This window comes from Bernardetia sp. MNP-M8 (assembly GCF_037126285.1).
GTDB lineage: Bacteria > Bacteroidota > Bacteroidia > Cytophagales > Bernardetiaceae > Bernardetia.
Map to the genome: position 1 here is coordinate 922,741 of NZ_CP147012.1, position 115,343 is coordinate 1,038,083.

Annotated in this window: 93 protein-coding genes (2 of these 93 only partly in view); 50 read left to right on the forward strand and 43 right to left on the reverse strand. The window is 31.1% G+C overall.

Going from position 1 to position 115,343, the window contains the following annotated elements; genetic code table 11:
* Positions 1-755, reverse strand: the 5' portion of a protein-coding gene (locus V9L04_RS03885; RefSeq protein WP_338792759.1) for an aspartate carbamoyltransferase catalytic subunit. It extends 187 nt beyond the left edge of the window; only the first 755 of its 942 coding nucleotides appear in the window; it begins with the start codon at positions 753-755; the stop codon falls past the left edge of the window.
* Between the two features lie 412 nt (positions 756-1,167).
* Here V9L04_RS03885 and V9L04_RS03890 point away from each other — a divergent pair, with 412 nt between their 5' ends.
* On the forward strand, positions 1,168-2,058 hold the full coding sequence (locus V9L04_RS03890) for a hypothetical protein (RefSeq protein ID WP_338792760.1): 891 nt from the start codon (positions 1,168-1,170) through the stop codon (positions 2,056-2,058).
* A 79-nt stretch (positions 2,059-2,137) separates the two neighbouring features.
* Here the strand turns inward: V9L04_RS03890 and V9L04_RS03895 are convergent, their stop codons facing one another.
* Positions 2,138-4,708, reverse strand: a complete 2,571-nt coding sequence (locus tag V9L04_RS03895; protein WP_338792761.1) for a DUF5686 family protein — start codon at positions 4,706-4,708, stop codon at positions 2,138-2,140.
* 570 nt (positions 4,709-5,278) lie between these two features.
* Between V9L04_RS03895 and V9L04_RS03900 the strand changes: the two genes are divergently transcribed.
* Positions 5,279-6,103 (forward strand): hypothetical protein, encoded by an 825-nt coding sequence (locus tag V9L04_RS03900; protein WP_338792762.1) that lies wholly within the window; start codon positions 5,279-5,281, stop codon positions 6,101-6,103.
* Between the two features lie 217 nt (positions 6,104-6,320).
* On the opposite strand, the gene V9L04_RS03905 is transcribed toward V9L04_RS03900, so the two are convergent.
* Entirely contained in the window at positions 6,321-8,030 is a 1,710-nt protein-coding gene (locus V9L04_RS03905) for a hypothetical protein (protein ID WP_338792763.1), read from the reverse strand.
* A 264-nt stretch (positions 8,031-8,294) separates the two neighbouring features.
* Between V9L04_RS03905 and V9L04_RS03910 the strand changes: the two genes are divergently transcribed.
* The 3 genes from V9L04_RS03910 (at position 8,295) to V9L04_RS03920 (ending at position 11,587) form a co-directional block, all read left to right on the forward strand.
* The gene (locus V9L04_RS03910) at positions 8,295-9,449 is read left to right on the forward strand and encodes a hypothetical protein (protein WP_338792764.1); all 1,155 of its coding nucleotides are present in this window, start codon (positions 8,295-8,297) and stop codon (positions 9,447-9,449) included.
* A gap of 110 nt (positions 9,450-9,559) precedes the next feature.
* Positions 9,560-10,108, forward strand: a complete 549-nt coding sequence (locus tag V9L04_RS03915) for a sigma-70 family RNA polymerase sigma factor (RefSeq protein WP_338792765.1) — start codon at positions 9,560-9,562, stop codon at positions 10,106-10,108.
* A gap of 15 nt (positions 10,109-10,123) precedes the next feature.
* Positions 10,124-11,587, forward strand: coding sequence for a hypothetical protein (locus tag V9L04_RS03920; protein WP_338792766.1), 1,464 nt, complete (start codon positions 10,124-10,126; stop codon positions 11,585-11,587).
* Between the two features lie 172 nt (positions 11,588-11,759).
* On the opposite strand, the gene V9L04_RS03925 is transcribed toward V9L04_RS03920, so the two are convergent.
* Entirely contained in the window at positions 11,760-12,173 is a 414-nt protein-coding gene (locus V9L04_RS03925) for a DUF4783 domain-containing protein (protein ID WP_338792767.1), read from the reverse strand.
* Between the two features lie 423 nt (positions 12,174-12,596).
* On the opposite strand from V9L04_RS03925, the gene V9L04_RS03930 reads away from it, so the two are divergent.
* Positions 12,597-13,787 carry an efflux RND transporter periplasmic adaptor subunit gene (locus V9L04_RS03930; RefSeq protein WP_338792768.1) on the forward strand — a complete coding sequence of 397 codons (1,191 nt, stop codon included), beginning with the start codon at positions 12,597-12,599 and terminating at the stop codon, positions 13,785-13,787.
* Positions 13,788-13,945: 158 nt separating this feature from the next.
* The gene (locus V9L04_RS03935) at positions 13,946-14,839 is read left to right on the forward strand and encodes an NAD kinase (RefSeq protein ID WP_338792769.1); all 894 of its coding nucleotides are present in this window, start codon (positions 13,946-13,948) and stop codon (positions 14,837-14,839) included.
* An 84-nt stretch (positions 14,840-14,923) separates the two neighbouring features.
* Here the strand turns inward: V9L04_RS03935 and V9L04_RS03940 are convergent, their stop codons facing one another.
* Positions 14,924-17,896 carry a type ISP restriction/modification enzyme gene (locus V9L04_RS03940; protein ID WP_338792770.1) on the reverse strand — a complete coding sequence of 991 codons (2,973 nt, stop codon included), beginning with the start codon at positions 17,894-17,896 and terminating at the stop codon, positions 14,924-14,926.
* A gap of 245 nt (positions 17,897-18,141) precedes the next feature.
* Between V9L04_RS03940 and V9L04_RS03945 the strand changes: the two genes are divergently transcribed.
* From V9L04_RS03945 to V9L04_RS03980, 8 genes are all read left to right on the forward strand, one after another.
* A complete protein-coding gene (locus V9L04_RS03945) occupies positions 18,142-18,837 on the forward strand; it encodes an ATP-dependent Clp protease proteolytic subunit (RefSeq protein ID WP_338792771.1) in 696 nt (231 codons plus the stop codon).
* Between the two features lie 185 nt (positions 18,838-19,022).
* Positions 19,023-20,363, forward strand: a complete 1,341-nt coding sequence (egtB, locus tag V9L04_RS03950) for an ergothioneine biosynthesis protein EgtB (protein ID WP_338792772.1) — start codon at positions 19,023-19,025, stop codon at positions 20,361-20,363.
* A gap of 552 nt (positions 20,364-20,915) precedes the next feature.
* Positions 20,916-22,517 (forward strand): ribonuclease Y, encoded by a 1,602-nt coding sequence (gene rny / locus V9L04_RS03955; RefSeq protein WP_338792773.1) that lies wholly within the window; start codon positions 20,916-20,918, stop codon positions 22,515-22,517.
* An 83-nt stretch (positions 22,518-22,600) separates the two neighbouring features.
* On the forward strand, positions 22,601-24,247 hold the full coding sequence (locus V9L04_RS03960; RefSeq protein WP_338792774.1) for an HpaII family restriction endonuclease: 1,647 nt from the start codon (positions 22,601-22,603) through the stop codon (positions 24,245-24,247).
* Between the two features lie 68 nt (positions 24,248-24,315).
* Positions 24,316-24,963 (forward strand): ribulose-phosphate 3-epimerase, encoded by a 648-nt coding sequence (gene rpe, locus V9L04_RS03965; protein ID WP_338792775.1) that lies wholly within the window; start codon positions 24,316-24,318, stop codon positions 24,961-24,963.
* Positions 24,964-25,296: 333 nt separating this feature from the next.
* Positions 25,297-25,701, forward strand: coding sequence for a J domain-containing protein (locus tag V9L04_RS03970; protein ID WP_338792776.1), 405 nt, complete (start codon positions 25,297-25,299; stop codon positions 25,699-25,701).
* 292 nt (positions 25,702-25,993) lie between these two features.
* Positions 25,994-26,914 (forward strand): PspA/IM30 family protein, encoded by a 921-nt coding sequence (locus V9L04_RS03975; protein WP_338792777.1) that lies wholly within the window; start codon positions 25,994-25,996, stop codon positions 26,912-26,914.
* 138 nt (positions 26,915-27,052) lie between these two features.
* The gene (locus V9L04_RS03980; RefSeq protein ID WP_338792778.1) at positions 27,053-27,565 is read left to right on the forward strand and encodes a histidine phosphatase family protein; all 513 of its coding nucleotides are present in this window, start codon (positions 27,053-27,055) and stop codon (positions 27,563-27,565) included.
* Here V9L04_RS03980 and recR read toward each other — a convergent pair whose 3' ends face one another.
* Together recR and V9L04_RS03990 are read right to left on the reverse strand one after the other, a co-directional pair.
* Positions 27,566-28,165 (reverse strand): recombination mediator RecR, encoded by a 600-nt coding sequence (recR, locus tag V9L04_RS03985; protein WP_338792779.1) that lies wholly within the window; start codon positions 28,163-28,165, stop codon positions 27,566-27,568.
* A gap of 204 nt (positions 28,166-28,369) precedes the next feature.
* Positions 28,370-28,696, reverse strand: a complete 327-nt coding sequence (locus V9L04_RS03990) for an ATP-dependent Clp protease adaptor ClpS (protein ID WP_338792780.1) — start codon at positions 28,694-28,696, stop codon at positions 28,370-28,372.
* Positions 28,697-28,840: 144 nt separating this feature from the next.
* On the opposite strand from V9L04_RS03990, the gene V9L04_RS03995 reads away from it, so the two are divergent.
* The gene (locus V9L04_RS03995) at positions 28,841-29,896 is read left to right on the forward strand and encodes a glycosyltransferase (protein WP_338792781.1); all 1,056 of its coding nucleotides are present in this window, start codon (positions 28,841-28,843) and stop codon (positions 29,894-29,896) included.
* A gap of 109 nt (positions 29,897-30,005) precedes the next feature.
* The gene (locus tag V9L04_RS04000) at positions 30,006-30,320 is read left to right on the forward strand and encodes a rhodanese-like domain-containing protein (RefSeq protein ID WP_338792782.1); all 315 of its coding nucleotides are present in this window, start codon (positions 30,006-30,008) and stop codon (positions 30,318-30,320) included.
* Positions 30,321-30,404: 84 nt separating this feature from the next.
* Here V9L04_RS04000 and V9L04_RS04005 read toward each other — a convergent pair whose 3' ends face one another.
* Positions 30,405-31,592, reverse strand: a complete 1,188-nt coding sequence (locus tag V9L04_RS04005; RefSeq protein WP_338792783.1) for a CapA family protein — start codon at positions 31,590-31,592, stop codon at positions 30,405-30,407.
* A gap of 272 nt (positions 31,593-31,864) precedes the next feature.
* On the opposite strand from V9L04_RS04005, the gene V9L04_RS04010 reads away from it, so the two are divergent.
* Complete coding sequence (locus V9L04_RS04010; protein ID WP_338792784.1) at positions 31,865-32,041, forward strand: hypothetical protein; 177 nt, start codon at positions 31,865-31,867, stop codon at positions 32,039-32,041.
* 86 nt (positions 32,042-32,127) lie between these two features.
* Here V9L04_RS04010 and V9L04_RS04015 read toward each other — a convergent pair whose 3' ends face one another.
* Positions 32,128-34,218, reverse strand: coding sequence for an AAA family ATPase (locus tag V9L04_RS04015; RefSeq protein ID WP_338792785.1), 2,091 nt, complete (start codon positions 34,216-34,218; stop codon positions 32,128-32,130).
* A gap of 67 nt (positions 34,219-34,285) precedes the next feature.
* On the reverse strand, positions 34,286-34,621 hold the full coding sequence (gene gldC / locus V9L04_RS04020; RefSeq protein ID WP_338792786.1) for a gliding motility protein GldC: 336 nt from the start codon (positions 34,619-34,621) through the stop codon (positions 34,286-34,288).
* Positions 34,622-34,812: 191 nt separating this feature from the next.
* On the opposite strand from gldC, the gene V9L04_RS04025 reads away from it, so the two are divergent.
* Positions 34,813-35,697: a helix-turn-helix transcriptional regulator gene (locus V9L04_RS04025; protein ID WP_338792787.1), complete on the forward strand. Its 885-nt coding sequence runs from the start codon at positions 34,813-34,815 to the stop codon at positions 35,695-35,697.
* 112 nt (positions 35,698-35,809) lie between these two features.
* Positions 35,810-36,574 carry an SDR family oxidoreductase gene (locus tag V9L04_RS04030; protein ID WP_338792788.1) on the forward strand — a complete coding sequence of 255 codons (765 nt, stop codon included), beginning with the start codon at positions 35,810-35,812 and terminating at the stop codon, positions 36,572-36,574.
* Between the two features lie 60 nt (positions 36,575-36,634).
* Here V9L04_RS04030 and V9L04_RS04035 read toward each other — a convergent pair whose 3' ends face one another.
* The 6 genes from V9L04_RS04035 to V9L04_RS04060 form a co-directional block, all read right to left on the reverse strand.
* On the reverse strand, positions 36,635-37,237 hold the full coding sequence (locus V9L04_RS04035; RefSeq protein WP_338792789.1) for a zinc-ribbon domain containing protein: 603 nt from the start codon (positions 37,235-37,237) through the stop codon (positions 36,635-36,637).
* Positions 37,238-37,358: 121 nt separating this feature from the next.
* A complete protein-coding gene (locus V9L04_RS04040) occupies positions 37,359-37,766 on the reverse strand; it encodes a PIN domain-containing protein (RefSeq protein WP_338792790.1) in 408 nt (135 codons plus the stop codon).
* A gap of 12 nt (positions 37,767-37,778) precedes the next feature.
* Positions 37,779-37,997, reverse strand: coding sequence for a hypothetical protein (locus tag V9L04_RS04045; RefSeq protein WP_338792791.1), 219 nt, complete (start codon positions 37,995-37,997; stop codon positions 37,779-37,781).
* 79 nt (positions 37,998-38,076) lie between these two features.
* Positions 38,077-40,770 carry a type ISP restriction/modification enzyme gene (locus tag V9L04_RS04050; protein ID WP_338792792.1) on the reverse strand — a complete coding sequence of 898 codons (2,694 nt, stop codon included), beginning with the start codon at positions 40,768-40,770 and terminating at the stop codon, positions 38,077-38,079.
* A 77-nt stretch (positions 40,771-40,847) separates the two neighbouring features.
* On the reverse strand, positions 40,848-41,525 hold the full coding sequence (locus V9L04_RS04055; RefSeq protein WP_338792793.1) for a hypothetical protein: 678 nt from the start codon (positions 41,523-41,525) through the stop codon (positions 40,848-40,850).
* A gap of 73 nt (positions 41,526-41,598) precedes the next feature.
* Complete coding sequence (locus V9L04_RS04060; protein ID WP_338792794.1) at positions 41,599-44,109, reverse strand: heavy metal translocating P-type ATPase metal-binding domain-containing protein; 2,511 nt, start codon at positions 44,107-44,109, stop codon at positions 41,599-41,601.
* A 350-nt stretch (positions 44,110-44,459) separates the two neighbouring features.
* Between V9L04_RS04060 and V9L04_RS04065 the strand changes: the two genes are divergently transcribed.
* Both V9L04_RS04065 and V9L04_RS04070 read left to right on the forward strand, forming a co-directional pair.
* Positions 44,460-45,803: a dihydroorotase gene (locus V9L04_RS04065; RefSeq protein WP_338792795.1), complete on the forward strand. Its 1,344-nt coding sequence runs from the start codon at positions 44,460-44,462 to the stop codon at positions 45,801-45,803.
* 138 nt (positions 45,804-45,941) lie between these two features.
* Positions 45,942-47,960, forward strand: coding sequence for a TonB-dependent receptor plug domain-containing protein (locus V9L04_RS04070; protein ID WP_338792796.1), 2,019 nt, complete (start codon positions 45,942-45,944; stop codon positions 47,958-47,960).
* 361 nt (positions 47,961-48,321) lie between these two features.
* Here V9L04_RS04070 and V9L04_RS04075 read toward each other — a convergent pair whose 3' ends face one another.
* Entirely contained in the window at positions 48,322-51,300 is a 2,979-nt protein-coding gene (locus tag V9L04_RS04075) for an AsmA-like C-terminal region-containing protein (RefSeq protein WP_338792797.1), read from the reverse strand.
* Positions 51,301-51,433: 133 nt separating this feature from the next.
* Here V9L04_RS04075 and V9L04_RS04080 point away from each other — a divergent pair, with 133 nt between their 5' ends.
* Both V9L04_RS04080 and V9L04_RS04085 read left to right on the forward strand, forming a co-directional pair.
* Positions 51,434-51,850, forward strand: coding sequence for a hypothetical protein (locus tag V9L04_RS04080; protein ID WP_338792798.1), 417 nt, complete (start codon positions 51,434-51,436; stop codon positions 51,848-51,850).
* A gap of 146 nt (positions 51,851-51,996) precedes the next feature.
* Positions 51,997-52,425, forward strand: a complete 429-nt coding sequence (locus V9L04_RS04085) for a hypothetical protein (protein ID WP_338792799.1) — start codon at positions 51,997-51,999, stop codon at positions 52,423-52,425.
* A gap of 94 nt (positions 52,426-52,519) precedes the next feature.
* On the opposite strand, the gene rlmN is transcribed toward V9L04_RS04085, so the two are convergent.
* Positions 52,520-53,599: a 23S rRNA (adenine(2503)-C(2))-methyltransferase RlmN gene (gene rlmN / locus V9L04_RS04090; RefSeq protein WP_338792800.1), complete on the reverse strand. Its 1,080-nt coding sequence runs from the start codon at positions 53,597-53,599 to the stop codon at positions 52,520-52,522.
* A 917-nt stretch (positions 53,600-54,516) separates the two neighbouring features.
* The gene (locus V9L04_RS04095) at positions 54,517-55,053 is read right to left on the reverse strand and encodes an O-acetyl-ADP-ribose deacetylase (protein ID WP_338792801.1); all 537 of its coding nucleotides are present in this window, start codon (positions 55,051-55,053) and stop codon (positions 54,517-54,519) included.
* Between the two features lie 581 nt (positions 55,054-55,634).
* Here V9L04_RS04095 and V9L04_RS04100 point away from each other — a divergent pair.
* From V9L04_RS04100 to V9L04_RS04115, 4 genes are all read left to right on the forward strand, one after another.
* Complete coding sequence (locus V9L04_RS04100; RefSeq protein WP_338792803.1) at positions 55,635-56,138, forward strand: hypothetical protein; 504 nt, start codon at positions 55,635-55,637, stop codon at positions 56,136-56,138.
* Between the two features lie 105 nt (positions 56,139-56,243).
* Positions 56,244-57,152 (forward strand): hypothetical protein, encoded by a 909-nt coding sequence (locus V9L04_RS04105; RefSeq protein WP_338792804.1) that lies wholly within the window; start codon positions 56,244-56,246, stop codon positions 57,150-57,152.
* Positions 57,153-57,305: 153 nt separating this feature from the next.
* Positions 57,306-57,725 carry a hypothetical protein gene (locus tag V9L04_RS04110; protein WP_338792805.1) on the forward strand — a complete coding sequence of 140 codons (420 nt, stop codon included), beginning with the start codon at positions 57,306-57,308 and terminating at the stop codon, positions 57,723-57,725.
* 134 nt (positions 57,726-57,859) lie between these two features.
* Positions 57,860-58,699, forward strand: coding sequence for an MBL fold metallo-hydrolase (locus tag V9L04_RS04115; RefSeq protein WP_338792806.1), 840 nt, complete (start codon positions 57,860-57,862; stop codon positions 58,697-58,699).
* Between the two features lie 472 nt (positions 58,700-59,171).
* Here the strand turns inward: V9L04_RS04115 and V9L04_RS04120 are convergent, their stop codons facing one another.
* Positions 59,172-60,362, reverse strand: coding sequence for a homogentisate 1,2-dioxygenase (locus V9L04_RS04120; RefSeq protein WP_338792807.1), 1,191 nt, complete (start codon positions 60,360-60,362; stop codon positions 59,172-59,174).
* A gap of 337 nt (positions 60,363-60,699) precedes the next feature.
* On the opposite strand from V9L04_RS04120, the gene V9L04_RS04125 reads away from it, so the two are divergent.
* Complete coding sequence (locus V9L04_RS04125) at positions 60,700-61,833, forward strand: lysylphosphatidylglycerol synthase transmembrane domain-containing protein (protein ID WP_338792808.1); 1,134 nt, start codon at positions 60,700-60,702, stop codon at positions 61,831-61,833.
* Positions 61,834-62,112: 279 nt separating this feature from the next.
* On the opposite strand, the gene V9L04_RS04130 is transcribed toward V9L04_RS04125, so the two are convergent.
* A complete protein-coding gene (locus tag V9L04_RS04130; RefSeq protein WP_338792809.1) occupies positions 62,113-64,095 on the reverse strand; it encodes a SpoIIE family protein phosphatase in 1,983 nt (660 codons plus the stop codon).
* A 201-nt stretch (positions 64,096-64,296) separates the two neighbouring features.
* Positions 64,297-65,079 carry a tetratricopeptide repeat protein gene (locus V9L04_RS04135; RefSeq protein WP_338792810.1) on the reverse strand — a complete coding sequence of 261 codons (783 nt, stop codon included), beginning with the start codon at positions 65,077-65,079 and terminating at the stop codon, positions 64,297-64,299.
* Between the two features lie 71 nt (positions 65,080-65,150).
* Here V9L04_RS04135 and V9L04_RS04140 point away from each other — a divergent pair, with 71 nt between their 5' ends.
* The 4 genes from V9L04_RS04140 (at position 65,151) to V9L04_RS04155 (ending at position 68,566) form a co-directional block, all read left to right on the forward strand.
* Positions 65,151-65,648, forward strand: a complete 498-nt coding sequence (locus tag V9L04_RS04140) for a hypothetical protein (protein WP_338792811.1) — start codon at positions 65,151-65,153, stop codon at positions 65,646-65,648.
* Between the two features lie 125 nt (positions 65,649-65,773).
* Positions 65,774-66,835, forward strand: a complete 1,062-nt coding sequence (gene yihA / locus V9L04_RS04145) for a ribosome biogenesis GTP-binding protein YihA/YsxC (RefSeq protein WP_338792812.1) — start codon at positions 65,774-65,776, stop codon at positions 66,833-66,835.
* 215 nt (positions 66,836-67,050) lie between these two features.
* Complete coding sequence (locus tag V9L04_RS04150; protein WP_338792813.1) at positions 67,051-67,743, forward strand: DUF5606 domain-containing protein; 693 nt, start codon at positions 67,051-67,053, stop codon at positions 67,741-67,743.
* Between the two features lie 103 nt (positions 67,744-67,846).
* Entirely contained in the window at positions 67,847-68,566 is a 720-nt protein-coding gene (locus V9L04_RS04155; protein ID WP_338792814.1) for a metallophosphoesterase, read from the forward strand.
* 212 nt (positions 68,567-68,778) lie between these two features.
* Here V9L04_RS04155 and V9L04_RS04160 read toward each other — a convergent pair whose 3' ends face one another.
* Together V9L04_RS04160 and V9L04_RS04165 are read right to left on the reverse strand one after the other, a co-directional pair.
* Positions 68,779-69,174 carry a DUF6678 family protein gene (locus tag V9L04_RS04160; RefSeq protein ID WP_338792815.1) on the reverse strand — a complete coding sequence of 132 codons (396 nt, stop codon included), beginning with the start codon at positions 69,172-69,174 and terminating at the stop codon, positions 68,779-68,781.
* Positions 69,175-69,579: 405 nt separating this feature from the next.
* Entirely contained in the window at positions 69,580-69,918 is a 339-nt protein-coding gene (locus tag V9L04_RS04165; protein ID WP_338792816.1) for a hypothetical protein, read from the reverse strand.
* 224 nt (positions 69,919-70,142) lie between these two features.
* On the opposite strand from V9L04_RS04165, the gene V9L04_RS04170 reads away from it, so the two are divergent.
* Both V9L04_RS04170 and V9L04_RS04175 read left to right on the forward strand, forming a co-directional pair.
* Positions 70,143-73,550: a UvrD-helicase domain-containing protein gene (locus tag V9L04_RS04170; protein WP_338792817.1), complete on the forward strand. Its 3,408-nt coding sequence runs from the start codon at positions 70,143-70,145 to the stop codon at positions 73,548-73,550.
* 183 nt (positions 73,551-73,733) lie between these two features.
* Positions 73,734-74,672: a hypothetical protein gene (locus tag V9L04_RS04175; protein WP_338792818.1), complete on the forward strand. Its 939-nt coding sequence runs from the start codon at positions 73,734-73,736 to the stop codon at positions 74,670-74,672.
* 113 nt (positions 74,673-74,785) lie between these two features.
* On the opposite strand, the gene mgtE is transcribed toward V9L04_RS04175, so the two are convergent.
* Together mgtE and V9L04_RS04185 are read right to left on the reverse strand one after the other, a co-directional pair.
* A complete protein-coding gene (mgtE, locus tag V9L04_RS04180; RefSeq protein ID WP_338792819.1) occupies positions 74,786-76,138 on the reverse strand; it encodes a magnesium transporter in 1,353 nt (450 codons plus the stop codon).
* Between the two features lie 132 nt (positions 76,139-76,270).
* On the reverse strand, positions 76,271-78,115 hold the full coding sequence (locus tag V9L04_RS04185) for a chloride channel protein (RefSeq protein WP_338792820.1): 1,845 nt from the start codon (positions 78,113-78,115) through the stop codon (positions 76,271-76,273).
* Positions 78,116-78,277: 162 nt separating this feature from the next.
* Between V9L04_RS04185 and V9L04_RS04190 the strand changes: the two genes are divergently transcribed.
* From V9L04_RS04190 to truA, 6 genes are all read left to right on the forward strand, one after another.
* On the forward strand, positions 78,278-78,532 hold the full coding sequence (locus tag V9L04_RS04190; protein WP_338792821.1) for a hypothetical protein: 255 nt from the start codon (positions 78,278-78,280) through the stop codon (positions 78,530-78,532).
* A 17-nt stretch (positions 78,533-78,549) separates the two neighbouring features.
* Positions 78,550-78,954, forward strand: a complete 405-nt coding sequence (locus V9L04_RS04195; RefSeq protein WP_338792822.1) for a hypothetical protein — start codon at positions 78,550-78,552, stop codon at positions 78,952-78,954.
* Positions 78,955-79,128: 174 nt separating this feature from the next.
* Complete coding sequence (locus V9L04_RS04200) at positions 79,129-80,361, forward strand: cysteine desulfurase (RefSeq protein ID WP_338792823.1); 1,233 nt, start codon at positions 79,129-79,131, stop codon at positions 80,359-80,361.
* Between the two features lie 86 nt (positions 80,362-80,447).
* Positions 80,448-81,299 carry an MBL fold metallo-hydrolase gene (locus V9L04_RS04205; RefSeq protein WP_338792824.1) on the forward strand — a complete coding sequence of 284 codons (852 nt, stop codon included), beginning with the start codon at positions 80,448-80,450 and terminating at the stop codon, positions 81,297-81,299.
* On the forward strand, positions 81,286-82,008 hold the full coding sequence (locus V9L04_RS04210; protein WP_338792825.1) for a 2-phosphosulfolactate phosphatase: 723 nt from the start codon (positions 81,286-81,288) through the stop codon (positions 82,006-82,008). Before V9L04_RS04205 ends, V9L04_RS04210 begins: the two co-directional genes overlap by 14 nt.
* Before the next feature lie 78 nt (positions 82,009-82,086).
* Positions 82,087-82,863, forward strand: a complete 777-nt coding sequence (gene truA / locus V9L04_RS04215; RefSeq protein ID WP_338792826.1) for a tRNA pseudouridine(38-40) synthase TruA — start codon at positions 82,087-82,089, stop codon at positions 82,861-82,863.
* A gap of 2 nt (positions 82,864-82,865) precedes the next feature.
* Here truA and V9L04_RS04220 read toward each other — a convergent pair whose 3' ends face one another.
* The 11 genes from V9L04_RS04220 to V9L04_RS04270 form a co-directional block, all read right to left on the reverse strand.
* Positions 82,866-83,312: a hypothetical protein gene (locus V9L04_RS04220; protein ID WP_338792827.1), complete on the reverse strand. Its 447-nt coding sequence runs from the start codon at positions 83,310-83,312 to the stop codon at positions 82,866-82,868.
* Positions 83,313-83,340: 28 nt separating this feature from the next.
* Complete coding sequence (locus V9L04_RS04225; protein WP_338792828.1) at positions 83,341-84,996, reverse strand: VWA domain-containing protein; 1,656 nt, start codon at positions 84,994-84,996, stop codon at positions 83,341-83,343.
* 181 nt (positions 84,997-85,177) lie between these two features.
* Positions 85,178-85,783 carry a gliding motility lipoprotein GldD gene (locus V9L04_RS04230; protein WP_338792829.1) on the reverse strand — a complete coding sequence of 202 codons (606 nt, stop codon included), beginning with the start codon at positions 85,781-85,783 and terminating at the stop codon, positions 85,178-85,180.
* Positions 85,784-86,064: 281 nt separating this feature from the next.
* Complete coding sequence (locus V9L04_RS04235; protein WP_338792830.1) at positions 86,065-86,835, reverse strand: NRDE family protein; 771 nt, start codon at positions 86,833-86,835, stop codon at positions 86,065-86,067.
* A 126-nt stretch (positions 86,836-86,961) separates the two neighbouring features.
* On the reverse strand, positions 86,962-87,849 hold the full coding sequence (sucD, locus tag V9L04_RS04240; RefSeq protein WP_338792831.1) for a succinate--CoA ligase subunit alpha: 888 nt from the start codon (positions 87,847-87,849) through the stop codon (positions 86,962-86,964).
* 361 nt (positions 87,850-88,210) lie between these two features.
* Positions 88,211-88,966 carry an SDR family oxidoreductase gene (locus V9L04_RS04245; RefSeq protein ID WP_338792832.1) on the reverse strand — a complete coding sequence of 252 codons (756 nt, stop codon included), beginning with the start codon at positions 88,964-88,966 and terminating at the stop codon, positions 88,211-88,213.
* 90 nt (positions 88,967-89,056) lie between these two features.
* Entirely contained in the window at positions 89,057-89,941 is an 885-nt protein-coding gene (locus tag V9L04_RS04250) for a helix-turn-helix domain-containing protein (protein ID WP_338792833.1), read from the reverse strand.
* A 120-nt stretch (positions 89,942-90,061) separates the two neighbouring features.
* Positions 90,062-90,619, reverse strand: coding sequence for a peptide deformylase (gene def, locus V9L04_RS04255; protein WP_338792834.1), 558 nt, complete (start codon positions 90,617-90,619; stop codon positions 90,062-90,064).
* Between the two features lie 461 nt (positions 90,620-91,080).
* A complete protein-coding gene (locus V9L04_RS04260; protein WP_338792835.1) occupies positions 91,081-92,160 on the reverse strand; it encodes an outer membrane beta-barrel protein in 1,080 nt (359 codons plus the stop codon).
* The gene (locus V9L04_RS04265) at positions 92,141-93,127 is read right to left on the reverse strand and encodes a hypothetical protein (RefSeq protein WP_338792836.1); all 987 of its coding nucleotides are present in this window, start codon (positions 93,125-93,127) and stop codon (positions 92,141-92,143) included. The genes V9L04_RS04260 and V9L04_RS04265 overlap by 20 nt, the downstream gene beginning before the upstream one ends.
* A gap of 95 nt (positions 93,128-93,222) precedes the next feature.
* On the reverse strand, positions 93,223-93,831 hold the full coding sequence (locus V9L04_RS04270) for an RNA polymerase sigma factor (RefSeq protein WP_338792837.1): 609 nt from the start codon (positions 93,829-93,831) through the stop codon (positions 93,223-93,225).
* A gap of 293 nt (positions 93,832-94,124) precedes the next feature.
* On the opposite strand from V9L04_RS04270, the gene V9L04_RS04275 reads away from it, so the two are divergent.
* Positions 94,125-97,931, forward strand: a complete 3,807-nt coding sequence (locus V9L04_RS04275; protein ID WP_338792838.1) for a SpoIIE family protein phosphatase — start codon at positions 94,125-94,127, stop codon at positions 97,929-97,931.
* Between the two features lie 172 nt (positions 97,932-98,103).
* Here V9L04_RS04275 and cobC read toward each other — a convergent pair whose 3' ends face one another.
* Complete coding sequence (gene cobC, locus V9L04_RS04280) at positions 98,104-98,733, reverse strand: alpha-ribazole phosphatase family protein (protein WP_338792839.1); 630 nt, start codon at positions 98,731-98,733, stop codon at positions 98,104-98,106.
* 28 nt (positions 98,734-98,761) lie between these two features.
* Positions 98,762-99,241 (reverse strand): hypothetical protein, encoded by a 480-nt coding sequence (locus V9L04_RS04285; RefSeq protein ID WP_338792840.1) that lies wholly within the window; start codon positions 99,239-99,241, stop codon positions 98,762-98,764.
* Between the two features lie 198 nt (positions 99,242-99,439).
* On the opposite strand from V9L04_RS04285, the gene V9L04_RS04290 reads away from it, so the two are divergent.
* From V9L04_RS04290 to V9L04_RS04300, 3 genes are all read left to right on the forward strand, one after another.
* Positions 99,440-100,339, forward strand: coding sequence for a mechanosensitive ion channel domain-containing protein (locus tag V9L04_RS04290; protein WP_338792841.1), 900 nt, complete (start codon positions 99,440-99,442; stop codon positions 100,337-100,339).
* Between the two features lie 95 nt (positions 100,340-100,434).
* Complete coding sequence (locus V9L04_RS04295; RefSeq protein WP_338792842.1) at positions 100,435-101,376, forward strand: phosphatase; 942 nt, start codon at positions 100,435-100,437, stop codon at positions 101,374-101,376.
* Positions 101,377-101,565: 189 nt separating this feature from the next.
* Positions 101,566-102,477: a DUF4476 domain-containing protein gene (locus V9L04_RS04300; RefSeq protein ID WP_338792843.1), complete on the forward strand. Its 912-nt coding sequence runs from the start codon at positions 101,566-101,568 to the stop codon at positions 102,475-102,477.
* Between the two features lie 48 nt (positions 102,478-102,525).
* On the opposite strand, the gene V9L04_RS04305 is transcribed toward V9L04_RS04300, so the two are convergent.
* The gene (locus V9L04_RS04305; protein WP_338792844.1) at positions 102,526-105,276 is read right to left on the reverse strand and encodes a DUF5686 family protein; all 2,751 of its coding nucleotides are present in this window, start codon (positions 105,274-105,276) and stop codon (positions 102,526-102,528) included.
* 257 nt (positions 105,277-105,533) lie between these two features.
* Complete coding sequence (locus V9L04_RS04310; protein ID WP_338792845.1) at positions 105,534-106,535, reverse strand: hypothetical protein; 1,002 nt, start codon at positions 106,533-106,535, stop codon at positions 105,534-105,536.
* A gap of 281 nt (positions 106,536-106,816) precedes the next feature.
* Here V9L04_RS04310 and V9L04_RS04315 point away from each other — a divergent pair, with 281 nt between their 5' ends.
* A complete protein-coding gene (locus tag V9L04_RS04315) occupies positions 106,817-107,233 on the forward strand; it encodes a Rid family hydrolase (RefSeq protein WP_338792847.1) in 417 nt (138 codons plus the stop codon).
* Positions 107,234-107,317: 84 nt separating this feature from the next.
* Positions 107,318-107,734, forward strand: coding sequence for an STAS/SEC14 domain-containing protein (locus V9L04_RS04320; RefSeq protein WP_338792848.1), 417 nt, complete (start codon positions 107,318-107,320; stop codon positions 107,732-107,734).
* 94 nt (positions 107,735-107,828) lie between these two features.
* Here the strand turns inward: V9L04_RS04320 and V9L04_RS04325 are convergent, their stop codons facing one another.
* The gene (locus V9L04_RS04325) at positions 107,829-109,616 is read right to left on the reverse strand and encodes an ABC transporter ATP-binding protein (protein ID WP_338792849.1); all 1,788 of its coding nucleotides are present in this window, start codon (positions 109,614-109,616) and stop codon (positions 107,829-107,831) included.
* A gap of 392 nt (positions 109,617-110,008) precedes the next feature.
* On the opposite strand from V9L04_RS04325, the gene V9L04_RS04330 reads away from it, so the two are divergent.
* The 3 genes from V9L04_RS04330 to V9L04_RS04340 all read left to right on the forward strand — a co-directional run bounded on the left by V9L04_RS04330 (position 110,009) and on the right by V9L04_RS04340 (position 114,323).
* Positions 110,009-112,591 (forward strand): tetratricopeptide repeat protein, encoded by a 2,583-nt coding sequence (locus tag V9L04_RS04330; RefSeq protein WP_338792850.1) that lies wholly within the window; start codon positions 110,009-110,011, stop codon positions 112,589-112,591.
* Positions 112,592-112,652: 61 nt separating this feature from the next.
* Entirely contained in the window at positions 112,653-113,378 is a 726-nt protein-coding gene (locus V9L04_RS04335) for a DUF2071 domain-containing protein (RefSeq protein ID WP_338792851.1), read from the forward strand.
* Positions 113,379-113,705: 327 nt separating this feature from the next.
* A complete protein-coding gene (locus tag V9L04_RS04340) occupies positions 113,706-114,323 on the forward strand; it encodes a hypothetical protein (protein ID WP_338792852.1) in 618 nt (205 codons plus the stop codon).
* 127 nt (positions 114,324-114,450) lie between these two features.
* On the opposite strand, the gene V9L04_RS04345 is transcribed toward V9L04_RS04340, so the two are convergent.
* A protein-coding gene (locus tag V9L04_RS04345) for a pitrilysin family protein (protein ID WP_338792853.1) crosses the window boundary here: on the reverse strand, positions 114,451-115,343 show its 3' portion. Its footprint extends 382 nt past the window's final position; only the last 893 of its 1,275 coding nucleotides appear in the window; its start codon lies off the right edge, out of view; it ends in the stop codon at positions 114,451-114,453.

A 115,343-nucleotide genomic window follows, 5' to 3' on the forward strand; every position in this document is an offset into this window, starting at 1 on the left:
TCTAATAACTCCTTATTTATGCCATAATAAAGCGAATATTCACGCAGAGAAGGAATATTTTTTACATCCTGTCTTTCTAGCTGAATACGCAAAACATTTGCAACATCACACCATTCTAAGGTTTCTCTGAGGTTATAACTCACTTTTACACCTAATTGATTTATAAATTTTGGAATAAGTGTAGGCATCCCACAAAGCATCACTTCTGCACCTAGTTTTTGAAGTGCAAAAATATTAGAAAGAGCTACTCTTGAATGCGAAATATCTCCGATAATGGCCACTTTTTTTCCTGCTACTTCTCCTAATTTTTCTCTAATCGAAAAGGTATCTAAGAGTGCTTGTGTTGGATGCTCATGTGTTCCATCTCCTGCATTTACGATAGCAGCCTTAATATGTTTGGATAAAAAGTGAGGCGCACCTGCACTAGAATGACGCATCACAATCATATCTACTTTCATTGCCAAAATATTATTGACTGTATCAAGAAGCGTTTCTCCTTTAGAAACAGAACTATTACTAGCTGAAAAATTAACAACATCAGCAGAAAGACGTTTTTGAGCTAGTTCGAAAGAAATACGAGTACGAGTAGAATTTTCAAAAAAAACATTAGCAATCGTAATATCACGTAAGGAAGGTACTTTTTTGATAGGACGATTAATGACTTCCTTAAACTGCTCTGCCATTTCAAAAATATGCAAAATATCAGCTTGGGTAAGGTCTTTTATTCCTAATAAATGATTGACACTCAGACTCATAAAAACAATTATAAATGATAAATTATGAATGATTAGATTCTTTATAAATTTTGTTACAACCTTCTATTTTAATTTGGTCTGTAGTGAATTTCTGACTAAATTTAAATAATCTCTCTTACCAACATCCCTCATTTGTGAAACTAAAATCATATAAAATCAAGGGCTAATTATTAATTATAATTAACCCTACAAAAGTATCACAAATTTATAAGCCTTAAAAATGAATCTATTAAAAAAATTAGATTCATCAAGTCAATTTTAGTGGATTTTTTCAATAGAAAAGTAAAAATTCAAAAAATAAAATGATTATTTTTTATTAAATTTAGAATTCTTTGTATAGTAATAATTTTATTACTAATTTATCAGAACAATCTTAACTATAAACTTTCTGTCAAAATCTGCCCCTAAATTAATGCAAACGCAAAAACCTATTCTATTTACAGGAGCTTTTTGTTCACAACAAGAATGGATAGACACTATTTTGTCTACTTTTCCTTCTATGCGTTATCTTCCTTATTTTTTTTCTCCTAAAAGTGAAACAAGAAGTGTTTTTTCTTTTGAAAGTGAATATCCCTATATAGACCCTTCAAAAGATAATTCTTATGCGTCTTTTATGACTGAATTTATAAGTCCTAAAAAAATAGAGCAAGAAAGTCCAAAAGGAGCATTTAGTAGTAGTTTTAAACAGCTTTATCATCGTTTTGTAGATAAATATCAAATCAGTAAAGAAACTAAAAAAGAAATTCGTCCACTTATTTATGATAAACATGGTTTTTTTTTAGCAGAATGGTTATACAAACATTATCAGACTGATGTAGTCATTTTGATTCAGCATCCATTAAGTTTTGTGTATAACTGGATAGAAAACAAGAAAAATACAGATATTGACACATTATTTTCCTCAAAAATTGCCTCCTATGCTCCAAATACTTTAGAACGTATTATTTTAGAAAAGCAAGAAAATAGATTTGAATCTCTTCAAGAATGGGAAAAAGCAGTAAGAGTGTGGCTTGTTTTTGCAGAAACTATATTATATTATCAACTCAATTATCCAGATTGGTTGTTTTTTAGATATGAAGATTTTAGAGAAACTCCAGAACGAACAGTTACAGATATTTGTGATATGTTGGATTTAGATTATACGACAGAGTTTCTGAATAAATTTGAAGCTACAAAACAAATTCGTAGTCAAGATGCAGAGCAAATAAATGCAGATTATATCAAGGCATTAATCAATGAAACACAAGAATATTTGACTCATTTTTATCCTAGAAATATCATAGGCAAAAGTATGTTTAGATAGCTAGAATTAAAAAACATAGTTGATTAGATTTCAGGCTAATAAAAAAGCAGCTTAATTATTATCAAGCTGCTTTTTTATTTTATAATCTAAATTGGGCAGAAACACGAATCCCCCATTTACTGACATCATCTTTATCTAAATAAGTAAGACGATGAACGGCTTGTACTCTAACAAACCTAAAAATATTGCTAACTCCATAACTTACCTCTGCGTAAGGTGTTGCTCCCAAACTTCCAAACTTAGGAACAGGAACTCCATCTGAATCTGTATCAGGTATCAAATCAATGTTTTTCTGACTTACATTTCCAACTAACATATTTCCTTCTACAAAAGTTCTCCATTTGAGTCTTCTCATCAATGGAATTCTATTCAATAAAAATCCATTAAAATCGTGGATAACATTGATTGAAGCATATTTATCACTTACAAACTCAAAGTAGTTCATCAAATTGAATGAAAGTTGATTATAAAAAGGTGTTTCATTGCCCAAATGTGACTCTAAAAGTGGATAAGGAAGTGTAGAAGGCGTAAAACCAGCACTAATAAAATAGTCTGTACGTCCAAAAATACCCAAACGAAATGAGTGTTCTAAACGAGTAGAAAACTTATGGTATTCTAAATCTCCTCCTAAAAAGTCTCCTAAACCTCTAATATAACGAAATTTAAAAACAGGATAATTGCTATTAATCACAACTCTAGCCATTTCACCATTGATATAACGCTCTTTAAAACCAATTCTAACTTCAGCCATTACTTCAGAAACTGTAAAATCACGATGACGAATTTCTAAGTTTTCTGGGTCAAAAAACTCAAAGTTAAATAAAGGATCATAATTTTGATTGCGATATGTAACTTTTGAGGTAATACCTTTTACAATATCTGTCTGAATATCAATACTACTCTGTCTGTGGTAAAAAGGACGGTTTCTATCTAAATTTCCCACACGACTGAAAGCCATAAAAAGATAGTTATCACTAGAACGAAAGTCTTCATTAAATAAAGCAACTTGTTGAAGGTCATATTGATGAGCTACACTAATTACTGTCCAAGGATTTCGATTAGCAATATATCTTATTTTACCTCTATACTTCCATTTTTCGTCTCCAAAACCGTATGCTATTCCAGTAGAAAACTGAAATTTATTGCTAAAATCTACATTTGTTCGTACATTAATCATGGCACGGCTTCCTTCAATATTATTATTTGAATAAAGTGTAAGTAGTGTTCCTACATCTACTTTTCCAATATCTTTATAGCCATTGATAAGTAAATCAGCAATTTCAATATAACTTTTTACCATTGGCAAATTACTAATCGTATCAATCATTGCATAAACGGTCTGTTCGCTCGCTGTGAGTGAATCATGCCTATTTTTCTGCCAAAATTCATCTGTCGAATTGGTAGCTTCTTGATCTACCACAATAGCATCTTTATAAAACTTGAGATCTCTAGGTTTATTGATTACAATATTTTCTGCTGAACTATATGACTTTAAAAGCATTCCAGCCCATTGATCATTTATCTGACCTACATCAACTAAAATACGTGTTTTGACAGGAAGCCAAGCTGTTTCTTTGTCTTCTTCAATTCGCTTTAAATCTTGTTGAATTTTTATTTTTTCAATAAAGTTGAGGTTTGCTGCCTTTGGAACAGTTACATCAATGCGCTTTAAAGCAAAAGTAGAGTCATCTGTTATCCACATTGTACCTGTAAAGGCTAAATCTTCTTTTCGTTTAGGTTGAAAATCAATACGATAACACCAAATATCATCAATTTCGGTGCGTTCTTGTAATTCATAATCATAAAACAATCTCCAACTTTCAGAAATGGGAGAAACAAAATCTTTTCCTGCAATCTGAATCCAACTTTCATAAAAATTATAATCTTGAAAAGAAGAACCTACAAGTTGTGAGACAATGCTTCCGTCATCTACACCAACGCCTTTAATACGTGTTTTTTCTATTTCTTCTTTTCTTTTAATAGGACTATCTCTATAATAATATTTAGAAATAGTTTCTGAAATAAATAGTGGCAAAATTGGTTTTCCATCTTCTCCTGCCAAATTTTCAACACTATCAACTACTCCAATAATTTGTTTAACCAGTTTTTTTTCTTTGAATTTATCAGAAATATTATCTACATCAAGTTCTACTTTCGAATAAGCATCATATTCATAAGCAGAAAGACGACGTTTGTCATTTTCAGATTTATGGTCTAATAAACCTCTTAAATATTCCCAAGCAGGATTTTCTCGTTTCCCAGAAGTAACCACAATTGCTTTTAGAGTTTCTTCAGAAGAAGCAAGCTGATAATCAATATTTTGAGTAGCTCCTTTTTTAACTGCTTTTTTTCTAGTTTGATAACTTACATACGAAACCACAAGCGAATCAGTAGCTTTATCGGTTTCTATTTTATAAAATCCATCAAAATCTGTGGTTGTTCCTATGGTTGTTCCATCAAAATAAACATTTGCAAAAGGAACTCCATCACCTGTTTCGGCATCAGTAACTTTTCCTGTAACAACCGTTTTTTGAGAAAAAGCAGAAAAACCAATTAATAATAAACTAAAAAGCAAGAAAGTTCTAAGTAAGAAAACCTTGGGGAATAAATTTCTTTTTTCAGAAAAAACAAAGTAAAAAACAGTATTCATAAGATAGTAGAGAGAAAAGGTAAAATAAGATTGCAAAAATACAATTTCTTTTTTTAATTAAGATAAAGTAATTTTATATTGAATTTAGATTTTAGAGTGCAATGTTTGAGTGTGATAAGAGTTATAGAACGATAAAGTGATTTTAGAAGTTTTTGATAATGTCATTTATTTTTTCTAGTAACTTAGTTTGCATTAAATTTGTCTTAACGAATCTATTACAAATTTAGATATAGATAACAACACTAAATTTGTATTTACATTGTTAAATGTATAAAACTAATTTTGTATTAGGTAAAAAAATCTGATAAATAATAGTTATATTCATATAAACTGATAGTTTATATTTTGGCTGTTGAATTAGGAAAAATTATGAACTACCAAAGCAGTGAAGCCAATTACGATTGTAATTCAAATGACTATCTTAATTAACTCCTATTACTACAAAGTCAAAATACTATTATTTTTAGAATATCTGTTCAAAATTAGACGTATTTTTTTTAATAAACACCTATCCAATTTCTAAAAGACCTAGTAAGGTTATTTTAGATACTACTTACTATTTCAACCAAAATGAAAACTTTTATTCTCAAAACAACTTTTTTATTCTTCTTTACATTTCTTGTCGTCATTAATTTTGCTTTTGCTCAAAATGATTCTACTAATTTAGAAATTGTAATTACAGAAGATAATTATGAACAAGATTCAATAATAGATGTAAAAGATTTGAATGAAGCAATTGTAATTGCAGACTCTACCATTTCGCCAACAGACTCTACTCGTAAGCTCATTCGTCCTACTAAAAGTTTAGCACAGCTTGAATCTGAATACGCACCTTATGCTGTAACTGCTGCAAATGTTAGTAATTTTGAACCTGATGAATTAGAACAACGTTTTTTAGCCATCAAAGATATTCGTGCTCATTTACGCCTGAATATCCGTTGGAGGTCAGCGTATGGTGCAACTGAAGAAGACTTAAAAGGAGAAAATGACCTCATGAATAAAATGCGTATAGCTATGGCTTTTGCAGAAATCAATGCGAAAGAAGAACGAAAACGCCGTTCTGATTCAGCTATAAAAAATTTATTGAATACTGACCCAGAAGATATGTATGATAAAGAAACCTTGAAATTCAATAATCCAGATTTAATAAATACACTAAAAGAAAATATTTTTTATAGCTCTAGAATGCCCGATTTTAACTCTGTTGCACTTGGAACAGTTCTTCCAAACTGCCAAAAATTTGGTTTTCCTCCTAATACACGAGCAACAGGTTACCGTTTAGGAATTGGCGACCATACAGACAAATACAACTTACTTATTTTGAGACTACACACAGGAGAAATAAAAGCTTTTTTATGGGATGATGTATATGCTAAAATTGTTGATGTGATGTAAATTAGTAAAAATATACAGGACATTCATGAAAAACATGAATTTGTCTTTGTATGTTCATTTCCTCAGAAACGAACTTTTATACTTTCTCAGAAGTGTGATTCATAAAAATATCACGCTTCTGAGAAAGCCTTTTATTCAGTTCTAGAGGAACTGAATAGACAAAGATGTGTACTTATAAAAACAGAATTCGTAATTCGTAATTCGTAATTCTAAAAAGCTATTTCTTACGAAAAACAAATCCTACAAAACTTCTATCATTTGCCCAAAATTCTTGTATTTTATCAAACTTTTGAGGGTTTTCTAAGAAAAATTTATAATTAAGCATTGCTTTATTTTGCTCTGGACGATATGAATAATGAGAATCCCAAAAGATAAGACCATTTTTTGGAAGCTCTGCAACCGTCGTAGAGTCTATTGATTTTGGCGTAATCTCAAAACTTTCAGGTATTTCATCTAAGTAATAATAGAAAAGCTGATGATTTACCAAAATAGGTGTTTGTCCATATTGTTTAGTAAAATTCTCATACCATTTTGCCATACTTTTTACATTCGAATCTTCTTCAGAAAGTGGTTTTGGTTTGAGGGTAATGAGTGCCATAAAAATTGCAAAAACAGCAAAAGCAATTCTTACTTGAGAAAATGAAAGTCCAATAATAAGAATGATAATTGTTCCCACAACGGCGATTAAAGGTGCAAAATAGCGTTCGACTTGGAACTCTCTTCCTGCTTGTGCCATTCGTGCAGCGTAATCAGCATCCAAAAGCATAATCTGATTATCAGGATAAGTCATATAAATTCCCACCAACAGAGCCATCGGAATAAGCGAATAAATCACTTTCCATGCCTCTTTCGTATTTTTGTATTCTTCGACAGCCAAGGCAGCCAAAACACTAAAAAGAGGTGCAACAATAATCAAATAACGCAAGTTTCCAGCCGTTGCAGGTCCAATAGGAACAGATTGAATATTAAAAACACAATACATCAAAAAGTAAAGTGTTGGTAAAATGGCTACTGTAATATGTGGTATTTTCTTTTGAAATGCTTTTAAAGTAAAATAAGCTACAATCAATGTAATAATAATTCCTCCATACACAGTTGCAGACATCAAGAAATAATGTTCAAAACCTTGTCTTGGATATTGATCACCTATTTCACTACTTGTTTTCAAAACTTGATTTAATAAATAAAGAAAATCGCCTGTAATAGCAAAACCCCAAAAATTATGAACAAGTGGAAAAACTCCTGTCAGAAGTGCAGGAAGCCATTGCTTTTTATAAAGCAAGAAGAAAAAATAAAGAGCTAAAAAGGGATAAAATTCTTGTCGGATAAAGACTATATAGGAAGCAGCCAAAGCAGCAAACGCATATTTTTTATCTTCATTGAGATAAACAGCCAAAATCAAAATAAAGGCAGCTAGAAGTTCAGAGTAGTTACGAAAAGAAAGACCAATCCAAAACGGTTGAGTAAGCAAGAAAATAAGAGCCAAAGCAGGAATCTTGATATTGATTTTTTGAGCTAATTTGAAAGCAAAGAATCCAGAAAAAGCAGCCAAAAGACAATTAAAAAAAGTAACAAAATGAACACCCAAAAGGGAAGGCAAGGCATAAACGAGTTTAAACCCAGGTTTTTCCCAGTTGCTAAGAATTCGGTTTGGATTAAACCAAAAACGCTTCATAGAAACATAATGAACAGCTTCATCTTGCTGATAAAATCCTTCTGAAACAAACGAAAAAGCAAAATACAGACATGCTGCAACAAGCGTTAGAATAAGAGCTAGTTTTGTAGAAATGGGAGAAAAAAGAACATTACTATCATCTATTGTAGCTTCTGATTGTCTGTTTTGAGTTGTTTTTTTTGAATTTAGATTTGAAACAGGTTGAGTTTCTTTATTAGAAATTATTTTTGCCTTAGATTTTTTCTTTGCCATTTTCTGCTAATTATTTTGTGATATACTTCTTACAAAGGTCTGTATTCTGTTTCAAAATTACTATAAAAAATAACTTTAATTTTATTTTACATAAAAAAACACATCTTTAAAAATCAACACAAATCACTGAATTACAGCAACCTAAACTTACAAAAATATCATAAATTAAAGATTAATTAAAAAAATACTGAATCACTAAGCAGCATAATTATAGAAGGTTCACTCTTTATAGATAGAACATCAAACCTTTTAATTTTTAAAATTATGCAAACATTCAGAAAAATTCATTCAAAGCTCTCTTTAGTAGCTTTATTATTTTTAAGTATAACACTTATCAGTTCTTGTGATACTTCTAAAGATGACATCTTACCAGAAGATAAACCTCAAAAAATTGATAAAGAGAAAAAAATCTATACAGGTTCAGACTTATCTTCTTATACAGTAGATTTGCCTCGTGTTCTTGGTATATCTCAAGTAAGTGATTTAAAACTCACAACTCCTCCTAGTTTTGGTAGTGTCTCAATCATAAAAGAAGGCATTGTGTTATACAAAGCTAATGAGAGAAACAACCCTAGAAGTGACCAATTTGGCTACCAAATCAATGGACAAGACGGAATTCTCAAAATTGAATATAATCCAGACTCTACTGGCTGTGAAACTAAATCAGATTATTATGTAATAACAGAAAATACATCTATCGATGCTTATTTTTTAAATAATGACTTTGAGTGCATGTATGATAGCTTGGGAGGAGATAGCAGTACTATACAAATCACATCTATTGAAGTAGATAACCAAGATTTACGCAATCCAAATCAAACAGTAGATTTTGTATTTTACTCTAGCAATAGATACTTAACCTATACACCTCCTACCAACTTTACAGGCTTTCAAGAGTGTTTATATACTGTTTATACAGATGATAATCGTGTATTCACAAGTACAATTACTTTTGAGGTAGTAGCAGATATAGATTCTACTGGAGGAGGAGATACAACTTGTATATTTCTTGCTGACGACATTTATAGTTTAGAAGATTTACCAAATTTTATAGCTCAAGATGCCGTTAATGCAATATACGTTAATGACTCTATAAATACTGATAGTACTACAATACAACCTCTTTACAACACCTATTGGGTAGAAGACAGTCTTAATAATGAGTTTATAGAAGGGGAGTTATATGTTTATGTTCCTTATATAGAAAATGATTATTTATGTAATCCTTCTGAATGGGATTTGACAGTAGATTGGAATGGGATTGTAGGAGGAGTACAAATTTTTGAAGGTAATTATAACCCTGTATTTTTTGTACCTACACCTCCTTTACAACAAACTTCTGAATTAAAGTTTTTCTATACATTTAGAAATCGAATAACTGGACAAGAACAGACAGCCGAAATCATTATTAGGCAGTAAATAAAATATTATCTCAATCAAAACAGCATTACTTTGTAGTGCTGTTATTGTCGTTTGTAATGGTTTGATGTTCTAGCTTACCATTATATAGCAAATACTATTTAATATCTATGTCAGAGAAAGAAATATTTTCAGGTTGTTTGAAAGGTTCTCGCCCTGCTCAAGAAGCTCTATATAGGCTTTATGCAGGAAAGGTCATGACAACTTGTATGTGTTATGCTAAAAGCAGAGAAGAAGCAGAAGACATGTTACAAGAAGTTTTTTTAATCATTTTCAAGAAAATCAATCAAGTCAAAAAATTTGAAGCTCTTGGAGGTTGGATAAGGCAAGTAGCTGTACATAAAGCTATTGATATTTATCATAAACAAAAAAAGCATTTTGGACACCTCTCTAATGAAGCACTTATATATGAGTCTGACACACAAGATACTGTGCTTGATATGCTTTCTGCTGAAGAACTTATCAGCTTGATTAGAGAATTACCTCAAGGCTATCAAATAGTGTTCAATTTGTATATCATAGAAGGATACAAACATGAAGATATTGCCAAATTATTAGGCATATCAGAAAGCACTTCACGTTCACAGCTTACAAAAGCCAAACAAACATTACGAAAAATGTTGGCAACCAACTATAAAATCACTCAATATATACGCTAAAAACATTTTTGTTTTATGGACAACAATATACACAACTCTCAAAATGATTCTGAATGGAAAAATAGCTTTTCCAAACTCAATGAATGGGAATCTCTACCTCCTCTTGATGGCTGGGACAAAATTTCGGAGCAGCTAGATAAACCGTCAAGACCAAAATTTCTCTACTGGTTTTTAGCTTTAGGTTTGATTGTAGTTTCAAGTATTGGCATTGGATTTTATTTTATTTCATCTGAAAATAATATATCTTCTTCTGACTTTGCTTTCAATACTCCCAACCAAACAGTAGAAAAAGAAACAAACAAAATTTCTGACATAGAAAAATCAGATACTAATTTCCCCACAGAAAACTCAATCATTCAGTCTGATATAAATAAAAATATAAAATCTAATTTATCAGAAAATCAGATTAATAATTCTATATCTGATACAAAAAAGTCATTATCAAATGAAACTGCTTCATCTAAAGTTATTACAAAGTCTTCTCGCTTTTCTCAAAAAGCAACTACAAAAGAAAAAGTCAATAATAATATTGCTTTGACAACTGACTTAAATGATGATGATGAAAATAACGAGGTAGTAAACATAACGCAAGAAAATTCGCAAGAAACACAAGCAGAAATAACTGCTGTTACTCAAGAGGATAAAAAAATGATATTTGTATTAGAAGAAAAGTCTCTTGGAGAAATCAAAATAAATGCAGACCCATTTTTTGAAATGCAAATAGACTCTATCAAAATTGTCTCAAATGATAATAAAAAAGATAGTTTGAACAAAGAATCAAATATGGTTTCAAAATGGAAAATTGCGTCTTATACAGGTTTCGGACTGACGTACAAACATTTTACAGCAAATCCAAATGACAAACATTACGTAAGAATGCTTAATGAAAAACAAACTATCAGTGAGCGTCAGAGTCTTACATTTGGTTTTATGGCAGAAAGAAAATTATCTCAAAAATGGAATTTACATAATGATATAGGTATTTTGAAATGGAAAAATACAGTTAAACATCAATTTGGAGGAAATTATTATTCTCCACCAACTAACTATATAGCCACCAAAATTTCTACAAATCATGTATCTATACAGCCTATTTATGGAAATAGAGATAGCCTACAAACACAAACTATAAATTATGAAAGCACTTATTTTAAAGTAGATTTAGGAATCTCTTATTCTTTGTTCCAATCTAAAAAATGGAAACATCAAATAGGAGTAAAAACAGGGCTTTTGTTACTTACAAATGAAACTACCAATTATGAGATTTATGAAAATACAGCTCAATTTCCAAGTGCAAAACAGATAATTCCATTCTTTGCAGGTTTCCATCAAAGTCATTATCAACTAACTAATCATTGGGGGATTTTTGGCGAAAGCTCATTGAAATATTTGCCTAACTCAGTTGGAGATAAAAATACAATTTGGCAAATGCGTTTTTATCAAATAAATCTGCATCTAGGAGTTTCTTATAAATTCTGATAGTCGTGACAACGGCTATAACCTGCCCTTGTTGGTCTCCCACAACAACAGAGTGCAAAAATTGTCAGAGAAACTTTAAAAACTCACCATAAAAAAAGCCTTTTTCGTTTGAAAAAGGCTTTTTTAGTCTAAAATCTAAATGAGAGGGGGCTTTCTAACAAGATTTATTTTTTTATTCTCTGCTAAAGTCTAATGTATCAATTCTATAACCATTAGCTGTTGATTTAACCAAAATATAAACTCTAAATGTATTTCCATTTGTTGCTGTATATTTTCCTATTACATATTTTAGTCCTTCTTTTGAAGCTCCTTTATGAATATATTCAAATTGTTTGGCTGGATTTTTTGTAAAGAAATCTTTCAATACAAACTCAGCTTGAGACTGACTGTATGTAGCTTTTTGGTCACCAAGTCCTATTTCGATAGCCTCATGGCAAAGTTTTACTAATTCTTTAGTTGAGCCTGCACCAATAGCCGTTTTGGCTGTATTTATGACTTCATCTTCTGTTTGTGCAAAAGTTGGAGAAGCTGAAAAAACTCCCCAAACCAATCCAAAAGTTATCCAAAGAAAAAATAATGATTTCATAATTGTAAATGTTTTGTAGAGTTTTTTGATAGAATAGTTTGTATAATTATTTTAAGTTCTTTTTTTGTGTAAGAGTTACAAAGATACTATTTATAAATTCTAATGTAATAATTGTTTTTTTGAGTAGAAAGAGAGAAGTAACCTAACTATTCTACTCTTAATACAAAGATTTGCCAAAATAGTGCCAACAAAAAGAATATCTTATATTCTTACTATTTATTCCTACTTCCATAAAAAGTATTTCTGCTTTACCATATATTTATTTTTTAGTTAAAAAACAACATTTCATTTTTAACGCCTTTTATTAGTTTATTGTTCTTGTATAAGTCTAAGTTTTGTGTAAATTAGCCACTTCAAAATCCTATTATTTTTTTTAGATATTCAGAAAGTCTATATTATTTTTCCAATTTACTTATTGCCATTATGAAAAAAATCTCTATTGCTTTGTTTGCTCTTGTATTGATAGCTATGGGTGTTTTTGTTGTTTATTATTTTATCAATCAAGAAGAAGATGTACAAGAAGATGTAGAATTAGTTTCTCCAAAGATGGATTCGATTATCAAAAAAACAGTGGCTACAGGCGCAATTGTACCACTTAAAGAAGTAGCTGTAAAACCTGCCGTTTCTGGAATTATAGACAAATTATTTTTTGAAGCAGGGCAAGAAGTAAAAGTAGGTGATGTAATTGCTAAAATAAAAGTAATTCCAAACATGACTAATCTTACCAATGTTCAGAATAATTTGGAACAAGCTCGGCTTACTTTGGATATGCGTGAGCGTGAAATGAAAAGACAAAAGCAGCTTTTTGATGATGGTGTAATTGCAGAACGTGAATACATGAGTGCAAAAGATGATTATGATTTGGCAAAAAATCAAGTAAGCGCAGCTTCTGAAAGTTTGATTATTGTCAGAGAAGGAACTTCTAGCCGTTCTTCTAGCACTACAACACTCGTAAAAGCAACTACAAGTGGAATTATTTTAGATGTTCCTGTAAAAGAAGGCGCAAATGTAATTGAAAGTAATACTTTTAACGAAGGAACAACAATTGCAACAATTGCAGATTTGACTGATATGATTTTTGAAGGAAAAGTAGATGAAGCTGAAGTAGGAAAGCTCAAAAAAGGAATGGATTTGGTCTTGACAATTGGGGCGATAGACAATGAGAAATTTGATGCAAAACTAGATTTTATTGCACCAAAAGGTATAGAAGAAGAGGGCGCAATCAAGTTTCCTATAAAAGCAGATGTTCAGCTCAAAGAAAATCAATTTGTACGTGCAGGATATAGTGCAAATGCTGATATTGTTTTAGAAAGAAAAGATAATGTTTTGGTTATTGAAGAAGCATGGTTACAGTCGGCTGAAAAAAATAAAGAAAAAGAAGAAAGCAAAAATAAAGCGAATGGCAAAAAGTCTGATAAAAAAGAGGTAAAACAAGATTCTACTAAAACAGAAAGCAAATCTTCAAAGCCAAAATCAGATGCACTTTATGTAGAAATTCAGACAGGTGACAATGTTTTTGAGAAACGTTATCTAACTTTAGGACTTTCTGACGGAATAAATATTGAGGTTTTGAAAGGACTTAAACTAGAAGATAAGATTAAAAAGCCAAATTAATTTTAAGAAAAATAGATTTTTTACCTACTTCTATTTTTGTAGTTAATGATTAACCATTTTTTTATAGTAATTTGGTGCTTTAATGGTTTTTTGAGAGTGTTATCACAAATACTCAACAATTCTTTTTTATTTTGTACTTTTTATTTTGACTTTTTATTTTGAAGAGAGTAGCCATACACAGTAAAGACATTGCAGAGAGTAAACTTTTTTTTGTAAAACAAATTTTTACAGAATTAGAAAACTATGGAGTAGAGATTGTCATTTCAAAAGATTTTGATAGGCTACTTCATTCTATTAATTTCCGTCCCAATATTGTCGGTACTTTTTCAGCTCCTCATCACCTTTCTGGTGTAGATTTAATGCTAAGTGTGGGTGGTGACGGTACTTTTTTGGAAGCTGCCACTATCGTACAACATCAAAATGTTCCCATTTTAGGAATAAATACAGGACGTTTGGGATTTTTGGCAACGACTTCAAAAGAGCAAATTCATAGTGCATTAGAAAGCCTAATAGCAGGACATTATACACTAGATGAACGCATTTTATTAGAATTAGAAGCTGACCGAGATTTATTTAAAGGTGTAAATATTGCTCTTAATGAATTTGCAATTATGAAGCGAGATTCTTCCTCTATGATTGTAGTTCATACATATATTGATGGCGAATATCTGAACTCTTATTGGGCAGATGGTTTGATTGTCGCTACACCTACTGGTTCGACAGGATATTCTTTGAGTGTTGGAGGCCCTGTGGTTGTTCCTCAATCCAATAATTTTGTAATTGCTCCTGTTAGTCCTCATAATTTGAATGTACGTCCTCTGATTGTTCCAACAGAAAGTGTAATTGCTTTTGAAATAGAAGGACGCAGCAAAAACTTTTTGGTTTCTTTAGATTCTCGTTCAAGAAAAGTAGATAATACAATCCAAATGGCTGTCCGAAAATGCAATTATACATGCAAGATGATTCGTTTGGATGGTGATAGTTTCCTCAAAACACTTCGTGAAAAACTCAACTGGGGAATGGATATTCGAAATTATTTGAATCGATATTAAGAGAAATGATGAATTATAAATGTAAATCCCTCCCTGCCGTTGTCGGTGTCTCACCGACTACCTACAAACAACCAACTGCAATATTTAAAATTTACTTGCAAACTCAATTACGTTTTTCAAAATCTGTTTTCCTTCATTCAAATCTACTTTATTTTTTCTCAAATATTTTAAAGCAAGTTCTAAAAATGATTTTTGATTTATTTGAAAACTCTTGATTTTATCAAAATCTAAGTCTGTTTCAGACTGTAAAAAAGTAGTTTTGTCGTACCAAATGGTATTTTCTTTCACAAACCAAGTTTTAGAAAATTGCTTAGTTTTACTTATTTTTTCTTCAAAAACCTCTACAATCTCAAACTCAATTTTGTTACTAGTTGGAGTTAGGTATTTTTGTAAAAGAAACTCTCCTTGATTGGCAAAATGATGAAAATCTTTATAAATCGGAATCCGTGGAGCTTCATTTTTTAGCTCTTCTTTGTATTTAGATTTGAAAATATCACGCTGCCAAACGGCAAAAATGTAACCCAAAATGAGTTTGCTAGTGATATTTTCTTCTGTAGGAACTACAAAATTATTGGCTTCTTCTGCTTCTAGTTTTTCCCAATAATCTTCTATAAAATCAATGGCTTTTTCTGATTCTTGAAAATAATTTCTTAGTGTTTCGAAACTTTCTTTATTTCGTGCTGCTCTATTTTCTAATCTTTCAAAAGTTCGTTTTGTGTTTGTAAAAACTCGTTTGATTTGCTCAAATTGTATGTACGTATTTGTTTCTGGATGATGCAAATTTTCCTTCAACTCTTTTGTCATTTTGCTTTCATCTTTATCTATTATACTAGACAAAGCCCGTAATTCAAAGGCTAATTCCTGATTGACTTGCAAAAATTCAAATTCGGATAAGTCAAATAAAGTTTGAATAGCTTCTTCTACTTTTTCAATTCGTTTTTCAAAAGCTGCTGCATAGCCTCTTCTAAATTTATGAAGCGTATTTTTTGAAAAATTGATTTTTTTCTTGATTCCATTTTCAGTTTTTTCATAAATATAAAAAGGAAAAATATATGCATTTGTTAAAATATCATTCAAAAAACTAGGTGGAATTGGCTTATCAGTTGCCCAAACTTCACCTCCATTTGAAGTATTTGTCCAAAAAATAAGGATATTTTCACCTTGCTTTCGGTTTGGAAAAATTTTATCCAAATTATAAAAGTTTTCAAAGACACTTTTTTCATAATACCAAAAACCTTCCTCAAAAACAGAAATTTGAGTTTCAACTAAATTCTTCTCATCAAATTCTAATAGTTTACTCTCTGTTTTATGATTTATTTTTCCTTCAACTTTTTTCTCAATCTTTTCTTCAATCACTTTTATAGTATCTTTTTCAAAAAGTGTATTTGCAGCTAATTTAGAAACTAAAATGGTTTTCTTTTTTTCTAATTTACTCTTTTCCTGTTCTTCTGACTTTATAATTTGCTGATTGTAATTTTGAATAAACTCTTTAACTTTGAATTTCAGATTATTTTCTTTTTTAGGTTTAACCTCAGAATTTAATTGAATAAAATCTTCGATTTTCTGTGTTGGGATAGCTCTAAAATGTATCTTGAAAATAGAGTTTTTATTTTCTTTTGGAGGAGTGGCAGGAATAAGTTTTTGATATTCTGACAAAATTGGTTTTGGTTTCCAGCTACCAAGCAGAAAATTAGTCGTAAAATGAATTTTGTCTTTACTTAGTTCTGAATAGAAAACTCCTTTTTCTAGCTCTGTTTTCTTATAAAAAAATAGTCCTAAAGTAGTTTCATTTTTAGTTCTAGTTTCATAAATTTCAATTCTTTCAAACCACTCTTGTAACAAACGACGAAGAGAAGAAAGTGACTTTTTCGCTATAAAATCATTCTGATTTTCATTCAAACAAACAAATAAAATTCCCTTTTCTGAAAGCGATTTAAAGGCATTTTGAATGGAAGCAAAAAGCTGTTTTTCTTTTTTGGTTAGAGACTGGAAAAGTAAAATTTCTTTTATAGAATGAAAATTTTGAGTATCAGTATTTAAGATAATTAACTCATAATCAATTATTTCTATTCTATTTATAAGTTCTGAATTTTTCGAAAGACCAAAAATGCCCACTTGTGAAATTGGTTTCTTTGCTTCAAATCCAAATTGTGAAGTTTCATTTTGAGTAGAAAAAGCCAAAAGCAAAGCGAAAAAACTTTCAAAAGCTCCAAAGAGTGTTTTCTTTTTAAACTCTTCACTATTAAACTCTAATGACTTTAAAATTTCATTATCATTGAGCAAAATCCTTTTAGGCTTAATTTGATTTATTTTTTGTTGAATAATTGGAATAAAATCTAGTTTTGCCTTCTGACTTTCAAGATTATGATTCAAAAATTCATTTAGTATTCCATTAAAAATTCCATACAACAAAACTTCGCTTTCCTTTATCTTATTTTTTTGAGAAAAATCATTTACAAAACGCTCTATTTCAAGATAAGAAGCAGGAATTTCTAGTTTATGAGAATTGTTATAAAATCTAGTTAGAAAATTATTTATTGATTTTAAAATTTCCTGTCTTTGAAAAAATGATTTTTTAAAGTTACTTTTTGCATAAATGATTTTCCAAAACTCAAAAATTGTAATCCATTCAGAAAGTAAATAAATTGAATGTCCACCTTCTTCCAAGAGCTGAATAATAGGCTTTAAATCTTCTTTTTGTTTTGTAGAAAAACCTTTTCGAAACTGATTTTCAATTTCTTTTTTTTGTTCTATAAAATCTTTTTTAACTTGTTCTAAAAGTGGATTTATTTTTTGATAAAACTCTATTGACAAATTATGAATATCTTCTAAAAATTGTGTTTCTTCTTTATTAAGCTGCTTATAATCAGTTATCAAAATTGATTTCTGTTGAATAGACGTAATTTTGAAACTCTCTTTTTCTAAATTTTCATTTACTTCAATTTTTGCCCAAATTACATGCTGATTGTCCCAAATTTGAAAGTGTGTAGCCGAAAACTGCACTAAATTTAGCGAAGGAAAATGAGTTTTAAAGAAAGGAAATAGAGGAAAATTCATTTTAAAATTTTAACAAAAGAAAAACAAAAACACTGCTTTTTGTAATAAACTTATCGCTTGTAAAAGTGTTTAATATCCAAATAAAATTGTAGATTTAGTAAAAAAAATCAAACAAAATTAACTTTTTTTTCTTATAACTGTCTATTTGTCAGTTAGTGAAACAACGGCTTTATTTTAGTAAAAATAAGCATAAACAACAAGACAAATCAAGAAATTATTTACTTAATATACAAAACCATTTTTATATGTTTGATTACAAGAAATTTCATAATACAGACTTTTATCAGCACGCTCACAAAGCACAGGGTATTCCTACAACTACTTTAGAGGGTTATGCCAAACAAAGTATCACAAACTTTACTCCTTATATCATCGAAGAGCGTCAGTTAAATGTTGCTCAAATGGACGTTTTCTCTCGTTTGATGATGGACAGAATTATCTTTTTGGGAGTACCTATTGATGACCAAGTTGCAAATATTGTAACAGCTCAACTTTTGTTTTTAGAGTCTGCTGACCACGAAAAAGACGTTTTGATGTACTTAAATAGCCCTGGTGGTTCTGTTTATGCAGGTTTGGGTATTTATGACACAATGCAATATATTCGTCCTGATGTAGCTACGCTTTGTACTGGTTTGGCTGCTTCTATGGGAGCTGTGTTATTGACGGCTGGACAAAAAGGAAAGCGTACAGCTCTTCCTCATGCTCGTGTAATGATTCACCAACCATTGGGAGGAATTCAGGGACAAGCATCTGATATTGAGATTACAGCAAAACAAATTTTGATTGTTAAGAAAGAACTAACTCAAATTTTGGCTGATGCAAGTGGAAAAGATTATGAAACAGTTGAAAGAGATGCTGACCGTGATTATTGGATGATTGCACCAGAAGCAAAAGAATACGGCTTAATTGACGAAGTTTTGGAGCGTAAGAAAGACAAATAGTGATTAGTTATTAACTTTTAATGATTAGTTAGGAAAGGCATTATATTCTATTTTCTTTAGAATGTAATGCCTTTTTGCTTTATAGAAATTTTTCATCTTGTTTTTTTAAACAAAACTCTCCCAAAGTTGGTAGTATTTTAAAAAAGCAAAATACCTGAAAAATATTTAGAAACATACTTTCAATTATGCAAACTACAAAAGAAAATCCTGCAATTCCTTCTGCCGTTGTTGGTGTCTCTACCAATGATATTTTCATGTTTTATAAAAACCTACATTCAAAATTCAATAAAACTCGTCAAAGAACGCTTTCACTTTGTCAAGATTTAGAGCCAGAAGATTTTGTAGTTCAGCCAATGGCAGATGTAAGTCCTACAAAATGGCATTTGGCACATACAACGTGGTTTTTCGAAACTTTTTTGCTTGTTCCTTATCTCAAAGATTATAAGGTCTTTCACCAAGACTATAACTATTTGTTCAATAGCTATTATGAAACAGTTGGCAAAAGAGTATTGAGAACCGATAGAGGAAACCTTACTCGTCCAACAACAAAGCAAATTTATGAATATAGAAAGTATATAGATGCTTCAATTTCACTATTTTTTGAAGAACTCATTAAAAATAATCAGAAAGATAATGAGAAAAATAATTTTGATGATAAAACCGAGTTAGAAATAAAGAAACGTCTTTTCATTGGTCTTAATCACGAAGAACAGCATCAAGAATTATTGGTTACTGATATAAAATATGTTTTGGGAAATAACCCACTTTTTCCTGCTGTAAAGATGCCAATTGAAGATTTTACGATTTTTGAAGCAAAAGAAGAAAATAGCAATAAAGATTTTATCAAAATAAAAGAGGGAATTTATCAAATTGGTTTCCAATCAAAAAATGAAACTGATAATAATTTAGAAAATGAATTTTATTTTGATAATGAAAAAGGTGTTCATCGTGTCTTTGTAGAACAATTTGAAATTTCTAGAAATCTAGTAACCAATAGAGAATATTTAGAATTTATAGATGCAGGAGGGTATCAAAACTTCAATTTCTGGCTTGCAGAAGGTTGGGACTTTGTCAATCAGAACAAATTAAACTCGCCTTTATATTGGTTTAAAGAAGATACAGATAATAATAATGAGTGGTTGTATTATGATTTTAATCAGTCAGAAAATGGATTGCAACAACTAGATTTAGATGCGCCTTTATGTCATATCAGTTTTTATGAAGCTGAAGCCTACGCACAGTTTAGAAATATGCGACTTCCAACAGAACATGAGTGGGAAATTGCAAATGAGTTTTTTGAGTGGGGCAAACGTTGGGAATGGACACGTTCTGCCTACCAACCCTATCCAAATTTTGAAAAGGATGAAGGAGCATTAGGCGAATACAATGGAAAATTTATGATAAATCAGCTTGTTTTGCGTGGAAGTTCAGAAGCAACTGCTCCAAATCATTCAAGGTATTCGTATCGTAATTTTTTCCATGCTGACAAACGTTGGCAATACACAGGAATACGTTTGGTAAAGTAATTATTTTAAAAAATTATCAAAAAACCCAAAAAACTACTTTCATAATCGTTTTATCTAAGCTAAATTTGTAGATTGTATAATCAAATTGTTTGGGCATTTTAAATAAAAATTTAGAATATCTTCAATTTAAATTTACTTTTCTCTAAAAAAAGAGAAATAATCTTGACCATTACGACTCAACAAAATCATTTTTTACGATTAATTTTAACAAATTATTTCAAAAAAATAAAAATGATTTTCTATATATAGCAAAATAAAGCGATTCTGAATTTTAATATAATTAATTGATTTACAGAAATTTATACATAAAATTAATTTAAAGTTTTTACTATACATAAAAATAAAAACTAATTTTGAGCATTTTAGTCTCTCAAAACCCGTAGGGTTTCGAACCATTTTGCGTATGTGACTTTATCTATAAACTTTTTATAGACTTTTGTTTTTGTATTAGTAGTATTGATTATTTATTCTTTTTTAGAGAAATGAATATGTTTTTTTATTTACTTAAAAAATCATTTTAATCATTCATTCAATCTAAAGAAAATATATATAATGTATCTTGAAATCACAATTACGGCTATTGTAGCTTTGGTTGTAGGAATTTTGATAGGGCGTTTTTTGCTCATTAAAGTTTTGACAAGCCTAAAAGAAAAAGCAGAAAACGAAGCCAAATCAATCTTGCAAACTGCAAAAGCAGATGCTGCAAATCTTTTAAAAGAAAAAGAATTATCTGCAAAAGATCACTTTTTGAAACTTCAAGCAGAACATCAAAGAGAGTCTAACAAACGACAAAAAAATGTAGCTTCTCAAGAAGCCAAACTCAAAAAACAAGAGCAGCGTTTCCAACAAATCGAATTAAAATTAAAAGAAAAAGAAGTTTCTCTAAATAAGGAACAAGAACTTTTAGGCAAAGAAATCAATAAGCACCAACAGCGAAAAGATGATTTGTATAAAAAAATGGAAGCCGTCGAAACCAAGTTTGAAGAAGCCAATCGTTTAGAAAAGGAACAAATTGTTTTATTAGAAAAAGTCTCAGGACTTTCAGCCGAAGAAGCCAAAAGTCAACTCATTGAGTCTTTAGAAAAAGAAGCGCATACATTAGCTACTGCCAAAATTCGTCAAATAATGAGCGATGCAGAACTTACAGCCACTAAAGATGCCAAAAGAATTGTTCTTTCTACTATCCAAAGAACAGCGACTGAACATGCTATCGAAAATTGTGTGTCTATTTTCCATTTAGAAAGTGATGACATAAAAGGGAAAATTATTGGTAGAGAAGGAAGAAATATCAGAGCTTTAGAAGCTGCAACAGGAGTAGAAATTATTGTCGATGATACGCCAGAAGCAATCACTATTTCAGGTTTTGACCCAGTTCGTAGAGAAATAGCTCGCCTTTCTTTGCATCGTTTGGTGGCAGATGGAAGAGTTCACCCTGCAAGAATTGAAGAGGTTGTTGCCAAAACGACAGAACAATTAGAAGAACAAATCATCGAATTAGGAGAAAGAGCTGTTATCGAATTAGGAATTCACGGACTTCATTTAGAACTAATAAAATTGGTTGGAAAGATGCGTTTTCGTTCTTCGTATGGACAGAATTTATTACAACACTCAAAAGAAGTTACTCGCCTTTGTGCCACTATGGCAACTGAAATGGGTTTAAATGTAAAACTTGCCAAACGTGCAGGACTTTTACATGATATTGGAAAAGTTTGTACTGAAGACCCAGACAAACCACACGCTATTTTAGGAATGGAACTCGCTCAGCGTTATGGAGAACACCCAGAAGTTTGTAATGCAATTGGAGCGCACCACGATGAAATAGAAATGACTTCAATGCTTTCACCTGTTATTCAAGCCTGTGATGCTATTTCGGGTTCAAGACCAGGAGCAAGACGTGAAACAATGGAATCATATATTAAGCGTTTGCAAGATTTAGAAAGCCTAGCTACTTCGTATGATGGCGTAAATAAGTGTTATGCTATTCAAGCAGGACGAGAATTGCGTGTCATTGTTGATGCTGAAAATGTAATGGACGATAAAGCTGATGAAATTGCATTCAAAATTTCACAACAGATTCAAACTGAAATGCAGTACCCAGGGCAGGTAAAAGTTACAGTTATTCGTGAAAAACGAGCTGTACATTATGCTAAATAAATTTAGAAATTAGATTTTAGAAGTCAGAAGTGGTAGATTACAGTAGCGCAAAGGCTTGCCTTTGACTATTTAATCAATGAAATATGAAATTCAAATTTATAGATTTATTTGCTGGAATTGGTGGTTTTCATTTGGCAATGCACAGACTTGGAGGAGAATGTGTTTTTGCTTCTGAAATAGATGAGTATGCACGTCTTACTTACCAAGAAAATTATCAAAAAACATCTCCAAAACTATTTGAAAATAACCTTTTTAATAAAGATATTCGAACAGTTAGTCCAAAAGATTTACCTGATTTTGATGTTCTTTGTGCAGGTTTTCCGTGTCAGCCTTTTAGTCAGGCAGGTTACAAACGAGGCTTTGCAGATAATCACAGTTCAGAAAGAGGAAATTTATTTTTTAATATTGCTGAAATATTGGAAGCCAAGAAACCGAAAGCATTTTTTTTAGAAAATGTTCGTGGATTGGTTACACACGACAAAGGCAAAACCTTCAAAATTATTCGAAATATTCTTGAAAATGAATTAGGATATTCTTTTTACTATAAAGTGGTTCATGCTTCGGATTATGGCTTGCCACAACTAAGACCAAGAGTTTTTATAGTTGGCTTTAGAGATGAGGGTTTTATGAATAGTTTTAATTTTCCTGCGCCTATTCCTCTAAAATTTACGATGAGCGATGTTTGGCAAGGCGAATGTAGCCGAGAAATTGGCTTTACAATTCGTGTTGGAGGGCGTGGTTCTGATATTACAGACCGTAGAAATTGGGATAATTATTTGGTTGATGGCGAATTGAGAAGATTATCGTATATCGAAGCTAAGAAAATGCAAGGTTTTCCAAATGATTTTGAGTTTCCTGTCAGCAAAACACAAGCTATAAAACAGTTGGGAAATAGTGTTGCTGTTGATGCTGTCGAAGCTGTTGCTAAAAACCTTTTACATCATTTAGAAACACTTGAAAATAATCAAATTTTAGGAAATTGTAAAAATATTAAAGGAGGAAATAGCAATCAAAAAGCTGATATTTTATTAGATATTGAAAATGAAATTATCCAAAAAGAAAATGAAGGTTTTGGAATTAAATCCTATTTAGGAAGCAAACCCACTCTTTTAAATGCTTCTGGAAACACAAATTTTATTTTCAAGATAAACGGCATAGAAGAAGGTAATAAAACGATTATTGATGAGGTAAATAAAATAAATACAAGGACAAAATTAAAAGACAGAATAAATAAAATTGAGGAGTTAGGAGGTTTTTTTGAATATGTAGGAGCAGAAAAAGAGACAATGGACTTTAATCTCAAAATGATTGATAGCCAAATGCCTCAACTTATAGGAAAAATTTTGCTTTGCTTTTATAAAGAAAGAGTTTCTTCAATGGAAAAAATCACTAAGAAAATAACAGCTAAAAGTCAAGACAGAGAAAACACAAAAGACGAAGAAATTTTATTAAAAAATAAAATTAAAAACCTATTAGTAAGTATTCTTTTAGGTTTCTTTGCAGGTACAAAATGGAATGGTTCGTATGAGTCTAATGGAACAATTGTAATGAAAAATGATGGCAATTGTGTAGGATTTCATGTTGTAGAAATGGGAAATCTCAAAAACTATTTATTTGAAAATATCAAATTAGATACACCTTCCACAACTAGACACCGTTTTGGACAACTTTATTCCGAAAAAAATGGAGAGTTATTCTTTAAATTAAATTTACAACTTCGTTTTAGTTAGAAAACTAGAATAATAAAGTTATTTTTGTATTATTTCTAAATTCTGAAATCTAAAATCTAACTTTATTTATGCTTCTCGCTCCTTCTATTCTCGCTTCTGATTTTGCTAACCTTCAAAACGAGGTTGAAATGCTCAATAAAAGTCAAGCTGACTGGATTCATATCGATATCATGGACGGTGTTTTTGTGCCAAATATCTCGTTTGGTATTCCTGTTTGTGAAGCGATTGCAAAACACGCAAAAAAACATTTAGATGTTCATTTGATGATTGTCAATCCTGAAAAATATGTAGATAATTTTGCTCGTGCAGGAGCAAATACAATTTCTGTTCATATTGAAGCCTGTCAACATTTACATAGAAACCTTCAACAAATTCGTAATTTAGGATGTAAAGCAGGAATTGCAGTAAATCCTCATACTTCTATTTCTCAATTAGAAAATGTGATTGAAGAAACAGATTTAGTTTGTTTGATGTCTGTAAATCCAGGTTTTGGTGGGCAAAAATTTATCGAACAGACTTATAAAAAAGTAAGTCAGTTAAAAGAATTAATCTTAAAAACAGGCTCAAAAGCTCTTATCGAAATCGATGGAGGTGTAAATGCACAAAATGCAAAAAAACTTGTCGATGCAGGTGCAGACGTATTGGTGGCAGGTAATTTTGTATTTTCTTCTCCTGACCCAATGGAAACAATCAGTAGAATAAAATCATTAGTTTAGATTTGTAAGGAACTGTAAGTCAGCGAAGCTAAATGGCTTGCATACTGTACCCTACTATTTTTTTTAATAATAAGGTACAGTATGGCTTGCCTTTTCCTAGTAAGTAGTTTTATTTCAAAAAATTCTAACAAATACAATAATTTTGATTATTTTTAATTGAAAATGAAATTTCTATGCGCTTCTCTCAACTAACCTTCAAATAAGATTCTGAAAACGTTTGTAGCATTTCTTTCGTTATTATTGAAATTATATCAATTTATTGCTTATTTATATTAAACTACTTCTGCCGTTGTTGGTGTGTCTACCAACAACATCATTTTAAAATAAAAAACTATGCTCTTCGACAGATTAAAAAATATTATTCGCTCTACTACCAATGATTTCTTAGAGAAAAATGGACTTTCAGATGATGATTATATGAAAGCTATTGAAGATGAATATGAAAAAGAATTTGGTTCTTTAGGAAATAATGACTCTACTTCTTATTCTAGTGAATTTGATACAGAATATGAGTTTACTGCTCCTAAAGCCAATCCAAAAGAAAGAATTTATTATCATACTTTGGGTCTTTCAGAAGGAGCTTCTTATGAACAAGTCAAGACAGCTTATAAAAAACTAATGAAAGCATATCATCCAGACCGTCATCAAGCAGATCCAAAAAAACAACGTTGGGCAGTTGAGCAATCTCAAAAAGTAAATGAAGCCTATTCTTATTTTAAAAAGAAATATGAGAAATAAAATGATTATTTAAACTAGAAAATAAATTGATAAGTTAAAGCCCTTCAAAAATTTATTCTGTAAAGATTGTAAGGATTAAAAATTAATCAAAAACTATTGCTACTTTTATAACGTTTGCAAAAGGATAAGACCTTTTTTATGGATTAGAATGAAGTAGGATATCAAAATTAAATAAGTTACTATTAGTTAAAATCATGATTGACCTACACCATCTTTCAATTCATAATTTTTAATTTGTAATTCTTCCAAGGTCATTTTCCCTATTCTAAATTATTATTATTTGTTATTTTATATGTGGATATTTTTTAAACGTCTTTTTAATGTTGGAAAAGCTAAAGCACACGCCAAACTTGATAAAGTAGAAGATCCTGTTGCGCTCACAGAACAATCTATAAAGGATTTGAAACAAGACCTTGCTGAAAGCATGAAAAGTCTTGCTGAAATGAAAGCATTAGCTATTCGTACAAAAAGAGATGTCCAGCAAGCACACCGAGCAGCAGACCAATACGAACAGAGAGCGATGCAATTTATAGGCAAAGCAGAACAAGGTGATATTACTATGGATGAAGCTGATCGTTATGCTCTGAAAGCACTTGGGCAAAAAGACCAAATTTTGAGAGTTTCTTCTGCAAACGAGCAAAACTTACGTGCTTATGAAAACATGATTCGTAAGCTAGAGATTGATATTCAAAAAATCCGTACCCAGATAAATACGTGGGAAGGCGAACTTAAAACCCTTAAAGTTCGCTCACGCCTTTCTGAAACGAGCCGTCGTCTTAACGAACGCATGTCTTCACTTAGCAAAAACAGTATGAGTGATATGTTAGACGATATGAAAATGAAAGTAGAAGAGCAGGAAGCATTAGCTCAATCCTATGAAGATATTGCCATTAATGATAGCGATGTAGATAAAGAAGTAGATAAAGTATTGGGTAAAAATGCAGCAGCATTGCCTGAATTACCTACTCCACAAGACGCTCTAGCACAATTAAAAGCTAAAATGAAAGCATCACCTAAAACGACAGAGGAATTGATAGAAGAGGCTAATACAACTACTGTCACAAAAAAAATAGGCTCTTATTCAGAAAATGAGCAAGAAAATAATGCTACAAGCACAGAAGAAAAGAAAAATATTACTTTCAATAAAGTTGAAAAAAGTATTCCTCCAAAACGTCCACGTTTGCGTATTAGAAAAGAAGGTTTTGATGACTAAAATAGAATCAATGTCTTAAAATATTTGACTAACTAAACAATTATTTGTATCTTGGATTTTTACAATACTATCTTTTTATTGTGAAATTAGTTCAAGTAAAATTATTATCAAATATTATCCTAGCCTACTTATTTTATTATGAAAAAACTATTTTTACTCCGTCATGCACAAACGGAAGGCTATAGTCTTTCCAATCCAGATTTAAAACGAAAACTGACCGAACATGGTATTCAAGATGCTATGCGTTTGGGACAACTTTTACGTGAAGAAAATTTTGAAATCGATAAGATTGTTAGTAGTGTTGCTGTTAGAGCGCAAACTACTGCTCGTCTTATTGCCAACGGAATGCACTATGCTCCTTCTCAAATACAAATAGAAGAAGATTTATATCAATGTTCAGAAGTAGATTTGCTACGTTTTATCAATCAAATTGATGATAACTATATCAATAATTTGTTTTTGGTCAATCATAATCCAGCAGTTTCTGCCCTAATTTATTTACTTTCAGAAAAAGATTATGGATTTCTAAGCCCTTGTAGTTTAGTTATTTTTTCTTTTGATGTAGAAAATTGGACAGAAATAACACGAGGAAGTGGCAAAATAGAAGAAATTCGTGTTCCAGAAAATGGCTTTGAAGTGGTTACTCTCTAATTAATCAAACATAATTCGTTTGGCAATACTTCTTCCCAAGGTAATTTCATCTGTATATTCAAGTTCACTTCCGATAGGAACACCACGAGCAATTCCACTGACTTTCACCCCTTGTTTTCTTAGCTTTTTAGTGAGATAAAAAGCTGTTGTATCCCCTTCCATTGTAGCATTAAGAGCTAAAATAACCTCTTTTACACCATTTTGTGTGCGTTCTAATAAAGAATCAATATTCAAATCTGACGGACTAATCCCCTCAATAGGCGAAATAACTCCCCCCAAAACGTGGTACAATCCATTATATTGAGCCGTATTTTCAATAGCCAGCAAATCAGGAACTTCTTCTATTACACAAATTAATGTTTCATCTCGCTTCGGACTTTTACAAATACTACAAATATCTGTATCTGAAATAGTATGACACTTTTTGCAATACACTGTTTTTTCACGAAGAGCAATTAATGATTTAGTGAGTTCTTCTACATCTTGCATTTCTTGTCTAAGCAAGTGCAGAGCCAAACGCAAAGCTGATTTTTTACCAATACCTGGCAAACGAGAAATTTCGTTTACAGCATCTTCTACTAATTTGGAGGGATAATTCATAGTTCAGTTATCAGTTTTTCAGTTACCAGTAAACAGTCATCATTTAAAAACAATAGAATATTTTGACTGCAAAAAACGTAATCTCTATAGCTTTAGTTATGTTTTAAAAGACTTTTTTTGATACTCTCATAGCAAAAACAGCTTACAAAAATACATAAAATAGAGCAGTTTTAAAAGCTGTTTTGGTGGGTGTATATAGATGAATTATAAAATCTCTACCCAAATATTTTTATCACAGACAGCTTTTCGAAGTGGTTTGAGTTCATTGAATGTTCCTGTTGTAATAGTTGAGTGTCCTTTTGTATTTGCCTCTGTGACTACATCAAAAGCATCTCCAGAAGAGAGTTTACAAACTTGAATAAGTGTTTTGATAATATAGTCTAGCTCATTTTTTTCATCTTTGAAGAGAACTAACTCACGTTCTAAAGAGGCATCTAGTTGTTCTTCCGACTCAGTAAGTGTTTCAATTAATGTTTCTGTTAGTTGTTTCCTTTGAGGAATAGATTTTTGATTGGCGTATATGGTTTTCATAATAACGATTTATTTTAATTCTGTATGTGAATAGAAATTCTATTCATAAATAATGTTTGAGATAGAATAAAGTTTAAGCTATTTTTGTAAAAAGCAAAGAAAGTAATAGTATTTTAGTTCGTAACTTTTAATTCGCAATTGAATATGATAAGCGTCGTAATGCCTGTTTTTAATGGAGAAAAATTTCTCAAAATGGCTATTGAAAGCATTTTAAATCAAACTTATACTGATTTTGAATTAGTCATTATAAATGATGGCTCAACCGATAAAAGTGCAGAAATCGTAAAATCGTATCCAGATACTCGTATTCATTTTTTAGAGAATGATGGAAATAAAGGTATTTTTTATACTCGTAATCGTCTTTTTGATGAAGCAAAAGGAAAGTATATTGCCATTTTGGATTGTGATGATTATGCAGAACCAACACGATTAGCAAAACAAGTTGATTTTTTAGATAAAAATAATGAATTTGGTTTGGTAGGTTCTTGGATTACACTTATTGACGAGGAAAATACAATCAAAGGAGCTTGGCAACTAGAACATCGCCCAGAAAGAATTCCTGCAAAACTGCTCTTTTTTAATCAATTTGCACAGTCTTCTATCATGATGAGAAAAGAATTTGCAGATTTAAAATATAGAGAAAACTATCCACCAACAGAAGATTACGACCTTTGGATACGTATTTCACAAAAAACTAGGGTTACAAATTTGGCTGAATCTCTAGTAAAATACAGAATTCACGAAAATAATATTAGTCAAACCCAAAAAGAAACAGCAAGTAGAAATATATTGAAAATCTATAAAAATCAATTAGAAGAATTAGGAATTTATGCCAATCAAGATGAATTAATCATTCATAAAAAAATAGGAAATATGGATTTTGAGCAAAATAATACTTCTTTTTTCGAAAAAGTACAGCATTGGTTAGAACTACTTCATTCTAAAAATCAAGAAATAGAAATTTATAATAAACTCGTTTTTAATGACCTTTTAGGAGAATATTGGGCAGAGCTTTTATCTAAAAATATTGACCTTCCTATTTCTAAGAAAGAATTTCATAATTCTGTTTTGTCTTCTTACCTAAATTCTACAAAAAAAAGTAGTCTTTCAAAAGCCTTTAGATTGCGTTCTTTCCCTTTTAACTCAACAGTAAAGCCTATTTTGAACCGTTGGCAATCTTGGAAAAACAGAAAAAAATAAATTTAATTGTTTTTAGCTTCTGTAACTTCTGTTACCAAATTAGTGAAGAGAATGCTCTAATTTTGTTATATGCAATTTAGTTTTACACACTCTACAATTATATACAATTATGTTAGACGCAATTAAAAATTTATTTGGTTCATCAACTCCAACAGATTATAAAGCACTTTTAAAAGAAGGTGCGATTATTATTGATGTTCGTTCGAAAGGTGAATATACAGGAGGACACATTCAAAATTCTAAAAATATTCCTTTAGATACTTTAGCAAATCAACTTGGACAGTTTAAAGACAAAAATCAAATTATTATTACCTGTTGTGCATCTGGAATGCGTAGTGGAAGTGCAAAAAGTTTATTACAATCAAAAGGTTATACCAATGTTTATAATGGTGGTGGCTGGTCTAGTTTGAACGGAAAGATTTAAAGAAAGAAGGTATATGTAAAAGACAATTATAATTAAAAAGTAAAAACGGTATTTGATTTTTGAATTCAAATACCGTTTTTTTAATTATTTCTTTTTTATTAAAATTTCTCCCTCATCAGTTATTTCAATGATTCCTTCTGGAATATCTGTTTTATTGAGATTTTGAATAATTGGAATTACTCTTTTCTGTTTGTCAAGTGTAACTCCTCCACGCCCAAGCTGAATAATAGGTGTAATCTGTCCAGAAATAAATTTACCTTTATTATCAACTTTCAAATTCACAATTGGTGCAAGTCCACTTTCTCCACGCAAGCTAAAACGGTCATACGTACAAAAGTTTCCTAAACTATAAGCTATAAATCTATCTTTATACACTTCCATAGCACGAGTAACGTGAGGCCCATGTCCGAAAATAATATCTGCTCCTGCATCAATCATGGCATGTGAGAAAGCATACACATTTCCTCTATTCTCGCCATAAAAAGTTTCTGCTTTGCGTGTAATATGCTGTTTACTTCTACCTTCTGCTCCCCCATGAAAAGAAACAATAACGACATCACAAGAATCATTTAATTTTTTTACAATTGCTTCGGCTGCTTTTATATCTCTAATATCCATTGTTCCAGAATTAGGAGCAAATGCTGCAAAACCATATTTTATTCCTTCTTTTTCAAACATTGTATAAGGAGACGAAGTAAGACCTGCATATTCTACATCAATACTTTCTAAGAATTTTTTACCATTTTCTCGTCCTTCATTTCCAAAATCGCCTACATGATTGTTTGCAATACTGACTACATCAAATCCACCTTGTTTCAATACATCTTCAACTAATTTTTCAGGCATACGAAAAGCATAACAAACAGCAGGATTTGAACAGTGTTTTACTTGTCCTCCTTTATCTAAAACAACACCTTCCAAATTTCCGAAAGTAATATCTGCACTTTTTAGGATTGAGTCTACTTCTGAAATCAAATTTTCACCTTCGTTGGGTGGTAAATGGGCAGCAGAAGGAAAATTTGTTCCAAACATCATATCTCCCACTCCAATAATTTGAAGAGTTTGTTTTTTTGAATTATCAGCTACAGAGGAAAGCAGGCTATCTTTCAGTTTTAGCTTTAAGGAATCAGTCAAGTCATTAATAAGAGCTAAAGAATCATTTGTGCTATTTAAATTTTGAGTTGCTTTATAATCTGTTTGGCTACAACCAAAATGAGAAATATTAATAGCAGGAAGGAAAAAAATGAGAAAGAGAATTTTTTGAATTTTCATAAAAACTAGGGGAATGATTTTTTATAGTGAGTATAAATAATAATATTTTAAATATAAAATTAGTCAGAAATAATTGATTAATAAAAATCAAAAAACGTTAATTATACATTAATAAAAATTTAATTTGGTTATAGCTTGTAAAAACAAATAAAATTTCGTATATTGACTGTGTCAGTAATTTAACTGACAAGAAGTAAGAATTTATGTCTGTCTTTATAAAAGATATAACTACTTACTCATTTGTGCTTCAATTTTTCTAAAACACTAATTAAATGATTTTTATTGCCACAGAAGACCAAAAAGGGAAAATAACTGCATTTTTTTCAAAAAACAAGAAACAACTTAAAGAAAAAGGATTCAAATGGATTCGCAAATTTGACGACGAACACCGTGCTATTTTATGGGTAAATGAAAGCTATTTACTCAATCAAAAAGAATTTCTTTATTAAATTAAATATAATTATATATAAATGTTAAGCGAATTAAAATGAAGAGAACAAAAAGTAATTATTCATTCGTAATTCAACATTAATAATTATTCAAAATAGTCTTTCGCTATTATTTCTAAATACTCGTGATACGGACTTAGTTTGGGGAGCGCATTTTTTACTTTTAGATACAATTGCTCTGCATAGAGCTTGTCATTTTTCCCAATAGCTTGTGATAATTCAGTCAGATAATCATCCATAATAGGCGAAATTTCGGTTACACTTCCTAAAAGACGAGCCAAAATTTCGCTGATTGTCCAAGCCCAAGGCATTCCTTCCATCAAAAGAGGATGAGCAATAATTCGCTCATCTTCCCATTCTAAAGAAATAACATTATTAGCAGACATTGATTGAATCATAAATGGACTTTGTGTGCCTACCAAAAACTGTGTATTAGGAAAAACCTCTGAAAGACGAGGAATAAGTGTGCGCTGCAAATTAGGACTTAAATGCACATCAATTTCATCAATCAAAACAATTGCTTGTATACTTTCTGGATGTTGTAAATCAAAAGGATGTTGGATGGCTCGTACACATAAATCCAAAATCCAACTAAAGACAGTTTGAAAACCGTCTGACATAGCCGAAATAAGAGCTTCTCCAGCAGAAGTTTGAAAAATAAAATCTCCATCTTTATTCAATCCTAAAAGTCCTTGCTCTAACTTTTCATCTTGGTCACTCTCTGCAATATTTTGAGGAGGAGAAAGCAAACGATTAACTATTTTTCGAATGGCTTCAATGTTATTTTCTATGTAAAAATAGGTACTATGGTCGTCTTCACTTTTTAAAAAGCCATTTTCACCAAATAGGGAAGCAATAGGCGCAAAAGTACGGTGTTGAAAATCATAATTTTTCATTCCTCTCTTTCCTGTACTGTATCCTAGAATCAATAAGTTTTCACGTATTATTTCAAAATAACGGCGATGACTTCCTGTATTCATCACTCCATTTTTATCAATCTTAAACTTAATATTTACTTCTTCTCCAAAACCTTGTAGACGCAATACTAAATGTCCTGCGTCTTTATTGCCATGAACGACATTTTCCCAGCCATAATTAATTGGAGGTTTAGGAATATTGGAAAGACCTAATGCAATAAGTTGCAAAATTGTAGATTTTCCTGTTCCATTTGTTCCTACAATAAGTGTAATATTCTCTTTTGTATGAATATGAGGCAAATCAATAGATAGTTTGTCAAAACAGCGTATATTTTTGATAAACATAGACTCCAAAATAAGCGTATTGTCTTCACTTGCTCGCTGCTCTTCTGGAAAATCAATATTCAAGAAAGGTGTAATTGTTTCTATAAAATGAACTTGAACTTGCTCCAAAACACGCATCACTTCAAAATCTTCACACTCTTCAATAAAAAAATATTCAAAATTGAAAAGCATATTTTTACCCAACATAGCATGTGGCGTTCGTTGTGCAGCCATTGCATTTAATTCTGTCAAAACAGGCTCAAAATGCTCTCGTAATAGTGAAAGTGGTGCTGGATAACGAACTGTTTTTTCTAAAAGGTCAGTAGCAGCTTGATAGAGTTTTTGAGTAATTTCACGTATAATTCGATGACGAGCTACTGCTGATGAACCCATATTTATTTTATAGGCTGTAATAGTAGAAGCTGCACGCAAATTTCTTTTTATAGGCTGTAAATTTCCTTCTCTATCAATGGCAATATATTTTTCAGGAACATCTAATTCGGGATTGATAATAAGAGGATCTTCTGCCAAATGAATATCTGAACTGGCACGCCAAAGAGTTCTATCTTCTGGTGGAGTTTTTACTCGTTTGTGCTTATTCATTATTGGAAACTGACTATCTTCATAGAGTTTACATTCTTCACAAACGGGTAAAAGGTTTGTCCATTCATAAATTAACCAATAATACAGTTCTGGTGGACGATAATGAGTCAAAAAAGCAGTTGATTCTTCAATAGAAATTCCTACTTCACAAAAGGCACATTTGTTATAATGAATTTCAAGAAGCTTGCCCAAAACATCTTCATGCATCAGAATATCCAGACGAGGATACCCCACAAACTTTCCTATCTCCAAAACTGTCTGAATAACTTTTTCAGTTGCTGGAGATTGTAAAATAGCAGGAACATCATTTGGATTTTTTCGTACTGAAATCATAAAATTAATTTAGTTGTTGGTGTCGGCTGTGCTACAACACCAACAACGGCATTGGAGTTTATTACGTTTACGTATTTTGTTGGCTTTCTTTCAAGTAAAGAGCTAATTTTTCACAAAGTTGATGAATTTCTTGTGCCATATACTCGTCATTGGTAGCTCGCAGAAGCGTATCTGCCATTCCACCCAAAATATTAATACTAAAACCTTTCATTTCTTCGACAGGCATGTCTTTTGTCCACAGGTCTAGGCGAAGACAATTTTTTTCATGACCATCCCAAATAGCTAAAGCAATCGCTTTTGCTTCTTCAAGTTGTTGTCCAGAATCACTTGCTTTCCAAAATATCTTTTCTGGAAGGTCTTTATCATCTAATTCTATACTAAAACGGATTTCAGATTGTTTCATTTTGTTGTTTTATATGATGTTGCTCATGAATACACAAGCAATGGCGAATAATGAAGACAAATTTACGAAAAAATAAACTCTATTATAATCAACCTGATTACTAATTTAATTTTCATATAATTTCTCAAAACTACAAAAATTAGCCAATTTATTATATTTCATTTTTGTAACTTTGATTTATGGAAAAAACAATGAATATTGACGATTTTTATAAGTGTACTTCATATCCGATTCCACCTTCTTTGCGTTATGAAGTCGGACATTTTAATGTATTCAAAATAGATGAATTTTCAGGGGAAAATTCAAAACCTATTCCCTATAATAGAAGAAATTATTACAAAGTCAGTGTAATTATAGGAAAAAATAGAGTACATTATGCTGATAAGACCTTTGAAGCTGAACATAATACTTTACTTTTTGCTAGTCCTCACATTCCTTATGACTGGAATCCTCTAACAGAAAATTTGAGTGGTTTTTTTTGTGTTTTTACAGAAGAGTTTTTTCATAATTATGGAAATATAAAAGATTATCCTGTTTTTAATCCAAGTGGAAATTCTGTTTTTTCTATTTCTGATGAAGATGTTAAAGCTTTTTCATTGATTTATGATAAAATGTTTAAAGAAATAAATTCAGATTACGAATACAAATATGATGTATTGAGAAGTTTAGTTTTAGAAATTGTTCATAAGGCTATCAGAATGTATCCTGCTCAAAAAACAGAAGTACATACAAATGCAGCTATGCGAATTTCGAATTTATTTTTAGAACTTTTAGAACGACAATTTCCTATTGAAGATACATTTCAGAAAATTAATTTCAAAACACCTTCGGATTTTGCTAATCAATTAGCTATTCACGTCAATTATTTGAATAAAACATTGAAAGAAACTACACAGATGACTACTTCTGAGCTAATTGCAAAACGTGTTTTACAAGAAGCCAAAATAATATTAAAACATACAAAATGGAATATTTCAGAAATTGCTTTTTCATTAGGTTTTGAAGAAACAACTCATTTTAATAATTTTTTCAAAAAACATCTTCATCAAACTCCTACTCAATTTAGAAATAGTTAATAGAGATTTGATTTTCGTAACTTTTGGTTTGATTTGTAATAACCACTAGCTTTTTTTTCCTGCTACTTTTGTAAGGTAATTTATTCAAAACCATTTATAAAAAATCAAACACATGGAAAATCAAACAAAAATCGCAGTAGTAACAGGTGGAAGTCGTGGATTAGGAAAAGATATGGCAATAAATATTGCTAAAAAAGGAATTGATGTTATTCTGACCTACAATAACAACAAAGAAGAAGCTCAAAAAGTAGTAAAACAAATTGAAGAAATCGGACAAAAAGCTGTTGCACTTCAATTAAATGTAGCAGAAATTAAAAGTTTTGATTCTTTTACAGAGAATGTAAAAACAGCTCTAAAAAATCACTTTAATTCTTCAAAAATAGATTTTTTAATCAATAATGCAGGCATAGGAATTCATACTGCTTTCACTCAAACTACTGAAGAACAATTTGATATTTTATCAACTATTCATCTCAAAGGAGTCGTTTTTCTTACTCAAAAAATGTTGCTAATTATGAATGATGGAGGAGGAGTTGTTAATATCTCTTCAGGATTGACACGTATTGCTTTAGCAGGATATTCTATTTATGCTACTATGAAAGGAGCTATCGAAACTCTTACTAAATATCAAGCAAAAGAATTGGGGGAAAGAAAAATTAGAGTAAATGTAGTTGCCCCTGGAGCAATAGAAACAGATTTTGGTAATGGAACTGTACGAGATAATGCTGATGTAAATGCTTTTATTGCTGCTAATACAGCTCTAGGACGTGTAGGTTTACCTGATGATATTGGAAGTGTGGTTGCTTTTTTGTGTACACAGGATGCAAAATGGGTAAATGCACAACGTATTGAAGTTTCGGGTGGACAAATGATTTAGTTTCCTTGTTGATAAAGATACAAAAGTCTTCATTCTACTAGAATGAAGACTTTTGTATCTTTAAATTTGAATTTCGGTTTTTACCCAAGGATTCAATGAGCTATTCTTTTTTTTTAAAATTGCTTGATAATATTTTACTCGTTCTTCCTTTTCCCAATTTGTATAAATTTCAATAATTTTATTTAATTCATCTGAACTAATATCAGTTTCATCTTTTTTTAGAATATCAGACAGCATAGTATTTTCAAGTTTTAATTGTCTGATTTTTTTTCTACAAATTATACAATGAACAGGTACTGAATCAATCCAAAACTTTAAACTTTCAAACCAATATTTCTTTTCCTTTTTAGCAAAAATAAAATCTGAATTGCAATTTCTACATTTAAGTTGGGAGTCATAATAGGCATAATTCGGATTCCAAGAGTAATTTTGCAAACTAGGGTTTGCTTTAATTGCTTTTTTATCTTCTAAACAAATATCACAAGCCCAATCAAAATTACTATCTATAAAACTATTATATGTATCAATTTTTAAATCCTTATAGTGATTGTATTGAATTTTATCTACTTTTTCCATTTCAGAAATTGCCATCTTCATTTCTGTTTTGTGTACTTCAGCTTTACAAGAAGGGCATTTGGCGTATTTCCTTTTACCTTTTTTCATTGGGTTAATATTTTATTTCAAATTACCTAAAAAACTACTACTCTATTTCCCTTAACCCCCCACAGTTTCCACACTCACTTTACAAACTTTCCTCAAAAGCTCAATGAGACTCTTTTTTTGATTATTCAAGCCAATTAACAATTTGAAGATTAGAAATATTCTCATAATCCTTTAGATTGTTTGTACAAATAGTAAGATTATTTTCTAAGGCAATACCAGCTATATACAAATCATTTACTCCTGAATGAAGACCTGTTTGTCTTAAAGTTGCATAGATTTTTGCTGATAAATGTGTAGAATGTTCTGTAAGTTCTAGTATTTTATGTTTGGTTATAAAACCTTGAAATATTTCTAATTTCCCAAAAGCATTTTTTGCTCTAAGTCCACTTTCTACTTCAAAAATAGTAGGACGAGCAATATTTATATATCCTACTGTATTAAGATAATTATTAAAATTCTTCGTAAGAACTGGATAATTTTTGAATAAATAATAGGACAAAATATCTGTATCTACTAAAACTTGTATCATAAATTTATTTCTTTAAAATAACTCATCTAGTTTATTACTAAGTTCTTGCTTTGATTTTTCTCTTTCTTGGTAAATGTCATCTATAAATTGCTCTACATCAAAGTTCTCGTTTTCTACTAAATTTTCTTGCGTTTGACAAGAAACAAACTCTACAAACTCCATTCTTTTGAGAAGTTCTAAAAGAAACTCCATTTTGCTATTATCCGTAATTTGAAGTGTTAATTGTGTCATAATTTTATTATTTAAACGAAATATAGTATTATTTTTAATAAAACGTAATAATGTAATTTTTAGTTTTCTATATAAATGGCTATTCCTCCATCTCCCTCAAAACCTCCACAGTTTCCACACTTACTCTACAAACTTTCCTCAAAAGCTCAATGAGTTGTTCTTTTTGATTATCAAAGGAATACGTAGTAAAAACATCTTCTTCAACAGCTTTTTTTACAGTTTTATCTCTTAATTTTCGTTCGCTGTGATGTTCCAAAACCCATTCTAAAGCACTTCTAACACCCAAACGATAGTGCCATGCTTCTTCTGGAATGTTTTTCAGATAGGTAGTTTCATCAATCCAAACTAAGCTGCGAACTCTATCAGCTTTCAAAATAGCCTTTTTCTTAGATTTATTCTCTGTTTGTTCTGCCTCATTATCTTCTTTTTCTTCTCGCTCTAAAGGATAAATTGTAACATCTTCATAATTGAGATGCAGATTTAATAGTTTTTCGCCCCACGTTGCCCACTTCCAAAAATCTTCATACATCGGAATTCGTGGCAGTTCGGTATGAAGTATTTTTTGATACTTTTTACGATATTCTGGTGAGTGCAAAACGGCATAGATATAAGCAAAAATAGTGTCTTTGGTTAGTGTTCTTGCCTCTTCTTGATTGTCTTTCATAGACTGCAAACTCTTTTTCAACTCCTTAAAATTCTTTGCTTTAAATTTTACAGGTTTGGAAGAATAATGGTGACGAAACTGCTCTAATGCCCAATCAGTAATATTTTCTTTAAACTCTTTTGTTTCTTCATCAAAAAAGTATTTTGCAAATGTATGTGTTGCTCTTGCACCATAGCCATTATCAGGAATAAAATTGGTTGCATGAACTACTAAAGGAACTTGCTTATGAACTGTTACACAAATAGTCGGATTTGGTGTTTGTTCTTTTTGAAGTGGAAAAAAACGAAATTGTTGATACGGACGATGCGTAATTACCTCATCTACATAAACAAACTGCTTTACAAAAGGACGATAAGAAGCCTCACGAATCTTAAATGAATCATAATTGGTGCTTTCATTTCTTTTTAGACGTTGCATTAGTTCGGCATTCCATTTTATCTTAGTTTTATCTGTCGGATTGGTTGTGCTTTTCACACCTAAGAAATTTTGCAAGAGTTCGCTTTGGTCAGAATTATGCCACTTTTGACGCTCTTCTTCATAATTCTGACTAAAATAATTTGCTTTTTTTTCTAAATTAGTTTTATCAAAATCATACATCCACTCATCTCTAGCTGTCAGAAGTGCAGGAGATGCCCATTTGAAAAGAGCCGTTTCTTCATCTGCAAACTGTGCTGTTTGGGTAACTTTATGAGAAAGAGGCATAAAACCCAAAAAGTCATCTTCGGGAAGTGCAATCCAATAATTTACAGCCTGACTTACTTTTTTGAACGATAAATTTTGAAATTGTGTACGAGAAAGAGCTTCTCCAAAGTTTTTTAAAGATTTGTAAGGCTTAGTAGATTTCCAATAAAACACAGGACATTGAGAACGCAAATGTGCCAAACGAAAACCATTTGAATAATTATTTTTATTCTTACGAACCAAAAAAAGCAAAGCCGATTCATTTTCTTTTGCACTAAAGTCTTTCGTACTGTCTTTTGATAACTCTGTTTTTTCTTCTACAATATTGCTAGGGTTTTCTTTTTCTACATTTTTGTATTCCAAATCCATCACATAAATACTATCAAATTCTGCCTGCACTCGCCTTCTAAAACCCTCATAGGTAGGCGCATGCAAGACAACTGATGGAAGCCAAACAGCAATAACACCTTTGTCAGTAAGTCTGTCAGTTGCCCAACGCACAAAACGCAAAGGCACAGGAGAAAAGGCATTTTTTTCATAAATAGGTGTATAAGCTGCCATGACACGGTTATCAATGGCTGCAAAATTTACTTCGTCATTATTTTTATTTTTTTCAGAACAAATTAACTGATTTTGTTGACTAGTTTTGAAAGAGTTTCCGACAATAATATGATAACTAGAATCAATTGAACGGTAAAAATCTTGAGCTTCACTTTCTTGAGAACAAAAAAGTAAAGTTTGTTTTGGAACATCTACAAAATAAGCTGCGTTTGCCCAAAAAATAGGAGGTGTATTATAATTACTTCCATTTTTACCTCCATTATTTAGACTTGTTTTCCATAAATAATACGACCAAATAGAAAGCGTACACGTATAAGATTGACCCACAGAAGGCTGAATATCTTGAAAAAAAGTGCCTTGATAGAGTGAAGGAGCTTCAAGATTGGCGATAGATTGCTGAATAAAATTTGAAAATTCTAAAGGAGCAACACCAACCTCAAATTTGCGTTGCCAATAGACAATAATTTGTTCTTTTTCGACTTTAGAAAAATTAGCTGAAACTTCTTTTAATGACAAACAATATTTTTTCCATTGCTCTAAAAAACCATTCTTAAAGAAAACAGAAAAAGCATCTAATTTTTGAAAAACAACATCTGATTTTATAAAAAAATTAGGGTCTGAACTAGTAGAATCTTCCGTAAAAAATAAATTTTCTAATAAAGGAAATACAATTTGATGTGACAGAATAGCCGTTTTGAGTAAATTCTCATCAGGAAGACTATGAAACTCAGAAGCAAAAGCACCTAAAGTACGATAAGCAACCTGCTGACGAATTTTATTTTTATCAAATTCGTTTTGCAAAGATTCTGTTAAGTTATCAACTGCAAAAAACTTAGGGAGTTCAGTATTTTTATTCTCCGTATTCATCAAAAAACGCTTCCTTTAATTCTATCTTATTTTTGTAGTAAAGTTTAAAGACAAAACTACAAAACATTTAGCTATTTTTAGTGAATTTTGTGGTTAGTTTGTCGAAGAGCGTAGAGTTTTATTTTTATCAACCTAATTTTCTGAATACAAAAAGTAAAAACCAATCCTAAAAGTAGAACAGGATAAATGATACAGAAAATAAAGAAGTTAATTTCGTAATACGATAAATCTAAAATATTAGCAAGATTGATAATAAAATCGGTGCAATAGAAATAAAGTTTGGCTATAAAATTAGTCAAAAATTTATTTGTAGAATTATTTATCAAGACAAAAAATAATATATTTTGCTGTCTTAAAGATTGAACTGTCTTGATTTGACTTTGTAAATACAGCGATTTTATTAGTAAAAAATACATCAAAAGAGGAATCAGAATCACTAGAATTATAATATTTGCAACTTTATATTTCCCTGTGGATTGTAGAAAACGAATTACTCCAAAATAAATTGGGTCAGTAAACATAAAGTAATTTTGAAGAATTTTGACATGATTTTCTTTGCAATAATTTTCTATGTTATGACACGCCCACGAACATTTTTTTGTGGATTTTATGGCTGAATTAATAGCTACAATTCCTTTTTCTTGAAAAGGTTTTTCTGTGATATTTGGTCTGACAGCTTCATTTATTGCTATCAATAGCAAAAAAGGGAAAAGTAATAAGGCTAGATTTCTGAGAATTGTAAAAAAGGATTTCATGTAAATTTGTTAATAAAACTAAACCCTAAGGGTCTTCAAGACCCTTAGGGTTTAAAATAAAGTTCCATAAAAATCACAATTTCCTACTCAAAAACCAAGTCAAAAATACGCCCATTCCAACAACGGTAATCGAAGACAAAGGCATCAAAATAGCAGCCACGATAGGCGAAAGTGTTCCACTTACTGCAAAACTAAGTCCGACCAAATTATAACAAAGTGAAATCAAAAGACCAAAACGAACTACCCAAATTGTCTGACGAGCATAAAGCATAAATTGGGCAAGTTTTGGTAAGGATTCGGCTCTCAAAATGGCATCACAGGCAGGCGAAAACTGTTCTTGATTTTCACTAATGGCAATTCCAAAATCAGACTGTTTTAATGCACCTGCATCATTGAGTCCGTCGCCAATCATAAAAATAGATTGAGATTCTTGTTGATTTTTGGCTTTTAAACTCTTCAAAAATTCTAATTTATCTATTGGTTTTTGATTGAAATGGATGTTTTTTTCTCCAAAAATATCAATGAAACGCATTTTTTCACGTTCTGTATCTCCAGAAAGCAACGAAAGATTGAAATTCTGTTTTTTGAAGTCTTGCAAGAGACTCAAACTATTTTCTCGCAATGGATTTAAAAGTTCAAAGTGTCCTTTTACCTCATCATTTTTACTTACAAAGACCATTGATTTTTCATTGTAATCATTTACATGATTTTTTATTCCTACAAAATCAGCATTTCCAATTTTCCAGTTATCTATATTTTTTCCATTCTGAATTTTGGCTTGTGTTCCTGCTCCTATTTTTTCTTCAAAATCATAAATAATTCCTTCTCCAAACTCTGAAATGGCTGCATAAATTGCCTTACTAATTGGGTGCAAAGAATAAGAAGCCAAAGCAGCTAAAGCCTGTTTGTCTTCGATAGTTAATTCTTCATTTTTCTGAATACTTTTCCAAATTGCACTAGGAGTTGAGGTCGTAAGAGTTCCTGTTTTATCAAAAATAAGATGCGCTTTTTGAGAAGCCAACATTTCAATAGAATCTGTATTTTTCAAGAAAAACAACTTTTTCGCCAAAATCTGTCTAGCATTTCCAAAAGCAAAAGGCGCATTGAGAGCCAAAGCACACGGACAAGCCACAATCAAAACTGAAGTAAAAACATTAATAGCAATCTGCCAACCTTCGGCATACAACCAATACGAAGCACTTCCAAAAGCAACCAACAAAACAAAAATCGTAAAGTTTCTGCCCCAACGCTGCGTTAAATTTTTTAGAAGTTTTGAGTTGTCTTTATCAAATGTATCACTGTTCCAAAGCTGCATCAAATAACTTTGAGAAACTGTTTTGAGTAATTTTATACGCAACGGTTCGCCCCATTGCCTTCCTCCTGCATACAAACGCTGCCCTTTTTTGCATTTTACAGGTTCAGATTCACCACTTACAAAACTATAATCAATTTGAGCTTTTCCTTCCAAAAGCTCGCCATCAGCAGGAATAAGTTGTCCATTTTTTACAATTACAATATCATTAATTTTTAAATCAGACAATGAAATTGATTTTGTAGTTTTATTATTCGTATCATTTTCTAGATCATTATTAACTTCCAAAAGAGCAGCCAAAGGAAAATAAGATTGATAATCTCTTTCAAAAGAAATGCTATCAAAAGTACGACGTTGAAACCATTGTCCAACCAAAAGAAGGAAAATCAAGGCAGCCAAAGAATCCAAATATCCTGCACCTGTTTGACTTATAATTTCGAAAATACTTCTACCAAAAAGAGCTGTTATTCCTAGCGCAATCGGAATATCAAAATTAAGAGTTTTGTGTTTGAGGGCATAAAAAGCATCTTTGAAGTAATTAGCACCACTAAAAAGCAAAACTGGAAGTGATAATAAAATATTAAGATACCCAAAAAAACGAGGAAAATCATCTTCTACAATCGGTAAACCCAAATATTCGGGAAAACTAAGCAACATCAAGTTACCAAAACAAAAACCTGCAACTCCCAAACGAAGCAGAAAATTAGGAGGCAAATTATCCGTTTTTTTCTTGTTTTTTGACTCTAGTTTTAGGTCTGGCGAATAACCTAATTTTGTCAGATTTTCTACCAAAATACGAAGCGAAATGGTCTTACTATAAAAACTAACGCTTGCCTCTCTACGCAAATAATTGACCTTTGAATCTTGCACACCTTCAAATAAATTAGGTAGTTTTTCCAAAAGCCAAACACAAGAAGCGCAATGAATTTGAGGTAGTTTGAAGGTAATACGTGTAAAATTTCCGTCTGTAAAATCGACAAGTTGGCGCATCAATTCCTCATTATCCAAATAAGTAAACTGTTCTGGATTTTCTATAATTGAACTAGGCGCAATTCCTGTTTTTTCAAGATTGTAATAATTATCTAATCCATTTTTTGTCAGAATATCATATACCGTTTGGCAGCCTGTACAGCAAAAATCATGTTCATCAAACTCAATCGGATTTGAAGGACAATCATCGCCACAATGATAACAAGGCATTTTTTCAGACTTTTTTATTTTTTTATTTGCCTGTGTATTTTCTTGTATCGGATTTTCTAGTAAAGTTGCCATAATTGGTAGAGATATATTTTGATTTTACTCTACAAAATTACTCTTAAAAAAGGGCTTAAAAAATGAAGTTTATCAGCTTTTTGGGTGGTTTTTAGTTGGTTTTGAGAGTATTTCCAAACCAAATAGTAACTATACCGTTTTGTAAGAATATTTTATATTACCTAATTTTAGGTTACAAATAATCTAATATACCCTACTATTTCTATTTTTGTACCTCAACGACGGCTTCATTTGAGCCTCGTTGACGGTTTAAAAGTAGAGCTAACTAACCGTCGTTGAGGTTCAAATGAAGCTGTCAACGAGGGTTAAAAAAATAGTTGAGTAACCTATAATTAACTCAAAATAAACACATGAAAAAATCCATTTTAATCCTAAACGCCAAGCTCATCAACGAAGGAAAAATCGAAGAAAAAGATATTTTTATAGAAAATGGAAGATTTAGCCGTATCGAAAATGATTTATCTAATCTAAAAGCTGATACAGTTATTGATGCAAAAGGACAATATGCAATGGCAGGCGTTATTGACGACCAAGTGCATTTCAGAGAACCGGGGCTTACACAAAAAGCACAAATTTATACAGAATCAAAAGCAGCTGTTGCAGGGGGAACAACTACTTTTATGGAGATGCCCAATACAAAACCTCAAGCCTTGACACAAAAATTATTAGCTGATAAATATGAAATTGGTGCAAAAGATTCTATTGCCAATTATTCGTTTTTTATGGGCGTTTCGAATGAAAATTTGGAAGAAGTTTTGAAGACAGATAAAAATAATGTGTGTGGTCTGAAAATATTTATGGGTTCTTCTACTGGTGATATGCTCGTCGATGATAGACAGGTTTTGGAAACTATTTTTAGTCAAACAGATATGCTTATTGCTACGCATTGCGAAGACGAAGCAACTGTAAAAGAAAATGAAAGATTAGCAAAAGCAGAATATGGTGATGATGTTCCGATGCGTTTGCACCCAGAAATTAGAAGTGTAGAAGCCTGTTATAAGTCGTCTAGTTTGGCAGTAGAATTAGCCAAAAAATACAATACTCGTTTGCATATTTTGCATATCTCAACAGCAAAAGAATTAGATTTATTTACTAATAAAATTCCTTTAGCAGAAAAACGAATTACAGCAGAAGTTTGTGTTCATCATCTTTGGTTTGATGCTGTAGATTATGAAAAATTAGGTTCTCAAGTAAAATGTAATCCTGCTGTAAAAGAAGCTCAAAATAAAGATGCACTTTGGAAAGGACTTTTAGATGACCGTTTGGATATTATTGCAACCGACCACGCACCCCACACATGGGAAGAAAAACAGGGAAATTATTGGACTGCTCCATCTGGAGTGCCTTTGGTTCAACATTCTCTTTTGATGCTCTTGGAAGCCTACAAACAACACAAAATTTCTTTAGAAAAAATAGCTGAAAAAATGGCTCATGCGCCTGCAATTTGTTTTCAGATAAAAGAGAGAGGTTTTGTAAGAGAAGGTTATTTTGCTGACTTGGTTCTTTTTGATTTGGAAAAAGCAACTGTTGTAACAAAAGAAAACTTAGAATATAAATGTAAGTGGTCGCCTTTTGAAGGAAATACGTTTGATTCTCAGATTACACATACAATTGTTTCGGGACATTTGGCATATCAAAATGGAGAATTTGATGAGAGTGAGAAAGGAATGAGAATTAGTTTTGATAGAAACTAGAAAGTCATCAGTTAATTTCAGTTATATTGACTTTTAATCTAAAACCAAAAAGGAATTTGATTTATTAAGTTCCTTTTTTGTTGTATAAAACAAAAAAATCTTTAAATTGAACGACTATCAAATTTACAGAAGTTGCTCATGAACACTAAATTCACAAATAAATTATTTCTTGCATTTTTATTTTGTTTAACTCAAAACTCCCTTTTTGCTCAACAAATATCAGACTCTCTAAATTATGAACGTTATAAATTTGCCTTAGAAGAATTAGAACAGGATTCGACAGATAATTTGATTACACTTGCCACTCAAACTACACTTCGCTTACGGGATGCGCCTAGTGTTGTAAGTGTGATTACTCGTGCTGATATTGAGGCAATGAATGCAAGAGATTTATCGGATATTTTGCGTCATATTCAAGGTTTTGATTTTGGTGTTGATGTAAATGGTGTTGTAGGAATAGGCTTACGTGGAAATTGGGCACATGAAGGCAAAATTTTATTAATGATTGATGGATTAGAAATGAATGAACTTATGTATGGAACTACACAATTAGGTAATCATTTCCCACCTTCTCTAATTGAACGTATTGAAGTTATTCGTGGTGCTGGTTCGGCTATTTATGGAGGTTTTGCAGAATATGGAGTTATCAATATTGTTACAAGAGGAAGTGAAAACTTGAATGGTTTGCAGATTAGTAATACATTAGGAAAAGTAAAAAATAATAATGATAGAAATAGCCCACTTCGTCAAAATCTCACAGCTTCTTTAGGGCGTTCTTCTATTAATTGGAAAGCATGGGGAAGTATTTTTAAAGGAAGTACACTAAGAAGTAATCAGTTTTTTATAGATGGTTTAGGTAATAAAGTTGATATGAGTGAAAACTCTCTCATCGAAACTTTTACTGCTCAAGTAGGAATTAAGTATAAACAATTAGAAATAAGAGGCATTTGGGATGATTACAGAAATAATACAAAAATAGGATTTGCTTATGAAGCTCCCAATAGATTTCAACGTATATTTCAAACAGGAATTATAGATGCAAAGTATATAATAAAAGTAAATGAAAAACTGACTATTACTCCTCGTATTTCCTACACCTTTTCTCGTCCTTGGGCTTTTCTGAGTAGAGATACTGTTTATTCAGGTGTATTTTCAAGAGAGTATACTCAGCGTTTTCGTTCTAATCTAATAGGAAATTATCGTCCTAGCTCAAATCTAATTTTCACTTTAGGAAGTGAGTTTTGGTATGATGCAGCGTATGATGACGTTATTTTTTTTAATGAAAAAAATTATATTGAATTTAATAATGTTGCTTTTTTTAGTCAGATTTTATGGAAAACAAAACTAGTAAATATTACAGCAGGAGCTAGATATGATAATCATAGTTTTTATCCTTCTACTTTTGTTCCTCGTTTTGGACTTACTAAGTCATGGAAAAAACTGCATTTAAAACTCTTATATAGCAATGCTTTTCGTGCGCCAAGTGTGCAAAATATCAATTTGAGTATCAATCAAAGCATAAAACCTGAGCGTACTACAGTTCTAGAATCTGAAATTGGATATATTTTCTCCCCTAATTTTTCAACAACACTTAATTTTTATGATATTACTACCAAAGACCCAATTATTTATTTTGTAGAAAGTAATACAATAGAAGGTTATAATAATGAAAAAGAAACTGGAACACGAGGGGCAGAATTAGAACTTCGTTATAAAGGGAAAAAAGGTTTTGTAGAAGTAACTTACTCCTATTATACAGCTGCAGGAAAAACAGTAGTGAATACCTCTGCTGTAAGTGAAGATAAAAATCAACTTTTAGGACTTGCACCTCAAAAATTTTCTATTTGGGCAAATCATTCTATTTACAAAAATCTAAAGCTCAATACTTCTTTAGTTTGGCTGAGTAGTCGTTATGCGTATAATTCTGAAACTCAAGATGGAGAACTACTTTTGAAAAAATTTGATTCAAATACACTTTTCAATATTTCGTTTATGTATAAAGATTTTTTGAGAAGTGGAATTAATGTTTCTATAGGGATTCAAGATTTATTCAATCAATCGCCTCCTTTTATGCAGCCTTATGATGGCGCACATACCCCTTTACCAAATCTTTCAAGAGAGTTTATTTTCAAAATTAATTATGATGTAAATTGGTAGTTTTTGCAGTTACCAGTAAGTAGTAATCAGTTACCAGTTTTATCATTTATAGAAAAAACACCTTTCCTTTTCCTAAAATATCCAGAATTATATAAAAAATGTCTCTTCCGACTTTTTAGCGAAACATTGTGTGTTCAGTTCCTCAGAACTGAAAAAAACGCTTCCTCAGAAGCGTGATATTGCTTAAATCACGCTTCTGAGGAAGCCTTTCGTTCGTTTTTGAGAACGGTGTAACCCTCAGCGAAGCTAAAACGAACGCACACCCTTTTATAATTTCGCTAAATTGTCGGAAGAGCCTAAAAAATAAATAATGGATTTTTTTATAACTAATAATTAAACACTAGACATTAATCACTAAAAATTACTTCTTCTTCCCAAAACCTCCCAAACCTTTTAGTTTGTTTTTGAGGTCTTCTTTTGCTTTTTCTATTGGATTTGTTGTCTTGCTAGAATCAGCTTTTGTAGATTTAGTAGAATCAGTCTTTGAATCATTTTTGTTTCCAAAGAAATCATTTAATAACTCTTTTCCTGTTTTGGTAGCTTCTTCTTTGAGTGTTTGAGTTACCTTAGATTTGATTTGAGATTTAATAGCCGAATTGTCCATGGCTACACTTGGACTATTGTATGTTCCTCCAATATTGAAAAACAAAGGAATAGTAGAGTTTTCAATATCTTCTGGTTTGATATTTACCAATCCACTTACTAATGAAAGAGCTTCTTCTTTTGGAACATCTACTTTTAAGTGAAAATCAAGTCCTCCATCTAATGCTGTTGTTCCTCCAATAGTAGATTTATACCCTGCAAAGCTCAAATCGAAAGGTTGAATTTTCATTTTTCCATCTTCAATTTTGGTTTGCATCACTACATCTTTTAAACGACTATTTTTGAGTTTTGGCATATTTGCAACAGCAGCTAATTTGTTGATAGAAGGATTATCTTTCATCATTGCATCAACAATTTTCATCATTCCACCTCCTGAAAGTGTTGCCATATCTGGCATCATATCCGATTTTAAAAGTCCTGTGATATTGAAGTTATTAAGAGAGAATTTTCCATCCAAACTTTCTGCTAAAGGAGCAAAGGCTTTTGCTGTAGAAAAAGTTTTGAATGCTTCTCCAATATTTGCCTCAATAATATCCAAATCAAAAGAGAAAATAGGACGAGCCAAATCTTTACTACTATAAAGTCCACTTGTTCTGAATTTTCCTCCAACAGCATCAAAAGTAAGGTTATCCATTCTGACTTCGCCATCTTTTACACGCACCAAACCACGCATATTATTGAGAGCCATATTATCATACAAAACTTTTTGAATAGTTGCATTGAATGTAAAATCAATATCTTTTGGCACTTCTACTACGCCTGTTTCATCTTCAACAGTTGTTGGGTCATCTGTTTCTGTCATCCATTCATCAACATTAAATTGATTTGAAGTAAGATTCATATTTCCACGAATTATAGGCGTTCCTTCTTGAAAACCTGCCATAGCAAGCGCATAAGCAATATAGTTTGAAAGTCCACCTGTAAGAGCAATATCACTTTTCCCTAAAAATCCTTGAAAAGAATCCAAAATCATTTGTTGAGGCGTAAAACTCACTTTTGCATTTGTGATTTTCATTCCTTGTGGCAAATCTACACTTGTAAATACCAAATTCTGTACAGACAAATCTCCACTTGTCGGAAGTTGATCATATTTTTCAGCATCTAAAGCAGCCGTTGAGCCTTTTGTTTCGATATCGGCTTTTATTAAACCTGTAACAGTCATATCTTCTAAAGGGACAATTTTAGTAATTGTAGCCAAATCTAATTCACCTTTTATCATCAAATCATAAACAAGATTTTCAACTCCTTCTGTATGTCCACTAACTGAAAAAGGTTTTCCTTCTACTTGCATTGTGATTTTTTCTAAATCGACACGCATATTTTCCATTTGTCCAGTTGTGTTTTTGGCGTGTGCTTCTACTTCAAGATTTTCAATCGGAATCGGATAAGCAAGTGATTTGACATATCCATTTTTCAATGTCATATCTGCATCAATGGTAGGAATACGGTTTTGAGCTTCATCATAAACTCCTTTTGCAAGTAATTTTAGATTATACAAACCTTTTATTTCTAAGCTGTCCATTGGATAAATTTCTGCCAGCTCAGCAAGATTTACTGTTGCATTTATGTTTGCATCAATATCATATTTTTCTAATCCTTGAAGTCTAACTTTTCCATTAATTGGGTTTTTGCCCAAATTCATTCCAAATGTTTTTATATCAATAACTGTATTATTCAAATTTGCAGTAGTGTTTACAACCTGCATATCAACATTTACATTTTCTACTGCCGTTGGAAGTTCTGGGTATTTGAAATACCCATCTTTTATCAAAAGTGAAATATCAAACTCTGGGTATAATTCTTTCTCTGAATTAAATTCTCCTTTTGTCATTCCTTTAAAAACAAACTCTCCTTTTGCTTCCAAACCTTCATAATCTTTCAAAAATACAGGAGGAATCAGAGAAAGCAAACTTTTAAAGTTTGTTTCAGGAGTAGAAAAATTCAAATCCATCAGAATAGAAGCCGTATTTTCAGGCATACTTAACCATCCATCCATTTTCAAAGGCAAATCATTTACTTTAAATTCATTTTCTTTGAAAGTAAACTTCATGTTTTTCATATCCATTTCAAGCGTTGCATCAGCTGAAACAGGTCTGTGAGCAATATAAGCCACATTTTCAAAATTGATATACAAATCATTGATTGTCGTATTTGTACTCAAATCATACTTATCAGTTGTAATATTTCCACTTCCTGTGTGATTTAAGCCTTCAATAATAGCAATCATTTTCAAGGTATCGTCTTGGTAACGGATTCTTCCATCACTAATATTCCATTTTTCTAATCCAATTTCGAAGGCTGCTGTATCTGCTGTTGTGGTTTCTTCGGTTGATGTGCCTTCATAAATATCATAGCTTGCACGTCCATCTTTCAAAACATGGACATTCACAAGAGGTTTGTCTGCATAAATACTATGAATCTCAACTTTATCTTTAAAGACTGACATAAAATTAAGTGCAATCTCAAAATTATTGGCTGCCAAAAGAGTATCTCCTTCAAAAGGCGCACGATTGATAACACTAATATTTTCTAATTGCACGGTCAGTTTTGGAAAATGACGCAAGATAGAAATGTCAAAATCTCCAAATTTCACATCTGCCAACACCTGCTCACTAGCAACTTTCTCTACTTTTGCTTTGAGTTGGTCTTTAAAAAGCACAGGAATAAGAAAAATCGCTCCTACTAGCAAAACTAATAGAACAATTATGGCAATGGATATTTTTTTTACTATTTTCATATTTATTTGATTATGGTGTTGTTAGTAAAGCCACCAACAACGGCTATTATATTTACAGAAAAAATATAGAATTTTAGTCGAAAGATAATCTAAAGTTAAGAAAAAAGATAGTGAAATTTATTTAAACTTCAATATGTACAAGGCTATTCCTTCAAAAACTTCAGCAGATAAAAAGCTAAAAATCCATTTTTTAGATTGTGAAGAAATAAATAATGGTAGAATGCTTTGGAAAGTTTCTATATTTTATGAAAATATAAATCTTGATAAAATTATTTTTCCTCAAGGTTGGAATTATCTAAATTTTGAACTTGATAAATGGACTTTAGAAGATAAAGAAAGTAGATTTTATTATATTCCTATCGAATCAAAAAGCATTTTGATAGAAGCCAAAACATTGAAAATCCATTATTTATCAAATCAATCTCTTTCAACAATTTATTTTAAAGGAAATTATTTTTATGAGCATTTTTTAATAGAAGAATATGGAGATTTGAGTATAAAGACAAGTTTAGAAACATTTGATTCTGAGCAGATTACAACAAAAAATTGATAGTAAAAATCCTTTCTTACTATTTTTAATTTTATCAAACAATCTATTATCACAAAAGACTTTTAGTTAGTAGAAGATAGACTTATGAATATAGCATAGTATATTTGTCGAAATAGTATTTAATCAAATTAATTGTAAAAAATAGAATGAAATTTTTTAACAGTGTTTTTTTAGTTTTTAGTTTTTTTGTGTGTTTAAGCTTTTTAGTATCGTCTTGTTCTGATCCAAATGCCATAACAGAAAGTGAGTTTGACATGAAAGCTTGGAAAATAGATAGAAATGGTTGCGAAAGTGTGCGTACAGGAATGTTAGAAGATTTAGAAAAAATCAAACCTAAACTAGAAGGATTAGACGAAATAGATTTACGAAAAATATTAGGTAAGCCTGATTTTGCAGAGCTATATAGTCGTAATCAAAAATTTTATACGTATTATATTGATGCTTCTGAAAAGTGTGAAAACTCAAATTCTGAAAAGGTCAAAAATGGAGAACGCAGGCTTGTTCAGATTCGTTTTGATGCTATCAATGCTGTCAATGAAATTGTAGTAATTAGAGAGGAACGAAACAAAAAATAATTTCATTATTAAAATCATTTATTCGAAAGTTTTACTTTTCCAAATAATGAGATAAAACTCATTCTTTGGAAAAGTGCTATTTAGTTTTTACGAATTAACCCTTTTTATTGGCAAGTTGTCCACAAGCTGCATCAATATCTTTTCCTCTACTTCTTCTGACAGTTGTACGTACCCCTCTTTTAATCAAATAACCTGCAAATTTTTCTATTCTTTCTTCAGTTGGTTTCTTATATTCAGCTTCTTCTATTGGATTGTATTCGATGATATTTACTCGGCAAGGAACGTGCTTACAAAAACGATACAGCTCATCAGCATCTTTCAATGAGTCATTAAAATCATCAAACAAAATATACTCGTATGTAATTCTATTTCCTGTCTTGTCATAAAAATACTTCAAGGCTTCTGCCAAAACTTCCAACGAATTACTCTCATTAATATCCATAATTTCGTTTCGCTTTTCATCATTTGCAGCATGCAAAGACAAAGCAAGATTAAATTTGACGTTATCATCGGCAAGCATTTTGATAAACTTTGCAATTCCTGCTGTCGAAACAGTAATTCTTTTTGGCGACATATTTAGTCCATCTGGAGAAGTCAGTCTATCAATAGATTGCAAAACATTTTTATAGTTCATCAAGGGTTCGCCCATTCCCATATAGACAATATTCGAAAGAGATTGATTAAAATTCTCTTCTGCTTGCTTTGAAATAGCAACTACTTGATCATAAATTTCGGCAGCTTCAATATTTCGTTTCTTACCCATATACCCTGTTGCACAAAACTTACAAGAAAGCGAACAACCCACTTGCGACGAAATACAGGCTGTCATTCTATCTTTAACAGGAATCAAAACGCCTTCTACTATTTTGCCATCATACAATCGAAAAGAAGATTTTACAGTTCCGTCATTGCTTTTTTGCTCTTCTGAAATGGTAAGGGCATTAATAACAAAATTTTCTTGCAACGTTTCTCTAAGTTTTTGAGAAAGATTTGTCATTTGCTCAAATGAAGTAACTGATTTTTCCCAAAGCCATTGCCAAATCTGTTTTGCTCTAAATTTTGGTTCTCCTAATTTTTGTAGTTCTTCCGAAATTTCGGCTAAAGTTAGTTTTCGGATATCTGTTTTTTTATTTTCTATCTCTTGAAGCGATACTTTTATAGTTGGCGTATTCATAGCAGTAAATTATTCTTTCAGTTTATTCTTATTTTTTGTTTGATTTTACAAAAATACGAAATTATTAGAGCATTAATTATAATTCGAAGCTCTTGAATATAATTTCCACCTTTTTTATCATAAAAGCTCTATCTCATAACTTAGAAAAAAAATCATTTTTTCAAGTATTAAAACCTTAATTATCAAGAGTTGTCAAAAAAATTACTGAAAAATAATTAATCACATTAATTACAATTTTGCTAATTAAATGTGATTTTATTATCAAAAATTCAAAATTGAATCTTTTATCAATAAAAATTTGATAAACAACGTACAAAATTTAAAAAAGCATCAATTTTTAAAAAAACTCACACTGTAAATTATTTATGAATTTATGGCTAAAAATTTGGAAATGTAAAATTAACCTGCTTAATTTGTTTAATAATTAACAAAGATAACTACTTTACATAACTAGCTAAGCAGCTACAAAACAGCTTAATAATTAAGCTATATAAAAAAGTATATTGGTTACTTTTTTATTTCTATTAATGGTATGCAGACATACTACTAAGTGAATTAACTTTATTATATTCTCCTAACACACAATTAAAACATTATCAATATCAAAAAAAATAATTTTACCTTACATGGCATTTCTTTTAGTAGTTGCAATTGGATTTATCTTTTAAAACCAAACACTAGAATGGTGTTACTAATGAATTTGAAGCAAAAGATAAATCTACTATATCAGATGACAAGTATAAAGAAAGAAATAACGTTTTGTAAAAATCAAAAATCACTAAAAATATTAAAGAGCAAAGCATCTTTAATACTATAAGAATAATTCTTATTCTTCAATATTAAAGATTGTGTTTTGGTAGTAAAATAGTATTGAAAGAGGTTATCCTAGTTTTAGGATAACCTCTTTTTTCTTTTAATCATAAATTAGATAATCTCATCAAACGCTCATAAATTTTATAATTCTCTTCATCAAAACAAACAAAGATAATTTCTTCTAAAGTAGAATCTTCGCTTTGATTTACAAACTTATTTACAGTATTTAGAGCAATCTCGGCAGCCTCTTCTTTTGGAAACTTATAAACTCCTGTACTTATATTAGGAAATGAAATAGATTTGATTTGCAACTCTTCAGCAATTTGTAATGAGTTTTTATAGCAATTGGCTAAAAGTTCTCTTTCTCCGTGTTCTCCGTCTTGCCAAACTGAACCTACTGTATGAATAACATACTTAGCTGATAAATTACCTGCTTTTGTATAAACAGCCTCTCCAGTTTTACAACCTCCTTGCTTGTTACGTATTTTAATACATTCTTCTAAAATTTCTTTTCCTCCTGACCTATGAATTGCACCATCAACGCCACCACCACCCAACAGTGATGTATTTGCAGCATTTACAATAGCATCAACAGCTATTTTGGTAATATCTCCTCGTTGTAATAAAAGTTTAACTGACATGTTATTTTGGATTAATAATTAAATTTTACTGCATTTTTCTACTATTTTTTTGTCATAAATAGTGTATTTTAAAAAATAATGACTATGTTTGGGACATTATAAGGAAAACAAATACAATTCTGAAAAAATTGTTTTGGAGAATTAGCAAAGAACCTGTTAAAAGCAGTTTTTACTTCTTTCTAAAAAGCTCAACAATTGATTTTGTAGCCATTTTTAGGGAAAGTAGTAAACAACTAAAAGCTATTTTTTTGACTCCTACTTTTTCACAACTAATTACTTTTTGCCCTTTTTGCTCTTGCAGTAAAAAGGGTTTTTTGTTGTATTTTATTAGCTTATAGTTTAAGAATCAAACTTTAAAGCAGAATGAATAGAGTTTGAAATTTTAACTTTTTCCGATTATTTCAATCAAAAATCAACAAAAACTATTCTAATTCTGAATGATAATTTGTACATTGAGGTAAATAATAGAATAATTAGAGAATTTAAGATAGAATAAGATACCAATTTCTATTTCTTATATTCAAAGATTTTCTAGGTTTTAAAGTTCATTTTATCACTAAATTTCACCTTATATTATGCACATGCAAAAATTTCGTATTTCGTTATTTGCCCTATTACTAAGTTCGGCTTTCCTCTTTAGTTGTGGAGGAAAGAAACAAACTAACACAGAAACAACAACTACAATAGATAATGGTTCGACTGCTACCGAAGAAATGCCTAAAGAAGAAGTTGAAGGAGGTGCGCTCAATAAATTTTTCCCACAAGAAGAAGGAGCATACAAAGTTATCTATAATCAAGAAAAAGATGGATTTGTACAAGCTAGTTTAGAAAAAGATGGAATAGAAGTAGCTACTCTTGCAATTAGTGATTTGAGTACTAATATGGATACAAAAGCAAAATATGCAGACGCAACGATGTACATTGCATCTTACCCTGCGCTTACAAAAGGTTCTAAAGGAACTACTATTTTGGTTGCTGACCGTTATCAAATCAGTATTCGTTCGAAAGAAGATAGCTTTGATGATAAAACTCGCAAATCTTGGTTCGAAAAATTTGATCTTGCTGGACTTGCCAACTTAAAATAATTTTTCAACTCAATTATCTGTCTAAATACTCTAAAAGTATCTTGACAGTTTGAGAAACTCATTTTTTCTTAAAAAACCTTTTCAATTACTTAAATATACAACTATATGTTTTTTGGTTCTGACGACAAACCAGTTTCTATTGTAGATGCTGTAAATAACCTACCTGAATCTGGGGTTACTATTTATGCGCTGAAAGCGTTAGATTTTGTAGTTCCAGGAGAATGGAATAATCCGACTGATTTTGATGCCTTAATGCGTGATGTTACAGGCGAAACAGATGAGGAATTTTTAGGAGAAGTAAAAGAAAAAGCAATAGAGCTTTACAATGACGATTCGCAAGGCTATCAAACGGCTATCAAAATTTTTAAAATGGTAGATACAGCCGATACAGCTCTTGGAGCTGCTGCAATGGCTGATAAATTGGCTGATAGTTTTAGTATGCTTTCTTTTATGAAAGACCTTACTCCAAAAGCTGATACAATTCAGAGTATTGATTTGGCTATCAAAATTACGGCTGAACTTCTAGCTTTTACAAAAATAAATGGAATCCCTGGAGATAGTTTTGGTGATTTTGTGGGTGCATTAGGCAATTATGCAGGAGAAAGCAAAATGCGTATGGCAGGAATTGTAGCCTTTGATGGTGTGCTTCCTCTAGGTCCTGATTTTGCCGAAATTGTAATGAACAAACTTCAATCGGTAAGTGTAGATAAAGTAGAAAATAGTAGTGTTTTCCAAAAAATGGCACAATATATACCAGGAAGTGGTGCTACCGACAAACTAGAATTTGTAAAAAAAGCATTCGGACACACAAAAGGCTGGATTAGTAATTTTCAATCTGAGAATAATATCAATTCAGAAAAAGTAATTGCAAGCCTTTCAGAATATATTTCTTTAGCTGATACAAAACTAGATTATGTAGCTGCTTTCTTAGATGCTTCAACCAACTACTTTGAGCATACAGGAACACAAACTGTTGCTAGTCGTTTGATTGAGCGTGCTGTAAATGAAGTTTAAAAGTCCAGAAGTTCATTTTTTAATTATTTCAATTCAAAAAAATCCGTTTTTATTTCTTTAAAGATGGATTTTTTTTTATATTAACAACGTATAAAAAAACTCTGCAATATTTTAAAACTAAACACATTTTCTTTTATCTCAAAAAATATCTTTATGAATCAAAAACTTAAAATTAAAGAATTTAAAAATGAAACAGGTGAAGTTTTCTTAGAATTAGGTTATGATCCAGAACAAAACTGGGGATTGACAAACTGGATTGGCTGGGTAAATGAAGACAATATTAAACAAGGTGGCGTAGCCATGATTGAATTAGTCAAGAAATATAAAATAAAAAATTGGCTTAATGACAGTAGAAATAACGAAGGCTCTTGGGATGGAGCAAATGATTGGATTGCTAACTCATGGATGCCACAAGTCGTTGTAGCAGGACTTAAAAAATATAGTGTTATACTACCTAAAGATTTGTATTCTCAATTATCTGCAGAATTTATGGCTGACAATGCTGAACAAACAGGTTTACAAGTGGTAAATTGGGATAGTGAAGAAAAAGCTAAGGCTTGGCTGATGGAGTAACTTTATCTTTTTTATAAAAAACAAAATTCCTATTTTAGTCCTTATGCTAGTATAGGATTTTTTTATTTATCTTACAACTAATATCTCTTGCTGTTGTTGGTATTTATACCAACGACCCCAAAACCTCAAAAAAAATGACTTTACATACAATAGATACAGGACTTTTCAAATTAGATGGTGGTGCAATGTTTGGTGTTGTTCCAAAAGTAATGTGGCAAAAACTCAATCCTGCTGATGAAAAAAATATGTGTACGTGGGCAATGCGTTGTCTTTTGATAGAAGATGGAAATAAACTTATTCTTATTGATACAGGAATAGGGAACAAACAAGATGAAAAGTTTGTCAGTCACTTTCATTTGCATGGCGATGACTCTTTAGAAAAATCGTTGAAACAAAAAGGTTTTTCAACTTCTGATATTACAGACGTTTTTCTTACTCATTTGCATTTTGACCATTGTGGAGGCGCAATAAAAAGAGAAAAGAACAAACTGATTCCTGTTTTTGATAATGCAACATATTGGTCAAATACAGAACATTGGAACTGGGCTATCGAACCCAACCCAAGAGAAAAAGCTTCATTTTTAAAAGAAAATATACTTCCTATAAAAGAAAGTGGACAATTAAAACTTCTTTCTAGCAATCAAAAAACAGATTCTTTGCCGTTTGATTTGCGCTTTGTGGACGGACACACCGAAAAACAAATGTTACCTCAAATAAAATATAAAGATAGAACAATTGTGTTTTGTGCAGACCTTATTCCATCAGTTCATCATGTACGCCTGCCTTATATTATGGCGTATGATATGCAGCCTTTAAAGACACTTTCTGAAAAAGAAGAACTATTGAATGAAGCTGTCGAAAATGATTATATTTTATTTTTCGAACACGACCCAGTTAATCAATGTTGCACCTTGCAGAGAACAGAAAGAGGAATTATGCCAAAAGAAATTGGAATGTTGAGTGATTTTGTATAAAAAATGAAATATTTAACACCTTTTTTTTGTTTTTTGAAACCTTTCTGAGTATGATTCGTAGTCAGTCTACTTTTTTGACAAAAATATTTTTCATTTTGATAAGCAAAAAAAATTTAAGCAAAACAATAAAACCTTAAACAGCTAAAAATCAACAACTTACAAATAAATAAAATAAAAACAAAGATTTGGATTCAATTTTGGCACACTTAAAATAGATAAGATAAAATTCTTTATAAAAAATATTATTTTCCTATTTCTATGCTAATTTATCTACTTTTCTTTATTATTGGTCTTGCCATGATGTTTAGTTTCTTTAAAGGACTAGAATTTATTTCTCGTTACAAAAATCCTAATAAGAAAAGATAAATAAATAAATAAGTAGTTAAAGTTATATATAAAAATGTCAATTCGAATGATTACCATATTTCGAATTGACATTTATTAGTTTTAAAGGGTAGAAAAACAACTATTTTTATTCTAACCAACTATACGCATAATTGGTATCTACATACTCTAATGCTTGTTTTGTTAGATATAGAGGACGGAAAGTATCGACCATTACGGCATATTCGTGTGTTGCTTTTTTACCTATACTTGCCTCATACGTTCCAGGATGAGGACCGTGAACAATTCCCCCAGGGTGAATGGTAAAAGAACCTCTATCAATTCCTTTTCTACTCATAAAATCTCCTTCTGCATAAAAAAGAACTTCATCAGAATCAATGTTTGAGTGATTGTAAGGTGCAGGAATAGAATCTGGATGATAATCAAAAAGACGAGGAACAAATGAGCAAATTACAAAACCACCCTCTGATTGAAAGGTCTGATGAACAGGTGGTGGCTGATGAATACGTCCAGTAATTGGCTCAAAATCATAAATTGAAAGTGTATAAGGATACAAACAACCATCCCAACCGACAACATCTAAAGGAGAGAAATCATAAACATGTTGATGTAAAAAATTTCCTTTTTTTGTTTTGATAAGTGTTTCTTTTGGCTCTTTTTCTGTAACTAATTCTTGAGGGCCATGAATGTCACGTTCACAATAAGGCGAATGCTCTAAAAGTTGCCCCATTCGATTACGATAACGATTAACTGTTTCGATAGGCGCACGAGATTCAGTAATCATCATTCTGACTTCTACTTTATTTCCATTTTCATCTACTTCATTTTTGTCAAATTCCATTTTATAAACTGTAGTTCTTGGAATGACTACATAATCGCCTTTTTTCACTCTCAATTTTCCTTGTGGGCAATATAAATATCCATTTCCATCGTGCATATAAATTACTTCATCCTTTTCGCCATTTTTATAAAAATAATCCATTGTATTTTTACTTGGGTTGCAAATTGACAACACACACTCATTGTTGGCAAGCAAAGGGATACGAGCATCTAAAAAATCTCCACCTGTTCTTTCAGAAAGAGAAGTTTTGAGGTGCATAGGTTGCAGAGGATAATCTGTAAGCAATTCCGTTTTTACAGGAATAGGCTCAAGCATTTTTTTGATTTTTGTGGGTGGATTGATATGATAAAGTATTGTGTAAATACCATCAAATCCACGAGAGCTGACAAGTTGTTCGTGATACAAACTACCATCTTCTTGTCGGAATTGGGTATGTCGTTTGGGTGGAATCTGACCCATTTTCTGATAATAACTCATTGCGTTATATTATTTTATGGTTGGATTGTGTGATTTATTTTAATTTACTTTTTTTTATTTAAAAACAGAACTCTAATGGTCTGTTTTAGTTTACAGACAAACTACTCAAATTATGAGAAGATTATGCATTTTGAGGGTGAAAAAATTATAATCTTTTCTCAAAATGGAAATTTACATAAAATTAGTCCAATATCTTTATTAGGTAGGCATTTTTTTGTGTTATCTTTGTGTGTTTTTTGAGTTTCTTTTCAATACTGCTTTTTAGAACAAGCCATTTTTTGTTTTGTGAGAAAGATTTTTTTTTATAAAATGTTACTAAAAATAGAAATAAATACCAATGTCTTCTACTTCCAATCCTAACCCTAAATTAAATTCTAAGAACGTAACTGCTAAAGCTCCTGATGAAAAAGAAGTTTTTAAGACACTCAACACGAATAAAATTTATATTCCCGTTTTGATTGGATTAGGTGTTGCAGTTTATTTTTTCTTAGAAAAAGTTGATATTCCTATTTTTTTAGATGCTTTAGGCAAATCAAACTGGCTTTGGTTTTTAGCTGCCTTAATTATGCTGTTGGCTAGAGATGCAGGTTACATATATCGTATTAGAATGATTAGTGATGAAGAGCTTTCTTGGAAATCTAGTATGTATATTATTTTATTATGGGAATTTGCGTCTGCTGTTACTCCTTCTGTGGTGGGTGGAACGGCCGTTGCTATTTTTATTCTGAATCGGGAAGGATTATCCTTTGGAAAATCGATGGCATACGTCATGATGACTGCCTTATTAGATAATTTCTTTTTTATTGTTTTTTCTCCTTTAGCTATTTTTGTTTCTAACTCATTTGATTTTATGGTTTTCCCTGCTATTTCGGCAGATATATTCAACGAATTTGTACAACAACAAGGTTTAAAAGGAGCTTTTTATGTAAGTTATGGTTTGACAGTGCTTTATGCGATGTTTTTTGCCTATGGTCTTATCATAAATCCAAAAGGTTTTAAATGGCTTTTGATAAAAATTACATCCATCAAATTTCTCAAAAGATTTCAAGAAGGCGCAATAAATACAGGCAACGAAATGATAATTGCTGCCAAGGCATTACGTGGAAGTGGAATATCATTATGGATAAAAGCTATTTTTCTAACCTTTTTTATATGGATAGCTCGTTATTTGATGCTCAACTGCTTGATATCTGCTTTTACTCCTCTTGATGCTGTGGATCATCTTTTCGTATTTGCTCGTCAGATAGCGATGTGGATTGTCATGCTTCTTTCTCCAACCCCTGGAAGCAGTGGAACAGCAGAAGCTGTTTTTTGTCTGTTTTATGCAGAATATTTGCAAAAAGAGTTTTGTGCAGCAGTAGGTATTTTGTGGAGACTTTTCTATTATTATCCGTATCTATTTATAGGAGCATTAGTTTTACCTCGTTGGCTAATTAGAGTAAATAAGAACAGAAAAAAGAAGAAGAAGTAAGAAAATATATTCAAGAGTCTGTTAATAGCCTAATACAAATTCAATGTAATGAAGTCGTTTAAGTACAGGAAGCAGAGAAGTTAACAGGCTGTGTGTTTCTGTGTCGTTGGTGAGACACCAACAATGGCAAAAGCGTTTCGTTCAACTCTGGGGAGTTGAACGCACAAAAAACATTGCAAAACTTTTGAAAATAGTGCAATAGACTGTATACAAATCAGAGTTATTTTAGATTAGCAAAAACTATTGACAAGATTTTTATGAAGATGTTCTGTATCAATATTATATCTTCACACCCACAATTGTAATATCATCACGCTGTTCTACACCCCAACTGTGCGTTTGGAGTTCATCATTTAGTTCTTGTTTTTGAACAGGAAGTGCCAAACTAGCATTTTTTTCTAGCAACTCTAAAAGGCGTGTTGTTCCAAACTTTTTGTTATCGGAATTTTGTTGATCACTAAAACCATCTGTCATGAGATACAAACAATCTCCTTTCATCAAATACAAATCTTGTGTTGTAAAAGGTTTTTCTTTTCTATCTCTTCCACCAATAGATTTTACGTCTCCTTTTAAGCTCTGTAAAAATGAATTTTGAAAATAATAAAGAGGGCGTTTTGCACCTGTAAACTGCACATGAGCTGTTTCATCAGAATTAAAATGAATGGTGCAAATACAAACATCCATTCCATCGTCATTTGACATATTGTTCTGTTGTAATGACTTTTTTACACCTTCATGCAAACGTGTCAAAATTTGGGCAGTATCAAATATTTTTTCTTGATTTACAATTTCATTCAAAAGTGTATTTCCAATCATTGACATAAATGCCCCTGGAACTCCATGACCTGTACAATCGACAGTTGCTAACACTGTTTTTTGTCCATCTAATGTATATTGATTTGTCATCCAGTAAAAATCCCCTGAAACCATATCTTTAGGTGAGTATAGCACAAAGTAATCTGCAAAAGCTTTTTCGAACTCTATTGCAGCAGGTAGAATAGCTTCTTGGATAGTTTGGGCATAACGAATTGAATCAGTAATCTTTTGGTTTTTTGTAGTAACTTCTTTATTAAGTGTTTCAATTTGTTCAATTTTGGTTTCTAGTTCACCTTTTGTTTGATTGAGGTCATGATTTGATTTTTCCAAATCTTCATTTTGCTTATTAATTTTACGAGAAACAAAATAAGCACCACCAGCAACTACTAAGAGAAGTAAAGCGACAATACCTACAACAATCATTTGAAGACGAGCCAATTCCTTTTCAGCCTCTACTTCTTCTATTTTTTCTGTAAAGGCTGTTGTAATAGAATCTTTTTCATACAAAAGTCCTCTAATTTTATCCATTAGTTTCCGTGTTTCAGCTTGTGCTGCTTCAAAAGCAACTTCATTTTCTATAAGTTGTTTTGATAGTGCATCAAGCTCTCTTCTTAATCTACTTTTTTCTTGTGCCGTAATGTTACTGCTATTGAGTTCTTCAGCTATTTCTTCCATAGCTCTACGTATTTTATAACCTTGTTCTGCAAGCAAACTTTTCTGCATTTCAAGATCATTTACTACCTTTTCTAGATTGACTCGCTCTTTTACAGTTGTGGTATCTTCTTCTACCTTTTCTTTAATCTCTTCTTTTTTTGGTTTCTCAGCTTTCAAAACAGGATTAGATAAATCTCCTGAAAGCACTATATTCACTTCATTCAATTTGTTGTTATAAGAAAAAAATCTACCATTTATTTTTTTTCCATTAATTATAAATTCTGAAGAAGAAGTTACCGTTTTTCCATTCGGAATTTCCATATAAAAATTCCCAACAGCATCAGCCTTAGTTACTTTTTCATAGTTTACACCCTTCCAAATTATTTCTGCACCAGCCAAAGGAGTATTTTTTTGTGCAAAAACTTGTCCTTTCAAAGTCTTATCTAATTTCCTTAATGTAATAGAAAGACCATTTCGTCCCATATCATAATCTACCAAAGAATATCCTTCTTTCTCTATATTTACTTTTTTTGGATATCCTTTTGAAGCTGGATACTCTATTGTAAATCCACCATTGCTATTACTGACTCCTTTACCAATGTTGGGCATAATGACGGTAACACCTTCGACAGAATTACCTTTTGTATCACTAGTCGTTCCCATAATAATTTTTGTTTGTGCCATAACTGCATTGGAAAAGCAAAACAACAAACCGATTACAAAGAAAGAACGAATAATAAAACGAGTACAAAAAGAGAGCTTTATTTGAATATTTATTAATTTGGATAACATACGTAAAGTAGAATGGACAAATTCTTAGTTTCAACTTTTATCATTTCTTCAAATCTAGTTAGTTACTTAAATAACATCTTACTTAATTTTAAGTAAACTAGATTATAGACCATTCTCCAAATATATAAAATCTGTATCTATCTACCTACAAAAAAAACAAAAAGGCTACTTTTAAATTAAAAAACAGCCTTTGTTACTATCTTACTTTTTAAAATAAACATCTCTAGCCTTTTTTAGTGCATTACTAAAAGCTTCTTTTGAAGAAAATATTTTTTTAAATGCTCCTTGATAAGTTGTAGGATTTTGATTTATTTCACCTTTAGAATCTTGACTTAATACGGTCTCATTTCTTACTTCTACTTCTTTTTTACTTTTATCTTTAGCCTGATTTTCTTCATTTTGGCTAATTTCCGAATCCATTTTCTTGGTTAGCATTTTATCTTCCTTGCTTTGCTCTTCTCTTAGTTTATCAGCTTTTTCAAAATGCTTATTTGCTTTTAATTGATAACCTACTTTTTCTTCTAAAAGTCCTAAATTATTATGAGCAATCGCATCCTCTGGGTCTAGTTCTACTGCTTTTCTGTAATCTTGCATTGCCAAAACAGTCATTCCTGCTGCTGCACGAATATAAGCACGGCTAGAGTAACGATATGGATTATCAGGTTCTAAATCTAAGGCAATGTTCATATTTACTAAGGCTTCTGCAAGTTTTCCAACTGTAAAGTAAAGCACTCCTCGTTCACTATACGCATTTGGGTTTTCAGCTTTCTGAATAGATAAATTGTAATCTTCTAATGCCTTCTTAAATTCTTGTAGTTTGAAATAAGCATAGCCACGACGAAATAAAACTTCACCTTCTGAAATAAATTTTAATTCCTCTTTTTGAGGATTTTCAGCAAAATCATTCAATAAATTGGTAGAAACTTCGACAGCTTTTTCGAAATTTCCTTCTTGAATAGCTATATTTATAGTTTGAATGTTCATTTTTTAATGGTAATTATTTTTAGCGATTTAATTGTCAATCACAAAGTTATTTTTAAAATTGTTTGAGTTCTATGAATAAGATACTATTTGTGCTACTAATTTGCTGTTTTTGCTCTTGTAATTTGTCAGAAACAAATAAAAAAGAGACGATTGATAAAGACCAAGTAGCAATCAAAACTGAGGATAGTAAAAAACTAATTAATGACCCCCGTTCGCCTAACCCTAGCAGTGAATTAGCTGTTCTGATGCGTGATATGTGGGAATATGCTGATACACTAAAAACAGCCATTGTCAATAAAAACACAAAAGAATTGCCCGATTATTTACCTCATTTTGAAAATATTTTAGGAGCAGAACCAACAGACGAACATACAAAAAGTCCAGCCTTTGATGCTATGGCAAAGATAATGCTTCAAAAATTGGAAAACGTATATCAAAATGCTTCTAAAGGTAAAGAACACAGTCTTCAAGTAGAAGGTTTTAACTTATTTGTAAAAAGCTGTTTGCAATGTCATGAACAACAATGTCCAGGACCTGTTTCAAAAATATCTAAGTTGGTAATAAAATAATTCGTTCTAAAATATAATTGAGAAAACAACTTTTAATTTTCATCATTTTTGACAATGAGTAGAAAATTAGCGACCTTTGTATTTATTTTTTACCTGTTTTATACGATTTTATTCTTCATTAAGCTATGCAAGTCAATACTGCCAAATTTTTAGAAAGCAATCCGTCTGTAAAGACTTGTCCTTCACCTCACATGCCCGAATATGCTTTCATTGGGCGTTCGAATGTGGGTAAATCTTCTCTTATCAATGCAATGACAAACCGAAATAGTCTTGCAAAAACTTCTTCTACACCAGGTAAGACTCAATTAATAAATCATTTTCTAATAAACGAAAATTGGTATTTAGTAGATTTACCAGGTTATGGTTGGGCAAAAGTGAGTAAATCACAACGAAGAGATTTTGAAGGCTTAATTACAGAGTATCTTTCTGAACGTAAAAATTTAGTAGTAACGTTTGTTTTGGTAGACATCAGGCACGAGCCACAAGCGATTGATTTAGAATTTTTTGAATGGTTGGGAGAACATCAAATTCCTTTTGCTATCGTTTTTACAAAAGCTGACAAACTCAATAATAGTAAATTGGTCGCTTCTTTAGAGCGTTATGAAACAGTTTTGAAATCTCGTTGGGAAGCATTACCTCCTAATTTTATTACTTCGTCAGTTAAAAATGAAGGTACAGAAGATATTTTGGTTTATATAGAAAAATATAATAAGGCATTAGAGGAAAAATTTTCTCAAATTCAGCCTATTAAAGTTACAAAAGAAGAGCTTCCACAGCCACAAAAACAAGTTGTACAAAGAAAAAAATACAATCAACATAAACCGTATAAAAAAGAAGAGCAAACAAATGAATTGAATGATTTTGAGAAAAAAACATTTGATGCAACCACTCCAAAACCAGTAAAGCCTTCAAAATATGCTTCTCCTAGAAAGACAAACTCAAAATATACTGTTCCTTTTTCTGATTCAAATAACAGTGACAAACCTGCTAAAAACACAGGAAAAAGACCTGTAAAGAGTACAGGAAGAAACTCAAAAGCAGTAGCAAAAGCAGGAAAAAAAGATTTTGGAAAAGATACGCCTAAAAAAGATTTCAAATCTACTCCTAAAAGTTCAAACTCTTCTATAAACAAAACCAATCCGAAAGCAGCACCTTTTAAAGGAAAAACAGGGCGACCTAAAAAGTAAATCAATAGCTTAATTAAATGTAAATCAAAATTCTATTTTATTTTTACTATTTTTGCGCTCTTGCATTTATTGTAATTTAAAATATACTTATAGGCTTTAGCCTTCGAATAAAATTTTATTTCATAAAAAACGTTTATCTGAATAAGCTAATTTTTGTACGAAAATCGAAGCATAAATCCTTATAAAACTAATCAACAAAACTCTACATAGTATATATGAAACTTAAAGAAGTAGCCGTTATTTCGGGCAAACCAGGACTGTATCAAATTCTTAAACCTACTCGCAACGGAGTAATTATTGAAGCTATCGGAGGAGGTCGCTCCAAAATTATGGCAGATGCAAGCCATCGTATTTCTATTCTAAAAGAAATTTCTATTTATACAACTACTGAAGAAGGTTCTGTTCCTTTGCAAGATGTATTTCATAAGATGTATGAGAAATATGCTCTCAAAATGGACATCAAAACATCAGACAATGATGCGCTAAAAGGACTTTTAAATGATATTTTGCCAGAATGGGACAAAGATCGTGTTTATACTTCTGACATTAAAAAATTAGTAATGTGGTACGGTATCTTGGCTGAACATGCTCCTGAACTAATAGACCCTGCTCAAAAAGAAGAAGAGGAAGAAGAAGAAACTCCAACAACTGAAACAAAATCGGAAGAAAGTGCTGAAGAGCCTAAAGCAAAAACTAAAAAGGCAACTAAAAAAGTTGATGCAATGGTAGAAGCTGAGACTACTGCAACAGAAGAAAAACCTAAGAAAAAAACAGCTAAAAAAGACGACAAAGAAACAAAAGCAAAGAAAACAGTTGCTAAAAAAACGGATAAGCCATCAGCTAAAACACAGAAACCAACTTCAAAAGCAGCTACCAAAGCTGTAAAAGGTAAGAGAGGAGATAAGTAATTTTTTACCTTTCTTTAATCAACAAAAAATCCTAAATAGAAGAGAATCTATTTAGGATTTTTTAGTTAAGGAAGACCTAAAACCAATTTCTATTGAAAATAGTATGTCCCAAAAACACATAAAAATACTAGAAAAACCAAAAGGCAGAAGATTTGTAATCAGTGATATTCACGGTTGTAGCAAGACTTTCAAGGCTTTAGTAGGAAATAAAATGCAACTTACAAAAGATGATCATTTATTTCTTTTGGGAGATTATATCGACAAAGGAATTGACAGTGCAGGAGTAATTGACTATATTTTGTATTTGAAAGAAAATGGCTATAAAGTCTTTCCACTAATGGGAAATCACGAACTTAATCTTTTAGAAGCTAGTCAAGAGTATAATGAACGTATGTTTCGGCTTTTTCTAAAGATTAATAAATGTAAAGGAATAGTAGATGAGCAATTAAAAATAAAACCACACTATTTAGCTTTCTTCGAATCTTTACCTTATTATTATGAGTTAGAAGATTATCATTTAGTACACGCAGGGTTTGATTTTCGCAACGAAAAACCTTTTCAAAATTATAAAGCAATGCTAGAAATTCGTCGTTTTCAAGCTGATACAGAACTTTTGAAAGGTAAAAAAATAATTCATGGTCATACGCCAACCAATCTTACAGATATTCAGAAAAGTATCACTAACAATGCTGTTGTCATTCCCTTAGACAATGGCTGTGTATATACAAAACCTCATAAAATTTTGGATTACAAACAGCTTGGGAATCTTTGTAGTTTGAATTTGGATAGTTTAGAGCTTATTTTGCAGAAGAATGTTGAGTAAGAAACAGGAAATTCTGATTCTAGTGCAAGATTCTATCTTGTACTTGCTGTTTCGTCAGCATATGCTGACAAAATGATAGGCATAAGGAGAGCCTTGCGCCAGATGGGCTTCGGTTTATAATTGAGCCAAATCGCAGATTTGGCAAACTTGATAAATAGGAGTAAACCTAAATTAAAATACTTAATAACTAGGTTTTATGCTTTTTTTTTAGTTTATTTTTTTCCATACCCATAGATAAATATGCCCTTTTCAGTTTCCTCATATTCAATTATTTTTCCTGTGTCTAAGCACTTTTTTAATTTATCTATTTCTTGATTTTCTATTCGTGGTTCTAAAATTTCAGTTCTATTATTTCTTTCATAAATTCTTTGAGAAGGAATAAAAATATATTCAATTTCTTTTAATTCACAAGTTCCACAATACTGTTCAAGATATTTTCCGTTTATAAAGTCAGTTTCTTTTGGTATAGAAAAGGAGCGTAACTTTTCATCAATTAAAAACTTTACAAGTGCTTTGAAACCATAATCAAGAGCATTTATTTTATTGAATAAATATTTCCATTTAGTATTATTCATAAAACCTGTTCTTTCAGCAATTTCTTTGTTCAATTTTTTGTGATATCGAATGGAATTTGTGTTTTCTTCACTCATATTTTATATTTCTAATGTTTTTCTGTTGTTGGTCAACATGGCAAGCCGAAACTAAAGACAAGGATTTTAGAAACTTCCAAAATTTTAGATTAAGAATTATAGTCAAATTCATATAATCGCTAAAAAGTTGGAAGAACCAAAAATTTACTTAAAAACAATCTACAAATCAAAAAAAAGGAGTTAGTTTTTTATAAAATTTTCCCACTTCTGTTTCAGAAATGGCAACAACTGTATTGTTTGCACCTGATGAAAGTGTACGAGGATAACGTTTTTTCATTGAAAATTAATTTGGATAGTTTAGAATTTGTTTTTCAGAGAAATTTCGAATAGCTCCTCTTTATATAGTAGAGTTATATAGTAGAGTTACTTCATAAATTTATGTAATTTCTCTTGTTCATTTTCTATAGGAATTCCATACTTCTCTTTCTTATAAACATCTTCTACAGTTATTCCTCCAAACGCTTGAACTGGATGTATAGAAACCGATTTAATACTACCATCATTTTTGTCAATAACCAGACAACCATCTCCTAAAAACACATCATGAGAGCCACTCAAAACACATGTTTCTGTGTTGTAATACAGAATATATCCTAAATCAAATTCTCTTAATTTAGTTTGCACTATCTTAGTCTTATAGACTTTACTCAAATCATTAAGACACTTATCTTTTAAAATTTCTACTTGTTTGAAGGAAATCATAATTAATCTTTTTTGATTAGTTTACATAAAATTTGACTACTAGAATAATAAACGGGATTTTAATACTATAGTATTTTACTTTCTATATGTTATAATTTTTAATTACTGTACTCAAATATAACAAAAACTAACTAAAATAAACACCTCATTCCATTAGCAAAATGCTAAAAAATAACGTAATTTTAATTCACAATTCATAATTTACCATTCACAATTCAAACAAGATGCTTTTTTCCATCTATCGTTCGTCAGCAGGTTCTGGCAAGACTTATACGCTTACCAAAGAATATATCAAAATTGCTTTGGCAAGTCCCAATCCAGAACTATTGGGCGAATTTGATGTGCATTATTACCGTCATATTTTGGCTGTAACTTTTACAAATGATGCAGCAAAGGAAATGAAACAGCGTATTGTGAGCAAATTGGATGCTTTTTCGGTTTTGGAAACGGCAGAGGAAGATTCGATGTTTCATGATATTTTGAAGGAATTGAAAGAAGAATATCCACAAATAGAAATTACAAAAGATGAGATTGTAAGGCGTTCGAAGGCATTGCATCAAACTATTTTACATCATTATTCCGATTTTGCAGTTTCTACGATTGATTCTTTTTCCAAACGAATTGTTCAGGCTTTTACCAAAGATTTGGATTTGCCTCCCAATTTTGAGATTCAATTAGACATTGAAGAAGCCTTAGAGGAAGCTGTCAGTCGAATGTATTATAAGATTGGAGAACGTGGCGACCATCATTTGAGCGAAGTCATGAAAGAATTTGTCTTGAAAGAAACACAAGATGAAAAAAGCTGGAACGTAGATAGAGGACTTTTAGATTTTGGGAAAATTATTTTTGAGGAAGCTAAAAAACATTCAGTAGAAAAAATCAAAGCTCTTACCCAAACACAGCTAAAGATGGTAAAAGCAGATTATCTAACCTATATCGAAAAGGTAGAAAATGAAGTTATTCCACAAGCAGGAGATTTTGGAAGGATTCTGTTAAATGCTTTCGAAGAAAATGGACTTGTGGCTAAAGATTTTCATTATTCTACTAGAGGAATTTATAATCATGTTCTGACGTATGCTACCAATGAAGATAAAATAAAAGAAGAGTGGGATAAACAAAAACCTCTTAATTCTTATATCGCTAATGATGGGTTGAAGCTCAATAAATGGGCTGCAAAAGCAACAAAAGGCTCAAGTTTGGAAGCAATTAAAGAACTTTCTCCTATTATTAAGGATATGATTCTGAAAATTGAAGCTTTAAAAAATGAATATCAAGAAAAATATGCATACAGCCGAATGATGCGACGTTTTATTTTTCAGATGATGTTTTTAGAGGAAATAGCAAGTCAAATTGAATATTTTAAAGAAAAGAAAAATCATGTTTATTTGAGTGAATTCAATGAAAAAATTAATAAAATAGTTGAAAATGAACCTGTTCCGTATATTTTTGAAAGGATTGGAGAAAAATTCAAGCATATTCTAATAGATGAATTTCAAGATACTTCAAAGATGCAATGGCATAATTTGATTCCTTTGGTTTCCAATAGTTTGGCAAACGGAATGCGTAGTATGGTGGTTGGAGATGCCAAACAGGCAATTTATCGCTGGCGAAGTGGAGATGCTGACCTTTTGGTAAACTTGCCAAATGTTCCAAGCGCAGACCCAGATTCTATGCTTGCCGAACATACCGATATTTTTCAAGAACACGCCAATCAGCAAATTTTAGGTACAAATCGTCGTAGCGACCCCAATATTGTAGATTTTAATAATAAATTATTTCATTTTATAAGAAAGCGTTTTGATTCTGTTTGTCCAGATTTGTCTTCGCATTATGCTGAGGTAATTCAAGAAACTGTCTTTAAAGAAGGTGGGCATGTATCCGTTCGTTTTGTAGAAAAAAGTAGTAAAGACTCTCAAAAAATCTATCAAGAACGTACTTTTGAGTATTGTTTGGACTTAGTTAAAAATCTTTTAAAACAAGATTATAAGTTAGAAGACATTACCATTTTAGTCAGAACAAATGGAATGGGAGCATTTTTGGCAGAAAAATTTATCGAACAAAAAATCCCTGTTATTTCAGGAGATTCTTTGCTTTTAGTTTCTTCAAAAGTGGTTCAGACAATTATTAATTTTATGTTTTTGTTGCAACAACCTGATGATGCACCCCGAAAACTAGAAATTATTGAGTTTTTAGAAAATCATTTGGAACAGAAATATCAATCTGAAAATCCTCCTTTTGATTTGGCTGATGAAGTAAATAATGAAGACGAAGAGAATTTTACCAAAATCATAAAAGAACAGTTCAAAAAAACACTTTCAATGCCTGTTCTTCGCCATCTTTCACTTTATGAAATTGCAGAAGAACTCATTAGAGAATTAGAACTCTATCGTCATCATACCGAACAACTTTATATTCAAAAATTACTTGATGTGTTGTTTGAATTTAGTCGAAACAAGAATGATAATTTACTAGACTTTTTGGAACATTGGGAGCGCAAAAAAGGAAGAATTTCTATTTCTTCCCCTGAAGGTGGAGCTGCTTTGCGTGTCATGACGATTCATAAAAGTAAAGGTTTGGAGTTTCCTATCGTGATTATGCCTTTTGCAGATTGGAGTGTAAAACCGAGAGGTTCTAGTCAGCTTTGGGTAGAATGGGAAGACAATCCGATTGCTCCTGAGCTTTCAACTATGATTTTGTCGATGCGTGAAACTATGAAAGATGGAATTTTTTCAGAAGATTACAAAAAAGAATGGTCACTGAATTTTATTGATGCCATTAATAATTTGTATGTCGGTCTGACACGTCCTACCGAAAAGTTGTTCATTCTGACAAAACAAGTTTCCAAATTGGAAGATAAGAAGCCAGTCAAAACAAAAGCAAATGATACTACAAAAGAAGATAATTTTGGAATTGATAAGGTCAAAGATATTGCTGATTTATTAGGATTATTTCTCTTAAGAGAAGCAGGTGTTAAGAAAATTAATGCTCAAGAATATTTACTTTTTGAAGATAACTCAAACAAAAAGCACAAAACAAAAGTTAATAATAAGGAAACGCTCACTATAAAAGAACTCGTCAGTACAGAAGCTAGAAATAAAATCAGAGTCAGAAAAAACAATCTGCGCTATGATGAAAGCTACCTAACAGTAGAAGATTTTTATGATTCTAGGAAAGATGGTCTTTTAATGCACTATGCTTTTGAAAAAATTTTTACAATTAATGATACTTCAAAAGCAGTTCAAAGCCTTATTAGTGAAGGGCTTATTGCAGAAGATGAGCGAAACAGCTTAGAAACCAAAATGAAAAATGTCATGATGCTGCAACAGATTGCAGAATTTTTTCGTCCTGATATTGATATTTCTCAAAAAGAGAACGCAAACAATCCGAATGCGTATCAAATCTTAAACGAACAAGAAATTATTCAAAAGGGAAATCGTAGAGTCTTACGTCCTGACCGTATGATGATAAAAGGCGATACTGCCATTCTTATCGATTACAAAACGGGACAGATAGACCCCAAACATCAACAACAAATCAATGGTTATGCAACTGCTCTCTATCAAATGGGCAAACGCAAAGTCAGACGTTTTTTGGTTTATACTGAAAAAATGAAAGTTATAGAAGTAGATTAACATATATGACACTTTCGACAAACTTTTGTAATATTTCGGTAAACTTGGCAATACTTTTGATTAACCTATGCTTTGATATTTAATTTATACATTTTTTATCAAATCAGAATTATCAAATTTATACCAAACAATTTTTTATTTCACTATTTTTTTTATTCAATTTCAAACAAAATTTTCTCAAAAATGAAAAAATCAATTTTTTCTTATTTCTCGTATTTAGTTCTTTTGCTTTTAGCAGTAGGCACTCTTTCTTCTTGTGGTGATAGCACTGACGATCCAAGTGCAGCACCTTCTATTACTGTAAACCCTGAAAGTGCTACTATTGATGTAAATCAAAGTGTAGATTTTACTTTTCAAGTAATTTCAACTGAGAGTGAACTTTCAGAAGTACGTATCATTTATACAGGACAACCTGATCAAGTATTTACTCCTGCTACAGATACTTTTACAGATAATAATACTCGTTTTTCTGGTGTTTATACATTTACAGGAATGCTTGCAGATGCTGCTAGTTCAGTTACTTTTACTATTAAAGCTACTGATATGGCAGGTCTTACATCTTCAAAAGATGTGGTTGTAACTATCAATGAAGCACCAGATCCTATTGCTTATGAAACTTTCCCTGTTATCCTTTTAGGAGCTCAAGCTAACACAGCTAATGGTAGCTTTTTAGATGCAAGTACCTCAGCTATTTATAAATTAGCTGAAGCTAGAACAAATTCAGCACTTATTGATATCGCTTATTTACAAGGATCTCAATCTGCGGGGCAAGGTGCAGTAATTGGTTCATTGAGAGATGCTTCTATTGAACAAGTTTATAGCACTAGTGATTGGGGAACAAGAAATGATACTCGCTTCAGAAACACTACTCTTACAAAAGCAGATTTCACAGCTATATTTGATGGTTCTCAGCTTACTACTGCTTATACTAATGGTTCTGAACCTAGCATTGGAGAAACTGGAGACATTAAAGAAGGTTCTGCTTCTCGTGTAAACAAACTTGCTGTAGATGATGTATTTGCGTTTAGAACTGCTGATGGAAAAGACGGTTTAGTTCACGTACAACAAATTGTAACTGGAGAATCTGGTTCTATTACTCTTAATGTATCAATAGTAAAATAAATAATAAAATTTTATCATTCTAGATAAAACTTATTTAAATAAAAAAGGTCAGTTCATAAATTTATGAATTGACCTTTTTTTATCGAAAAATAACCTCTCTGTCTTATTTTCACTCAAATAGCCATTGAATAGAGTAGTTTAGCTATTGAAAAATAAATAGCCAATCCTAAAAGGTCATTGGCTGTTGTGATAAAAGGCCCAGAAGCTACAGCAGGATTTACTTTAAATTTATTCAAAATAAGTGGTGTTATAGTTCCCATAATAGAAGCAATAATAACGACACAAAAAAGAGCAAAAGACACTACCAAAGAAAGAACAATATCACCTTTTGTAAGAAGAACATTTGCTCCCAAAACAAAAACACCAATTACAAAACCATTGATAAGAGCAACCAAAAAGGATTTTAAAATTCGTCTCCACAAACTTTCTTGCAAACCTCCTGTGTCTGCTAGAGCTTGTACTACTAAAGTAGAAGACTGAATACCTACGTTTCCACCTGTTGCAGTAATTAGAGGAATAAAAAATGCCATAGCAGGAACAATTCTTAACTGTTCTTCAAAAAGACCTATAAAATTTGCCCCCAACATTCCTCCTACCATTCCAATCAAAAGCCAAGGCAGTCTGGCACGAGAAAGCACCCATACACTGTCATCTTCTTCTACATCTTCTGAAATACCTGCCATTGCCTGAATATCTTGTTCGGCTTGTTCGGTTATTACATCTAAAATATCATCAATCGTAATTCTACCCAAAAGTTGTTTATTAACATTGATTACAGGAATAGCTTCTAAATCATACTTTTGCATAATATTCGCTACTTCTTCCTCATCTTGATAAGAATAAACTGAGATAATATCAGGCTCATAAATGTCAGCCACTTTAGTATTGCTACGATTCAAAACTAATTTTTTTATTCCTACTCTTCCTAAAAGAACATTATTATCATCAATTACATAAATTGAATAAATTTTTTCTACATTCTCAGATTGTCTTCGTATTTCTTCTACACACTGCACCACTGTCCAATTTATATTGGCTGTAACCAATTCTTTTGCCATTAAACCACCTGCACAGTCTTCATCATAATGCAATAAATCCATTACATCTTGAGGCTCTTCCACATAAGCAATGACTTCTTCCCTCATCTTGATAGGAAGTTCATTCAAAATATCTGCTGCATCATCAGAATCAGCATAATCCAAAATTTCTGCTACCTCTGAAGGCTCATAAGTTTGCAAAAAATCTGAACGAATATCTGTATCTAAATCACTAATAATATCAGCACGCACTTGTTCAGGAAGCAGACTCAAAATATAATGACATTCGTCTGTCTCTAGTTCGTCTAAGATAGTTGAGATATCAGCCGAATGAAGAATGTTAGTTTGAGATATTATAAAATCTGCATTTTGAGTTTGTGCAGCCTCTGAAAATTGATCTAGATATTCTTGGGTAAGTGTAAAATTCAAGCAGTAGATAATTTAGAGTGGAAAATATTTTCTTCAAAGTTAGAATTACTTATTACAACTCACAACAAGAAGCAAGGTTTTTTAAAATTTCACTTTATCAGATACAAACTTAACCCTAACAAATAGACAAATTTACCAAACCTCTTCATTCTCTTCTTGCATTCCTTCTCTATATTTATTAAAAATATTTGATTTGGATACAAAACCTAAATACTTTCCATTTTTGATAACAGGTAGATTCCACGCCTGACTACTTTCAAATTTTTTCATAACAGTATCCATTGTTTCTCCATATTCTACAATTTCGGAAGGACGTTGCATCAAATCACGTAAAGCAATAATTTCATATTTTTCAGCTTCAAACATCAGTTTTCTAACATCATTGAGCATTATCATTCCGACAAACTCTTTTTCTTCATTTAAAACAGGAAATAAATTACGATGGCTAAGTTTGATTACATTTACAAGGTCTTTTAATGTTCCTTTTTCGGGAAGAGTTTTAAAATCTTTCTCTATCAATTTATTGATTTTGAGCTTACTAAGCACTTTTTTATCTTGGTCACCTTTAATAATATCTCCTTGAGCAACCAACTCACGAATATAAGGAGAGTAAGGTTCAAAATAGGTAACTGTAATATAAGTAATAGCAGATGTAAGCATTAAAGGCACAAATAATTCGTAGCCACCAGTAAGTTCTGCAATCAAAAATATAGCTGCTAAAGGCGCATATTGAACACCACAAATAGCAGCACACATTCCAAAAAGAATAAAATTACTTTCTGATAAACTTTCCCAACCTAAAATATTAATTACTCTTGCAAAGGTAAAACCCAAAACACCTCCCAAAAATAAAGAAGGGGCAAACGTTCCTCCACTTCCTCCTGCTGCAATCGTGATAGCAGAAGCTACACATTTAAACAACAACATAACTAAAACATAGCCTAAAAACAGAGCTTGAGGGGGCAATTCTTTAAAGATAATACTATTAGCAAAAATTACTATTTCACTTCCACTCAAAAGTGATTTCAAGAGCATTGTTCCTTCTCCATAAACAGGAGGAAAAACAACAATCAAGGTAGACAAAAATAAACCTCCAATAAGAGCTTTTAAATAAGGATTAGGTATTTTATTAGCTAATTTGTTTATTCTTTTGACTACTTCCATAAAATAAAGCGACAAAAACCCACACAGAATTCCCAAAACAATACAATATGGAACATCAATGGTTTGAAAAGCATCTTTTAGTCGAAATGTAAAAAGAGCATCATCTCCACCCAAAACCAAAGCTGTAAGTTTCGCAGCCACAGAAGCCAGTAAGATAGGAACAATATTGGCAATACTGACATCAAATAAAATTACTTCGGCAGCGAAAATAACTCCTCCAATAGGTGCATCAAAAATAGCTGCAATCGTACCTGCAACGCCACAAGCAATCAATAAAATTCGTTTTTTCTTGGCAAAAAGCATTGCTGTAGAAACATTTGAGCCAATAGCACCACCTGACATAACAATAGGAGCTTCCAAACCAGCCGAACCACCAAAACCTACCGTGAAAATTGCTCCTAACATACGAGAATAAATATTACTGAAATCTATTTTTCCATCTTTCTTTGAAATAGAATAAAGAATATCAGTAAAACCGTGTCCAAAATCTGTTTTAAAAACTACATTTGATAGAAAAGCTGTTATAAGTAATCCAATAGTAGGATAAATAAGCAAACCATAATTATAGCTTTCAGAAAACTGACTTGAAGAAGCCAAATAATGTTCTACCCATAGCACAGTTGTACGTAAAAACATGGCTGCCATACCAGCTAAGACTCCTATAAGAATACTGACAACTAGCAAAAAATTTTTATCAGATAAATATTCACTTTTCCAAATCAAAAAACGAATAATGTTTCCGTTTAATTTTTTGGAATAACGAAGAAATAAGTTATGTAATTTGTCAGAATAAGTTGAAAAAAAATTAGGCAAAATTAGCGTAGGTTTCTAAGGTAGCTGTCTGGTTTTGAGAAAGAAACAAATTTATTAATATAGTTTTAATAAATTATTTAGTCTAGCAAAAATAAGCGAAATATACTATACTTGTATTGAATTACAAATTAAAAATTATAAAAATACCAATAACTTTACATTATGAAACACATCTACGACACACACAGATATTCTTATCTTATTTTTTCTCTATTTATTGCCTCCATTTTATTTTTATCATCCTGTGGAATGAGCAAAGAAGAAAAAGTAAATGATGCTTTTTTGAAAGATAGTTTACAATATGAACAAACAAAGCTACTAAAACAATCAAATACAGAAGTTTTGGAGATTGATACAGCAATGAACAATCCGAATTCGAAAGACCCTGCAATTCCTGTTTTTGATGATGAAGATTAATTTTTAAATGAATCAAAATGAAAAAAAATATAGCTCTTTTCTTCTTTTTATTTTCTACAAATTTTGCTTTTGCTCAAAACTGTGATGAAATCTACTTGTTGGTAGATAGCACAGCTTATTATGCACAAGCTGAGAATAAAGCAAAATCAATGTTTGACTTTTTGGACGAAGAAATCATACCTGTTTTCAAAAATTGTATAGATAAAGAAAAACGTTATCCAAGTCGTTTATTTATAACTCTTATAATTGATAAACAAGGAAATGTAAGAGAAATAAAAAACTTAGTCATCAATTTAGAAGAAAATTGTAAACAGAAACTTTCCGAATCTCTATTAAAAACCAAATGGAATCCTGCTATTTTTCAAGGACAAAAAGTGTGTAGCGAATTACATATTCCTTTTAGTTGTTTGCGATGGGAATAATTTTTATCTAAAACAAAACCCTTATTTACTTTCTTAGTTCAATATCAGACTAGCTTGTTTAAAATCAATCTAAATTGGCTATATTTGTATTACAGTATCACAGACTTCCTAATCTGTGCAGAAAATGAAACTCAACAGACAAGATGTCTGTTTTACATAGAAAACCAGACTATTATGCTTACTGCAACAAAATTCGACATAAATAAAATTAGAGAAGAATTCCCAATTCTCAATCAAGATATACAAGGCAAAGCATTAATTTATTTTGACAATGCAGCCACAACACAAAAGCCAAAGTCAGTGATTGATGCACTTTCAAATTATTATTTAAAGATAAATTCGAATGTTCATAGAGGAGCGCACACACTCGCAGAACGTGCCACAGAAGCCTTTGAGCAAACAAGGAAATCAGCACAACAATTCGTAAATGCTCCTTCTGAAGAGCAGGTCATTTTTACTCGTGGAACAACTGAAAGTATCAATTTGGTTGCTCAATCGTATGGCAGAACATTTTTGAAAGAAGGTGATGAAATTATTATTTCTAGCTTAGAACATCATTCTAATATTGTTCCTTGGCAAATTGTAGCTTCTCAAACAGGCGCAAAAATAAAAGTGATTCCTGTTTTTGATAATGGAGAATTGGATATGGAAGCCTATCAAAACTTACTTTCTGAAAAGACTAAAATTGTTGCAGTTGTTCACGTTTCGAATGCACTTGGAACAATCAATCCAGTAAAAGAAATTATCCAAAAGGCGCATGAAGTAGGTGCAAAAGTAGTCATTGACGGCGCACAGGCAAGTCCACATTTAGAAATTGATGTACAAGATTTGGATGTAGATTTTTATGCGCTTTCAGGTCATAAAGTCTATGCACCAACAGGAATTGGTCTTTTATATGGAAAAAGAGAACTTTTAGACGCAATGCCTCCGTATATGGGAGGAGGAGAAATGATAAAAGATGTTTCTTTTGATGTTTCTACATATAACGTACTGCCTTACAAATTTGAAGCAGGAACGCCAAATATTGCTGATACAGTTGCTTTGCGTTTGGCTTTTGAATTCGTAAATAATCTTACCAAAAGTGATATTATTGCTCACGAACAAATGCTTTTGGATTATGGAACAAAACAACTTTCTGCTATAAAAGGTCTAAAAATAATTGGAACAGCTAAAGAAAAAGCGAGTGTAATTTCTTTTGTTGTCGATGGTGTTCATCATTACGATATGGGTTTGATGCTTGATGCAAATGGAATTGCAATCCGAACAGGTCATCATTGTACTCAACCTCTTATGAAAAGATTGAGTTTAGAGGGAACAGCTCGTGCTTCTTTTGCACTCTACAATACTAAAGAAGAAATTGATATCTTTGCAGAAACACTTGAAATGGTTATTGAAAGACTTCGTTAAAAGTAGTAATCAGTTAAAGATGAATTAAAGAGAATAATTTTTTCAAGCGATTATTCTCTTTTTTATATTCGAAATAAAAAACACAAATGGTCATTACAAAATCATTCAACTATGAGGAAGTTTTAGGAATTAAATTTGGCTATCAAATTCTTGGGCTGCCTACTTTATTTACACATATTTATTTTGTAGATGGATTATTGATAGATACAGGACAAAGCAATGCAAAAGAAAAAATACTAGCAGAAACTAAAAAGCTAGACATAAAGCAAATATTTATTACGCATCATCATGAAGACCATACTGGAAATATTACAGGGCTGCAAAAACAGCATAATTGTAAAGTATTTGCTTCAAATTTATGTTGTCAGATGATGAAAAACCCTCCTAAAATTAGCCTTGCGCAAAAAATAACATGGGGAAATCGTCCTTCTCAAAATCACTTGAGTCCAATAGCTGAAAGTATAGAAACTGATAATTTGTCGTTCCAACTAATTCCTATAGCTGGACATGCTTCTGATATGGTTGCTTTGTATGAGCCTTCGAAAAAATGGTTATTTTCAGCAGATTTATATATTAATTCCTATATTGATTACTTTTTGGAGAATGAAAGTATTTTAGAGCAAATAAATTCTATAAAAAGAATTTTAGAGCTAGATTTTGAAGTAATGTTTTGTGGACATAAACCACAACTAACAAATCCAAAAGAGAAACTAAACAAAAAACTGAATTTCTTAGAATCATCTTTTAATGATGTTTCTACTCTTTATGAAAAAGGTTATTCAGCTAATCAGATATTTAAAAAATTAAACTTAAAAGAAAATTGGTTTGTCAGAATACTCTCTAATGGAAATTTATCTAAACTAAATATGATAAAATCAATAGTTAGAGATTTAGAAAATCAAAAAGCCAATTCCGATTACTTATATGAACGAAAATAAAAAACCAACTTTAGAAATCTGTCTTACTCCTGATGCAGTTTCTTTTATAGATTTGACAGGAAAAATTGCTGTTATAGTAGATATTTTTAGAGCAACTTCATGTATGGTGGCAGGTTTGGCAAGTGGTGTAACTCATGTTGTTCCTGTAGCAAGTGTTGAGGATGCGCTAAGTTATAAATCAGAGGGGTACGTAACAGCAGGAGAAAGAAATGGAGAAAAAGTAGAAGGTTTTGATATTGGAAATTCTCCTTTCGAACACATGGAACAAGAATTTAAAAAAATCGTCATGACAACCACAAACGGAACACAAGCCATTGAAGCCGTAAAAAATACAGCCGAGCAGGTGGTCATTGCAGCTTTTTTGAATTTGAAAGCTATTACTTCTTATCTTAAATCTCAAAATAAAGATGTCGTAATTGTGTGTGCAGGTTGGAAAGGTCGTTTCAATGCCGAAGATTCTCTTTTTGCAGGTGCATTGGCTCTAAAACTGAAAGGTAATTTTTGGTGGGAAGGTGATGAAATTCTTTTTTCTACTCATTCTTATAGTTCTGTCAAAAATAATTTATCCAAAATACTGAAACACTCTTCTCATTATAAGCGACTTAAAGAACATGGAGTAGAAAATGACATGGATTTTTGTTTAGAAATTGATAAATTTAAAAATGTTCCTATCTTAAAAGGAAATATTTTAGAGAATTTAGCAAAATAAATGTAAAATATATTTCAGTATATTTCAAATCCTAATTATCACTTGAACAGGGTTTTAACTCTGTTTTTGCTTATTATTATGCGTTATTTTTTAGAAGTGGCTTACGAAGGCACGAATTATCATGGTTGGCAATCACAAAACAACACGCCAAAAACCATTCAGGCTATTGTTGAAGACGGTCTATCAAAAATTTTGAGAACACCAACTCCTATTGTCGGAAGTGGCAGAACAGATACAGGTGTTCATTGCAAAAAACAATTTGCTCATTTTGATACAGAGAATGAAATTAATGTAGTTGATTTGAAGTATAGAATGAATAGTTTTTTACCTCCTCAAATCGCTATTTTGAAAGTTCTTCCAGTTACTCAAACGGCACACGCTCGTTTTGATGCTTTTTTGAGAACTTATCATTATCATGTAATTCTTGAAAAAAGTCCGTTTTTGATAAATCATGCTCATTTTCACAGAAAAGGACTAAATGATACCAGTTTTGAGAAAATGAATCAAGCAGCCGAATATTTATTAAAACACACTAATTTTGAATCATTCAGTAAAGTAAAGACACAAGTAAATAACTTTGAGTGCGATATTAGTAAAGCTATTTGGACAAAAGAAGGCGAAAATAATAATGGGCAATCAGATTATTGGCGTTTTACCATTTCAGCAAATCGTTTTTTGAGAGGAATGGTTCGTGCTGTTGTGGGTTCGCTTTTTTTGGTGGGAGAAGGAAAAATAGAAATTAATGATTTTGAAAAAATTATTTTAGATAAAAATAGAAAGTCAGCAGGTGTTTCTGTTCCTTCGCAAGGACTTTTTTTGGTAGATGTAAAATATCCTAGAGAGATTTTTTTATAAAACTACTCTATTCTTGTCCATCTAGCTGTATGGTCGTATTTGCTTTCTACCATTTCTTCTATTCTAATAGAGTTAGAGTCTATGGCGTGTATTTTAAAGTTTCTATCTTTCAGCTTTTTACTATCATACTTTATTGTCAGAGTAGAATCTTCTGAATTTATTTGCCAAAAGCCATATTTTCCAGCATACATTTTTTTAAGTTCGCTTTTTCTTCTCCAATATGTTTTGTCTGCCGAGAAGAGCATGTAGTTTCTATATATTCGGTTGCTCCCAAAACCAGAAATAGAAGACCACCATCTTCCAACAATTTGTTGCTCTAATGGATTAAGGTTTTCTATTCCAACTCTATGTTCAGCAAGACGCTTTTCTTCAGTTATTTCGAAGTGAGACGCAATAAAATATACACTCACAAAAAGAACCACGACAATCAAATAATAATATTTTCCCATAAACGAATATAAAAATAAATTAGCATTTTTAATCTTCCAACGTTTGTAAATCTTTCCAAATGCGTTGAATTACATTGTCTTCCTTTGGATTATAGACCCAGTTGTGGTCAAAAACTTCTAAAATTTCAGCATTTGCATTTTGAGCAATCGCTAAACTATGAAAACGAGTATCTTTTTGGCGTTCGGTTTCCATTCGCTTTATAAAATCTTCTCTAAGCGAATACATTACAAAATCAGAAACCATCAAAACATCAGCATCTTTAAAATCGTTTTCTTTTAAAAGTGTCAAAGTTTCGGAAAGCGCAGGAGTTGCATCTGTTCCACCATCAAAAGACATAGAAAGAAAATCTACGATTCTGTCCAACGATTCGGCAATATCATCTAAGCGAATTTTCTTTATTCCTACCGAAAAAGAAATCAAATACGCTTTACGGCTTTCCTTTGCAGCCATTTTCATAATAGCAAAACAAAGCGTCTTGGCAATCTGTGAAGGCGTTCCTTGCATTGAACCACTTGTGTCAATACAGACGATAAATGCACCTTTTTCTTTCTTTTTTTGATGTTGGTGCGAAAAAGTTTCTTCTTCCGAATTAAAAATAGTCTTTGTTCCCTCATACTGAAAAGATAATAATTGACTATCGGCATATTTTTTCAAAAACATCCATTCTGTTTTTGGATTTCCTAATAATGCAATTTCGGAAGGCAAAACGGTATTCAAATCATTGCTCATTCTAGTTCCGTTTATTTCAGAACGCAAATGTGGGTCTTTTACTTTTGATTGATAAACGACAACTTCTTTGTATTCTTCTTCTTCGGTTTCGATTTGTGCCTCTCGCATTTTTCCTAGTAAATCTACCAGTTCTTGAATAGCTGTTTCATTTTCTAAAATAGAGGCATACTTTTCTAGTGCTTCAAAACCTGTTTTTTTCCAAAGAGCTTGAGACAAATCCCAATAACGCCCTACTTCCATTGCAAAAGGAGAAATTAGTTTACCTAATTTTTCCAAATCATCAGCTTTTTGATAGAGTTTTTGAGAAAAATCTTCACTTGCTTCTTCCAAATATTGCGCTTGAAATTCTAGCCATTTTGAAGTGAGTAAAGCATCCCATTGAGCCAAAAGGTCAGCAATTAAAATATCTAAAGGAATCTTTTTCTCTGCTTGTGGGTCATATTCTTTTGATAAAACAAATTCTTTGCTTTGAGGAATAAGGTCTTTAAATTTTTGAGTATAGAAATTTGCATCTAACTCTTCTCTATCATATCGAATAGAAATATAATTGATAAGATTATCCCAATCGGTCAAATACAAATGTGTAGGTTTGTGCGCCCACGCATTAAATTTGTCTTGTTCTTCTTGAAATGGATTTTTTGCATTTATTTTTTTATCGGTATCTTTTATCCATTTTATCGTATCATTTATTATTTGACCCGTCAAAGATTCATTTTCTTTGGCAAGTTTGATGATAGTTTGATTTTCAAAAATACGGTCTAAGGTCTTTCTAAGATAAGAAAAATAGGAGGCTTGAAACTCTTCATTCTCAATTCCTAAATCATTGTTATTACCGTCTCCCTTCAAAATAGAATAGAGATAAAACACCAAAAACTTGCGTGTAGGCTTATCTAATACTTTTCCAAAATCTATAAAACGGCTAAAGGTAATTTCTAATTCTTCGAAGGAGTTCATAATTTCAGTTATCAGTTTTTTTCAGTTACCAGTAAGTAGTAATCAGTTACCAGTTAAATACCTTTTGTGAGTTGGAATTGTTAGAAAATAAAAAATAGGTATTTAGCTTCGCTGACTTTCAGTTGTGATTATCTTCATTAATCATAAAAATCATTTACCAATCCTATCCTACAGGAAACTTTTACTTCTTCCACTCAAAAGTCTCCAACATGTGCATCATATCATCTTTTGTATATTTCAAAATTGGAGCAAGAGAATCATTTTGGCTAGAAGTCGGAACATACATAGCTGCTCTCAAAAAGTGCGTAGAAGAATCAGAAACCCAATAATTAAAAACTGTTGGAACTTCGCCTTCTGAAATCGTAAAGACAATTCCGTTGCCATTTTTTGAATCTATAACTTGGTCAATGGCAGACGAACGAGCCGTATTTATTTCATTAAAAGTAATTTTGTGAGCATCATTTACATATTCCATAAAAAGTTTAGGCTCGTTTTTGACTTCTTTATAGGTAATATGAATTTCGGCTACACTTATCGGTTCATATTTTAGAGTAATCCAATACTCTTCAGCGTTTTGGCTTGTGTTTTTTACTACTTTAGCATATTTCGAATGCTCAAAAGAATACGGAAAATCGCCTTCTAGTTTTGTATAACTCTTTTCAGGAAGCTCAATTCTGAAATAACCAAATGGTTTTGGAATAAAATTATCTTCTTCACTCTGACAAGACGAAAAAAACAAACTTACTGATAAAATAATGACAAATAGGAAAGGAATAGTTGATTTCATTTTGCTATGTTGAGGTTCTCTAAATAATTGCAGGATTGTGTTTGAATCTATATAACTAGAAAAAAATATTTTTGGTATAAATTATTTCTCATTCAATTTATAAAAAAATAAACAATTACGACCTGCCAAAGCAGCGAAGCTAATTACAAATTAAAAAATACGATTTTAATTAATTGATAATCAATTAATAAGTCAAAAGTAAGCATTTATTTAATTCTCATTCTTAAGCTAAGAATTAAATAATTCTTTTATTTAAAATTAATTTTTATAAACTGTATATTCTATTTTACTAACATTTCATCAAAACTACTTTTTAGTGTATTTAGATTGTAATGCTTCATTGTGAGCTTATCTTTTGTAGATTTTGAGTTAAAGTAAGAAATAATTTGTGTCAAACTGACTGTTCCTCCATGTGGGTCTTGCATCAAAATTTGTTCTCTAGGAGTTGCATTTTGTTTTTCGCCCCCTTTTACATGAAAATGCCATAGAATTTGAGAAATCGTATCTATTTTTTGTCCTTTTTTTAGATAAAACTCTGTCCACTCTTCAAACCATTCTTCTCGTTTTTCTGCTATTTCAGAAGTATAAAGCGTTGCTGAAGACCAAATATAAGCATATTTTGTATCTACATTCTTTTTGTATAGTTTATTTTCTTCTTCTACCCAGCGATATTCTGTGAGCGAAACAGCATTACTTTTTTTATCTATCCAAATCAATGTAAAGGATTCTATTTTATCAAAATTATAATTTTCAATCTCATTTTCAGAATCCATAGCCAAAAGTTCCATCAAAATAATTCCTCTACTTTTTCTGTAAGGCGTATTTCTGTTATGTTTCTGAAAAGCACCATTCAAAAGACAAAGTGTACGACCTGTTTGAGTTATTCCAATCCAAGAGCCTCCTGCATCGCCATCAACAGGACGAAGAATTTGTTTATTATTTAACTTTGTAAAAGAAGGTAATTCTGAATTTTTGCGAGTTTTTTGCTCGTCTCGGCTAGAAGTGAGAAGGAAATTATTGTTTTCTAAAGGAACAAAAGTAAGCGTACACATATAAGAATATTTTTTGATAAAATCTATAAAATGCAAAATTACATCAAAATTGCGTATAAAATAAAAAAAATGGATTCAAGCATTAAAGTTTGAATCCATTTTTTTAATAAAATAAATTTTTAAAAACTAAGCATTCGCTGTTTCCAAAACTTGTTTCATTGTAAGTCCAATATTCGCAGGAGAATCTACTACATGGATTCCACATTCACGCATAATACGCATTTTTGCTTCGGCTGTATCATCTGCACCTCCGATAATTGCACCTGCGTGTCCCATACGTTTTCCTTTTGGAGCTGTTTGTCCAGCGATAAAACCAACAACTGGTTTTTTGTTTCCTGTTTCTTTAATCCAACGAGCAGCATTTGCTTCTAAGTTTCCTCCAATTTCACCAATCATGATAATTGCTTCTGTCTCATCATCATTCATTAAAAGTTCTACAGCTTCTTTTGTAGTTGTTCCGATGATTGGGTCTCCACCGATTCCGATTGCAGTAGAAATACCTAAACCTGCTTTTACTACTTGGTCAGCAGCTTCGTAAGTCAATGTTCCAGACTTAGAAACGATTCCAATTTTACCTTTTTTGAATACAAAACCAGGCATAATACCTACTTTTGCTTCTTCTGGTGTAATTACTCCTGGGCAGTTAGGACCTACCAAACGACAATCTTGTTTGTCCATTACATACGCCTTTGCTTTTACCATATCCTGAACAGGAATTCCTTCTGTAATAGCAATAATTACTTTAATTCCAGCATCAGCAGCTTCCATGATAGCATCGGCAGCAAATGCAGGTGGAACAAAAATAATTGAAGTATCAGCTTTTGCACCTTCTACTGCATCAAGAACTGTATTGAAAACAGGCAAACCTAAGTGAGTAGTTCCACCTTTTCCAGGTGTAACTCCACCTACTACATTTGTTCCGTATTCGATCATTTGTTCAGCATGAAAAGAACCTTCTTTTCCAGTAAAACCTTGAACAATAATTCTAGAATCTTTATTTACAAGTACGCTCATAGTCTGTATATTGATTTTTTGTGAGTGTAAAAAATGATATAGACAAAAATACCTTTTATTTTGATAAAATAATAATCTTAGAAATAGAATTATTGAAAATATCGTTGATAAGGACACCAACAACAAAGGATATTCTTATATTCAAATTATAAAAACACTCATTTCAAGGTTACAAGTCAAGTTAGAAATTTTTCTTTTTTAGTTTATTTCTTTTGGAAAAACTAGTTTTTCAATTCAAAAAATCATTGAATCTGTTTAAAGTTTATCAATAGTTTAAATTATACTTTAACTATTGTCAGAATTTACTTTGATAAAAACTACTGATAAAGTTTTTTAATTGAACATAAAAATTTAAACATTATTAATTTCTTCCTGCCATAACTCCACCATCAATATCCCAAATAGCTCCTGTAACCCAAGAACTTTTATCTGTAAGTAAAAAATAAATGGTTTGAGCAATTTCCTGTGGTCTGCCAACTCTTCCAATAGGGTGGAATCCATTAAAACCTTGCAAATTTTCTTCAATTTTATCTTTTTCCATAAATGCACCATAAATAGGTGTCACTACAACAGCAGGTGAAACAGCATTTACTCGTATATTATAATCAGCTAACTCCATTGCCAAGTGTTGTGTGAAGCTATGCAAACCTGCTTTTGCCATTGAGTAAGCTGAAGAAGGAGTAGCTTTGATTGCTTGTCTTGCCCACATAGAACCAATATTTACGATAGAGCCTTCTCCATTTTTTGCCATTACTTGAGCTACTGATTGAGTAATAAAGAAAAAGGCTTTATTAAAATTATGATAAATCTCATAATCTTCTTCTTGATGCTCTAAAAATGGCTTTGGACTAAAATAACCTGCTGCATTGACTAAGTATTTTAAGTTTGGATACAGGCTAGAAATATTTTTTGAAAAACCAGTTACTTTTTCAAAGTCTGATAAATCTAACTCTACACCTTTTACACTTCCTAATTTTGATAATTCTTTGATGGTTTGGTCTAGTTGTTTGTCAGGTCTGCCAATAATGATAACTTCGTTTCCATCTTTTAACAATAGTTCTGCTGTACTTCTACCCATTCCTGTTGTTCCACCTACTATAATTGCTTGCTTTGTCATATTTGAATTGATTTAATGGTTAATAATATGACACAAAGTTGAGGCTTTCAGTGCAGAGAAAATGGTAAATTAGGGAAAAGGAATGATAAATTACAGAAATTGCTTTTGAAATTCTTTTGGAGTAAGAGAAGAGTGCTTCTTAAAATATTTAGTGAAATAAGTAGCTTCTTCAAACCCTAATTGATACCCAATTTCTTTTATACTCAAATTTGTATTTGAAAGTAAACGTTTGGCTTCTAGTATCTTTCTTTTATGGATAAAATTAGCAGGTGTTTCATGAAGATATTTTTTTGAAATATTTGTCAGTGTTTTATCACTAATTCCTAATGACTCACTAAAATAGGAGACTGTTTTAAACTCATTTTTAGACTCTATAACCATTTTTTTGAAGCGCATTACTAGCTCAAAATTATAATCTATTTTTAAGTCATTCAAATTTATCTCTTGGTCTGACTGTGACCATTTCAGTCTTTCAAGATTTAGTAAAAACACTTGAAAGTAATGATAAATTTGCTCTTTATAACCTCGCTTTTTAGTTTCTATTTCATTAATTAACTTCTTTGTCAGATATTCAAAATCAGGTATCTTATCTTCTGAAAGAATTATGAATGGTTGTCCTGACTCATTGAAAATTTTATATTGAATTAGATTAAAAGAGTCTTTTTCTTCTTTATTTAGAAAAAAATCATTAAAATGAAATAGATAACCATCATTTTCAGAATCTTTACAAAAATAATGTACTTGTCCTTCCGAAAGGAAAAAAATAGAATTTTTAGGATGTAAATATTCCACATAATCCACAAAATGCTTTCCTTTATTTTTAAACCAAATCACTTGAAAAAAAGTATGTACATGTGGCTTAAAGCAATGTTGTATGTTTTTTTCACAATATAGTTTGGAGGCATTAATATCAAGTTGCAATTTAGAATAATTGTCTTTGTGTAAATGATATTTTTTGAGTGGATTCTCATTCATTGACTAGTTTATTGTAGTTTTTAATTTCTTTCTTTAAAATCTTCTTTAATCATATAAAGAAAATCATTAAGATTCAAGATTATGTTCTAAAGTAAAGCATATTAATTTTAGTAATCGAACTCACTCATTCTTCAAATGGTCTAAATACAATATTCCATCAAGGTGATCTATTTCGTGTTGAAAGATAACAGAAGTAAAACCATCGACAATTTCTTGATGCACTTTTCCGTCTAAAGTCTGGTATTCAATCGTTATTTTGTCTGGACGAATTACTTTTTCTCTACGGTCTGGAATAGAAAGACAGCCTTCCATTGTTTCTTTTACTTCTTCACCATATTTGATGATTTTTGGATTGATATAGACTTCAAAAGGCATTTCTTCTTCCTCTTTATCAAAACGTTTGACCCAAATAATGCGTTTATTTATGCCTACTTGTGGCGCAGCAATTCCCACACCCATCGAACTAGGATGACGAACAGTTTTGAAAAGTCGGTGTACAAAATAATGAATTGTTGTGTCTGTGGGGTTAAATTTTACTTCTTGACAATTCTTTCTCAAAAATATAGAATCCTCTTTATTGGTAATTTTCCAAACACGCATCGCTTGACTAGAATCTTGCTCATAAATCAATTTTAGTTCTTCTTTTGAAAAAAATGAAGTGCTAGAATTAGATGGCAAACTTGTCTTACAAGAGTTGAAAATAATTAACACTAATAGAAAAAGGAAAAGGTAATTTGATTTCATTGTAATTGAATAAATGATTTGCATATATGAACAACTACAAATTTCTGTAAATTACTTGTATAAACGAAACCCACAATTAAAATTGTGGTAAAACAGCATGTTGTATTTCCCATAACTAACTTTATGAGTTTCGTTTTTTAACTACGTCAGTAAAGAGTACAAATTTAAGAAACTACTAGCATCAAAGTAAAGTAAGAAACAAAAAAATAAGCAACTACAAGATTATTGTAATTGCTTATTTTTAATTAATTGGAAGAGATATTTGTTCGATTATTTAATTTATAGCTGGTTTTTAATAAATTTAGATTTTAGAAGTTAGAGAGAAATACGAAATTTTAAAAATACAATTCTAAAATTCTACCTTGTTTTTAATTCTAACTTCATAAAATGTTTTTTTAAAGTCTTACTCCAAAGCTAAAAGCATTTAGTTTTGGTAAATCAGAGTTTTCTGTAAAAAGCGTATTGATGTCATAATTAAAGAAAAGACGAAGTCCACTATCAAATTTATCTTCTCCAATTCCAATTTCAGCTCTTACACCATATCTCCAATCGTTTAAACGAAAGTTAGAGTGTTCTTTATCTTTCTGACGGTCACCACTTTCGTGATAAACAATTTTGGTATAACTTCCCACTCTATATCCTGCATAACCACCAAATGCTAATTTTAAACCTCTCTTATTATTTTCTGCAAAATCCAAATGAATCATGAGAGGAATATTAACATAAGCAGCAGTTAGTTTTGACTTATCCAAAGAACTTTCATATTCAGGAAACTCAACTCCATCTCTTGTTTCTAAGGCATAATTATCTCCTGAAAACATAAAATTGTTCCAAGATGCTTCTAAGCCATATTGTACTAAAAGAGGACTTTTCTTTCCACCAATTTGAGTTTTGAACATTGTTCCGAAAGCAAAGTAGCGAGAACCCCAAGAGCGTAATTCGTATGGTTTTCCTGTTGGTGTTTCCCCAAAATTTCCATTTTGAAAGTAGTTATTCAATCCAAAATCAATTGGAATTTGATGACGAGTTCTTGTCCAAAAAGTATTTTTGTCATCTTTGTCATCATCATCTCTTTCGATACGAATTCCTCTTGAACCAATAATGATAGTCCGTGTTTTGGTCTTTTCTTCTACTTCAAAAGAATCTTCTTTATCTTGAGAATCCACTTCAATTTCAGTTTCTTCTTCACTTGTTGTTTCAATTTTACCATTATTTTGATGTGCTTCTTCAAGATAATTGGCTGTTCTTTCCATAATCAGATTCCAGTCAAGATTACGAATTTCTTTTGCATCTTTTGGATTCTGAATATAGACAGTTACCTTACTACTATCACCAAAATCAATAAGTACAGTGTCAGCTTGAGATTGAGCAGAAGAGAATGAAACACTAGAGAGTGTAAATATTCCAACTAATAAAACCCATAGAGAGGTTCTCTTTAAAGTAGAACTAAACGAATTAATCTGCTTGCGTTTCATTGTTCTGATCGGATTGATTAGTAGTTGTTTTTTGGGTTGCTTTTTCATTTTCATTATTCGGAAGTATATTTTGTAAATTAACTTTTTTGCCAGATTTCAAATTCCAAACTTCTTTCAATACCGTTTTTGCTTTATCAAACTGTGAAGGATTCTGATTTGTATCAAATCCTGTTGCTTGACTTGTAGCATTCATCATATTTTCGTTCTTCCCTACCTTAATAGTAATAGCAACAGTCTGATTATCAACATTTAACCTGTGAATATCTGAATTTTGCTTTTCTTTTTTAAGAGATGAATTTGAATTATGAACTACAAAATCACTTGCCCAAACATTCTCTGAAATGTGTGTACTTGGATTTGTGAATGCTTTAGTATTCATTTTATCCTGTGAGTTGTGATTCTTGATTTTAGTTTGGTCTTTTTCAAGACTAGCTACTGCTTTTTCAATATGATTTTGAGGAATAACTCCTTTTATCTTTTGAGTTTTAGAAACAGTATTTATTTTATTAATTGTTGGGGGTATTTGTTGCTTATCAGATGCGACTACATTTGAAGAGGTTGCTTCTGTATGTTGAATTTTCTCATTATTTTTTTCTAACTCTTTTAATGAGGAATTAACAGACGCTATACCTTCTGTTTTATCAAAATCTGTTACAATTTCTACTTTATCAGAATCTGCAATTCTATTTGTATTTATATTATTTGAATCAGAAGGGGTAAAAAAGACAGCCCAAATCAAAAGTGATGCAGCTACACCACTTACAGCTGACCAGATAGGAAGGTAAGAGCGTTTTGTAATTGTTTTTGTAATGGGAGTTAAAGTTTCTTCTTTTTTATCTGCTAACCCGTGCTGAACTCTTCTCCAAATATGGTCTTCGGTAGGAACAGCATGATTTTGCAGAGCCTCTCTAAAAAGAAGATCTAAATCAGAATCATTTCCAGAAAAATTATTTTTTTGATTGTCCATAGGACTTATATTAGTTAAAAGGTGTTTTGAAAACCTTATGTAAAAGACTAATTTTTTATTGTTGTATTTTTATTTCTGTCATCCGTTTGAGCAATTTAAAGCACAAAACTTTGAACAGATTGATTATTTTGAGTTGTGTTATTATCTATTTGTTCCAACCATTTTTTCAGTAATGCCCTTGCTCTGCTAAGTTGAGATTTTGACGTATTTTCAGAAATACCCAATTCTTCGGCAATTTCTTTATGTGAAAATCCTTCAATGGCGTACATATTAAAAACAGTTCGGTATCCGTCAGGTAATTGTCTTACTAAAGTGAGCAAATCATTGGTTTCTAAAGTTGTAGAAGCTGGATTATTTTTTCCTTTATAATCTGCATTTTCTATTTCTTCCATAAACACTTTTTTGCGTTTTCGGATAAGTCCTAGAGCTTCATTACTGACAATTCTGCGAATCCAACCTTCAAAACTTCCTTCGCCTTTAAAGCTATCTAAATGTTCGAACACTTTCATAAAAGCAGACACTAGCACATCTTCGGCTTCATGATGATTGCCTACATAACGCAAAGCGACACCGAACATTTTGCCAGAATGCTGTTCATAAAGTTGTTTTTGAGCTTTACTACTGCCATTTTTACAGGCTTCTATCAGTTCGCTTTCTGATAAATCTTGAGTAGAGCGTTCTTTATTGCGAAGAAATCCGAACATAAAATTATTTCATAAAAAAGGTTGAATACGTATTTATATTTTTCAAAAAAATACGTCAGATTAAGTTGTTTTTGTTTCTTGCTTAATTAGATGCCGAATGTTTTGAAAAGGTTGCACCAAGAATAAAAAATTTAATAAAAAAGGTAAAATAACTCCATCCCGTTTTTTGGACATAGCAATATTTTAACCTTGCAAAGACAGAAAAAAACCTACTCAAATAAATTGGAAATTTAACTAATTTTATGTAGTTTGGAGGTAGATAAAATTCTCCTTTTTATGCACCTTTTTATTTTATGATAAAAGTACCCCATTTTCATTCTTTTTTTAAGTTTATTATAATTTCACTTCCCCTTTTAGCTTCCCTAAACTATAATAAAACCTATGCACAGACTGATATAGGCTTTAATGCAATGCCTTTTACCCGTTTTTATTCTCCCAAAGAATATCAAGCAGGGGTAGTAAATTTATCTGTCAAAATAGACAAAAAGGGAATTATCTATTTTGCTAACACATCAGGAGTTTTACAGTTTGATGGAAAAAAATGGCGTACTATTGAAATCCCTAAAGTAAGTTTTGTCAGGACATTAGATATTAATGATAAAGGAGATGTATTTATTGGTGCTATTAATCAAATAGGTAAGCTAGAAGCTGATTCAACAGGGAAATTAGAATTTGTCTCTCTTATTGAGTTACTAGAAGAAGAAGAACGAAACTTTGGAGAAGTTTGGAAAGTAAAATCTACTTCTAAAGGTACTTTTTTTGTCACCGATAAATATATATTTCGTTATAAAGATGGAAAAATTAATAAATGGCTAACAAAAGGAAAGGCTTTTTACTCCGTTTATTATGTAAATGATGAAGTATATATATTGGATAAGGGTTTTGGCTTGAGAAAATTAGAAGGCGATAAATTAAAACTTATTACTAACGATGATTTGATAGTCAATAATGGTATTAGCTTTTTACTTCCTTATTCAAATCCAACAGAGAAAACAGAAAATGATGAAATATTAGTAGGAATAAAAGCCTCTTCTCTTCTTATCTATACACCTAACACAAATCAATTTAGGGTTTTTGAAACACAATTGACAGAGAATGAAATTAATTCTATGTACAATGGCACAATGGGAAAAGATGGTAATTATTACATATCTACCCTTCGATATGGACTCATTTGTATAAATTCATCAGGTAAAAAATTATTCCAGTTTTCACAAGCTGAAGGATTAGCTGATAAAGTGTATGAAATGGAATTTGATAGTCAACAAAATGCGTGGGTAGCTCTTGCAAAGGGAATGTCTAAACTAGAAATAGGTTCTCCATTTACTAAATATGGCGAGGACAGAGGAATATCAGGTATTGTGACTGATGCAACTACATACAATAACCAATTCTATATAAGTTCTACAAATGGTGTTTTTTATTATGACACAGAACAAAACTATTTTCTTCCTTTAAAAGGAAACTCATATCAAACATGGATCATGAAGACATTGTCTTTAGATGATGATTCTTTATTTTTAGCAGCTACTAACGTAGGAATCAATCAAATCACAAAAACATCTTGGAGTGAGTTGGAAAGTACAGAGAGTTCTATCAACCATTTCATTACATCTCCCAATATATCCAATAGGATGTACATAGGACTTTCAAATAGTAAAGGAATCTATAAGTTAGACTTTTTACCAAAGAAAAAAGGCATTTTAAAACAAGTAGTTTCTAATTTAACAATATTAGGTTTAGAAGCTCAAGATGATTTATTATTTGCAATTGATGGAGAAGATAAATTACATATTTATCAAGAAAAAGACACATTAGAAGAAAAAAGTATAGAGTTTAATCATACCGTACATAACCTAGAAAAACATGACAACAAAATTTATGTTGCTACAGATTCATTAGTTTATGTATGGAAAAATAATACCTTTGAAATACATCAAACTATCAGTAAATTAGTAAAAGATAGCGAATATGTAGTAGAAATAAATGATATAGATAATGAAAATATTGTACTAAGAATAGGGGGAATAGACAAAACAGATTATTATTTGTTCAATACAAAAAATAATACTTCAAAAAAACTACCTACTAACAGACTTACAGATAATTCTATTTCTATTTATATATTTATAAATGCAGGGGGAACGATAAGTGAAACAGGTAAAATAGCCATAGGAACATCTGAAGGGTTATTCTATTTAGATGTAAAAAGTGAAAGTTATCAGAAAGCAGAGTTTAATGTATTTATCCGAAAAATAATGCAAGCTGATTCTCTACTTTTCATTGAAAATTATACAGAAAAAAATAATAACCCAGTATTAAATTATGATCAAAATTCACTCACTTTTTTTTATAGCTCAAATAATTCGTTAGATGAACAAAATACAGTCTTTAGATATAGATTAAATGGTTATGACAAAAAATGGTCAGAATGGACAACAGAAACGAAAAAGGAATATACTAACCTAAATGCTGGAAAATATTCGTTTGAAGTAGAAGCAAAAAATACCTACGATACAAAAAGTAGACTCACAAAATATGATTTTACAATCAAACCTCCTTTTTATAAAACACCTTTAGCTTTTATTTTATATTTTATTTTTGGTTCATTATTTATTTCTATTATGATATATGGAGGTATCCGTTATAATACAAGAAGATTAAAATATAAAAATCAAAAGCTAGAAGAAACTGTAAAAGAAAGGACATCTGAGCTTCAGCTTGCCAATAGTGAATTAGAACAGCAGAAAGAAGAAGTTTTGATGCAAAAACAAAATATTGAAATTCAGAAAGAAGAATTAGAAAAATCATATCAAAATATTCAAACACTTGCAGATATAGGACAACAGATTACAGCTACACTAGATTTAACAGAGCTTATTAGCATGCTTTATTCAAGTGTAAACAGCTTAATGCCAGCAGAAGGATTTGGAATAGGAGTTTTTAATTCTTATCGCCAACAGATTGACTTTAGAGGTTTTGTAGAAAAAGGTCAAATACTTCCTTTTAATTCTGACTCATTAGAAGACACTCAAAAACTAGCTGTTCAATGTTTTTTACAACAAAAAGAAATTTCTACAAATAATTTTGAAAAAAATTTTCCTGCTTCTCATACTCAAGAGGTAGAAGTAGGGGAACTTCCTCAATCATTGATTTATATACCTTTAATAGTACAAGAAAAATCTATTGGGGTACTAACTGTTCAAAGTTTTTCTAAAGACGCTTACCAAACTAATCATTTTACTATTTTGCGTTCTTTAGCTTCTTATGCTGCCATTGCTGTTTCTAATGCTCAATCGTATGCAACTATTAATGAAAAAAATCAACATATTACAGACTCCATTCGATATGCTAGAACAATACAAGCAGCCATTTTACCTTCAAAAAAACTTATAAAACAAACTATAAAAGATTTTTTCATTCTTTATCGTCCGAAAGACATTGTTTCAGGGGATTTTTATTGGTTTACAACCATTTTCGATAAAGATACAAATACAAAAAAAATAGTCATTGCTATAGTAGATTGTACAGGACATGGAGTGCCAGGTGCTTTTATGTCGCTTATTGGAAACACCTTTTTACATGAAATAATAAATGAAAAACACATTACAAACCCTGCACAAATACTTGAAAATTTAGATGAAATACTTAAAAGTTCCCTTCAAACTGGCGAACAAACTAATAAAGATGGAATGGACGCAGCTATTTGTACACTACAAATAAGTGAAGATGAGACTACCAAACTCAGTTTTGCAGGTGCAAAACGACCACTTTGGTATTCTTTACCTGATTCGTCTTTAGCAACTATTTCTGGAACACGCCGTTCGATAGGTTCAAATCGTACTAAAGGCAAACCTTTCGAAAATAATGAACTTGTTTTAGAAAAAGGAACAAACGTCTATCTAACTACTGATGGTTTTGTAGATCAATCTAATAAAAAAGGGGAAAAGTTTGGAACTCCTAATTTGTGGCAATTAATAGAACAAAATATAACTCTAAAAATGGAAGAACAATGTCATCAAATTGAACAGGCTTTAGATATTCATCAAGGAAAAATAGAACAACGTGATGATATAACAGTATTAGGTTTTAAAGTTTAAAATCCAATTCTCTTTTAATTACAAGAACAGTAAAAAAAATAATTTATATCTAAATCTAAAGTATAGGACATTGGAAACATTGTTATGGGTGGAGACACCAACAACAGCAAGATTGTATAGGAGGAAAAAAGTTTTTTAAAAAAAGCGAAAACTATTCAATTAAAACAAAAAACTACCCATTCAGAAAATCTATTTGTATGTGTGTTTCGAAAACTTTCAATTTACTAATACTTCCATAATCAATAGAAACAGAAAAAGCATTTTGAAGAGGGATTTGTAAAGCATGACATAAAATAGAGCGAATAACTCCTGCATGACAAACAATAAAAGCAATTTTGTCCCTTTGAGGTTTTACATTTTTTTGCCAAAAATCAATTACACGTTCATTCAAGACCTCAAAACTTTCTCCATTAGGGACAAACTCTATTACAAAATTATTTGTCCAGATTTTTAATTGATTTTCATTTATTTCGTCCCATTTTTTGAGTTCCCAATCCCCAAAATTCATTTCTTTCAAACTATCATCCTTTTTCACTTTGAAATCAAAATAATTCTGAATATTATTTTTCAAATCTTTAGCTAAAACAGAACAGCGTTGTAGTGGGCTTGTATAAATTACTATTTCTTCTTTCTTTGATGGCTCTTTATTTTTCAAATACTGTTTTTGAAGTTTATGAATTAATTTTTCTGATAAAATATTTAATTCTTCCCCATAAGAGTCAGCAACTTCTAAATCTGAAAAACCATAACAAACTCCTTTTTCTATTTTTGGGGTGGTATGACGAATAAGATAAATTTCCATAATTATTTAATACCCATTTGTTACAAAATTATTCTAATGTTTTGATAAGTTCCCATTTATCATATTCTTCTTCCATTTCTTCATACACTTCTTTTCCATAAAAATCTACTTTATCATCTTTTTTAATAGCATAAAAATTTTCGCCTGCACCTGCCCACCAACATTTACACGCCCAAGTTGCCTCATTCGGAACTTTCATAGATTCATACTCTTCTTTTTCTACTGCATTACAATTTGTTGCTCTAGTAACTTCTATATTTTTTCCATTTATAACTGCTGTAATTGTACTTTCATTTCCATTAATATCATCTTCTACATTCGAAATCATAAAGGTAATTTCTGTCTCCTTTTTTTCATCTGCAATTTTGGTTTCTTGATTTTCAGTTGCATTTGCTTCTGTCATATTTGTGTTAGAGTTGGTATTTGACTGACAAGAAAAAAGACCTACACAAAACAATAGAATTGAAAAAATAACGATTTGAATAGATGTTGAATGAGTCGTTTTCATAAGAGTAAATTTTGAGTAGAATTTCTAAATAAAGAAGATTTAAATAACGTCTTTCCAAAAATACATCTTTTTGTTTACATCTTCAAAATCTGCTCACAGAAAATATTAAGTCAAACAATCTACTTAAAAGAGCTGTTTAGTTTTTTTATTTCTAAAGAAATTCTATTTTTTAATCTTATACTTTTACTACTTTACTACATGGATGCAGCTCAAGAAATACAAGACAAACTAACTTCTTATTGGCACATACTCGTTGAAAGTATTCCAAGAATTGCCCTTTCTATTATTGTGACAACTGTTTTTATTCTCATTGCTATCGGAATTACGAAACTTTTTCGTAGAAGAATGATGCAAAAGGCAGCTAACAAACTGGTTGTTGATTATGTGGTTCGGCTTGTTAAATTCTTACTTATTTTGGCAGGAGTTATTCTAGGCTTACATACAATGGGACTTACAGGGATTGCTGGAGGACTTTTAGCAGGTGCAGGAGTAGGTGCAGTAGTTTTAGGTTTTGCCTTCAAAGAAATTGGAGAAAACTTTTTAGCAGGAGTAATCTTAGTTTTTGACCGTCCTTTTAATTTGGGCGATACTGTAACTGTTGAAGGAAATATGGGAAAAATAACAGCCCTCAATTTTAGAACAACACAAATGAAAACTTTTGATGGAAGAGATGTTTATATTCCCAATATTTTGGTAATCACAAATGAGGTATATAATCATACTCAAGATGGTTTTTTACGTTTAGATTTTTTGATAGGAATTGATTATGATGATGATATAAAAGAAGCAATTAGAGGAATTACAGAAATTGTAAATGCAAATCCAGAAGTATTGAAGAATGAAAAAACGCTTGTTTTAATAGACGAATTTGCAGCAAGTACAGTCAATTTGAAAGTGATGTTTTGGGTAAATACCTTAGATTATAAAGTTTCAGCTTTAGAAACCAAAACGGAAATTATGCGAACTGTCAAAAACTTTCTTCTTGAAAACAAATTTGGTCTTCCTGCCAATATTCAAGAAATTAAGATGTATAAACCTGAACCCATTCCTATTATTCTCAAAAGAGAAAGTGATGCTATTTCTCTTTCGAAAGAATAAATAAATGAGTTATATAAGAGTCAGAAAAGTCAAAATAATTACTAATCTTCAAAAAATAATTAGCAAAAACCCTTAAAATCTATTTTCTTTGAACTATGATTGATACCTCCCCACAAGATTTGCGTTTGGCAGCCATAGATATTGGCTCAAATGCACTTCGTTTGCATATTAGTAGAGTTCGTTTTTCTGAAAAAGATGGATTTCCTAGTTTTAAAAGAATCGAACAAATTCGTTTTCCTCTTCGCTTAGGAACGGATGTTTTTAGCCTTTCTCACGAGATTAGTCCTAAAAATGAAGCTAAGTTTCTAGAAGTAATGCACGTTTTCAAAAATGTAATGGATGTTTTTGAAGTGAATGATTATATGGCCTGTGCCACCTCTGCCATGAGAGAAGCCAAAAATGGGCAGCAACTTGTGGAACGAGTCAAAGAAGAAGTAGGAATTCCAATAAATATTATTAGTGGAGATATGGAAGCCGAACTGATTAATAAATCAATTTTGAGCTATGTTTCGACAGATAACTTCGTACATATTGATGTAGGAGGAGGAAGTACTGAAGTAAATATTTATCATAACTTCGAAAAAATAGATGCACATTCCTTTGATATGGGTTCAGTACGTTCGATTACAACAGATAAAAAAACGGCTACCAAAGAATATCTTGAAAAAGAAAATCAGGCTTTAAAGGATTGGATTCAGAAAGCAATAAAACCTCTTTCTACAACTGTAAATGCAGTTGGAACAGGAGGAAATATCAACAAACTCTATGACCTTTCTAAAAACTCAAAAAGTGGAAAATCACTTACTCTCAAAGAAATGGAACGCTTATATAAAGAGTTAAAGAAGAGAAATTATCAAGAGCGAATTAGAGATTTTGGTTTAAATGATGATAGAGCTGATGTTATTATTCCTGCAACTGAGATTTATCTCAAAGTGATGAAAGCAGCTAATATAAAAGAAATTATAGTTCCTAAAGTTGGTCTAAGAGAAGGAATTATTCAATATTTATTTGAGAGAAATAACGTAATGCAAGGATAATTTATTTTTTATTTCTAAAAAAACCTTTTAAAAGCTAAGCTAATTTTACATTAGGTTAGCTTTTTTTGTTGCATCGATTTAGTAAAGAAAACTAAAAAATAAGCAATCAAACTCAAACTATTCATTAACAACGTACGTACAATATAATAAATCTTAAATTTTTAGCTTAACTACTTTACATTTTATTCCATGAAATATATCAATTTTGTATTTGTTCTTTTAGTTTGTACAATACTTTTTAGTTGTGGTTCTAGTTCTTATGAGCAAGAATTGGAAAAAGAAAATAAGGAAACTCTACGACTAGAACTTGGCTTAGATTTGACTTTAGATGGTAAAAATATATCGACATCTAACTGTAAAAATCCAATTAGTAATATTGACCTTGAAAAAATGTTAGAGTTAATAGATGATAATTTCTTTGATGAGAACAAACTTGAAACAGCAAAAGAATTAACTCTAGAAAAATGTTTAACTGTCTATCAAATTACTTCTATTTTGTCTTATTTAGATGAGTATGATAGAATGGAGTTTGCTCGTTTTGCCTACGGAAGAACATCTGAAAAGCATCTTTTTCATAAAATAAAAGGAATGATAAATGAAGATGAACACAAAGACTTCGAACTTTTGTATGAACAATCACAAACTCAAAAAAGAGATTCAAAAATACAAATTGCTAAAAGTAAACAATCAAAAACAGAAAGTCATAAAGAAAGAACAGAAGAAGAAACTATATTAGAAACTCAATCTACCTGTTCAGAAAGCTCTATTAGTGATGAAGATTTCGAACACGTAATTAATGCAATTTCGGAAGGACACATGGCAGATGACAAAGTAAAAATTGCAAAAAGAATGATTGCAAAAAATTGTATTACAGTTTATCAACTCATCGATATTTTAGATATTATCCAAATGCCTGACGAGCAAGTTGTTTTTGCTAAATATGCTTACAGAAGACTTATCAATAAATCAGACTTTTGTAATGTCAAAAAAGCGATTATGTCTCCTATGCACCACGTCAAGATAACTGATTTTTGCAAACGAAAAGGCATAGATTGTGAATCTTCTGGAGCTTTAGAAGAACTTTTTGAAAATGCTTTTTAATTTTTCATCTATTTCAAACGTCAATGCTTGAAATAGATGAAGAATATTTTAAAATCCAAATCTCAAACGAAGACCAAAGTTTTTGCCTAATCCTGTCTCTATTTCGTTTTGTAAACTTGGATTGACAGCCCAAACAGCATCCACTCTCAGCACTTTAAATATACGCTCAAAACCTACACTGACTTCTGTATAATTGGGCGTATTTGGTGTATAAAGATAATGCGCTCCTGCCACTAGTTGCCATTTTAATTTTTTCATGAGTGGAATTCGATTCATAATATATCCATTAAAATGATGTTCTGCATGAAATTCGGCAAAATTATCTGTTGTGCTGTATTGGTAATACGGCAATAAGAGAAATTGACGTAAACGAGACTGAGAAAGTAAAATCGGAGAAGTTTGGAAATGAAAATTATCAGCAAAAGAAGTATAATTATTCCATAAAAAAGTTCCTGCTTGTGCTTCATAATCCAACGAACCCACAACACCCAAACTAACATCATCTTTAATATTTAAATTAAGCTGACCAAAATCAGTTTTACTCTCAAAAATAGTCGGAATTCCTTGTGAGTATGTAAGTGTAAAAGTTGGGTAATTACTCTCTATCGTAATTCTTTGTTTTGGACGCAAGATATATTTTTCTCCAATTCGATAACGAAGTTGTGCCTTTAAAATAAAAGCATTGTGTTTTTCAAAAAACACATTATTTCCATTAAAATCTGTTGGTAAGTTAGGCGTAAATTCTATTTCATCTCTATTAAAATAAGGTTTTAGTGTTGGATTTGAATTTTGAAGAGGAATGCGCTGTTCAAAAGCACCCTGCAAACGAAAAAATGCACCATCAAAAATACGTGCGCCTGTACTAGCTTGAACAAAACGCTTTTCAAACAATTTTTGATAATTTTCTTCTCTAAAAAGAGTATAAATTCCATTTACAAAAGGCGAAATAGCATCCGTATCAAACTGTTCTACAAAACTTCCACCTTGAAAATAAACATAAGCACTATTAGTCTGATTAAAACGATGAAGGAAGTTTCCTTTTGCATAAAATTTATTACTGTTAAATCCATAACGACCATCCAAACCCACTTGTGTCGTGCTAAAATTTCGCTCTCTAAATTTTCTTAAATTTACGCCAGCATTCAAAACATATCCTTCAACTGTGTTAGCTTGAATATTTTGAGTAATTGGTACGAAATTAAAAGTCAATTCTCGTTTTCGGTTTCGGTAAGTATAGCCTGTAAGCAAATCAAGAATTTTAAATTTATTTGCTTTTCTATCCATCGAATCCAAATAAATAGGGTCATTGTGTGCTTTTTCTACACTATCACTCCTAACATAGTGCCCAGACTCTTCTTCTGTGAGAGGAACTGGACGCATCTTTTCCCAATATTCTGCACTTTTCAGATTAGAACTATCTGAAACAATAGAAACTTCTTTATTGAAAAATTTACGTTCCAAAACCATTGCTTCTAAATCATTTTTCAGACTGGAAAGAGAATCTTTTTCTATATCTTGAGCTAAATTTTCTGTTGTCGTTTTAGTTTTGTCTTCTACTTCTACTTGATTTTTTTGTTCTGTTTGATTCTCTAACTTTTCTCTTTTAGGCTCAATTATCTTCTTTTTATCTTTTTTGGATAATGCAAGACTCGGTAGTGTTTGCCCTTTTGTATCGGCTTGTAATTGTGCTTTTGTAAAGTTTGGAGTTACATCATAATTTGAGAAACTTCCTGTATAATCTCCATGTCCGACTACTTTTGCGCCCATCATCGCAATCGAATAATTAAAAGAAAAAGCCTGTGTGCTACATAGCCAAATGTCATCAGCATTATTTTTTGAGACAGGTACAAATGTTTGTTTGATGCTCAATTTATCAATAAACTCTAAACCTACATCTTTCGAAACCTCTAAATCTGTACTATGAACTCGCCACGTACTATCTTGAATATAAATTACTCCACCAAACAAAGGTTGCCCTTTTGAGCGAGGAAAAACACGAATTTTATGAACATTTACACCTTTGTCCATAAATTCGCCTTCGTGTTGATATTCATAATACAGCATCGCACCTGCTGCAATCGGCGAAACAAAAGGACGGTCACCAATAGGTGCGTCAATAGTATTTTCGTAAATATCAAAACTCAAATAAAGCGCACTATTCCAAGAAAAACCACCTCTATCACCACTTACTTTTGAAGAAATAACTACTTCTTTTCGTTTATTTGGAGCAAGAAAATAATACTTTGAAACAGATTCAGAAAAATAAACAATTTTATTTTTTTCCCATTCCTTGCGAAACTCTTCTATATCATCATTTTCTAAAAGTTTGGGAACTTTAAATTCATCTAGTTTCTGAACATTTTTTATATAGACATCACACGAAAAGGCTTTATTTTGAGTTCTGTAAAACTCTCTTTTTTTCTGCGCTGCACGAATTACAGCATACGCTGGGTCTTCTCCGTTGGGTGTAACCACAACTTCTTTTAAGCCTTGTGTAGAAGTCTGCATTACTACATTTAACTCAACATTTTTTCCATTTTTTATAACAACTGTATGCGTTTGAGATTGAAAACCAACATAGCGAAAAACTATTTGATGTGTTCCTTCTTCTAATTCTAAAAAATAACTTCCTTCTTGATTTGTCGTTGTTCCGTAGGTTGTTCCTTCTTCATAAACTGTCAAAAATGGCATTGATTCGCCATCTGATGAAGTTGCTTTTCCAAAAACACGAGCTGCATTTGAATCAAATGAAAACAGTAGGTACAAAGAAAACAGTAGTAGAGTTGAAAAATAACGCATTGAGTTAGTTTATTTTAGTTGAATTAAAGATGGGGGCAGAGTTCTATAAAATTCTAATAGAATTTTATTTTTAGTTAATTTGTCTTTTAGACTACAAATAACTTACAAGCGTTGCATATTGCTTTTTGTTTTTAAGGAAAATTAGGGAATCAATTCAATACTTAATAGATTTACTCACATCTTTCAAAGAAAAATTCCTCTAAAATTGAGTTTAAAGACTTAATTTTAGAGGAAAAACACTAACAAAGTAGATAAAATTATTCTTTCTGTTTCGGACGATATTTTGATTGCTCAAAAATCTCTTTATGATTTGTCATTTTCATAAGCTCTGGTAAGGTAACCTCAGGATTTTGTTTCATATAAGCTCTCACTATTTGCCAACCCAACCATTGAGCAATTCGCCCAGGACATTCTTGCCCAATTTCGAAAGTATGAGGACGAGCTTCTAAATATTTTCGTTTTTCTATTTGTGAAGTGTTGTAAAATAATTCTTGCTTTACAAAATGTCCCCAAACATCTGTTTGATACGTTTCACAATCCTCAATTTCTTGACTTGAATAACCAATTACTAATGAATCAGCAGCTTTTGGAACTACTTTTTCAATGAAATAATAGGTTTTTCCCCACCAAATCATCTCATTGACTAAACTATTATCTGAAGGATTACTGAGATTATATCTACCTGAAAGTTCTCTTGCAATATGTGTCTGAATAGCTTCTGGATGATAACGCTCCCAAAGATAATTTGGAACAGCTTCAATTGGAGGACGATAATACGACTGCTCGCCCAAAAAATAATCTAAGCCAACCAAAAACATACTGTCACTTGGAACAACATCCATTTCATATCCTGCAACAATTGTATACACTTTAGGAACATAAAAATCAGGATAGTAAAATTTTGTATAACTAAAAACATCATTTAATTGCTCTCTTAGCTCATCAAAGTCATAAATTTCATCTACTTGAGTTTGTACTGTATCAATATAAGGATCATTTGCTCGCTTTACTAACTCTTCCAAAATACGTATGTCATTGACACGAAAACCTTTCAATAATAAATCTGGATTTTCTTTTAGATAAGCCAAAATTGAATCTTTACTTTGCCCATCAAATATTTTTCTATCTACTCTTTCTATTTCTACATTGACTTTCAAATCCGAAATATCAGGCAGTGTTTCTTTTTGAACAGAACAGGCAGAGAAGAGCAAAGAAGTAACTAGAAAAAGTAAAGAAATGGTAAGTTTTATTTTTTTCATAATTTGATTTGTCGCTTATAATTAATTTTATTTTTTTTAGCTTTGAAAACAAGATGACTATTCTATATCTTTTATCTTTTTATGGAACGAAGGTTTGAATAAAGAATTATTCTATCTTCTGAAAAGCAAATCAAAATTAATGATTTTTGTGGAAATCATTTTGTTAAACACAGAGTTCACAGAGGAACACACAGGATAAGAATACAATTTTACCTTAATTTTATTCTTTTATTTTTGTATTTATTTCTAACTTCTGAAATCTAACTTCTAAATTTATATTCATGTCTAATCAAAAATTCGAAACGAATAACGCCCCAAAACCTGTCGGTTTGTATCCTCATGCACGCAAAGTAGGAAATTTATTATTTCTATCTGGAGTAGGAGCAAGAGATGCCAAAACTAATGAAATACATGGAAATGTCTATGATGAAAATGGAAAGCTAGTTTCTTATGATATAGAAGCACAATGTCACACCGTTTTTCAAAATGTAAAAGCTATTTTGGAAGCAAGTGGAAGCAGTTGGGATAAACTTGTCGATGTAACTGTCTTTCTTACTAATATGGAAGATGATTTTAAAAAGTATAATAAAGTTTATGCAGAATATTTTAAAGACAATCAACCTTGTAGAACAACTTTAGGAATTACAGCTCTTCCAACTCCTATTGCTATTGAGCTAAAATGTGTAGCTACAATTTAATAAAATTGTGTAATTTTGCATCTTGTTTTAAAAAACAGAACTTATCAAATAGAAACTTAATAGAACAAAAAATATAGATTACCAATGACTGAATTCAAGATTTTAGCCGAAACACCACAGTATTTAATAAAATTAAATCCAGAAGTACCTTGTGTCATGATAAAATGGCGTGGCGAGATGCACAGTGAAGGCTACAGAAAAGCATTAAACGATACCATAGATTGGATGAGCGAACATCAAGTATCTAAAATTATAAATGACGACCGTAAAATAACAAAAGGCATATCTTCTGAAGACCTAAATTGGGCAATGCAAGATTGGTTAAAACGTGCTTTAGAAGCTGGTTACCGAGCTATGGCAATTATACAAGAGCGTGATTTTTTCAAACGTTATCCTGCTGCACAAATTTCGGCTATGGCTCGTATGCACTATCAAGATCTTATTAAGGTTGAATATTTTAGCACTGTAAAATCTGCTGAAGATTGGATTAAAGTAGCATAGTTTGAATTGTGAATTGTGAGTGATGAATTATGAAATAAAAATTAGCCTAAAAATAATGTAATTCACAATTCATCACTCACCATTCATAATTTCATTAAGAAACCTCTTCATGCAATTGCTTTTCATAAAGCTGTGTATAAAGTCCACCAAGTTTTAAAAGTTCTTCATGTGTTCCTTGTTCAGTAACTTTACCTTCATCTAAGAAAATAATATAATCGGCAAGTTTGGCAGAAGAAACACGATGTGAAATAATAATTGATGTTCTATCTTTCATTATTCGCTTCATATTTCCAAGAATGGCGTTCTCTGTCTTTGTATCTACTGCTGAAAGGCTATCATCCAAAATCAATATTTTTGGATTACGAATAATTGCTCTAGCAATACTGACACGTTGTTTTTGTCCTCCTGAAAGGGTAATTCCTCGTTCTCCTAACATTGTTTCGAATCCTTCAGGGAAGCGTTCGATATTTTCTAGAAGGTCTGCATCTGCTGCTGCCTCTTTAATCTGATTTTCTTCAAAATCATTTTCATTGAATCCAAAAGCAATATTATTACGAATAGAGTCAGAAAACAAAAATACTTCCTGTGGAACATAACCAACATTCGAACGCAAATAGGTTATTTCATAATCTTGAATAGCTGTTTGGTCTATCAAAATTTTGCCTTCTGTTACGTCGTACATTCTACAAATAAGGTTGGCGATCGTACTTTTACCTGAACCTGTCGTACCTAAAATAGCAAGTGTTTGTCCTTCACGAATCTCAAAACTGACATTGTCTAAGGCTTTTATCCCAGAATCTGGATAAACAAAAGTTACATTATCAAACTTGACTTCTCCTTTTATGGTAGTTGTTTTGTTTACTGTTGATAGAATTTCACTTTTTGTATTCAAAAATTCATTAATGCGCTCCTGTGATGCTGCTGCACGCTGTGTAAGACTAGTAACCCATCCTAAAGAAGCAACTGGCCAAGTAAGAAGATTTACATAAATTACAAATTCAGCAATATTTCCTGTAGTAATTGTTCCTCTCATTACCTCAATTCCACCCACATAAACTGTCAGAATTGTACTCAGTCCAATCAATCCAACAATCAAAGGCATAAAAAGTGAGTCTACACGAACCAAACTAAGCGATTTATTAAAATAATCTTTTGTTTCTCCTTCAAATTCTTTTGAAAAATCGTCTTCTCTAATGTATGCCTTCATAACACGAATTCCTGAAAAAGCTTCTTGAACAAATGTTGTCATCTTAGAAAGACTTTGCTGAATCAAGATAGAACGCTTATTTATCAAATTATTGACATAATAAATACTAATAGAAAGAATAGGCAAAGGCAAAAGAGCAAAAAGTGTAAGACGTACATTAATAGTGAGCATATAAGAAATTACCAAAACTGCCGTTCCAATCATATTAATTGTATACATAATGGCAGGTCCTAGATACATTCTGACTTGTGAAACATCTTCTGAAATACGATTCATTAGGTCTCCTGTATTATTTTTTCTGTAAAAAGCCAACGGTAATTTTTGATAATGAACATAAATATCATTTTTCAAATCATATTCAATCAGCCTTGACATGACAATAATCGTTTGGCGTTGCAAAAACAAAAATACTCCACGAATGAGAGCCATTAGTAAAATAATTCCACCATACAACAAAACTACATTTCTGAAAGTAATCATTACTTGATCTTGTGAAGCAGTTCCTTCAAACAGATCATTCATTCTGATTGTATTGGTTATCAAATCAAAAGCATGACGAACAATTTGAGCAGGAATAATAGCAAAAACACAAGACAACAACACGAAAAAAATACCACCCAAAAGATGCCATTTGTAACGATAGAAATATTTATTTAAGGCAAAAAGTTCTTTCATTTTTATAGATATTATTTAATTCAAGTGTCGACACTTGAATTAGAACAGAGAAAACGCTTGTAGCTACAATGATTTGGTCTTAACGATAAAGATACACTAAAAGTTAGATTTGATTTGGACTTTTTTATCTCTAAAAAGGCTCGTTTTGATTTTTTAAGAACTCATAAAGTTACCAAATATATAGCTCTAATTTTTACTCTATTTTATCCCAATATAACCTAAGTCCCTAATTTACTTTTGTTTAGAAGGTATTATTTCTGTATATTTAATTTTATAGAAGCCTCAAATATTTAGATAAAAAAATGATTAGCACAGTTAATTAGATATTGCTATTTAAAATTCTGTTTTTATCCTTTCTCCTAAAAATTAGATAAAGATTGTAAATCTTTTTTATGAAAAATCCTTTACTGATTCATTTTACTTTATTTTCAGTTTTCCTGCTCTACCCTATTTTATCCTTTGGACAAAATCCTATTGTAGTGGATAGTTTACAACATATATATGGTACAGCCTCCCATGATACAACTAGAATTTTGGCGTTAGATGGTTTAGTTTCGGAGTACATGTCGAAGAAACTTGATTCTGCTGAATTTTTTGCTGAAAAGTCTATTCAATTAAGTAAAAAAATAAAAAATAATTCTTTTAAAGGTCTAGCATTAAATACACTTGGGTATGTTTTTTATAAAAAAAGAGAATTTGATAAAGCTCTCACTTACTTCCATGAAGCCTTAGAAATCAGAGAAAAGTTAAAAAATGAAACAGACATAATAGTTACTTCAAATCATATTGCCTTTATACATTTTTACAGAGGAGAATATTCTACTACTTTCGAATATTTCCAAAAAAGCTTGATGTATGCAGAAAAAATAAACGATCTTAAAACAATATCTTCTTTACTCAATAATATGGGTACTGTATTACAAAATCAATCAGACTTTCCAAATGCCCTTGAGTATTTTTTTAGAAGTCTAAAGATTAAAGAAGAAATGGGAGATTTGAAAAGTATTGCATTTACACATAGTAGTATCTCAACAATTTATCATGACCTTGGAAACGCTGATAAATCATTAGAATATGCCTTTAAATCATTAAAAATTTATGAAGAAATAAATGACTTAAGAGGAATTGGACGAGTATTGAGTACGCTTGCAGGAACATATAACCAACAAGAAAAATATAATGAAGCATTAGAATATTACATAAAAAGTTTAGAAGCATATCAGAAAATAGATTATGAAAAGGGAATAACAAGCTCAATATTAAATATAGCTATTGTTAATAAAAACCTTAATAATTTTGATGAGTCAATGAAATACTTTAAAATAGCTAAAAAAAATAATGAAACCTTAAATGATAAAGTAACTTCAATTTTTATCAATGAAGGACTTGCTAATTTATATCTTAAAAAACAGTTATATGATAGTGCTATTACACATGCACAAGAGGCTTTTGCTATTGCAAAAGAAACAGGTATGCAAGATAGATTAAAAAAAATATCTGATATCTTGTACGAAGCAAACAAACAAAGTAAAAATTATAGTGAAGCTCTTTTATATTATGAAACAGCTAATGCCATTAATGATAGTTTATTTAATATCGAAAAAGCAAAAGTGATTTCAAATCTTACTTCAACCATAGATTTAGAAAGAAAAGAAAAAGAGCTTGCTCTTGTTGAGAAAGATAATGAACTCAATCAAATCCTAGCTGAGAAAAAAGAACAAGAGCTAGAAATTGTCAAAAAGCAGGCTGAAGCCGAACATTTATTTGCTTTAGCTATGCAAGAAAAGGATAAACGCAAAGCAGATAGCTTGTTTAATTTAGCCCAACAAAGTAAAATGGAGGCAAAAAATCTACAAATTCAAGCAGAAAATCTACAAATTCAGAAAGAAAAACAGAGTTTGGCTTTCAAGGCTGAAAGAGAAGAGCAAAAACGTATTCAATATACCTATCTAGTAATAGCAGGTACATTTTTTATTGTACTTATATTAATTGGAATTGGATTACGACAAAAACAGAAAGCAAATAAACAACTAGCTCTTCAAAACAATGAAATTAAAATGCAACAAACAGAAATTGCTCAAAAAAATCAATTTCTCAATCAAGCAAACGAAGAGCTTCAACAACAACACGAAGAACTTGTTGTACTACACGAAAACTTAGAAACACAAAAACAAACCGTAGAAAATACTTATACTCAACTCAAAACTACAACAGAACAACTTGATAAAAGTATTCATTATGCCTCACATATTCAATCAGTAGTAATGCCAGAAAACGCTGATTTGAATTTATTCTTTTCAGAATTATTTGTTCTTTTTCGTCCTAGAGATGTAGTTTCAGGAGATTTTTATTGGTTTTCACAAATTTCAGAAAATCAAGCTATTTTTAGTTTGGCTGATTGTACAGGACATGGTGTTCCAGGGGCATTTATGAGTATGCTTGGTGCAACACTTTTACATGAAACTATCAACATCAAAAAAATTACAAACGACCCTGCACGTATTTTGAAAAATATACACGAAGCAATACGAAAAATTCTTAAGCAAGAACAAGATAAAAATAACGATGGTATGGACATTTCACTTTGTGTATTTACTAAAAAACCAAAAGAAAAAACAGTTGAGTTACTATTTTCAGGTGCTAAATCAAGTATGTCTTATGTAACAAACGGTCAAATACATCATATCAAAGGCGATAGACAATATTTGGGTGGTAAAAAACTTAAAGAAGATTTCACAAATCAGCAATTTATTTTACCTATTGATACTACTTTTTATCTATATACAGATGGTTATCCAGACCAAAACAGTGTGGATAGAAAGAAAATTGGTAGTGGGGTATTTAGAGAGATTTTGTTAGATAATTCAAATAAAAATTTTGACACTCAACTAAAAACATTAGAACTTTTTTTAGATGAGCATCAAGGAGTAGCTGAACAACGTGATGATATTTCTGTAATTGGCATTAAAATATAATAAGATGAAATCATAGAAAAATGTCAGTTCAGTAATAAATTACCAATACAATAACAAAAAAATGAGTTTTCTAATAGCAGAATGGCGAAAATTAGCATTTGTAAATTATGAAATAGAACCTTCTTTACTTCTTCCTTATCTTCCATTTGGAACAGAACTAGATTTGTGGAAAGGAAAATGTTATGTTAGTCTAATCGGTTTTATGTTTAAGGATGTAAAACTAATAGGGTTTTCTATTCCCTTTCATACTGATTTTGAAGAAGTAAATTTGCGTTTTTATGTAAAAAGATTAGACCCAATAACAAAAGAATGGAAAAGAGGAGTTGTTTTTATACAAGAAATTGTTCCCAAACCTGCCATTACTTTTGTAGCAAATATGATTTATGGAGAAAATTATGAAACAATGAAAATGAGTCATCAATGGATAGAAAATCAAGATAATAGAGAAATAGAATACACATGGCAAAAAAATAAGAATGAAAAACTTAATTCTATTTATCTCAAAACAACTAAAAATCTAAGTGAAATAGAAGAAGGAAGCAAAACAGAATTTATAACAGAACATTATTGGGGTTATGCAAAACAAGGCGACCAAAAAACAAATGAATACGAAGTAACTCACCCAAAATGGCAAAAGTATGATGTTTTAGACTATGAAATAAAAGCTGATTTTGGTGGAATTTATGGAGAAGAATTTTCTTTTTTGGATAATCAAAAACCTGCTTCAGTTATGCTTGCTGAAGGTTCGAAAATTACGGTAGAACCAAAAAGTAAGATTAAACAATGAAATGAACAAAGCCATAAATGTCTATTCCAAACCTTCAAGATTTTTAAAAGTCTTGAAGGTTTTTTCTTTTAAAATAGTATGCAATTAAACCTTTCTCATCTGTTTGTATCTAACCTTACGAAAAGCGACCAATAAAAATTTTGATTTGAAATAAAGAAAAATAGAATTTCTAAAAAAATCATAAATAAAAATTCAGATTAAACCTTCGCTTTTCACTTGTATCTAACCTTACGAATACCAATAAAAAAACAATTTTAAATGTATTCAAAATTAGTTTAAAATCTATTCACTAAATTATATTTCAAAAACAATCAATTTCCATCAATTATGAAAATCATTCAAAAAATCGCAATTTTATCTTTAGCCTTATTCTTTGCTTTTTCAGTTAGTGCATTTGCACAAAAAGAGGGTGAAGGCAGACATGGAAGACACCATAATCACGAACAAAGACTAGAAAAAATGAAAGAAGAACTCGGACTTTCAGATGCTCAAGTAGAACAAATAAAAGCTCTTCACGAGAAGAAAAAAGAAGAAGCTAAAGCTAGGTCAAAAACAAACCGATCAGAGTTTAAAGCAGAGATGGACAAAATTTTGACTCCAGAACAACGCAAAAAAGCAGATGCTTTACGAGCAGAACGCAAAGACCCAAACAAAAGAGCAGAAAAACATATCGAAAAATTAAAGTCAGACCTTTCTTTGACTGATGCACAAGCTACTAAAGTAAAAGCTGCCTTAGTTACAAAAATGACTAAAATGCAAACTCTCAAAGAAGCAGCAGGAGACGAAAAAGTAGATAAAGAAGAGCGTAAAGCTGTAAAAACTGCCTTTGAAGCGGAACTAAAATCTATTCTTTCTAGCGAACAGTTTACTAAATATGAGCAAATAAAAGCAGAGAAAAAAGGCAAACATGGTAAAGGAGGCAAACACAGAAAAGGTAAAAAATAATACTCTAAAAGAGAAAAATAGATATTGTTTATCCAAAAATAGCTTCTAGCCTTCCAAATAATTTATAAAATAAAAGCCGTTATTTTTATAAAAATGACGGCTTTTTCTTTCTTCTAATAAGAACTAATTAGTCTTCTTCCTCTTCCTGTGTTCCATCAGGCATATAAATCAGACGATGCAAATTTTCTTCTCTAAAAATTTCTTGAGCAATTTCTTGTAAGTCAAAAACAGTCAAGGCATCTATTTTATCAAAAAATTCTTGTAGTGAAACCATCCTTCCAAAATCTAAAAATGATTTTCCCATTCCTATCATAAGTCCAGAATTACTCTCACTTGACATTGCCAATTGCCCTTTAAACTGCTGTTTGGCTGTGTGAAAAAGTCCACTTCCAAGCGTTTTTTCTTTGAGTAAATTGAGTTGCTTCAAAACTAAATTTAGACTTTTATCCAAACTCTTCTTTTCTGTTGCAAACGAAATAGCAAACATTCCAGAATCGCTATATGCTGAGAAACCTGAATCGACAGAATAAACCAAACCATACTTTTCTCTTAGTGAAAGATTAAGACGAGAATTGAGCGCAGGACCTCCCAAATAATTATTGAGAAGCGCAAAAGGAATACGTTTATTGTCGTGCAAATTATAAGCTGCGCCACCAATCATACAATGTGCCTGTGAAATAGATTTTGGCTTAATAATATGTTGTGCTTTTATGAAAGGTGCAGAATTTCGGTATAAAGTCGAAGTAAAAACAGGAATATCAGCAATATATTTCTCTACCATTTTTTTTACTTTCTCAAAAGGCAAACGACTAACAGAGGAAAAAACAAGTCGGCTTGTATCCAAATTTTGAGCTACAAAATCTTCAAAATCGATTCTTTTAAAACGCTTTACACTTTCACTTGTTCCTAAAATTTGTTTTCCTAAAGCATGGTTTCCAAAAACGACTTCATCAAACTCATCATCTAACAAATCAATTGGATTATCTTTATACATCGCCATTTCTTCCAAAATAACACCTC

Coding starts and splice junctions, on each gene's coding strand:
- V9L04_RS04305 (WP_338792844.1), bottom strand. CDS start 105,276: ATGCGTTATTTTTCAACTCTACTACTGTTTTCTTTGTACCTACTGTTT.
- V9L04_RS04190 (WP_338792821.1), top strand. CDS start 78,278: ATGAAACACATCTACGACACACACAGATATTCTTATCTTATTTTTTCT.
- V9L04_RS04100 (WP_338792803.1), top strand. CDS start 55,635: ATGCAAAAATTTCGTATTTCGTTATTTGCCCTATTACTAAGTTCGGCT.
- V9L04_RS03970 (WP_338792776.1), top strand. CDS start 25,297: ATGCTCTTCGACAGATTAAAAAATATTATTCGCTCTACTACCAATGAT.
- V9L04_RS04275 (WP_338792838.1), top strand. CDS start 94,125: ATGATAAAAGTACCCCATTTTCATTCTTTTTTTAAGTTTATTATAATT.
- V9L04_RS04150 (WP_338792813.1), top strand. CDS start 67,051: ATGAAACTTAAAGAAGTAGCCGTTATTTCGGGCAAACCAGGACTGTAT.
- V9L04_RS04050 (WP_338792792.1), bottom strand. CDS start 40,770: ATGAATACGGAGAATAAAAATACTGAACTCCCTAAGTTTTTTGCAGTT.
- rpe (WP_338792775.1), top strand. CDS start 24,316: ATGCTTCTCGCTCCTTCTATTCTCGCTTCTGATTTTGCTAACCTTCAA.
- V9L04_RS04075 (WP_338792797.1), bottom strand. CDS start 51,300: ATGAAAATAGTAAAAAAAATATCCATTGCCATAATTGTTCTATTAGTT.
- V9L04_RS04335 (WP_338792851.1), top strand. CDS start 112,653: ATGAGTTTTCTAATAGCAGAATGGCGAAAATTAGCATTTGTAAATTAT.
- V9L04_RS04115 (WP_338792806.1), top strand. CDS start 57,860: ATGACTTTACATACAATAGATACAGGACTTTTCAAATTAGATGGTGGT.
- V9L04_RS03925 (WP_338792767.1), bottom strand. CDS start 12,173: ATGAAATCATTATTTTTTCTTTGGATAACTTTTGGATTGGTTTGGGGA.
- V9L04_RS04250 (WP_338792833.1), bottom strand. CDS start 89,941: ATGAATGAGAATCCACTCAAAAAATATCATTTACACAAAGACAATTAT.
- V9L04_RS04235 (WP_338792830.1), bottom strand. CDS start 86,835: ATGTGTACGCTTACTTTTGTTCCTTTAGAAAACAATAATTTCCTTCTC.
- V9L04_RS03980 (WP_338792778.1), top strand. CDS start 27,053: ATGAAAAAACTATTTTTACTCCGTCATGCACAAACGGAAGGCTATAGT.
- V9L04_RS04010 (WP_338792784.1), top strand. CDS start 31,865: ATGATTTTTATTGCCACAGAAGACCAAAAAGGGAAAATAACTGCATTT.
- V9L04_RS04005 (WP_338792783.1), bottom strand. CDS start 31,592: ATGAAAATTCAAAAAATTCTCTTTCTCATTTTTTTCCTTCCTGCTATT.
- V9L04_RS03905 (WP_338792763.1), bottom strand. CDS start 8,030: ATGGCAAAGAAAAAATCTAAGGCAAAAATAATTTCTAATAAAGAAACT.
- V9L04_RS04245 (WP_338792832.1), bottom strand. CDS start 88,966: ATGACAAAGCAAGCAATTATAGTAGGTGGAACAACAGGAATGGGTAGA.
- V9L04_RS03900 (WP_338792762.1), top strand. CDS start 5,279: ATGAAAACTTTTATTCTCAAAACAACTTTTTTATTCTTCTTTACATTT.
- gldC (WP_338792786.1), bottom strand. CDS start 34,621: ATGAAACAATCTGAAATCCGTTTTAGTATAGAATTAGATGATAAAGAC.
- V9L04_RS04260 (WP_338792835.1), bottom strand. CDS start 92,160: ATGAAACGCAAGCAGATTAATTCGTTTAGTTCTACTTTAAAGAGAACC.
- V9L04_RS04340 (WP_338792852.1), top strand. CDS start 113,706: ATGAAAATCATTCAAAAAATCGCAATTTTATCTTTAGCCTTATTCTTT.
- truA (WP_338792826.1), top strand. CDS start 82,087: ATGCGTTATTTTTTAGAAGTGGCTTACGAAGGCACGAATTATCATGGT.
- V9L04_RS04120 (WP_338792807.1), bottom strand. CDS start 60,362: ATGAGTTATTATCAGAAAATGGGTCAGATTCCACCCAAACGACATACC.
- V9L04_RS04060 (WP_338792794.1), bottom strand. CDS start 44,109: ATGGCAACTTTACTAGAAAATCCGATACAAGAAAATACACAGGCAAAT.
- V9L04_RS04065 (WP_338792795.1), top strand. CDS start 44,460: ATGAAAAAATCCATTTTAATCCTAAACGCCAAGCTCATCAACGAAGGA.
- V9L04_RS03975 (WP_338792777.1), top strand. CDS start 25,994: ATGTGGATATTTTTTAAACGTCTTTTTAATGTTGGAAAAGCTAAAGCA.
- V9L04_RS03995 (WP_338792781.1), top strand. CDS start 28,841: ATGATAAGCGTCGTAATGCCTGTTTTTAATGGAGAAAAATTTCTCAAA.
- V9L04_RS04045 (WP_338792791.1), bottom strand. CDS start 37,997: ATGACACAATTAACACTTCAAATTACGGATAATAGCAAAATGGAGTTT.
- cobC (WP_338792839.1), bottom strand. CDS start 98,733: ATGGAAATTTATCTTATTCGTCATACCACCCCAAAAATAGAAAAAGGA.
- V9L04_RS04130 (WP_338792809.1), bottom strand. CDS start 64,095: ATGTTATCCAAATTAATAAATATTCAAATAAAGCTCTCTTTTTGTACT.
- V9L04_RS04290 (WP_338792841.1), top strand. CDS start 99,440: ATGGATGCAGCTCAAGAAATACAAGACAAACTAACTTCTTATTGGCAC.
- V9L04_RS03990 (WP_338792780.1), bottom strand. CDS start 28,696: ATGAAAACCATATACGCCAATCAAAAATCTATTCCTCAAAGGAAACAA.
- V9L04_RS04085 (WP_338792799.1), top strand. CDS start 51,997: ATGAAATTTTTTAACAGTGTTTTTTTAGTTTTTAGTTTTTTTGTGTGT.
- V9L04_RS04035 (WP_338792789.1), bottom strand. CDS start 37,237: ATGAAAAAAGGTAAAAGGAAATACGCCAAATGCCCTTCTTGTAAAGCT.
- V9L04_RS04330 (WP_338792850.1), top strand. CDS start 110,009: ATGAAAAATCCTTTACTGATTCATTTTACTTTATTTTCAGTTTTCCTG.
- V9L04_RS04320 (WP_338792848.1), top strand. CDS start 107,318: ATGACTGAATTCAAGATTTTAGCCGAAACACCACAGTATTTAATAAAA.
- V9L04_RS04200 (WP_338792823.1), top strand. CDS start 79,129: ATGCTTACTGCAACAAAATTCGACATAAATAAAATTAGAGAAGAATTC.
- V9L04_RS04095 (WP_338792801.1), bottom strand. CDS start 55,053: ATGTCAGTTAAACTTTTATTACAACGAGGAGATATTACCAAAATAGCT.
- V9L04_RS03910 (WP_338792764.1), top strand. CDS start 8,295: ATGCAAACATTCAGAAAAATTCATTCAAAGCTCTCTTTAGTAGCTTTA.
- rny (WP_338792773.1), top strand. CDS start 20,916: ATGTATCTTGAAATCACAATTACGGCTATTGTAGCTTTGGTTGTAGGA.
- V9L04_RS04230 (WP_338792829.1), bottom strand. CDS start 85,783: ATGAAATCAACTATTCCTTTCCTATTTGTCATTATTTTATCAGTAAGT.
- yihA (WP_338792812.1), top strand. CDS start 65,774: ATGCAAGTCAATACTGCCAAATTTTTAGAAAGCAATCCGTCTGTAAAG.
- V9L04_RS04040 (WP_338792790.1), bottom strand. CDS start 37,766: ATGATACAAGTTTTAGTAGATACAGATATTTTGTCCTATTATTTATTC.
- rlmN (WP_338792800.1), bottom strand. CDS start 53,599: ATGAATACGCCAACTATAAAAGTATCGCTTCAAGAGATAGAAAATAAA.
- V9L04_RS03915 (WP_338792765.1), top strand. CDS start 9,560: ATGTCAGAGAAAGAAATATTTTCAGGTTGTTTGAAAGGTTCTCGCCCT.
- V9L04_RS04070 (WP_338792796.1), top strand. CDS start 45,942: ATGAACACTAAATTCACAAATAAATTATTTCTTGCATTTTTATTTTGT.
- recR (WP_338792779.1), bottom strand. CDS start 28,165: ATGAATTATCCCTCCAAATTAGTAGAAGATGCTGTAAACGAAATTTCT.
- V9L04_RS04030 (WP_338792788.1), top strand. CDS start 35,810: ATGGAAAATCAAACAAAAATCGCAGTAGTAACAGGTGGAAGTCGTGGA.
- sucD (WP_338792831.1), bottom strand. CDS start 87,849: ATGAGCGTACTTGTAAATAAAGATTCTAGAATTATTGTTCAAGGTTTT.
- V9L04_RS04140 (WP_338792811.1), top strand. CDS start 65,151: ATGAATAAGATACTATTTGTGCTACTAATTTGCTGTTTTTGCTCTTGT.
- V9L04_RS03930 (WP_338792768.1), top strand. CDS start 12,597: ATGAAAAAAATCTCTATTGCTTTGTTTGCTCTTGTATTGATAGCTATG.
- V9L04_RS03960 (WP_338792774.1), top strand. CDS start 22,601: ATGAAATTCAAATTTATAGATTTATTTGCTGGAATTGGTGGTTTTCAT.
- egtB (WP_338792772.1), top strand. CDS start 19,023: ATGCAAACTACAAAAGAAAATCCTGCAATTCCTTCTGCCGTTGTTGGT.
- V9L04_RS04135 (WP_338792810.1), bottom strand. CDS start 65,079: ATGAACATTCAAACTATAAATATAGCTATTCAAGAAGGAAATTTCGAA.
- V9L04_RS04000 (WP_338792782.1), top strand. CDS start 30,006: ATGTTAGACGCAATTAAAAATTTATTTGGTTCATCAACTCCAACAGAT.
- V9L04_RS03890 (WP_338792760.1), top strand. CDS start 1,168: ATGCAAACGCAAAAACCTATTCTATTTACAGGAGCTTTTTGTTCACAA.
- V9L04_RS04170 (WP_338792817.1), top strand. CDS start 70,143: ATGCTTTTTTCCATCTATCGTTCGTCAGCAGGTTCTGGCAAGACTTAT.
- V9L04_RS04205 (WP_338792824.1), top strand. CDS start 80,448: ATGGTCATTACAAAATCATTCAACTATGAGGAAGTTTTAGGAATTAAA.
- V9L04_RS04155 (WP_338792814.1), top strand. CDS start 67,847: ATGTCCCAAAAACACATAAAAATACTAGAAAAACCAAAAGGCAGAAGA.
- V9L04_RS04225 (WP_338792828.1), bottom strand. CDS start 84,996: ATGAACTCCTTCGAAGAATTAGAAATTACCTTTAGCCGTTTTATAGAT.
- V9L04_RS04210 (WP_338792825.1), top strand. CDS start 81,286: ATGAACGAAAATAAAAAACCAACTTTAGAAATCTGTCTTACTCCTGAT.
- V9L04_RS04105 (WP_338792804.1), top strand. CDS start 56,244: ATGTTTTTTGGTTCTGACGACAAACCAGTTTCTATTGTAGATGCTGTA.
- V9L04_RS04175 (WP_338792818.1), top strand. CDS start 73,734: ATGAAAAAATCAATTTTTTCTTATTTCTCGTATTTAGTTCTTTTGCTT.
- V9L04_RS04165 (WP_338792816.1), bottom strand. CDS start 69,918: ATGATTTCCTTCAAACAAGTAGAAATTTTAAAAGATAAGTGTCTTAAT.
- V9L04_RS04295 (WP_338792842.1), top strand. CDS start 100,435: ATGATTGATACCTCCCCACAAGATTTGCGTTTGGCAGCCATAGATATT.
- V9L04_RS04110 (WP_338792805.1), top strand. CDS start 57,306: ATGAATCAAAAACTTAAAATTAAAGAATTTAAAAATGAAACAGGTGAA.
- V9L04_RS04265 (WP_338792836.1), bottom strand. CDS start 93,127: ATGGACAATCAAAAAAATAATTTTTCTGGAAATGATTCTGATTTAGAT.
- V9L04_RS04285 (WP_338792840.1), bottom strand. CDS start 99,241: ATGAAAACGACTCATTCAACATCTATTCAAATCGTTATTTTTTCAATT.
- V9L04_RS04195 (WP_338792822.1), top strand. CDS start 78,550: ATGAAAAAAAATATAGCTCTTTTCTTCTTTTTATTTTCTACAAATTTT.
- V9L04_RS04315 (WP_338792847.1), top strand. CDS start 106,817: ATGTCTAATCAAAAATTCGAAACGAATAACGCCCCAAAACCTGTCGGT.
- V9L04_RS03940 (WP_338792770.1), bottom strand. CDS start 17,896: ATGAATTTTCCTCTATTTCCTTTCTTTAAAACTCATTTTCCTTCGCTA.
- V9L04_RS03895 (WP_338792761.1), bottom strand. CDS start 4,708: ATGAATACTGTTTTTTACTTTGTTTTTTCTGAAAAAAGAAATTTATTC.
- V9L04_RS04310 (WP_338792845.1), bottom strand. CDS start 106,535: ATGAAAAAAATAAAACTTACCATTTCTTTACTTTTTCTAGTTACTTCT.
- V9L04_RS04300 (WP_338792843.1), top strand. CDS start 101,566: ATGAAATATATCAATTTTGTATTTGTTCTTTTAGTTTGTACAATACTT.
- V9L04_RS04125 (WP_338792808.1), top strand. CDS start 60,700: ATGTCTTCTACTTCCAATCCTAACCCTAAATTAAATTCTAAGAACGTA.
- V9L04_RS04270 (WP_338792837.1), bottom strand. CDS start 93,831: ATGTTCGGATTTCTTCGCAATAAAGAACGCTCTACTCAAGATTTATCA.
- V9L04_RS04025 (WP_338792787.1), top strand. CDS start 34,813: ATGAATATTGACGATTTTTATAAGTGTACTTCATATCCGATTCCACCT.
- V9L04_RS04015 (WP_338792785.1), bottom strand. CDS start 34,218: ATGATTTCAGTACGAAAAAATCCAAATGATGTTCCTGCTATTTTACAA.
- V9L04_RS04080 (WP_338792798.1), top strand. CDS start 51,434: ATGTACAAGGCTATTCCTTCAAAAACTTCAGCAGATAAAAAGCTAAAA.
- V9L04_RS03920 (WP_338792766.1), top strand. CDS start 10,124: ATGGACAACAATATACACAACTCTCAAAATGATTCTGAATGGAAAAAT.
- V9L04_RS04220 (WP_338792827.1), bottom strand. CDS start 83,312: ATGGGAAAATATTATTATTTGATTGTCGTGGTTCTTTTTGTGAGTGTA.
- V9L04_RS04055 (WP_338792793.1), bottom strand. CDS start 41,525: ATGAAATCCTTTTTTACAATTCTCAGAAATCTAGCCTTATTACTTTTC.
- V9L04_RS03945 (WP_338792771.1), top strand. CDS start 18,142: ATGTTTGATTACAAGAAATTTCATAATACAGACTTTTATCAGCACGCT.
- V9L04_RS04325 (WP_338792849.1), bottom strand. CDS start 109,616: ATGAAAGAACTTTTTGCCTTAAATAAATATTTCTATCGTTACAAATGG.